The sequence below is a fragment of the Amphritea sp. GJ51-11 genome, assembly GCF_055808735.1.
Window position 1 is genome coordinate 3,555,552 of sequence record NZ_CM147881.1, and the last position, 115,343, is coordinate 3,670,894.

Sequence of the window (115,343 nt, forward strand, 5' to 3'; positions counted from 1 at the left end):
CGTCAGCAGTGTCATCAGCCCCAAAATCTGGAGCGTCACACTGTAATCGGCAGTACCATCAGCATTGGTTGTAAGGGTAACAGCGGGAATACCTAGATCCGCCGCGAAGACGGCACCGGGAAATAGAATCAATAGAAACGGTAATAGCAGAGCGAATAATCGTTTCACTCGGCCTCCTTACGGCTCAACACCTGCTGTAACTTAGCCGCAAACTCACCAGATGCAGCACCGGGTTCAATCAGAGGCTGATCATAACTTTGCAATAGATTAACCCGCCCAGGCGCCACCCCTAACAACAGCTGCTGTTCACCCGCCTGCACCAGCACCAGCTTTTCACGGGTCGTCAACGGCACCGAGGCGATAACACGCAGGGCCTTATTCTGCCCCGGCAAGCCAGAATACCGTTTCAGCAACCATGCCAACGATAGAATCAACCCCACCACTAAGATCAAACCGGCGGTTAACTGCATGATCGAGCCCGTATTGACGGGGTCGACCATCTGACGCGCCACGACACTCGAGGCTTTACCCGTCTCACCTTCCACTGCTAGCGCTAGCTGGCAACTCCCCGCCCAAAGCAGAAGAATAGCGGACAAACGGGCGCGCAAAGGGATCATCTTAGCTTATCTATACGTTCCTGCGGACTGATCACATCAGTCAGCCGGATACCGTAGCGGTCATTCACGACAACAACTTCACCATGAGCAATCAAAGTACCGTTTACTAGCACATCGAGTGGCTCACCGGCAACCCGATCAAGCTCCACAACCGATCCCTGATTAAGCTGTAATAGGTTGCGAATCGAAATATCTGACCGGCCCACTTCCATCGACAATTTTACCGGAATATCGAGAATCACATCCAAGTTAGGGTTATCCAGTCGTACACTGTCATCTCTCAACTCATCCAGATCGATGGCCTGCCCGGTTGATGCTTCAGACTGAGCCTGCTCAGCCATCGCAGCACCCCAATCGTCAAGGCCTTCTTGGCCTTGATTATCAATATCGTCATTACTCATGAGTGATATGCTCTGTCCAACGGTTTAGTCATTTTTACTCCGGCTGATAATTTTTACCGCCAGATTCCCTCGGGATGTACCCAGCTTACAATTAAATACCGGTACCCGCGCAGCCTTCAGTTTAAGTGTATCAGCGATATCGATAGGAATAATATCGCCAGCCTCAAACTGCATAATGTCGCGTAACTTCATCTTACGTTCGGCAATCACCACATCCAAATCGATCGGCGCGCCTAACATATCGTGCTTCAGTGAGGTCAACCACTGTTCATCCAACTCTTCTTCAGCGGGCTTATAACCTGAGATCAAAATATCTCGAATAGGCTCCAGCATAGAGTAAGGCATCGTCACATGAAACTCACCGGTGCCGCCCTCCATATCCACCTGAAAACTACTCACCACGACCACTTCCGAGGGGTTGATTACATTGGCCATTGCCGGGTTAACCTCATGTCCACTGACTTCAAATTTCAGTGGCATGACAGGCTCCCATGCTCCCTCAAGATCAATAAAAAACTGCCCTATGACCTTATTAATCAAGCGGATCTCAGTAGGGGTAAACTCCCGCCCTTCAATTTTGGCGTGCCGACCATCACCACCAAAAAAGCTATCCACCAAGCGGAATACCAATTTAGCGTCCATCACTAACAGCGCCGTGCCGCGCAAAGGCGACACTTTCAATAGGTTGATACTAGTGGGAACATAAAGGGTATGAATATAATCGGAATACTTCATAATCTGCACGCCACCAACCGATACATCGGCATTGTTGCGTAGCAGCGTAAACAACGAGATACGGGTATGACGGGCAAACCGCTCGTTAATCATCTCAAGCGTTGGCATCCGGCCACGAACAATCCGCTCGTGACTCGCTAGGTCATAGACTTTGACCCCGGAATCTTCGTCGACAACGCTTTCTTCAGTCTCAATATCTCCATCATCCACACCATGCAGTAGGGCGTCGATTTCATCCTGAGAAAGCAGGTCTTTGACTGTCATATATGCCTATCCATCACTGCATTACAAACCCGGTAAACAATATCTTCTCGACTCCAGGCTTACCAATTTTATCCTGCATAACGCCTTGAATCTCAGCCAAAGCAGCCTGCTGCAGCATCAACTTACCTTTCATCGTCCGCAACTCATCAAAAGACTGGCTAGAAAACAGCTGGTTCAATACGGAAACGATTTTCGGCATATGTTTGGTTAACGCAACCACCACAGCATCATCTCGGCTTTTAGCCTCGACATGCAACTGCATATAATGCGTTCGACCATCTTTACTCGGCACAACGACCGTAAAGTAAGGACTGCCCTCTAAGGTACGAATTTTGGTATATAGCGCCTGCGCAGGCTTATCAGGTTTGGCATTTTCGGCAACAGCTTCATCATCGGAGCCGCCGAGCAAGAACATCGCTACCCCACCACCGATAATGGCCGCTAGGAGGATCCCAGCAACAGCGATCAGGATCAGTTTTAACTTACCTGAGCCCTTTTTACCCTCAGCCGCCCCACCAGCAGCCGCATCAGTATTTTCATCAGCCATCATTAGCCCCACTGATTATCAGCCGGAAACCCGGCAAATGCATAAACATACAATTAAAGCCGTAATATAACATACTGATTCAACAGCGGAAGCAAGCGAGTCAACATTCAGGCGAATGTTAGCCTATCAAGCGTAGTAATCAACCAAAGAAAGACTCTCCCTGACGACAGACTCGACTCGACTCTCATCCGCATTATCATTTTGATAGCCCGCAAAAGCCGTTCCCGGTTCAGATTGATCCCGTTGCTGACCACCGCTCTGATCTTCTACCGAGGATTCCGACAGATTGAGCCCCTGCTCGGCAAACATCTCTCTCAACCTTGGCATATTCTGTTCTAATGCTTCGCGAACACTGCCGTGAGGGGTGTTAAACACCACGCTCACTTGATCGTTCTTTAGATGCAGTTTCACCTGCAAGGAGCCTAACTCCGGTGGATCTAACCGAATCTCAGCAAACTGACCATTTTTTGACGCCATTAACATCACCCGGTCATTAACGGCCGGCCCCCAACTTGGCATACCCGGCTTAACACCTTGAGGCATACTCGTCTGAAGCGGTTCCTGTACGGTACGAGTCGGCTTAGACAAAGCGGCTAAGGAATCGGCAAAACCCGTGAGCGAGCTCTCTTGTCGTGGTTCTTGCTTATTATCGACGCCTCGACCCACATCAATACCGTTCGCTTTATCCAACACCATTTTTGTTGCAAGATCATCTCGACCTTGAGATCCCGCGGCCTGAGCCATAGGCTGCTCGACACCCTGCCCCACAGGCTGAGCTGGCGCTTGACCAATAACCTGACCGGTTAACGGATTAACCGGCTGCTGCGGAGGTGTTATCGACGCTTGTGTCGCATCATTTGATTGCCGCACAGGTTGCGAAGGCGTTAACTCAGGCGACTGCAATCGAGCTAACGATTCACTCAATGATGTTTGCCCATCACCAATAGACACTTTCACTGCAGGCTCAACGGCCCGATCAGCCAGACCTTCAGAGCCAGGCGCAGCACCAATATCAGCATCAGGTAGTGATGCGCCTTGAGCAGCAGAAACAGCCGGTGCAACGCTTGATATTGGCGAATCAGAGCGCGATGCTAATGCGTTTGTTGTCGCTGCAGCAGGATTATCATTCTGCTGCACTCTCGCGGTACCTGCCACAGGCAACACCACACCAGTCGCACTCTGCTCAGGCAGCACATGACGCTCCGCCATAGCAGGCCCTGAACTAGGCAGAGACTGAATCCGATTATCACTCTGCGGCTCCGACGGCGAACTGGCATGACCAGACGACTGCAGCCGCGCTAAAGATTCACTCAACGTCGCAGCAGCAGGATTATCATTCTGCTGCACTCTCGCGGTACCTGCCACAGGCAACACCACATCAGTCACACTCTGCTCAGGCAGCGCGTGACGCTCCGCCACAGCAGGCCCTGAACTAGGCTGAGGCTGAATCCGATTATCACTCTGCGACTCCGACTGCAGCCGTGCTAAAGATTCACTCAACAACGCTTGCCTGTTAGCCACAGGCACTTCTACCCTAGACTCGACAACTCGATCAATATCGACCACACTTTCAGTGCTAGATACCGAGCTAGCAGCTAAAGAAGCGGGCGCAACGAGGTTCGATGAAACACGAGGATCGGCAGCTTGCATATCTAGTTTACGTGGCGCAGCAACATCAACGCTCTGGCGTAGCTCAGAAGCACTACCAACAGGCAATATTGCAGCATTCTGTTCAGACGTTTGACGCTCTCCTGTCCCAGACGCAAAACTAGGCTGAGGCTGAATTCGACTATCGCTTTGCTGCACAGGTTGCAAAGGAGTTAACTCAGACGACTGTAATCGAACTAAAGATTCACTCAACGATGCTTGCCCGTTAGCCACAGGCACTTCTACCCTAGACTCGACAACTCGATCAGCCCCAACCGCACCTTCGGCTCTAGACGCCGAACTCGCCACTAAAGAAGCAGGAGTAACGGGATTCTGTGTCGCACTGTTACCTGTCGCTCCGCTAGCGGCTAACACCTGCGCTACTGATTCACCAGGGCGACTGGACGCCGCTACACCGTTATCAGCTAGACCGCGTTCAACAACACCAACCCTATTGAATTTATTAGGATTTTCGCCTTCAAAACTTTGCTGACTTGATGGCGACTGAGGATTAATCTCAGCACTGCGATCCAACGACGCTGCCGCATTAACTATCACCTCAGGAGAACCAGACTCTCTCACTATAGACTGAGGCGACGATAAGGGGAGTTGAGATGAACGATTTAACCTATCAGATTCGTCACTAACGGGTGCTGTATTCGGCACTGACGGAGCCAACTGACTTACAGGCTCTGTCGATGCCATTGTAGCGCTTTCGGATGCAGCAATTGAACTGACACGTCCCGTTGAAAGAGGCGCATCTTCAGCCAAAACAGTCACCTGCGGAACGGATCCAACTAATGGCTGAACAGTAGAAGAAGCCTGACTGCTCCCCCTATCCGCAACGCTTGTCAAACGCTTCAAGGCTGAATCAACCGCCACCGCTAAATCGGCACGGCGATACTGATCTATCTGTTTCAGCGTTTCATCACCCGCCAAGCTGACGCTGGTATATTGTGCAGCGCTTACATCAGTTCTTAGATCAACATTTAACTCTGCGCTTAGTGCTGAAGGCGGCATTAACTCGGTATGCAGGTCGGCTTTAAGCGCCGATCTCTGTTGTTGCTTTAACTCGAGCCGCTGTTCTGTCATTTCGGCGGATTTGGCAGTCACATCAGCAACCGCATCAACAACTATCTGCGCGCCAGCCACCTCGGTCATAGCGACCGCATTCGCTACGTTCATGCCGGCAGGCAATAATCCACCTCCACCCGGCAAACTCTGTCCGCTCGGCGATTGCCCCTGAATGCCTGAGCGTTGCTGCTGCGCTTGTAACATCGATTGATCAAAGGAGGCTATAACACTAACACCTGCAGCATTCAAAGCGCCCACAGGGGGCGTTTCAGTAACAACAGCCTGACTGCTCGATACCGAACCAACACTCAGCAATGATCCGACCCCCGAAGCCGAAAACGTTTGATCCATACTGCACTCCCCGGCAGACTTATAACTACCGTTGAGAATGCACAATCAGTGCCACTTTGATAAGAGGAAAATTTATTAGATCAAAGGGGGACGAATTAACTGGGAACGCTCATCAAGTTCTTTCTGCAACTGACGTTCCGCTTCTTTAGATTCCTGCATTTTCAGCTTATCCACCAGCATCTCAACCGATTTAAAATGCTGATAAGCGCTTTGCCAATGGGTGGTAACTTTTTCAAGCTGCTCGCGGTCCATCTGCAACGCCTTTTCTTGCTGCTCTACCGCTACCCGTAACTTGTGCATAAAAGCCTGATGGGTGTGAATTTGCCCAGGGGAGATACCCGCCGCACCTTGCTGATAGAAGCTATTGGCATAATCGGAATAATAGCCATGCAACTGGGTTAACGTAGCCTCTCCCTGCTGTACTTTCGCTTGGGCTTGGCTCAACCACTGATCGGCCTGCTTACGTTTTCGCTCTGCAAGATCCAAGACAACCTGCAACCGCTTAGACCTTTTCATCAGGACGTCCTATTTCCCATAGCGATATTCTGCTGCCCTTGTTGCACCCCAGGCATACTGCTCGGGTTCGGCGTTAGCACCATCGCAAGATCCGTCAAACTCTTTTGAAAAGCATAGGATTCATTCAGGCCCTGTTGCAAAAAAGCATTCATCAAGGGCATCCGTTCTACCGCAAAATCAGTTTCAGCATCACTTCCCCGCGCATAAGCACCAATAGAGATAAGGTCCTGATTCTGTTGAAATTTTGAATAGAGTTGTTTAAACCCCATCGCCGCTTGTAGATGATCAGAGCTCACCACCGAAGGCATCGCTCGGCTAATTGATTGCTCGATATCGATGGCAGGATAATGGCCCCGCTCAGCCAAGCTACGGGATAACACAATATGTCCATCCAAAATAGCCCGGGCCGAATCGGCAATCGGATCTTGCTGATCATCCCCTTCGGTCAGAACCGTATAGAAAGCGGTGATAGAGCCTCCCTCTTTATCCCCATTCCCGGCACGTTCCACCAACTTTGGTAGCTTAGCAAATACCGACGGTGGATAACCCTTAGTCGCGGGCGGCTCACCCACAGCCAAAGCAATCTCGCGCTGCGCCTGCGCATAACGGGTCAAAGAGTCCATCAGCAACAAGACATTTTTACCCTGCTCACGAAAATATTCAGCCAAGCGAGTCGATAGCTGGGCCGCTCTTAAACGCATCAACGGCGACTCATCAGCGGGAGAGGCAACTACCACGGCGCGACGCATGCCCTCCTCACCAAGACTATGATCGATAAACTCTTTGACCTCACGGCCACGTTCACCAATCAAGCCCACCACCACAATGTCCGCCTCGGTAAACCGCGTCATCATACCCAATAAGACACTTTTACCCACACCACTACCCGCAAACAACCCTAACCGCTGCCCCCGACCTACACTCAAGAGCGAGTTAATGGCGCGAATCCCAACATCCAACGTCTGTTTGATGGGTTGTCGACTGAGTGGGTTAATATTCCTGCCCTGCAAGGGCACCGTGGTTTTACAGCCGAGTTCACCTAGACCGTCGAGCGGTTTACCGACACCGTTAATCACCCGCCCCAGCAACTCAAAACCTACCTGAACATCACTGCCGCCGACCATCGGACTCACTCGGGCACCAGGCGCCAAGCCTTCTAATTGATCAACGGGCATTAAGTAGATTCGATCACCAGAAAAGCCCACGACTTCAGCTTCAACCGGCTCACCATGGTCGGGATAGATAAGACAGTATTCACCCATCGAGGCCTTGATACCCACCGCTTCAAGGGTTAAACCGATCAGGCGGGTTATTTGCCCGTGGGCCACGGGCGCAGGAATGTTATATTTCAGCCCCTTTAAACGGGCCAATCGAGCATTCAGTTGATCACTCATGGGGAGCTGATGGCTCAACCTCTGACGAGACTGGCACCTCATCCTCCATCTGCGTCAATGCTCTGCGTAGCTGCGTAACCGCGGCCTCAAAACGGCGTTCAACCGTATTATCAAGCAGGCCATAGCCACTCACCACTTTACAACCCCCTCGAGCCATAGACGCCTCTTCAACCAAGGACCAACGTTCATTCAACGCCAACAAAGGTTCGAGGTTCGGCACATCATCTGGATGTAAAATCACTTTAATTTCGGCGCCGGTTTGTGGCAATTGCGCTACAGCATCTTCAACCGCTTTAATCACCGGGGCACTATCTAACTCAACCTGTGTACCGACCACCGCTTCACTCAGTTCAGTAATTAAATCAACGACTAGCTGCTCGACCTCCGCATTGATTTTTTGCAACGGCTGATCTAACTGCTGCTGCAAGTTTGTCAGTAACGCTAACTGCACATCGATTTCAGCACGCGCGGTAGCCAAGCCTTCTTTGTGCCCAGCAGCACGACCCTCTTCTAGACCCTTCTCCAAGCCTTCATCGCGGCCCTGTTGTAAACCTTCCTGATAGGCATCTTCACGGATTTTTTCGAGCTCGGACAGTGTGAGACGACCATCAACAACTTCCTCAACCACCTCTTCTGTCACTTTTTCCGGTTTTTGCTGCAAGCCAACTACATGCTTCCCCTGCACCACGGGCAGGGTCCATAATGCTGCAGCCCGCGCATCTTCCGCACGAATCCGGATTACCGATTTATCGATCGCCTTCATCTGCATTACATCATCTCTTCGCCGCCACTACCGAGCATAATCTCACCTTCATCGGCCAATCGACGGGCCACGTTGAGAATCTCTTTCTGGGCATCTTCCACTTCACTCACACGCACAGGCCCTTTCGCCTCGAGATCATCTCGCAACAATTCGGCCGCCCGTTTCGACATATTTTTGAAGATTTTATCCTGTAGTCCCGATTCCGCACCTTTAAGGGCAACCACCAGAGTATCGGTATTAATTTCACGCAGAATAACCTGAATGCCTCGATCTTCCACATCGATCAAGTTATCAAATACAAACATCATTTCAGAGATCTGATCACTGAGCGGCTCATCCACTTCGCGAATTTTCTCCATCAACTCTTGCTCAATATTATTATCGAAATAATTCATAATATTAGCCGTTGTTTGTAGTCCACCCAAGCTGGCGCTCTGACTGCTGTTGCCAGAGAACTGTAATTCAAGGATATCATTCAGCTCCTGCAGGGCGGATGGCTGGATTTGATCCAATGAGGTGATCCGCATCATAATCTCGAGACGGACATTTTCATCAAATCGTTGCAACACATGGGCTGCTTGATCTGGATCCAGATAGGCCATGACCACGGCCTGTATCTGCGGGTGCTCATAACGAATAATTTCGGCAACCTGCCGGGAATCCATCCATTTCAGGCTCTCTAAACCCGAGGTATTAGTGGTCATCAGAATACGATCAACCAACGTCTGCGCCCGGTCATTGCCTAGGGCTTGACTTAACATCTCTTTGATATAGTGATCGTTGTTAATACCGATACTGGTCTGATCGCTAATCGCTTCCATAAAGTCCGCCATCACCGACTCGACCGTCGACTGAGGGATATTATCGAGGTTACTCATGGTCAAACCTAACTGCTGCACCTCTTTCTGGCCAAGATAGCGCAGCACTTCGGCGGCATCACTTTCACCCAAGGAGATAAGCAACACCGCCGCTTTCTGGACATTTGTTAATTCAACACCGGATTCCGTTACCTGATCATTCATTCTCAATCACCCACTGACGGATAGCCTGCGCCACTTTGGCAGGATCTTCAGCAATCATGCTGCGAATCGCATTCATTTGATATTCATAGGTTTCATTCGGCGTCGGCGCCAGCGCATTATCGATGCCGCTAAAGGTCACATGGTCCGGCGATATACCGCTCATATCGAGGGATTCAAGCTCAGCAGCCATATCTGATTCAGATTTCGAATCGGATTCATTAGCCGCTGCTTTCTGTGCCGCACTAATCGCCAAACTTTTCATAATCGGTCGCAACACTCCAAATACCAATAACAGCACGAACAGACCACCTAACACCTGTTTCACCAGATCCAGCACCCATTCCTGCTTCCAGATCGGTACTTCTTCCTCCTGATAGACCTCAGGCACGGCAAACGGAGAATTGATCACGCTAACGCTATCACCCCGCAACGCCGAATAACCGACCGCATCCTTAACCAGTATAGACAATCGATCGAGTTCGTTCTGATCCCAAGCGGCCCGTATCTTTTCACCACCATTAGGACCTGCCGTCGGAATATCATCAACCACCACCGCAACAGAGAGACGGTTAATCTGCCCCATTTGATGCTTGGTATAACTGATAGAGCGGTCTAACTCATAATTACGTGTAGCTTGAGAGCGCGCATTTTGTGGCGCCGCGGGGCGATCAACAACCCCCTCGCCTTGCACCGGCAAACCCGTACCACCCACTTCAGGCACCGCATTTGCGCCCGGAGGTTGATTCGACAAAGCACCCGGCACACCAGATGCAGCACCTTGCCCTACCGTACTTTCATCAAGCACCTGTTCACTGCGCAACGCAGGAAGGTCCGGGTTATAGATCTCATCGGTTTGCTCAACGGCGGTGAAATCAATATCAGCCGATACTTCAGCTCGGTAACGCCCTAGACCAACCACCGGTTGTAAAATACTGTTAACCCGATTAACTAGGGTTTCTTCGATTCGACGGGTATATTCAAGCTGTTTAGCAGCCAACACCACATCGGTATCCATATCTCGTGTATTCAGCAAGCGACCTTTTTGATCGACCACCGTCACATCTTCACTGGAAAGCTCCGGGATACTGGAAGCCACGAGATTAGTAATCGCCTCAACCTGAATCGCTTCGAGTCGCCGTCCCGCCACCAGATCCAAAAACACCGATGCAGTCGGTTTACGCTGATCACGAATAAATACCGACTGCTTAGGCAACGCCAAGTGAACCCGGGCGCTACGTACCGCCAGCATACTAGTAACGGTCCGCGCCAACTCACCTTCTAAACCACGCCGGTAGCGAGCGGTTTCCATAAACTGACTGGTGCCTAACCCCTGCTCCTTATCTAACAACTCAAAGCCAACGGTATTATCACCATTAAAACCTTCAGCGGCTAAACGCAAACGAGCTTTATGCAGATACTCTTCAGCCACAAGAATATTGTGACCCGTTGAATCAAACTTATAGGGGATACCGTTGAGCTGTAACTGTTCAACAATCGGATTTGCATCCGCATAGGAGATATTATTATAAAGCACCCGGTAATCGGGTTCTTGGGACCAGAGCACCACGGCGAAGCCGATCGCAATAGTGGCTGCCAAGCCCACCATCAGACCTAACTGACGCACCAACCCCAAGCGGTTAAAGCCAAAGGCTACCGAGCCACCTGTTGTTGTCTGCACTGCTGCGTTTTCCATCTAACCGTGCACCCTGATGCTACTTATACATATTATTGTGTGTTTCATTCGCATTAGATCGACATTTTCATAACGTCTTCATAAGCGCTTAACATTTTATTACGCACCTGGGTCAGAGCCTGGAAAGAAACCGAGGCCTTTTCCATGCTGATCATCACCTGATGGAGATCAACCCCCGCCACCCCTTGCTCATAAGAGGTCGCCAGCGTTTTCGCCTGCGCTTGAGCGTTATTAACACCATCGATTGCGCCTTTAAATAGATCAGCAAAGCTTTCACCGTTTTGCTCATCAGCGACACGACGAATCGCAGCAGGCCGGTTAATATCAGAGGAAATGCCCTGTTGGGCCTGCATTTTGACTTCACGCATCTGTTGTAAAACTGCGTTAATGTCTGCACGTTCAATCATACACACCTCAGAAATGGCAATATATTGACATTATAAGTTTGATCAGCCACTTAGCAAGCAACAAAACAAACTGTTCGCCAATTTTATGACACAAAACCGTGTCAATTTTCAATCTTAGCTATGTATAAAGCAAAAAACGAGCCACAAGGCCCGTTTGTTTTTTGACATGTTTAACCTATTTCTACCCCGGTCGCTCACCATATTGCAGCCGCACATACATCAGCGCTACCGTAATAGCATCACCTAGGGCGGTATGTCGCTCTAACATCGGAATATCGAGCTGCTTAGAGATCGTATCAAAGCGCAAATCGACATCACCGCCAACATACCGCCACTTTATGATGTCGTGATACACATGTGATAACTCGATCGCTTTACCCGGCAAACCGAAGCCATAACGAGGCCGCAAATACTTTTCTAACATGCGCACATCGTAGTTAACGTAATAACCAAGAATCGGGCGATTACCAACGAACTCCAGCACTTTTTCCAGCGCTTCGTCCATATAGACTCCATCAACGAGGTCCGCCGCTCGAATTTTATGAATCTTGATAGAGTCGCCCGTCAAACTTTTCGGCGGCTTGAGCTTAATATCTAGCCGCTCACTGGTCATCACTTTGCGACCTTTGATTTTCACCGCGCCAATCGAAAGAATTTCGCCCTCTTTAACATTCAAGCTTGTGGTCTCACAATCCAGAGACACCACCTCATCGCCATCATAGGGCTGAAATAGATGAGCATAAGGACCATTCTTATGATCCATCCGCTCCTTTATTTTTCTGATACTTCTGGGAATAATCATATTCCGTGTTAGCCTCCCAGGTGATACCTAAGCACAAGATGTTTTTTAAATCCTTTAACGATATGCATCCCATCCCGAAGCAAATCCTTCTCCATTTTATCCAATGATGACAGTTCAAGGATATTAGGCGTTTGGTCTACACCATCACTCGACTCATCAATACGCTTAACCTGCTGCTTTAGGCGTGTCTGGATAAACAATGCCAACGCCTCACCCAATTCACGACCATGTTCAGGCTTCATCTCCCCCATCTCAACCAGCGCTTCGATACGCTTGAAGGTGTTGGTTTCCAATATTTTGAACTGCAACGCCATAGTACGTATACCGTGCACAATCGGAAAAATACCGGCCTTCTTCACATCCAGCTCACCTTTATCTTTTAAGTTACCAAAAAAGGTCAGCGGAGTATTGAACTCAATAGCCGCCCGGGCAAAATGGGAAAAGAAAACGTCATTGTTCTGCAGATGACGCAAAAACCAGTTTCTTGACGCTTTAAAAAGCGCCGCATTACCCGCGACCGGATGAGCATCAACGGCAATCGCTAATCGCATCTGCGCCTCGCCTTCACACTGATAAGACCAATCACTCATAGCTTGAGTCCACTGGCCAATCGACTTAACCCACTCTGGGTTAGAGACCATGATATTACCTGGGCATTTAGGAAAGCCGAACGAGATCAGTATCTCGGTAAAGCGCTCCATAGTCGCTTGCATCTCAGGCCAGATCAAACCATCACGATAGATCAATGCATTATCCTGATCGGTTTTCATGACCTGCTCGCCACGCCCCTCACTGCCCATCACCACCAAGCACACATGGGGCTGCATATCCGGCGGCACGACCAACCCAAAGAGTTTAGCAATCACCCGTTCATTCATGGCGGCAATCAACTCCATCGCAAAGCGCGCCTTAACGCCCTGCGACACCATCGCTTTAATCAGGTCATTTAATCCATGCGCCGCCTCATAGAGATCTTCAACCGTCTGCGCTCGCTCGATTCGCAAACCGATCACATGGGAATGACTGGAAAAATAACTCAATACATCGGTCAGTTCGATCACGCCGGTTAAACGATCACCATCCATCACCACGATTCGCTCTATGCGTTGCTGAGTCATAATAATCAGCGCATTAAACAGATAGTCATCCGAGGTCGTGGTAATCAGTCGATAACTGGCGATACCGGCAACACTGGCATCCAGCGCTAACTTATTCACCACCACCGCATCTAACAGATCGGTCCCCGTCACCATACCGTAACGATTACCACGTTTAACCAAGACACAATCGGCACGCTTCTCTCGCATCAGCAGCGTCGCTTCGGTAATCGTCGTTCCTTCAAGCACGATCAGCGGCTCACGAATCAGGCCGTCTTTGACCTGAGCCAGCATAAACTCGGCCATATCCTGATCGCCGCCCTCTTGGGCTTGGATCTCAGTCTTAGCGGAAAGGCTTTGCTGAAAGTAATCGGCAAAACGACTATTACTGGCGCACAGATCGAGCAGCACACGGGTCGGCAATATATGGCAGATCGTTTCATCGACCGCAATAAAGTTATGAATCGCCTTACCCTTAAGTGCCGACCAACCGCCAAAGTAGTCTTCGTTGGTATAGTGAACATAGAGGTGCTCTTGCGCCCCCTGCTCTTCTACTTCGTCACTCTCAGCGACCCGCCCCTTTAAGATGACGTACACACCTTCAGGCACACTGCCCGCCGCAAGAATGGTCTCACCTGACTGGTAGTAACCAATATCCAAGCTCGAACGCAGTAGTTCCTGCTCCTTTGCAGACAGCAAGCTAAACGGCATATTCTCTATTTTGAAAGATGATGGCATCAATACTCTCCTCAATCCGCGGCGGCTTAAAGCATCTGATTAAAGGGTCAAAGAACCCTTTAGGCTGAAACTTTAATAACACTCAATCAGACTCGATAAAAAAAGGCGCGCCAACCTTCGCTGACGCGCCTTACATTGAATCAGATCTATTCAGATCTTAGTGCGCGTGAGCAACACCAGCACCACGTGGTACACGAATGTTCTCAACCATTTCCTGAATTTCAGCAGGTGGTGGCGGAGTCATCATGCAAACAACATAAGCGACGATGAAGTTCAGGATCATACCCACGAAGCCGAAGCCACCGGTGGAGATACCCAAGAACAGGTCATCTTTCGAGCCGCCCATGAAGGTGAAGTAGACCATATAAGCCATAGTAGAACCCAGACCCACAACCATACCTGCGATTGCGCCTTCTTTGTTCATACGGCTGTTGAAGATACCCATCACGATAACAGGGAACACTGAGGAGGATGCCAAACCAAAGGCCAGCGCCACCACCTGTGCCACAAATCCTGGCGGGTTAATACCGAAGTAACCTGCAATACAGATCGCCACAATCGCCGCAAGACGAGCGTACATCAGCTCCTGTTTCTCAGAGATACCTGGGTTGATACAGGTTTTCATCAAGTCATGCGCAATCGCAGTAGAGATTACCAACAACAAACCTGCCGCTGTTGATAGGGCCGCAGCAACCGCACCGGCTGCTACCAGCGCAATAACCCAGCTAGGTAACTGAGCGATCTCAGGGTTAGCCAATACCATGATGTCACGGTCAACATACACTTCGGTGACAAATGGAGCGCCTGGAGCAGGCGTTGGATTAACCTTAGCGTTTGTTACCGCACGCTCACCATGAATACCGCGAGCTTCACCATCAAACGCAGGCTTACCACCTTCAAACGCTGAACCTGCAGAGTATTGTACTTTGCCGTCACCGTTATAATCGTGCCAAGCCAACAAGCCTGCATTTTCCCAGTTAGAAAACCACTGTGTTTTAGGGTCAGCTTTCAACTCAGCATAAGAAGTACCTACGTTAGTCGCATCAGTACCGTTAATTGTTTCGATCAGGTTTACACGACCGAAACCAGCAACACCAGGGATAGTAGTGTACAGAATCGCGATGAAGATCAACGCCCAACCCGCAGAGGTACGCGCATCTTTAACACGCGGTACCGTGAAGAAACGTACGATTACGTGTGGTAGACCCGCAGTACCCGCCATCAGCGCCGCTGTCAGACAGAAAATGTCGATAGTGGATTTCTGACCGGAGGTATATTCCGCAAAGCCAAGGTCAACAGACAATTTATCCAGCGTTGCCAAAACAGACAAACCTGAATCCAGTGTCGCACCCAGACCAATTTGTGGCAGGAAGTGACCGGTAACCTGCATAGACATAAAGATCGCTGGCACCATGAACGCCAGAATCAGTACGCAGTACTGAGCTACCTGAGTATAGGTAATACCCTTCATACCACCCAATACAGCGTAGAAGAATACGATCGCCATACCGATGATAACACCCGTGTTGATATCAACATGCAGGTAACGGGAGAATACAATACCCACACCACGCATCTGACCAGCAACATAAGTAAAGGAGATAACGATAGTACAAACAATGGCAATCACACGCGCCGTTGTAGAGTAATAACGATCACCCACGAAATCAGGCACGGTAAACTTACCAAATTTACGCAGGTAAGGTGCCAGCAGCATCGCCAACAGCACATAGCCGCCGGTCCAGCCCATCAGGTAAGCCGCTCCATCACGACCGATAAACGATACCAATCCCGCAAGCGAGATAAAGGAAGCTGCTGACATCCAGTCAGCGGCTGTCGCCATGCCGTTCGCAATGGGGTGTACACCACCGCCAGCGACATAGAATTCTTTTGTAGACCCGGCACGGGCCCAGATTGCAATACCAATATAGAGAGCAAAGGAGCCCCCTATAAAGATGTAAGTAAGTAGATCAAGACTCATATTCGTAATCCTCAGCTCAGCCGTTATTGTTCTTATTCATGAACATCGTATTTTTCATCAAGCTTGTTCATGCTCGCAACGTACATCCAAATCAATGCGACATAGACGAAGATTGCACCCTGCTGCGCGATCCAGAAACCCAGAGGGAAACCGAAGAACGGGATAGCGTTCAATTGATCAACGAACAGGATTCCAGCGACGAAAGACACTACAAACCAGACCGAAAGGTAAGTCATGATAATGCGTAGGTTTTCGGCCCAATAAGCCGAAGCATTGTCTTGTGCAGAAGTAGACATTTGCACCATCCTTATTTTTGTTATTGAAGGTTAAGTAAAAGTTGTGGACTGTTAGAATTTAACAAAGTGTTCTGGCAAAAAAATCCCCTACTTTGGTCTGATCAAACATCACCAAAACACCCTAAACAGGCCGCAGGCCATACCCTGCGCGCCTTCAAGCCATTTCAAAAAAACCGTTACAACTCAACAGACTAGACAAAGGTATAAGAGCGATAGGGTTCTCACCCCGAGTTCGGTTACACTAAGCACTCCAGCACCGTAACAACAGGCAGACCTGACTATGCTTTCTGGCGGCTCCATTATTCTTATTTCACTGGCCTATGTGGGGCTGCTCTTTGCTATTGCCTACTTTGGTGACCGCAGCGCCCAAGGACGCTCATACGCCAGCAACCCCGTTATTTATTCACTGTCTTTGGCTATCTATTGCTCCTCTTGGACCTTCTACGGAGCAGTAGGTCGGGCATCGGTCAGCGGCTGGCAATTTTTGGCCACCTATCTCGGCCCCGCCATTGTGTTTATTTTTGCTTGGCGGGTTATTGAAAAAATCATCTTGGTGAGTAAGCAGCAAAACACTACCTCAATTGCCGATTTTATCTCCTCCCGCTATGGCAAGAGTCAGGCACTGGCGGTATTAGTCACCATCATCGCCGTCTTTGGCACCATTCCCTATATTGCCATGCAGCTCAAAGCCGTGGCGATTAGCTATGACGCGATTGCTCCCGGCGCGACTGAAGCACTCAGCAAGGGTAACGACACCGCTCTGTTTGTCGCCTTAGTCATGGCCGTCTTTACTATTTTATTCGGCACCCGGCATATCGATGCCACCGAACATCACGAAGGCATGGTGCTAGCGGTGGCGTTCGAGTCCATCGTCAAACTCACCGCCTTTATTGCCGTCGGCCTGCTAGTTACCTTTGAGATTTTTGATGGCGTGCCTGATCTGATCGACAATATTCGCCATCAACTCAACAACAATACTAATTTCAATAGCCCGCTCAACGGCAGCTTTCTCGGCAATAGCTTCCTCACCGAGATACTGCTCGCCTGTGCCGCTATTCTCTGCCTACCACGACAGTTTCATGTCACCATCGTCGAAAATACCCGCATTGAAAATCTAAAAACCGCCCGTTGGCTCTTCCCCCTCTATATGCTGTTGCTATCACTGTTTGTGCTGCCCATCGCAACCGCAGGGATGACCCTATTCGCAGGCTCCGATATCAATGCTGATACCTTCTTGCTGATGCTGCCCCTGCACGAAGGCTTTGAAGATTTAGCCACCTTCGCCTTTATTGGTGGTCTATCCGCGTCAACCAGTATGGTTATCGTCGCCTCTATTTCACTCTCCACTATGGTTTGTAACGACATTGTTATGCCTCTGCTGTTGAGAGTTTCTTGGCTCAAACTATCTAAAAATAAAGATCTCGGCGCGATGCTACTTCGTGTCAGGCGGATCACCATTATCTGCCTGATGATCATGGCTTACTTTTATTATCGAATCCTGGGTGATCAAGGCACCCTGGCATCATTTGGCCTGCTGGCCTTTGCCGCCTCGGCGCAATTCTTACCGGGACTACTCGGCGGCGTCTATTGGAAAACCGGCTCGCGCCACGGCATTCTCATCGGCCTTTGCGCAGGCTTCCTAATCTGGCTTTACACCTTGGTGTTCCCCACCATGGCCAGCGCCGGCTTGATGCCCAACTCGTTTATCGAAAACGGCTTATTTGGTTATGACTTCTTACGACCCACACAACTATTCGGCATCACCGGTATGGATCCCCTCACCCACGGCACGTTCTGGAGCCTCTCGATCAACACCTTGCTCTATGTGGTGATATCCCGCTATAGCCCACAACGACTGGTCGATCGGATTCAGGCCAGCGCCTTTGTAGATGTTTACAGCAAAGACCTATCTGAACCCTCCCGGGTGTTCAGCCACGCCACCGTAGGTGACTTACAGATACTCACCGAGCGCTTCCTCGGCATTAGCCGCACACAGCACGCGTTTACTGGCTTTGCTCTAAAGGCGGGCATCGATCCACCACTGTCCGGCGATAAAGCCAGTGCCGAACTGATCCAATTTACCGAGCGTCTGTTAGCCGGAGTTATCGGCGCGTCCTCTGCCCGCATCGTATTGGCCTCGACCCTGCGCGGCAAAGATATGCAGATTGGCGATGTGGTCACCATCGTTGATGAAGCCTCGCAAGCGCTGCGCTTTAACCGTTCGTTACTGCAATCGACCATCGAAAACATCACCATGGGCATCAGCGTGGTGGATCAACAGATGCGTCTGGTCGCTTGGAACCGGCGTTATATTGAGATGTTCGAATACCCTAGCGGCCTAATCTGTGTTGGTCGCCCAATCGAGGAGATCTTCCGCTATAACGCCTCGAAGGGTGAATATGGCCCCGGCGATATCGAACAACAGGTTACAACCCGCCTCACGACCCTAAAAGAGGGTAAGGCTCACTCCTATGAACGCCACCGTACCGACGGTTCGGTATTAGAGGTCCGGGGCAATCGGATGCCCAATGGTGGTTTTGTTAACACCTATATGGATATTACCGAACATAAACGGGTGCAGGAGGCATTGCGGGAGAGTGAGCAAAATGTCCGTATCTATACCGATAATGTGCCGGTATTGATCGCCTTTTTGGATACCGAGCGGAACTTCCGCTTTATCAACAAAGCCTATGCCAATACCTTTAAACTCGATCGCCACAACATCGCCGGCGTTAACAGCGCCAGCACCCTATCTGCACAAGAGCTTGAGATACGCCACCCCTATGTTGATAAGGTATTACAGGGTGAACGTCAGCGCTTTGAAACTCAAATCCCATCACCCGACGGCCAAGCCCGTTATGCGGAAGTAACCTACATTCCTCATATCAACGACAGCGGTGATCAACTGGGTTATTTCACCCTTTATCAGGACATCACCGAGCGTCGTAAAGCCGAGCAATTACTACAAGAAACCAACGAAAACTTAGAGCAGCGGGTACGCGAACGGACCCATACGCTATCAGTGGTTAACAAAGAACTGCGAAAAGAGAACACCATTCGTGCCCTCATTGAGGATGAGCTGCGACAGGCTAAATTTGATGCCGACGCTGCCAACCTAGGCAAAACCCGCTTTCTTGCCGCCGCCAGTCACGACCTACTGCAGCCGCTAAATGCCGCTCGATTATTTATCTCGGCCCTAGCGCAGCAAAAACATACCGAAGAAACCCACCAACTGGTTAACAACCTCGATGGCTCGCTAAAAGCCGCCGAGAGCCTGATAACCACCATTCTCGATATCTCTAAACTGGATGCGGGCGCTTTAGAGCCAAACCTCAGCCACTTCTCTATCAACGGCATGTTCGACAATCTCAGCGCCGAATTCACCGCCCTAGCTGAAGAGAAAAACTTGCAGTTTGATTTCGTCAAATGTTGCCAGACCATTCATTCCGATCAACAACTGCTGCGTCGAGTTCTGCAAAACTTCCTATCCAATGCGATCCGCTACACCCAGCAGGGCAAAATCATGCTCGGCTGCCGCCGTACCGGCAAACATCTGCGGATCGAGGTATGGGATACCGGCGTAGGCATCCCTACCGATAAGCTCAAAGAGGTATTTGAGGAGTTTCACCGCATCAACAACCCAAAACATTCTCAGGTGGATGGACTCGGCTTAGGTCTGGCCATCACCGAACGTATCGCCCGGATGCTTCACCATCCAATCAATGTGCGTTCATGGCCTAACAAAGGTACTGTTTTTAGCGTTACCGTACCGTTGGGCGATAAAACCAAAGCGGTTAAAGCACGCCCCGAAAAACGCGGCTGGATACGCAGTAAAGGCCTCGAAGGTATTAAAGTACTGGTGATCGACAACGAACCTAAGATTCTCGAAGGGATGGGCGCACTATTACAGGGTTGGTCTTGCTCTGTAGTTACGGCTATCTCAGCGGCGCAGGCTAAGGCGAATATTATCGAGCAAGACTTTGTGCCCGATATCATTCTGGCTGACTATCACCTCGATGAAACCCTCACCGGGGTCATGGCACTACAGGACCTCGCAGAGCTGTGGGACCATCCGATTCCAGCAGTGGTGATTACCGCCGACCGTACCGACGCAGTTAAAGAGGAGATCACCGCCAATCATGCTGAAATTTTACATAAACCCATTAAGCCGGCAGCCCTTAGAGCAATTATCAGCAAACTGATTGCCTCGGCAAAATAAGATCAACATGGACATTTCAACGCTATTGCCGACTAGACAGCGGCAACAACACTAAACAGCAGTACCAAAAAAAGCGCATCTACTAAACAATGCTAGTAGTGCGCTTTTTTATGCAGACTATAAATAGCCTAGATAATGATGCCGTTGGTTTAGCCCAACTCAGTCTTTGGAGGATCAACACAGAGTCGCTGTGCTGCAATTACAGCTTGGGTACGACTATGGACACCAAGCTTACGCAAAATCGCCGTCACATGAGCTTTAATGGTCGCCTCCGAGACATTCAGATCATAAGCGATCTGCTTGTTCAGCAAGCCTTCGGTCAACATAGTTAACACCCGGAACTGTTGCGGTGTCAGTGATGCCAAATTAGTGGCAAACTTCTGATCCTCTTCAGTCACGTCCACGACGCCCTCGGCTACTTCTTCAGGTAGCCACTCTTCACCTTCGAGTACCGTGGTAATCGCTTCAGCGATCACATCCAAGGGGGAGGATTTAGGGATAAAACCGGAGGCACCGTAATCCAGCGCTCGCTTCATCACCGAGGACTCTTCACTGCCCGACACAACCACCACAGGAATACCTGGGTTTTTGCCCCGCAGGAACACTAAACCGGTAAAACCGTTAGTCCCCGGCATGTGTAGATCAAGTAATACTAAATCAGCATCTGAGTGATTTTCGACCGCTGCCTGAACCGCTTCCAGAGAATCGGCTTCAACGATTTCAACGCCCGGAACAGCCTGAGTTACCGCCTGTTTCAGTGCTGCACGGAATAACGGATGATCATCCGCAATGATTATCTTCTGCGCCAGTTGCATTCAGCTAATCTCCCTCCTTACTCGCTTCCAATCTGTGAAAACGTGTAAATATATCTACTTATAAAGTGCAGCGTCTGATAAAACAGCCGCTTACGCCTGATTATATTAACACCACTTGCAAAGCAAAACTCCCCCCGACCTTAAAAACCGGGAGGGAGCTTTGAAATTGTAGCCCTAAGTTAGTGCCTTAGCACATTTACTTACGGTTCATACGGTGCTCAATCAGATCATCAACCACGGATGGATCGGCCAGGGTAGAGGTATCACCCAAGGCATCGAAATCATCTTCGGCAATTTTACGCAGAATACGGCGCATAATCTTACCTGAACGCGTCTTCGGCATACCCGGTGCGAATTGAATCAAATCAGGCGATGCAATCGGACCGATCTCTTTCCGCACATGCAGTCGCAACTCTTTCAGCAGCTCATCGGATTGTTCAAAGCCAGACTGCAGGGTGACATACACATAGATGCCCTGACCTTTCAGCTCATGCGGATAACCCACAACGGCGGCTTCAGCAACTGCAGGGTGAGCAACCAATGCTGACTCAACCTCTGCTGTTCCCATACGGTGACCAGACACGTTGATAACATCATCCACACGGCCAGTAATCCAGTAATAACCATCTTCATCACGGCGGGCACCATCACCGGTAGTGTAATAGCCCTTGTAAGTAGTGAAGTAAGTTTGGACAAAGCGCTCATGGTCACCCCAGATAGAACGGCTCTGACCCGGCCATGAATCTTTAATGACCAAGTTGCCATCGGTGGCGCCTTCCAGCTCATGACCATCCGCATCCAGCAGTGCAGGCTGCACACCAAAGAACGGACGCGCCGCCGCACCCGGCTTAGCCGCAGTAGCACCCGGTAGTGGCATAATCATCATGCCGCCGGTTTCAGTCTGCCACCAAGTATCAACGATTGGGCAACGGCTCTGACCAATAATACGGTAATACCATTCCCAGGCTTCAGGGTTAATCGGCTCACCCACAGAGCCCAGAATGCGTAGGCTAGAGAGATCAGAATCACCCAGCACATCTTCGCCCTGTTGCATCAACGCACGGATAGCAGTTGGCGCAGTGTAGAACTGATTAACTTTATGTTTTTCGATAACGCGGCCAAAACGGCTGTTATCAGGATAGCTTGGCACACCTTCAAACATCAGTGAGGTAGCACCATTCGCCAACGGACCATAAACAATATAACTGTGACCGGTCACCCAACCAACGTCAGCGGTACACCAGTAAATATCACCATCTTTATAATCGAAGGCATACTCATGGGTCATGGCGGCATACACCATATAACCACCCGTGGTATGTTTCAGACCTTTTGGCGCACCGGTAGAACCGGAAGTGTAAAGGATAAACATCGGTGCTTCGGCTTCCATCTCTTCAGCCGGGCAATCGGCAGACGCATTGGCCACCAGATCTTCATACCAAACATCAACATTGTCGTCCCAAGCAACATCTTGCTCGACCCGCTTAACCACGATAACACTGTTGACGCAGGCTTTAGCCGCAGGATGTGCCAGTGCTTTATCAACGTTCAATTTCAGTGGTACTGACTTACCAGCACGCAACGAATAGTTAGAGGTAACCACAACCTTAGAATTAGCCCCTTCAATACGAGCCGCCAGCGCTTCTGGGGAGAAACCACCAAAAACGATAGAGTGCACCGCACCGATACGGGTACAGGCCAACATGGCCACGGCCGCTTCTGGAATCATCGGCATATACAGAGTGACCACGTCACCCTTCTCAACACCTTGCGCTTTCAGTGCGTTAGCAAATTTACACACGCGCTCATGCAGGTCACGGTAGGTAATGTTTTCAGAATCGCTGGGATCATCGCCTTCCCAGATAATCGCAACCTGATCACCACGGGTTTCTAGGTGACGGTCGAGACAGTTGTAAGAAGCGTTCAGTGTGCCATCTTCAAACCAGCGGATATCGACGTTATGCGGATCGAAAGAGGTATGTTTAACCTTGGTGTAAGGTTTAAACCAGTCCAGTCGCTTACCTTCTTCGCCCCAGAATGTATCCGGATCGTTAATAGACTGCTCATACATCGCTAGATATTTTTCATTGTTAATATGCGCAGATGCAGCCAGCTCTTCGCTAACCGGATATATCTTAGAATCGCTCATGTGTGATGCCCTTAGCTTGTTATTTATTCTATGCTGTGATCATGGCGGCTAAACCCTTAGACACCATGTCTCCCTATCCCTGCTCCACCGATATTATTGTTATTCGCGGCGAGATTTTTCAAGTTACTTTTCAATCAGCTCAGACTCGAATCGAGCCGTGCCGTTAAAATCGTTATTCTAGTGGTTAATGTTATACCTAAGGGACTAATTCTTCCTGAATTAGACATTGGTCTATCCGGCGCAGGCCATTAGTCGTACAAGCCCCTTTTTATACAACTTTAGGCGTATGAAAAGAGGCTTTTTGGCTGATACGCTGAGAGCCTAGCTTTTCAATTCTGCATCCAGATCGATCCCTGCCTCACGCATCCGCGCCAGTTTATAACGCAATGTTCGAGGACTAATCCCCAGTTTTTCCGCCGCGTCTTTGCGGCTGCCATTGGTTTCTCTCAGGGTCTCGATAATGAGCTGAAACTCGTGCTGCTTCATATCGTTGCCCAACTGACTCGGCTCATCACCGGCTAAGGCAACTGCCTCGATTCGACCAGCCATATCGGCGGTTTGCATACTGCCGGGCTGAATATGTAGATCCGCGGCACCGATCAACGCCCCCTGCTGCAAAATCAAAGAGCGCTGGACAATATTATCCAGTTCCCGAACATTGCCGGGCCAGTGATACGCTTGTAAAACCCGTTGCGCTTCATCACTCATCGATACCGCGGTACGGTTCATTTTGCGGGAATATTTTGCCAACAGGCGCTGCGCCAATGGCACGATATCACCAACACGTTCCCGCAGCGGCAACCACTGCAGAGGAAAAACATTCAGCCGGTAATAGAGGTCTTCACGGAACTTATGTTCGGCGACAAACTCTTCGAGCTTACGGTTGGTGGTGGCTAAAATTCGCACATCGAGGTTAATAATTTTACGTCCACCGACACGTTCGACTTGTTGCTCTTGCAAGACACGTAGCAATTTAGCCTGTAGCCCCAAATCCATCTCGGAAATCTCATCGAGCAAAATCGTACCGCCGTTAGCCTGCTCGAATTTACCCGGATTGCTGGTATAAGCGCCGGTAAAGGCCCCTTTTTCATGACCAAACAGAGTCGCCTCAAGCATATTTTCGGGAATTGCCGCACAGTTGATGGCAATAAACGGCTTGTCGGCCCGGGGCGAGTGCACATGAATATACTGCGCTAACACCTCTTTACCGGTACCACTTTCACCGGTAATCAATACTGTTGAATCGGTTTCAGCAACCCGTCTGGCCACTTGCAATAGCTGCTTACTGCTATTTTCTTCAGCAATTGGTTGCAGATTATCCTGTTCATTAAGGTGACTGCCGGTATAACGCTTCACCACCTCAATCAAAGCCTCAGGTGCAAAGGGCTTCATCAGGTAATCGACCGCACCGCTGCGAATCGCATCTACTGCTTTATTCACCTGACCATAGGCCGTAATCAGCATCACCGGCAAACAGGGTTGAGTTTGCTGGATTTTCGCCAACAGTTGATGACCATCCATGCCACCCATATTGACATCACTAACCACCATATCGACGGAATGCTCGGCGATCACCTCGAGTGCTTGTTCGCCGGATTCGGCTTCGAGGTAATCAAAACCCGCCAATTCAAGGGTATCCACCAGCGCTTCCCGCAGATCGGCATCGTCTTCAACCACTAATATTTTCATACTCATAAACTATCCGATCCTGCCGTCATGGGTTAAGCGGTCTGTTTGATTATCGCGCTGATCAGCTACTTGACCATCGGTCTGATAAGGGATCAGAAAAGCAGCCTGAGTGCCAACACCCGGTTGAGAACGCAGAATAAACTCACCATGATGCGCCTTAGCCACCACCTGAGCCACTGCGAGACCTAAGCCAGTACCGTGAGACTTAGTCGAATAAAACGGTTCCATCACCTTGTGACAAAGCTCTGCATCCATACCCGGACCATTATCTCGCACCTCGATTCCCAACTTATCACCCACCAACTGAGCTTCAATAACCAGTTCACAGCCCTTACCGCCAGCCTGCAAACCATTGTTGACCAAGTTCATGATCGCCCCCAGCAACGAGTCTTTATTGCACTGCAACTGTAGTTCTGGCACCCGATTAATACAGTCGCAATCCGCATCCCAGCTTAGCAACGGCATATCCAGTGCATCTTCCAATTCACGAAACAGTTGCGCGATAGTGATACGATCTTCCAAACGGGTTTCGCCACGCGCAAAGATCAGCATATCCCGCACCTGTAACTCGAGGTTTTCCAGCCGTGACTTTACTTTACCGGCAAACTTAATTCGCTGTTCCGGACGCAGCTCAGGCTTCATCAGATGACCAGCATAGAGAAGTGCAGCAGACAACGGAGTACGCACCTGATGCGCTAAGGAGGCCATCATCCGGCCCATCTCAGAGAGCCGCTGATAATGGGCTAGGCGTCCCTGCAACAGGCGCGTATCGGTTTGATCGGTCAGCATTAACAACTGCCCCGCTTCATTCGCTAAAGTGCTGGTCGACAGGCTCACCCGGCGGCCACTCTTCAACGATACCTCATGGCCATCATCACTACGGGGGGCAAAGCTACGCTGGATAACCCCCACCCAGCTTTCATGTTTTAGTGGCAGCCCTAACAGTTGCTCGGCGGCACTATTACATTCGGCCACGCGCCCGCGACTGTCAATCACCACAACCCCGGCCGGCAACAGATCCAGCAGATCTTCCAAGCGCCCCGATAGGCGATCATGGGCCGCTTGTTTCTCTACACTCACTTGACGAATATCATCAAGCTGAGATTTCAGTTGAGCCACTTCCTGCTCAAGCTGAGCTATTTTAGTATCGGCGTCTGTCATCATCTATTTTCGCTGAATTCCATATTTACGCATTTTTTCCACCAGCGTGGTGCGACGAATCTGCAACAAATCAGCTGCCCTTGCCACGACCCCACCGGTTTTGTCCAGCGCCTGAGTAATAAAGGTTTGTTCGATAGCCTCGGTATAGCGCTTAAGATCCATCCCCTCATCCGGCAACGCCAGCACACCGGACTCAGTCTCGGCCAGTGCCTCTGTATCCTGAACAGCATCCGCCCCGCGATACAGCTCAGGATTCGGCTCATCAATATGGCGAAATTTCGCTGGCAGCTCACTGACCCCCACCACCGCATCGGGATACAGAATAGCCAGACGCTCCACTAAGTTAGCTAATTCTCGGATATTGCCGGCCCAATCGTGCTGCTGTAACGAGCGAATCGCCGCCGGATGAAAACGAATACGGCCAAAACCATCATTAGCAACCCGGCGAGCAAACTCGTCCACCAATGGCGGAATATCTTCTATTCGCGCACGCAGAGGCGGCATATCGATAGGGAAAACATTGAGACGGTAATAAAGGTCTTCTCTGAAACTCCCATCGACAATCATCTGTTCGAGGTTTTTATGGGTCGCGGCGATGATGCGCACGTCGCAATCGATCGTGACACTGCCACCGACCCGTTCAAAGCAGCGCTCTTGCAGCACCCGCAGAAGCTTAACCTGCATCGGTAGAGGCATATCACCGATCTCGTCTAAAAACAGCGTGCCACCATTGGCCAATTCAAACCGCCCTGCCCGGGAGCTAATCGCTCCAGTAAAGGCGCCCTTTTCGTGACCAAAGAGTTCACTTTCCAGCAGGTCCGCCGGAATAGCACCACAGTTGACCGGCACAAAAGGCCCATTGGTACGCTTAGAGGCGCGGTGTAGATTATTCGCGACGATCTCTTTACCGGTGCCGCTTTCACCGGTAATCAATACATTTACATCTCGCCCCGCCACCTGGCTGATCATCTTGCGCACCAGCGCCATCGATTCACTGTGACCGACCATCCCTTCAAATTGGCTAGCGACGGACTTAGGGGAAAAGAGGTCCGGCTGACCGGCATATTGCAACTGTAGTTGACGATAGATCAGCGCCCGGTGCAACATCACCGTTAGCTCCGTCAAACTAGCATCTGGATTTAACCGACCAATCACTTTTTCTTGCAGCTTTTCAGAGAGCTGGTCTAGCTCCGTCCAAGGGCTGATCGCAATCACCGGCAGCTTGTCATCAATCTGATCGAGTTGCTGCATCAGCTTTTCCACTGAAATCGGTAGCCCACAATGCCCCAACCAAACCACCGCTCGATCGCCCGGCTCGTTACTCTCTTGCAACCAAGACACATAGTCTGTGGTGATATGACGGATATCAGCAAAATCTAACCGTTGCGACAGGCGCCTGCGATTATCAGCATCATCATCGATATAAATAATATGTAACGGGCTACTCATAGGCTTACCAGATTAACAATCACTCGGTGTTGTGCCCAAACGGCTTAAGCCCTCAAAGGACAGAACATGACACAACAATACGTCAAATTTATGACATGCAGCGATAAAAGACAACCAAAGATGGTGATGTTTTTTTGACACATGCTTTATTGAGTCTCTATTCACGTGATAGAGCATCCATCAGACAACAAAAAACCGCCTAGTGGCGGTTTGGGTAATTAGAGTAAAACTGCACTGTTTCAAGCTAAAGCGCTATAACACAAAAGAGTACTTAAGCAGGCACATCCATCTGAGTCCAGCCGGATTTTATTTCTAACAGCAAGTTCATCACTTCCTGCACTGTCTCTGCGTCATTATCACGGTTAGCCTTAGAAATAGTACGTACCATATAGTCATACAGCGCATCGAGATTTTCAGCGATATCGCCGCCTTTTTCGAGATCAAGAAAGTCTTTCAGACCCAAAATAATATCGTTCGCTTTATTCAGTTGCTCTGATCGGCCTTGTATATCTTTACGCTCAATTGAACCCTTTGCTTTCGCTAACGCGGTTAATGCACCATCAAACAGCATGGTAATAAGCTGCTGTGGCGAAGCGGTCTGAACCGCCGCTGACAAACCGACACTTTTATACTGTTTCAAAGCATTCAGATTAACATTCATTTTTTTAACAACTCCAAAAGCACTATAAATTATGATGAATATGTAAACGGTAAACGATCGGTCAGCCCTGTCAACGAATCGGCAGTACTACTAAAACTGGCAATAATTTGCTCCATTGCCAGGTATTGCTGTGTCAGAAGCTCACTTTTTATACTCATCTTACGATCAAGACTCTCTTGGTCATCAACGATACCATCGAGCTGATTATTAATACTGTCTTCTCTCGATTGAATCACGCCTGTACTCGAGAGAAAATTATCGATCAGCAATGACAGCTCACCGGCAAAACCGCGAGAGAAGGTAAAACTAAAATCCCCAGTGGTCCCCTCTTGCACCGTCAGGTTTAAACCATAGGGATCGGTATCTATTGCGGGCAGTAATACTTCGCCAGAGCCAAAGGCTGCCTCACCATTAATCGTACCAGTGGCATCGACACCCGCGGTAGAGATTGAGGCGTCCGACAAACCGGTTGCACTGGCAAACTCGGTGCCTGCCGCATCGAACTCAACCTTTGAAGTGCTACCATACTGACGAGATTGCAGCTGTATCTTATCGCCATCGAGAACTACATCAACAAACGCATTGGCCCCTGAGATTGAATCATCATTATTGATCAATGATTGTAACTCTGCACGCAACTCTTCAGCAGTGTTAAAAGTACCTGCTAGTGTTAACGATTCAGAGGTAACACCATCGACCGTCACAGCAAACGAAAAATCGCCCCCAGGAGTGGTCGTATTAAATGCACTAAAATCTTGATCGCTCAGTACTGACCCTTTAGCGGGTGAAGTCGTCACTGAGCCGCTGTAGGTGCCAGACACCGTTTTCGAGGCGTAACTACCAATCACCACATCGACGCCACTACTGGTTGAAGAGGTCTGAGGCGCAAAAATCGATGCGACCTTATCAAACTGATCCTTCATCGCGGCGTCAAAATCTTCAGAATCGATTTCAAGGGTTCCATCCAACGTTGTGCGAATACCAACATTCGTTAGGGCATTAAACTCGCTCACCCCCGGGACTGCATCAGAGATCATGCTACGAATACGCGCTAGCAGATTTTTAGCCGTACCATCCGTTGCCAACTCACCCTGAGAGGTCAGGTTGGTTTCAGCATCGGTTGTCACACCCGTCAATGATTTCATCGTGGTATATAAACTGTTATACCCATCAATAAAATTGCGAATCGCGGTTTCAGCGGTATCTTTCTCTTCGGAAATGGAAAATGTAAATTTTTCGCCCGGACTGGCCTTATTGATTGAGAATGACAATCCTTGCATTACGTCATCAATCTCATTGCTGTCGCGATAAACATCGAGACCATTCAATTTCAAATGTGCATCTTGACCCTGCTGAGTTTCGGTCACACCCGCCGAATAAGCAGCATTAAACTCAAAACCACTTAACCCTTCGGCGTCTTTACTAGCATCATCACTGGTAATCTGCAGTGCATTATTTTCACCCGAGGGGGCTGAAATCATCAGCTGATAATTACCGTCCACCAGCAACACCGATGCTTGCACATCAGAGTCGGCTTCGTTGATTTTATCGGCAATATCCTGCAGCGAATCATCTGTCGTAATGGCTACATCGATAGAGGTTTGACTCTCATTCTCGGCAAACGCGCTGGGCTCACCCGCCGCATAGGTCCAGGTGCCAAGACTAATAGTTAAATTACCGGAAACATTCAGTGCTGATTTTTTATCTGCTGCGGTAGTGCCAATCGCGAGAGATTGCGCTTGAGCCACCTCAATCACTTCAAGCTGATAACTGCCGACCTGCGCATCCGTACCGAGACTGTTGGGCGTAACAACATCTGTTTCTGGGAACGATACCGCTCGGGAATTAAAGGTGTCATTATTTGCAAGCGGTTCAAGCAGCCCCTGAAATTCAGACAAACTGCTTTTTAATGCGCCATAGGCTGAGATTTGCGCATCCAATGTTTCTTTTTTAGAATCAAGACGCTGTTGCTGGGGAGCTCTTTCGACATCAATCAACTGGTTAACCAGTGACACGGTATCGATACCTGAACCGAAGCCCAACGCGGAAACAATACTGGTATCCATAACAACTCCTATCATCTAAACGCAGCCACCGGCCGCCTATAAAACACTTTATTTAAAACAGTTTACACCGAATCAGGCATGATCGTTAAATATTAGCCCCATCATACCGTCAATATGCTTGGTCAGTTTCAGCGCTTCCTCGGTAGGAAACTGCCGAATTACTTCTTGGGTTTCGGTGTTCATCACCTTAATAACCGTCTCTTTAGTATCACTATCGACTGAGAAATTTAAGTTGCGCTGACCGTTATGCATAAACTCATTGAGCTTATCAACCATCGCTTCCAACTCTTCAGCACTCATCTCCTGCGACACTTGCGAATTTTCAACAGGGGATACGGCTTTTACCGCAGCGGCCTCACCCTGACGTACCGAGGGTGTTGGTGGCTGAGCCGTGGCTAAAGTGTTGCCTGAATTCATAGATTCAACTGACATTTTCTTTCTCCTTAACGAAAAATCCCCCACCAACGGTGGGTGAGGGACTTTAACTTTCAGGGCTACGCAAAGAAGAACTCATAAAAGCAAAACAGAGTCCCCTTAAACACTTATTGTAGCAGTGACAACACTTGCTGTGGCGCAGCGTTAGCTTGAGCCAACATCGCAGTACCCGCCTGCTGCAGTACTTGCGCACGACTCAGGTTCGCGGATTCTTCCGCAAAGTCAGCATCTTCGATACGTGACCGTGCAGCGGAAACGTTTTCCGCAACGTTAGACAGGTTGCTGACGGTGAAGTCCAGACGGTTAGCCACGGCACCGAGATCACCACGGGTGGAGTTGATGGTTTCAAGGGCGTTATCAATCACACCGATAGCTTTCTGGGCACCAGCTGCTGTAGAGATATCAATGCTGCTCAGTGAAGATCCAAATGCACCATTCGAAGTAGTGTTCGCATCCAGTAGACCTGTTGCCAGTGCACCATTGGCTGTGACATCAACGCTAATTGGCGAACCACTATCAGATGTCAGTTTGACACCACCGACGCCGTCATCAACATCGGCACCAGCCCCCGCAAGGCCCGCACCGAGAACAGCCGCAAAATCCGCGCCGCTATCGGAAGCACCAGCAGCATCACCAAACGTAATCGAAGCTACATCACCCTCTAAACGCAGTTCACTACCAGAAAGTACAGCCGTAATACCTGTCTCAGCAGTTTTAGCATTAATCTGATCAACCGTTGTCGACAGTTTCGCATCAGCACCCGCAGCGATGGTTACACCGTTAATAGTAAACGCTGCAGCGGTACCCGCACCTGTTGAGTTAGTTGCAGTATCAATTTCAACCGATGTAAAAGCATTAGCTGTCACACCTGACTCATCACTAACGTCATTAATCGCAGCCACAGTATCTTGTAAAGCACCCGATTCACCGGCACCAACCTTCACACCATTAATCGTTACATCACCAGCAGCCAACGTTGTTGTACCACCATCGGAGGCTGCGCCTTCGATAACACCAGAAACATTACTCTCACGGAAACCTAATGCTTCTAAATCAGCTGCGTTACCAGCAGAACCTCGCTCGATAGTGATGTCATCGCCCGAATCTGAAGAAAGGGCAATAGACGCCTCTGCACTCGCGGCGATGGTACCAGCAGCACCACCAGCATCGGTGATACCAACACTAGCAACATTTTCGGCACTAATATTCAGCTTATTGTCATCGGTAATTGAAGCGCTTAATAAACCGCCGCCTTCTTCATTTAGCTTATCTACCAAAGATTCGAGGCTATCAGTATCCGTCACACTAATGGCTGCGGTAGTGCCATCAAGCTTAGTCAGCGTTACTGTTAATGTGTCAGTCCCTTCAACTAAGATACCATCACCCGCCGTAGTAGCAGTTAACTCTGCATAAGTAGAAGCCGAAACCCCGCTCACATTGGTATTAATCGCATCAACGAGTTCACCCACATTATCGGTAGCACCACTGTACGTTTCACCGATCGCCATAATAGACTGGCCATTAATCGTCGCTGTATTATTTTCAAGCGAGATATTGGCTTTAGTAATAGAAGCCCCCATTACATCAGCACTAGTGGATCCTAAGCCCAATGACTTAGAGTCCATTGCACCGATTTTCATTTCAATCGTCTGGTTGGCTTCAGAACCGACCTGTAACGTAACGCTGCCCAAGCTGCCGTCCAGAACATTCTGGCCATTGAAACTAGTGGTTTCAGAGATACGATCTAGCTCAGCAACCAACTGCTTAACTTCCGCATCCATAGTTGAACGGTTACCGCTATCGTAGGTACCGTTGGCAGACTGAATAGACAGTTCACGCATCCGCTGCAAAATGTTGGTTGACTCGCTCAACGCACCCTCTGCGGTTTGAATCAGTGATTGACCATCATTCGCGTTACGAACCGCTTGGTTAAGGCCGCTCACCTGAGAGGTCATACGGTTAGCGATGGAAAGGCCTGCAGCATCGTCAGAAGCTGAGTTGATACGCTTACCACTGCTTAGTCGTTCCATTGCCTGATTTTGCTCGTTCAGAGAGCTCGTTAGGTTACGCTGCGCGTTTAACGACATGATGTTGGAATTAATTACTAAGCTCATGAGTTGTTCTCCTCATATCAACCAGATCTGACTGGCCGTTAATTTGTACATTGTCGGTATCGTTCTGACGCTTTATAAATCGGAGCGCTACCGGGTATGGAATACTTTATCGACCATTTTTTAAGATACTTTAGCGATTCTTTTGTGCTTTCCTTAGAGAATCCACAGACTTTCTTTTATAGTCTTTATCTGAACCACTTAGCGACTGCCTTAGTATGGCCAAGTATCTACTATATCGGCAGCTATTCAGCCTGCTTTAGCAAAATAGTCAGGATAAAATAATGTTTGAAATAATTCGCCAGGCATTTGAATTAACAAAACAAATGCTCGCCGCCGTAGAACAAAACAACTGGGACGAAGTGCAACGGCTGCAGCTAGCCCGACAGCAGCTTATGCAGCAGTCCGAAACGTTATCGGCACCGACGGATAAGCCAACATCCGAGCGTATCAGCCAACTCGTCATCGCCATGCAGGAGATGAATACCCACATAGCGCCCTTGCTGCAGCAGCGCCGCCAAGCCCTGATAAAAGAATCGTTACAAAACAATAAAGGCCGAAAAATGGCCAAGGCCTACAAAACCCCGTAAACACAAACCTAAGACGGTGAAGATTAGCGATTCATTCTTCATCGACACACTATGTTACGTATGATTACATTGGGTGATTTGTAGCGCTTAAGGACGATCCAACTACATTGAGCTGTTGCCTCACGGGTATAACGCAGGAAAATCCGTCTTAATCTCGGCCTAGCAGGTCGGGTAATCGATCTTTTCCAGCGGCATCATCCAGATACCGCACAGGTATTCCCGCACAACTGATGCATTGAATAGAAATAGATGAGTATGTTTGACTTTTCGACAGGCGATACAGGCAGTCAATCTTATTGATCAACAGGTATGGTTTACGGTATTTGGCACACTTGGGAGTGGCAAACAGGCTCTAACGGAACCTGCTTTCTTCGGTAATATGGCATTCCATGCCCTCCAATGAAATGTCATCACCTCCGGTACTGCCAGCCTGCAACCAACACTCAGCTATTCTGCGATGTTATAAAGCTTAATTGATGTAATTAAATAGAGAGAGCGACGTCACACGACCAAAAGTTGCCTGTGCGGCTTCTAGTGTCACTTCCTGCAATTTAAACTCGCTAATTACCTCATCAAGGCTTGCATCAACTAACGCCGACAGTGTGCTTTCCGTCAACAGCTTAAAATCAAGGTTTGAACTCGTCGCGTATTCGAGCGTATTCAAGCGAGAACCCAACGTGGAGCGCGCCTCTAAAGTACGCTCCGCAGCCTCTTTAAATTGACTAATGCCTGTTGCCACCGCCTCATTTAACGCTGTACGCTCTTCCTCTGTGGTCACTGGTTGAGCCAATACATTTGCAAGATCTATCGCGACTTCAAGAACATTCTTCCGCTCAGCCCCTGTATTAATCACGATAGTGTTATCTAACGGGTCAGCTGACACAGCACCCAGCTCAAACTCAAGCCCTTCAAACGATACCTTGTCACCCGGCACAAATGCAGCTGCATCGAGGGTATTTCCGCCGCTATCTTTAATCGTATAGCTGTAGTTACCCGGGGTGGCTTCTTCGATGGTCACCGCCAGATCCCCTAGCCCATTAGTGGCTTTCTCAAATTGATCTTCCGCCGCTTGGTTTTGAAACCCAGCCTCGGAGATAAAGCTATTGCCATTAGTTACTGACTGCCCAGCAAGCTTTACTTGCAATGGCCCTTCAACGGATTCAAACAGATACTGGCCTGAGTCATTCGAGGGTATAAACAAATTACTGCCGACCTGAATTACACGCTGCCCGTCATCACCCATATAATCATAGCCACCGCTGCCTGACTCGACATAGGGCTGCGTTGAACCTTTACTACCGGCAAACAGATACTCACCTTCAGAATCCTGAGTATTCATTAAACCGGCAACATAATCCGTTAACTGATACAGCTCGCTGGCAATACTGGCCCGATCCTGATCACCCAATACACCATTACCCGACTGAACGCCTAACTCACGCATCCGATCAATAGCTATATTGATATCATCCAAAATGGTTTCTTCCAGCTCTAAACGCCGCTGAGTAACATTGATGTTGTCATCATATTTTTCATTCTGCGCCAGCTCCCTTTCTAACTTGATAACCTGTGCTGCCGCAACAGGATCATCGGAGGGGTTTACCAGTTTTTTACCGGTCGAAATCTGCTCTTGCAATTTACCCAGATTTATCTGGCCTTGCTGCATGTTTTCACTGGCTTTCAAATACTGCTGTTGGGTTGATATACGCATGTTTCAACCTTCCTCTTAAATACTATTTAACAGACTATCGAAAATCGTTTGAGAGACTCTAATTAACTGAGCAGACGCTTGATAGGCTTGTTGATATTGCACCAGCTTGACCGCTTCTTCATCGAGGTTAACACCGGATACACTGTCTTTGGCACTCGTACTGGTATCCAGTACCGCTTTATTCGCCTGTTCAGAAATGACCGCCGTCGCCGTGCGGGTACCAACTCGCTCAACCAAGCTGCCATAAATATCCTGATAAGAGCCTCGGTCGAACAGGTTGCTTTGCTGCAGGTTCGATAGCGCTAACGCATTACGGTTATCGGAAACACCATCTTGGTTAAAGCCAAAATTAAAGCGATCACCTGCGCTTGGCATATTACTGATACTAACTGAATAACCCTCAAGCTGAATATCATCACCAGGGCTGTAATCATGGACAGTCTGTGCACCCAGAGAGTCATCCAGCGTTAAAGCAATAGGCTGCGGGTTATCACTATCACTCATATCGTAAACGGTGAAGGTGGTCGTTGATGACCCCGCTGCCGGTGTATTAAAAACGATTTGTATTGGCGGACTAAGCTCGCCACCGGTAACCGCAATATCCTTGGGATCGGTCACCTGAGCAACCGCAACACCTGTACCCTGATTATTCGCATCCGTCGTAACCCGGATAGGGGATGCTAACGCTAACTGTCGCCCATCTTGAACCACTAATGATAGATCTTCAGCGCCACTCTTCACGGGCTGAATCAAAAACTGATCACCTTTAGCAAAACGGTTAGAGGTGTCGATGGTGACTTTCATACCGTCCACGGCAAAGGAGAGTGAACCGCTTTCTGCATCAAAGAAATATTCACCCTGACCCACCGCTGCGATAGCATCACCTCGATCAGCCGAGGTTAACGGTGTTGCCGGTGTCGGATCAGTCACGGCGGTTAGTTGATTAATAGATATCTGCTTGCCATCACTCTGACGTGTCAGAGTGAATTTATCACCATCCCCTACCGTCAATGAATAATCAGATGACTGTAGATAAGCAACATCCTGAATTTCAACCCGTGCTGAGGCTACATTAGAGAAGTTGTTGGTATTTGCAGAGACACGTTGCTGCTGTAAAAAATCGTTGTTCATATCGGTGAATAGATCACCACCGAACTCGTTATTGAGGTTTATCCCCGACCGATGCTGCTCATTCATGCTTTCAGATAAACCGATCGCAATTAATCCTAGTTCGTTACGTGCATCTCCCAGTGCCTCGTTACGATACTGCAGCAGGCCACCGATTTTTCCGCCGCTGACAGAATCGTTGATATTGATAACATTATCAGCGATAACCAAAGCGATCTCTTTCTGAGAACTATCAGGATTACCCTGTACCGTAATAAACTTCTCAGCCGAGGATCCAACCACCAGCGGCTGACCATTGCCGATAAAAATACTGTATTCATTTTCTGTTTGATCGACCACCGTCGCCCCAACCAGCTCTGAAAGCTGATTAGTCAATTCATCACGACGATCTCGGAGGTCATTGGCCGAGTTATTTGCGGCGGCAGCAAAGCGAATTTTTTCATTAAGACCGGCAATATTTTCAGCCAAGGTAGACACCTGACTGGCATAGCCTTCGAGCTGCTGATTAATAGTATCTTCTTGCCCACGGATATTGGCATCAAGACTATTAAAACGCTGCACCAGCGCTTCAGACTGCGCCACAAAGAGTTCACGGTTAGCGATAGAGGTAGGATCGTCCACTGCATTTTGCAATGCGCCAAAATAATCATCTAACGCCGCCGAAACACTCTGGGTTTCGCTGGCTAATAGATTATCCAGTCGCCCTGATAGATCAGCATAAGTAGAGGTTTGGTTATAGGATGACAGGTCGGTCCACACCTGTTGGGTGAGAAACTTATCGGTTATCCGTTCGACGTCCTGCACGAACACGCCCGCGGAATCAGGCCGGGTAACCAAGTTAACCTGCTGACGGCTATAGCCGTCAGTATTCACATTACTGATATTCTGACCGATAGTGCTCAACGCCGACTGGTTCGCCTGCGTCGCCTGACTACCAATATTTAACAAATTGGACATATATAAACTCCCGGGAATACTCTATCGGCAAAGCAGGGAGCAGACAGGTTTCACCTTGATACTGCTCTCTATAGCGGCCAACGGCTAACTTTCTTTAGTGCCTGAACCGGCATTCAGGCCGGCCAGAACATCCCCATCAAATATTCGACTAATCTTCGCTGCATATTCAGGATCAGTGGCATAGCCCGCCTGCTGCAAGCCACTGAGATAGCGATAAGGATCGCCGGCTTGCTCCAATGCTTCTTGATAACGCGCACTACCGCGCAGAAAATCGGCATAATCTCTAAAGCTTTGTTCATAGGAGTCATACACCCGAAATGCTGCTTGTTCCCGCTGAGCAACCCCATCACGAAATTCGACGGTTCCCACCTGAGCTTTTTCACCCGACCAGCGGCTATCCGCTTTAATATTGAATAGGTTATGGCTCGTCCCTTCAGGGGTCTGAACCAAGTAACGTCCCCAACCGGTCTCTAACGCGGATTGCGCCAATAACACTTTAGGATCGACACCTAACTCTGCAGCCACACTCTCAGCCAATGGCAGTAATGTCGCCACGAACTGCTCAGGGCTATCAAAGCGCTGCGGCTGTGATTCGGCCTCAGGCTTAAGTTGCTCCGTGGTAACACTCTTCACGTCTGTTTCGGGTGCGCTCACAGCACTCTGCTGCCCGTCCAGTTCCTCGGCTTTTTCGGCTGCCCGTGCCTGAGCTTGCGCCTGACCTAGAATAGCGGATGCCGCCATACTCGCAGCAGTATCGACGGTGCGATTTAACATCCGTTCCGACTCTGACAACGGCTTGAGGCGATTATCCTCTTCCTCTTCGCCCATGCGCGGATCGATATTGCCGCCCAGTTGCCGTACCAAGATTTCAGCCAAACCAAAACCTTTATTTTCGGCGATCTCTTTGGTCAGCTGGGTATCGCCCATCTGCTGATAAAACTCCACCTGCGGGCTGTTGAAATAACTATCCTCAGAAAAACTGGCATTCGCCTCACGCATACTTTTGACCAACATATTAAGAAACAGCTGTTCAAACTGCTCAGCCACCGCCTGCAGTGCTGCTGGATCCTTGTCCTTGGCCTGCTGACGTAGCTTATTCATCTCACCTAATTCGGTGAATAGCTGGGCATGTTGAGTCGAATCGGTTTTCATTGTCAGCCTCAGATCACAATTAATTCAGCTTTCAGGGCACCGGCTTGCCGTAGCGCCTCAAGAATAGCCATTAAGTCACCCGGCGCAGCACCTACTTGATTCACCGCTTCAACAATATCTTGTAGTGAAGCGCCCGGGGAAAATTCAAACATATGGCCACTGCCAGCATCCACTTCAATACCGGTGCGCGGGGTTATCACGGTATCACCACCCGCCAACGCATTGGGCTGGTCGACATTGAGATCCTCGGTGATCGCAACGGTCATGCCGCCGTGAGTAATCGCCACCGGAGATACGCGAACATTCTGACCAATGATAATGGTGCCGGTACGTGAGTTAATAATCACTTTCGCTACTTCCTGTGCCGGCTGTACCTCAAGATTTTCGAGCACCGAGAGAAATGATACCCGCTGATTAGGATCGCGGGGCGCTGAAACCCGAATAGAGGTTGCATCCATCGCTTGTGCCATGCCGGGGCCAAGCAAACTATTGACCTGTTCGGCGACTCGCCGCGCAGTAGTAAAGTCAGCATAGTTCAGATTCAGTACAAGGCTATCACCTTGGCCAAATGCATTGGGCACAGTACGCTCTACCGAAGCCCCACCCGGGATACGGCCAACACTAGGAACATTCAGTGATAAACGTGAACCGTCAGAGCCTTGCACACCAAACCCTGAGACCACAAGATTACCCTGAGCGATCGCATAGATCTGCCCATCGGCTCCTTTCAGCGGTGCCATAATCAAACTACCACCGCGCAGGCTTTTGGCATCACCGATAGTCGATACAGTGACATCAATTACCTGACCCGGTTTGGCAAAGGGCGGCAAGTCTGCATGCACCGCGACCGCCGCAATATTTTTTGACGAGGGGTTAATATTCGGCGGAATGGCCACACCGAAGTTATTCAACATATTGCGAAAGGTGGCCGAGGTAAATGACGTTTTATCACCCGTACCATCTAAACCCACCACCAAACCATAACCAACCAACTGGTTACTACGTACCCCAGCGACAGAGGTTAGGTCTTTTATGCGTTCAGCATTAACCGTGCCGCTTAACAACACGGCAGTTAAAGCGATTATCCAGAAACGAGTCATCATTTTTCTCCGCATCATTCGCTTAGAATGGCCACAATGGACCAATAAAGAATTTCGACAACCAACCCATCGAGTTGGAATCATTCAACGCACCCGAGCCGCTATAGGTAATCCGCGCGTCGGCCAACTGAGTGGAGTTAACAGTGTTACTGCTGGAGATATCCTGTGGCCGAATCATACCGCTGACGCGGATATATTCATCGCCCTGATTCAGGGTTAACCACTTCTCACCTTTAACAATCATCAAGCCATTAGGCAGCACTTCATGCACAGTCACGGTGATATTGCCATCGAGGCTATTACTCATATCGGATGAGCCTTCACCTTCAAACTCTGTATTTGAGTCACCGCTACTGATACTCAAAGGCTTACCTAAAATAGTCGGTTGCACACCAAAGATGGTAGGCGATGCCAGGGTTTGTGAGTTCGACTTATCCACCGAGGTTTTATTACTTTTCGTTGACGAGGTGCTCTCCTCCAAAACGATCGTGATAATGTCACCTACCCGATGCGCCCGGCCATCACCATAGAGACTATTACTGGTGGCGGCGTTAAAGATCGAGCCGGTAATTTCCCGTGGAGCCTGCATCGCCTGAGGGCGTACCGGAGCAAAGCGCGGATTATCAGGCTTAGGCGCGGTGCTCGTACAGCCCCCTAAGATCAGAGCGGCGGCCAGCATGATTAGGCGTAATTTCATCGGTTACCTCCTCTACTCAGGTTTACAGATTCTGCGTCACGTAGGACAACATCTGGTCAGCGGTGGAGATTACTTTAGAGTTCATCTCATAAGCCCGCTGAGTGGTAATCATATTCACCAGCTCTTCGACGGCATTGACGTTAGAGCCTTCCAACATGCCCTGACGTAACTGCCCCGTCCCCCCTTCACCAGGGTTTGACAGCGTTGCATTACCACTCGCCGCCGTCTCTAGGTAGAGGTTTTGCCCAAAGGATTGCAGCCCTTGAGGGTTAGCAAAGTCAGCCAGTTGCAGTTGGCCAATTTCCTGCGAGTCAGGACTGCCTTGCACCACCACACTGACCACACCATCCACACCAACGGTCATCGACTGTACTTCTGCAGGCAACGTCAAACCGGGCTCTAACAGATAACCTTCAGAGGTAACGATTTCATTATCAGAGTTCAGCTGAAACTGCCCGTGTCGGGTATAACCGGTTTCACCATTAGGCATGGTGATCTGCCAAAAGCCGCGGCCCTGAATAGAGATATCGAAGGATTCACCCGTCGTTTCCAATTCGCCTTCTTGAAACAGCTTTTGCGTGCCAGCAACCCGCACACCGGAGCCTAACTGTAAGCCTGAGGGCAGTTGCGACTCTTCAGCGGTCTGCGCACCGGGCTGACGCTGGATCTGATACATCAGATCTTCAAAAACTGGGCGATCTTTTTTAAATCCAACGGTACTGACGTTTGCCAAGTTGTTGGAAATAATTTTCAGGGAGGTATCCTGCGCGCTCAGACCCGTTTTTGCTACAAATAGGGCTCCATGCATACTTATTCTCCACCTGCGTTATTCATCATTATTCTGTTATTGAAGTGACAATATTTTAGTAGCCGCTGAGGAGTTCTCTTCTGCGGTCTTCATCATCTTCACATGCATCTCAAACTGACGGGCTAAATCGATAACCGATGTCAGCTCTGAGATCGAGTTAACATTGCTTGATTCAAGAAAACCGGAACGAACTTTCACATCGGCGGCCGGCAACAGCGGCTGATTATTGCCGGCATGCATCATGCCATCCACGCCTTTAAACAGTTCACCCGCCTCAGGATTTACTAATTTAATACGATCGAGTATCGCCAATGCATTAGCCGCATCACCGGCAGGTCGGATGGTAATCGTGCCATCACCGCCTATATCCAGCTGTTCAAAGGGTGGCAAAGTGATCGGTACGCCGCCATTACCCATCACCCGATCGCCTGCGTGGGTAACGAGTTGGTTTAGGCTATTGATCTGCAGCTCACCCTGACGGGTATAGGCTTCATTACCTTCAGCATCCATCACTGCAATCCAGCCATCGCCATCGATAGCCACGTCCATTGATCGCCCGGTCTGCATCAGCGTGCCCGTGGACATGTTGGTGCCTGGACGTTCAGCCATGGCATATACCCTTGAAGCAAAGCCATCTCCTTCAACCTGCATCGCCCGTGCTTGGGCGAAATCAGCCTTAAAACCCGTTGTCGTCGCATTTGCAAGGTTGTTCGCGTGGGCTTGCTGAGAGCGCATATTTTCGCGCGCGCCGCTCATTGCCAGATACAACACTTTATCCATTGGATACCCCGTTTGCCGCCTTCACACTAAAACGGTCATCAATTGCCGCTTTAGTGGTTTAAATTTACTAACAGGTAAAATGCAATGCTTGTGCCAACCTGTCATTTAGACGCAAAAAAGGCGACCGAGGTCGCCTTAGTATCAATACACTTAAATCCAAGAATCAGATTTGGAGAATCGCCTGAGTCACAGTATTCAGTGTTTCCAGTGTTTTCGAGTTCGCCTGGAAGTTACGCTGTGCCTCGATCAACCTTACCAATTCTGTCGACAGATCGACGTTTGACTGCTCCAGTGCAGCAGAACGCAAGCTACCATTCAGACCCGTACCCGGCGGGTTAAGTACTGCACTACCAGAAGTGAGCGTTGCACCCCATTCAGTATCACCGGCAGGCTGTAAACCTGATTGATTTTCAAAGGTTGCGAAGGCTACCACACCCAAATTTTGGGTTTCACCGTTAGAGAAACTCGCCACCATTTCACCGGATTCAGCAAAGCTGACGCCGATCAAATCACCTTTAGTATAACCATCCTGAGAGGAGGCTTTTACAATGGATGCAGAAGCAAACTGAGTACTATTCGACAGATCTAGATCAATCAAGGTTTCAGTATTCGCTGGATCAGCACCCGCAACAGTTAATGCCGGTGCCGTTGCCCCTTGGGCAAAACTCGTACCATTAACACTATTCAAAAAACCAGAGGTGGGATCGAAACCCAGCATGACCGAACCAACCTCACTTAGCGTTTCGTCGCTATCAACTGAAAAACCTGATTCGCCAGGGTCAACGCTCTTTCCGATATCCAGCAACTCAGTGCCATTCAGGTAGGCATACATCTGATACTGACCACGATAAGAATCATCACCTTCAAATGTTCTATCCGCATCAGCCGTCAATACTGTTGTACTAGCAGCACCGGTTGCTATATCGGTTTCTGTCACACTGAATTCAGAACCGATGTTGCCGTATTCTGCTTTAAAGCGAATATCGAGGCGAAAATCACCACCCTCTTCTACCACGGTGACCGACTCAACATTAGGGTTACGATCTTTGATATCAGTTTGTCTCGCGGTAATCAGATCCGCAATATTATTCAGTGTTGGAGCGGAAGGGCTAGTAGATATTTCAATCGCAACACCGCCGATTTCCAGCTTAGTGTCTGCCGTTGGTACCGCCAGCGTATAAGAATAGTTTTCGTTGGCATCACGCTCGGTTGGTTCAGGAGTAATATTCACACCAGCACTATCATTGATCAGCATATCGCCATAGCTACTGTATTTAGCATAGGTTTCAAAGCTTACCGACCCCACACCCGCCGCCGCAGTAGCGTCCTGGGTAAACTGTAACGTCGAGGTATCAATACGGTTATCGTTATTCTTCAGCGTCTGCAGATGAATTGGATCTGGGATCCCTGCTGCATCAAAGTCCACATCAACACCACTGATAGTTAATGTGTCAGGAAAAGTCACATCAACTGTATAAACATCCCTAACAGGGCGTTGCTCGACCATATTGTATTTAATAGTATTTTCATTACCTAGGCTATCAAAGGTTCTGACCGTTGTGCTGTAGGTAAACGACGCCGGTTCATCTTTATCATAAGGCGTGCTTAACAACGTCGGATCCGCCCCATCATTAATATTGAAGGACAAACCAATGTTATTCGTTGCCTTAGGTGGGCTCTCTTTCTGATCCACTGCTAAGTTTTGAATCGGCAAGCGGTTGCCCTCAGAATCCAAACCATAACCCTGTAAATACTTACCTGTTTTGGACACAATATAGCCATCTTTATCCAGCTCAAAAGCGCCGGCACGGGTATAGGTTACACCACCCTGACCATCATCTAACTGGAAGAAACCAGAACCATTAATTGCAAGGTCCAAGTTGTTACTGGTGAACTCGGTGGTTCCTGCTTCAAAGTTTTGTGCAATATCCGTGACGGTAACACCGGAGCCCGCAACATTGCTTGAACCCGCCCCCACCACTGCGGTTGCATAGATATCACCAAACTCGGTACGGGAGGCTTTAAAACCAACGGTACTGGAGTTAGCGATGTTGTTGCCGGTCACATCTAAATTAGTCGACGCCGCTTTCAAACCTGTTATCGCAGTATTAAAACCCGCCATGATATTCTCTCCGTTTTAACCTATTCGTTTCACATCGCTAAAGTCGACTGAGCCCGCATCGGTATTTACTTTCATGCCGATACCATTCTGCCCCAGCGTGACGCTATTGACGTTATAAGCAATAAAACTGCTCGCTGTTTCGTAATTTCCATCAACCTGTGCTTCAGCAACCACTCGATACTCACCGGCAGGACGATCCCCCGCACTCCAAGCAAAGTAATGGTCTCCGGCACTTTGACTACCCATCTCAACTTCATCGACCAGGTTATTAGCACTGTCATAGATAGAGACACGTAAATTTTCTGTGCTAACCGGCAACTCAACGATGCCGCGAATTTCACCCGATTCGGCCACCTTCGCCACATCGGTATTGGCATAAATATCCTGACCAATCATCGATGATGCCTGAAGCGCCGCCTGACTCGACAGTAGCGATGCAGACATCGTTTCCATCGTTGTATTCAGCTTGGCGATATTCTCAACCGTACTCATGCTGGCAATCTGTTGCATGAATTCGCTGGTTTCGGCCGGGCTGGTTGGGTCCTGATTTTGTAGCTGCGCAATCATCAGCTTCATAAACATCTCACTATCATCGTTACTCGACGTAGTCGATGTAGTGCTGCTCTGATTCTGCGTATTGATCTGATCGTAGATCGATTGCGTTCCTGAAACGTCGTTAACACTCATAACATATACCTCACATCAGGCTTTCTGGGCTTACTGCCCCAGAGTGAGTGCCCGTTGCATCATCTGTTTAGCTGTATTCATGATCTCAGCATTTATTTGAAAAGAGCGTGACGCAGAGATCATGTCCGCCATCTCCTCTACAACATTGACATTGGGATAGTGAACATAACCATTTTCATCGGCCATCGGATGATCCGGGTTGTATTCCTGACGCAGGGGCGCATCACTTTCAACAATTCCTGCGATCGCCACACCCTGCCCCGCCTGCACACCTAACGGCGCACTGCCTGGCTGAGTGTTACCCATCTGTTTCAATTCAAACACCGGCTTACGGGCGCGATAAGTTTCATTAGCACTGCTGCTAACACTCTCGGCATTCGCCATATTGCTGGCAGTGGTATTCAGGCGCACGGTTTGTGCGCTCATGGCCGAACCCGCAATATCAAAAACATTACCTAGAGACATGGTTATTCACCCTTAATCGCGCTGCTAAGACCTTTAAATTTTTTATTCAGAAACTCAAACGACGCCTGATAATCAATCGCATTCTCGGTATAGCGCGCCATCTCAGCCTGAACATCCACCGTATTCCCATCAACACTCGGCTGACTGGGAATTCGATACATCAACTCTGATGCAAAATCGGCGTTGATCAAACCACTATTGTGTCCCTCACTGGTGCGGCTCATTTTTAAAGGCTGCTGACCATGTTGAACACCTTGCAAAACACTTTCGAAATCGATATCCCGAGCTTTATAATTCGGCGTATCGCTGTTGGCGATATTGTTGGCTAGAATTTCAGCACGTTGAATTCTCAAGCCCACGGCTTGTTCATGAATCCCCAGTGCTTTATCAAAGCTAATCGCCATCAGTTTGCCTCAAAGTGTTTAGATACCCAGATAATGCAAAAGCGATACCAAAACTTAAATATCATTTAAATACATAGAGTTATATTTAAGAACAAGTAAAAGCGGCAATCGTTATCCGGGAAATAGCGGCAAAGCGGCAAGATAAACGAGCAGGCGGCAATGTGAACGCCAATGCGTAAACAGACAGTCTTGTTTGCCTAATGGTGCATAAGAACCGTCAGTCTCAGGTCTGAAACTATATGCGAGCCGCTTATGGATCAAAGGGATGTTCAGATTATTATCTTCGCCCACTGAAAAATCAGCAGCCACGCAAGTGCGGGCCCCGCTAAGGTCCGATTCAGTTTTGTAACTCAGTAAGAAAACACAAGAGAGCGTCGCAGGATTGCCGCCAGTACGCCTAGCTATTTAGCTTTATAGATGATGCCCGGACGGCAGTGAATCATATCAAACAAGGTATGCAGATCACCGATCGACTCTGAAGCCCCTAATAACAGATAGCCACCGGGTTTAAGGGTCTTATGAATTTTCATTAAAATATCGCGCTTACGTTCAGTAGAAAAATAGATCAATACGTTACGACAAAAGACAATATCGCACGGACCAATACCCGGGTAGGTCCCCAGCAGGTTCAGCTCTCTAAAGGTAACTTTGTTTTTGATCTTAGGCATCAGCTTCCAAGCATCTAATGCCGCGGGTTCAAAAAACGCTTTTAATCGGTCTTGGGACAACCCTCGCCCTAGCGCCAGCATCTCGTATTCAGCCAACCGCGCCTGTTCAAGTACTCGGGTAGAAATATCAGTCGCGACAATTTCTTCACCCAGCCTGAAAGTACCAGGATTTTCCTGTTTAAACTCATCAATAATCATGCTGATAGAGTAAGGTTCTTGACCGGTTGAGCAGGCTGCAGACCAGATTTTTAAACGCTGGGAAGAGCCATTGATGGCGAGCTCAGGCAGTAATTTTTGCTTTAAAATGTCGTAGGGGTGAATATCGCGAAACCATAGGGTTTCATTGGTAGTCATCGCGTTGATGACCTGTTCTTTTAGGCGACTATTACCCGGCTGTTTGAGCACAGTGACTAACTGCCCTAATGAGCCATACTGACCGTCAATAAGGATTTTACCTAGTCGGCTCTCCACCAGATATTGCTTATGTTTTGCCAGCAAAATACCGCACGCTTCCTCAAGAAACTGACAAAATTGGTCAAACTCTGATTGAGTAATCCTTATTTTATTATCCTCTAACACTCTTCCCCCATACAGGGTTGAATCACTCACCCCTCTACTGACTCTATTCGCTTAACAACGGCTTCAGCCAATTCATCCGGATTAAATTTACCGATAAACGCATCAGCACCAACCCGTTTGACCATCGCCAAGTTAAAACGACCACTCAGAGAACTATGCAACATAACATACAAGGACTTTAGGCGAATGTCCTCACGGATTCGCTTAACAAGGGTATAACCATCCATCTGTGGCATCTCAATATCTGAGATAACCATTAAAAACATATCGGTTACTTTTTGCTCTTTGTCAGCCAATTGAGTCAGCATGTCTAATGCCGCCTGACCGTCATTGGCCGTGGTCACATTGATATTAAGATTCTCCAGCGCCTTCTTCACCTGTGTACGAGCCACACTGGAATCGTCCACCACTAAAATACGATAGCCGGCAGCGCTTTTTTTAACGCTCTCAGTAATCATAGTCGACTTTACCTCGGTACTCACCGGAATAAGGTCAGCTAACACCTGTTCAACATCAAGAATCTCAATCAAACCACTCTCATACTGCACCACTGCGGTAAGGTAGTTCTTTTCATTGGTTTCAATCGGCGGAGGACTTACTTGATCCCACTTGGCCGGTAAAATGCGATCAACATTACGTACCAAAAACGCCAGTACACGACGGTTATACTCTGACACGATCAAAAAGCACCCATGGCGATCTTTAGCTTCAACTGGCTCACCACCAATGGCCTGCGACAGATCGATAACCGGAATCGTTTCGCCACGAATATGTGCCAACCCTTTCAAGGCGGTGGTCTGCTTAGGAATCCCGGTTAACTCAGGACAGGTGAGAACTTCGCGAACTTTAAACACATTGATGCCATAAGTCTGGTCATCATTAAGTCCGAACAAAAGCAGCTCAAGGCGGTTTTGGCCTGCCATATTCGTGCGTTGGTTTACAGTACTGTTTATACCTGACATGATGCTCTCTGTACTAAGCGTTACCTGAACATTGCCAACTCGGTTGCAATGCGAACTTCCGGATTCAGCGTGAAAAAATATACATTCTCCACAATAATCACACTTATAGCGATGTTAGCGGTGCCAGTAAAGGGCGCACTGGCAGAAGAATCGAATTCAATTGCTCTCAAAGCGCAACATTACCTAGAACAACAGTATCAGGTTAGCCACCCAATGGCTCGCACTGTTGTCAACGTTAAACCATTAGCCAAAGCCCTCGATAAACGCCACTGCAATCAGCCGATAACCTTTACTCATGCGCCTAGCAGGGCAAACCGCATCTCGGCAAAAGCGATCTGCCACCGACCTGCATGGACCATTTTCATCACCGCCACCGTCGAACAATGGCAGCCCATTGTCATCTCAAGTCGCGCCTTAACCAAAGGTACCATTTTGGGTGATTCTGATATTTATCTGAAAGCATTTGATATTAAACGGCTTACATCACCCTATTTTACCAACCCGGGCGAACTGATCGGCCGAGAGATGAAACGTTCGATCGCAGCCAACCAAGTTATCTCCCCCAACTTGGTTGAAAAAAAACTGCTGATCCGCAAAGGTGATGTCGTCTATATTCAGGCTAACAAAGGCCCAATGTCCGTACGGATGACCGGCACCGCACAACAAGATGGTGCCTTAGGCGAACAAATCTCAGTGATTAATAACCGTTCAGGCAAACAGGTTCATGGCTACGTTAAGAGCCAAGGCGTGATCTCTGTAAATGGCCGCTAAGCGCATCTCGCCGGCTGATATTTGAGCTGCTATACTGGGATCATAATTTTACAAATATCGTTAAAGTTTCCCATCGACTCGCCGATAGCTGTGTATAGAACAGCATGAGGACCAGAAAATGGTTATTGATATCACGGGCTTAACGTCTTCTTCACAGGCGGCTAACTCTCGTGCAAAGGTAAGTGAACAACCTGCGACCGAGAGTGGCAAATCGCAATCCCAGTCACCGACTGCGACAGAGTCTACTGTTTCGTCTGGTGTAAGCCTGAGCGATGCGGCACAGGCTGTCCAAAAAACCGCCGGCCAAGTGGTCGAAGAAGGTTTTACAGTGGACGAACAAAAAGTAGCCGATCTAAAAGCCGCAATCGACAGCGGTAGCTATCAGATTAACTATGAGAGCACGGCTCGCGGCTTATTTCAGTTAGAAAGTTTGTTGGATTAATTGATGCCAACGAATCTACCGCCGCTCGACCAAATTAATGCTCTGACGACTCAGGGCATTGGTTTTCTCACCACACTCAATAAACTACTTGATGCTGAGTATCACGCTCTGCAGCAGCGTGACGTGGCTGAATTACAAACATTGGTTGAGCAAAAAACTGCCGTGCTGCAGCAACTTGAAGAAAATAATCAAAGCCGTAACCAATTCTTTATCGCGGCGGGCATTACCCCCAATAAAGCCGGCTTAGCTGATTACCAATCTCGACTTAATGAAGCAGACGCTCACGCGTTCAAACACGGTTGGAGCGAGCTCGAAATAGTTTTGCGACAGGTCAATGACAAGAATAAGCGTAATGAAATCGTCATCAGCCGTAACAGTCGCAACCTAGAACAGCTCATGAGTATTCTGCGTGGACAGAACCAGAAAAACACACTCTATAATCAGAGTGGCGGAAAAGGTAACTACGCCGCACAAAACAGTCTCGGAAAAGCCTGATTTTTTTAGCATTTCCCCGTGACCTCCGCCCTCGGAACAAGTAGAATTCACGCCACTGTCTCCCCAGTTCATTCGATCAAATCGAGCCTTGCTAAGGCTTTGAGCGGGATTACATATGCATAACCTTGACCTATGCATCGGGACATCAAAACGTGTATGGGGATGTAGCTCAGCTGGATAGAGCAGCCCCCTCCTAAGGGGCAGGTCGGGGGTTCAATTCCCTCCATCCTCACCATACATTATTGCTTTTTACCGTTCACCATCCTAATAACATAACCCCAGATACCATCACGCATCCGTGTCTGCCAACATTTTATCGAAAATATCGACGCTAGATATAACTGTCTCGGTCGCACAATAAAAAGCGGACAATAGGAATACCGGCTATAGAGATTACCGTTCCCCTCCGTTAACTGTTAGAATCCTGCTCCCGTCGCGTAATGGAGCAATTCGATGACACAATCACCAGGAGTCACCCATGTCTAAATGTTTCTATAAAGGTACTCCCGATATCATGGGTAACTACGGTAAAAGCGGTTATAACACCAAAGCAAAAGTGAAAATGGGGAGTGAGATCAGCCCATTGCTCGTGAACGTGACCTCTGAATTGCGGCAACAGGAAGTCGAGGCGCTTGCCGCTGAGCATGATCTGGTGGTTAAAGTCACCGTTGATGCCAGTATTGACGAAAATATCGCTGCACTCACCGCTCTGCTGACCACCCCGAAAACCGTGCATAGTGAAAAGACACCGGAAAGGAACGCCCCTTGCTCTTGCGGTAGCGGTAAAAAATTCAAAAAGTGTTGCGGCTAAAAAGGCCGTTATCCACAGCCCCGCTCACATACTACGAACTTTAAAGATAGGGGACAAACTCCCCCTATCCTGTCATACCCCGGAGAGTTAGGTAACCACGCGCACCGTACTACCCTCCCGTGAGCCAATCACATCAATGCGCAATGCCATCTGCTCTTTCAATTCAGATACATGGGAGATAATACCGATGGCACGCCCCGTAGACTGTAAGTCGATCAAGGCATTGATGGCTAACTGTAAAGACTCTTGATCTAAGCTACCAAAGCCTTCATCGATAAACAGTGTATCCAATTGAATTCCCCCCGAACGCTGCTGCACGACATCGGATAACGCCAGCGCGAGGGATAGCGACGCCATAAATGACTCGCCGCCCGACAGCGTTGCCACCGGACGCACCTTGCCGGTAAAAGCATCATCAATAGCGAGATCAAGCCCTGCGGTGACATTACGCTTTTGCGCCTGCTCATTCTGCCGCACCAAACGATACTGCCCTTTACTCATTAGGTGTAACCGCTGACTCGCTACACTTAACACCGTATCCAGTAGAGTCCCCAGCACAAAACGTTCGAGACTCACTCTCACATTACCTTGGCCCGATGCGGCTTTTGATAGCGCCCCGACGACTTCATATTTTTGACGGATACTTTGTTGGCGCCGTTTAATCTCGGCGATTTTACTTTCCACACCGTTGAGTCGAGCCAGCGCAGTCTTGCTGTCAATCCACGCTTGATCCGCTAAAGTGAATTCAGCCTCAGCCTGCTCAACCGCACTCGATATAGCGTCAAGATCCGGTTGGGCTTTACCCTCTAGCGCAGCGTCCAGCATATCGGTCTGAGTCGCGAGCTGTTTAACCAAATCATCATAATCGGCGACTGTCTGACGCAGCGCTTTAAGCTGTTCTCGATCCAACAGGGCGTCATCAAACGCAGCCTGAGAAGCAAACCTCTCCTGCAGTGCTTGCTCCCACGCAGCTGCCGACAATTGCGCCTGATCAGTCAGTTTAGATAGCTGTATACCGGCTTCTTCTAACCTAACCCCGAATGCAGACAGTATTTGTTGTTGCTCCTTATCCTTCGCCTGAGCGGAGCCATAATCCCTTTCTAACAGCTCGATCTGCTGCTGCACCTGAGTTAAAGCTTGATTAAGGGTCGTTAAATCACGATATTCATCCGGCAGATTTTTCTCCGCCGCCATCAGCGCAGCCTGTGCCGCAGCATGCTTGGCACTCGCCTGACGCAGGTGCTCTTCCTGCTGTGTAATAACATCGTTTAAGACCGTTAAAGCCTGTTCATCCCGGTTCAAGGTTTGTCTTAAGGCAGCAAGCTGTTGCTCATCTTGGTCAGTCTGCTGAAGCTGAGTTTCAAGCGCGGACAACTGCTGCTTAAAATGATCTAACTCAAGCGATGCTAGATCGCCTAGCTGACCGATAAGCAGTTGAACCTGCTGTTCACACTCTTGCAGCAAGCGCAGCGCATCCTGATAGTTTTTCTCACTGAGATTGTAAGTGTTCTGCTGCGCCTTTTGTTGCTGGCGCGCCAATTCGACCCCTTCTTTATCCACAGAAGCAGCATCCGACTCAAAGGACGCCGGGGATGGGTGCTCAATGCTACCGCATACCGGGCAAGGAACATCTTGTTCAAGCTTTGCCGCCAGAATAGCTGCCTGACTACTAAACCAACGCATCTCAAGTTGATCGGCGTGTTGTTCGGCTGTCTGGTACTGCCTTTTGGCTAAATCACGCTGACGCCCAGCCTCAGCCGTTTTAGTCTCTAGGCTCTGTCGCAGCGTTTGCTGTTCATCCAACGCTTTTCGCTGTTCAAAAATTTCCTTAGCTGTATGGATCGACTGCACGATATTCGCTTTATTCTGTAGCCGTTGCTGACGTTGCTCTATTGCGTCTTTATGGCCCTTAATCTGCTCGATTAGTGTTTGATACTGAGCCTTTTGTTGCGCTTTTTCGCGCAGACATTGCTGTTCATGTTGTACTGTTTGGCTCAGCCGCACCTGTATCTGTTCATAACCGCTCAGTTGCGCCTGATAATCGCTAAGACGTTGCGCCAGCGAGATTAAGCCATCCCGCTGGCTATAACGGCTGGTCGCCGCAACTAACTCAGCCGCCGTTATCTGCGTCTGATGTGCAGCGTTGACACGTTGTTGTTCAATGAGAGCAACCGCGCCGCGCTGCTCCATAACATTTTTCTGACTGTTTTGTGCATCACGCCACAACGGTGCTATATCAAAGGCCGCATCGCCTTGAACAATAGCCCGGCGAATCTTATTGATGTTCTCAACCTCAGCCTGCTTTTGCGCAAGCTGCGTTTTTAACCCCGCTCGTTGTTCAAAGCGACTCTTAATCTCTTGGGCGGCGGTGGCTTGATGCTGCTGACGTTGCAACACCGCCGTACACTGCTGTTTCTGCGCTGTCGCTAGAGTTAGTCGTTCCTCTTCTGCCTGTCGCTTTTCCAGCAGCGCTTCCAGACTATTGACACCGACATCGGCTAAAGCATCATCAATTCGCAGCTCAAACGCTTTATTCTCCCGCTCAATATTGCCGGCTTTATCTTTTAACAGCAGTTCAATCTGCTTGTATAAGCCGGTTTCGAATAGAGTCGAAAGTATGGTTTGTCGATCATCTGATTTTGCCAACAAGAGTTCTCGGAATTTACCCTGCGGTAATACCATGACCTGCCGAAACTGTTCTGCCGTCAACCCGACGATCTCGCGAATACGCTCATCGGCATCTTTTTTCTTTTTCGCCACTAAGGTTGTTTCTGTGCCATCCTCTAACACCTCTCTTAAATGTGCTGAGGCTTTCTCTTCCGTTTCACCATCGCCGCGCTTGGCTGGACGCATCTGAGTTGGCACTCGGGTGATACGATAACGATGATCTTTAATCTTGAATGTTAGGGTTACGCTAGTGAGGGATTCTGCAGCGGCAAAATCACATCGCAACCCTTGATCTTTACGTTCAGAATCGGTCGTCTCACCATAGAGGGCATAACAGATACCATGCAAAATGGACGATTTTCCCGCGCCCGTCGGCCCATCGATCAAGAACAATGGATTATCGCCTAACGCATCAAAATGAATCACTTCCTTACCGGCAAAGGGGCCAAAGGCCTGAAGCTCAAGTGTTTGCAGTTTCATTCCATACCCGCCAATAGGTTTTTTGCTTCATTAATGGTTTCGCTCAACAGCTCAGTTTGCGCCTCAGACAACCCTTCCCCCATTACCTGCTCAAAAAAATCATCGAACACTTCCAGTTCGGTTTTTCGATTACCAAGGTCAGTGACTAGACGATTACCGCTGCTAACGGCAAAACTTAACCGCTCTAATTGCAGGACATTAGGGTACACCGCCCGTAATTGTCCCATAGGGTCTAATATATCTTTGCAATCGGTCAGCTTAACCAGTAAATAGTCATCGTTTTTTTCATCTGTTCGCCCCTGCTCTATAATCGTTTCCAGCTCACCTTCAAGAACCCTTAGCTCTCGTTTGGGCTGCAATGGCAAGTGTTCATATGAGGCCTCTCCGGTTGGCGATATCTCCACCAGCGTTACCCCCTTTGACTGCTTATATTCGGAAAACGAATATTTCATCAACGAGCCCGAATAACGAATATGCTCATGGCCTTTATATTGCGGCCCGTGCAGGTGTCCCAAGGCTACATAGCTAAAATCAGATAACGGCTCATAACTGACCCGGTCGGCACCACCAATCGACAGAGGACGTTCCGAGTCTGACTCCTGTGCGCCATCGATAAAGCAGTGACTGATTAGCACCGAGGGAATGCCGTTGGCTAACTGCGGTTTAATTTTATCGACCAGGTAAGTGTGCGCCTCATCATAGCTACGCACATCACAGTCAAATGCCTCCCTCACTTCAACCGGATCGTGATAGGGAATGCCATAAAAACGCACTAACTCATCGCCGGAGGTAACCTCTATCGGCGTTTCGATGTTATGGATATCACTCAATATATAGACCCCTGCGTCTTGCATATATTGAGCGCCAAAACGTAGCCGTTTAGCACTATCATGATTGCCCGAAATCATGATCACCGGGATATTTAACGCGCGGGTGAATTCATCTAAAAAACAATTCAACGCATCCACCGCATCGGCGGGGGGCACCGAACGGTCGAATATATCGCCGGCAACCACCAGCGCATCTATCTGATGCTCAATCGCATAACGCTTTAGCTGCTGTAACACATAGAGTTGATCATCCAGCAGCGAGATGTTCTGAAACAAGCGGCCAATATGCCAATCCGAGGTATGTATAAATTTCATTCACTGTGTCCATGCACCAATCATCGCGCCATTATAGTACTCAATCATCCGCGAGAAACGGGTAAAAAGCATCCCCCAGAGCTGTTCCGGGTGATCCATCATCAAATCAATAAGAACGGGAATGACTTTAAATAACAAGGCGGTACAGTCATTTAACTGGCTGCGATTAACCTGACTACTCCAGGTTGAACCGCCATGAATGATCTGATTACGCAGCGTATAGATGCGTCTAAACACCACCGACAACACCTGTACGGTATCGCGATTGCCCAGCGCATTGGCGGCTTTGCGCTTCGACAGCTGAAAACGCTGCTTCCATTCATCTTCTGGAACCTTACCGTTGTGAGAATCCCAAAAGGGTTGGAAAATATACTGATTATCAAGCAACACCCGAATAGAACTGGAAAATTCAGCCCACACAAGATGATACAAGCGATCTTCACTGTCGAGGTCCACCAGCTTTTTAAAGAAGGACTCAAACATACCTTTCTCTGTTGAGCGGTATTGTTCGTCAATATCGGTCGCATAGGCGGCATTGAAGGCTATCCAGAGAAAAATAAATTGCGCATCCAAATCACCGGCACTCTGCTCTGCCCGGTCTAACCAGCTTAAAGCTCGATGGGTGCGCAACGACAGATTAGTATGAAAGACCTCGCGCAATGCCCTATGCTTCTGTTTAAGCTCCCTGTAAGCCATATAACCTCCTGTTAAAAAGTCCATCTTTGCCAATGTTAACGGAAAGTACTATTTAGCTAATACCTGACACCCTAACAGAGACCACATGCCCTATGTCTACCCCTGCCCAGCTTTAGGCATGCGCCCCCTGCGAAAAAGAATGCCATATCATGCTGGCCACAGGCCCTAAACTCACCTCAAGACTACGAATTAAGCGCACCTCACCGGATACACTGTACTCAATATCTTTAGGCGTTAAGCGAACCAACTCCCCCCGCTCAAGCTCATGGGTAATCAAATGTTCAGGCACATAGCCCCAACCTAGCCCGGCCAGCAGCAGTTGTTTGACGGTAAAACCGTCCTGCGCTTTCCACTTACGAACCCCTTTGTCCAACATAATACTATCCGAATCAAACCTAAAAATACTGGTTTCAACTGTTAAGTGTACCTGTGACTTTAGCTGCTCAGAATGGCTCACGCCCATAGGAAATAGCTCGGGGGCGGCGACCAGCAAGATATTAAAATGACCAATCTGCAGCGTATCAAAATCACCCGCTGCATAAAGCGTCGGCCACCAAGGGCTAACCACAAGATCCGCTTGACCGGTTTGTAACATCTCTAAGGCCCCAAAGCGGGATTTCTCAAAGATTTTGAATTCCGTCAACGGATATTGCTGTTGGCACTGTTTGAGCACATTCAAAATCTGTGAATAAGGGCAGGCTTGATCCAATGCAAAACGGATTAACGGCTCATTACCGGCGCCCAGATGCTGTCCAAGTGAACCAAGCTGCTGACTGGTTAACAACAACTCCTGAGCTTTACGGTAGAAAGATCGCCCCTCCTCGGTCAAACTCAGTCGATAACTGTCGCGGTTAAGAATCTTAAAACCATACTCCTCTTCAAGCTTTTTTATCGCCATCGAGAGAGCCGGCTGAGTCTTATGCAGACTCTCAGCCGCCAGTTTAAGGGAGCCGCATTCGACAATTTTACTGAGGGTACGTAACTGATCTAATGTCATATAAATTATATTTAACATCTTGGTAAAAAATAATGAATATTATTTAACCAGAGTCTGACATATATTTCATCGTTCAATGGCGAATATTACGCCGCGCATGCCAAAGTACCGACGGTTATAATCCGTTTCGACACAGAGGCAAACACTTTCGCTATTCAATCGATAAAAACCGTCATCCGGTTTTATTCATCGAAAACATCTTTAGAGGTTTTGCATGCAGGTTTCATCGATCTCTTTTCTGGTCTTACTCGTTGCCCTAACCGGTTGTAGTGACAGCAGTGACGTCGCCCCAGCCCCTGACCTTATTCGCCCGGCAAAGATATTTCAGGTAACAAATCCCACTTTGACCGATGTGCGTAGCTTTCCCGCCGAAGTTGAAGCCAATGGTGGTGCTAAGCTTGCCTTCCGGGTGAGCGGACAGATATCACAAGTACTCGTACGACCCGGTAATAAAGTCAGTAAAGGACAGGTTCTAGCGCGGCTAGATCAAAAAGATTACAAGTTATCACTCGATGACCGTCAGGCTCGCTATGAACTCGCCCGCTCGCAGTTTGAACGGGCCAAAACGATGTTCGAACGCAAGCTCATCTCGCAATCCAACTACGATGAAGCCAGCGCTGAACTCAAAGTGGCATTAACCTCATACAATGTGGCCAAAACAGATCTGGAATACACTTACCTGCGTGCTCCCTTCAGCGGCACTATTGCTAAAGTCGATGTCGAAAAACATGAAAATATTCAGGCTAAACAGACCGTATTGCTGTTACAAACTAGCGATCAAATCGACATCACTATTCAGATGCCGGAAAACATTATCTCGCGGGTAAGAGCCGATACCGGCTATCAGCCAACTGTCGTCTTCGACACTCACCCGGATCAACACTTCCTGGTCGACGTTAAAGAGTGGGATACCCAAGCCGATCCCTCAACGCTGACCTACAAGGTGGTATTCTCTATGCCGACCCCCACCTCCTTTAATGTTTTACCGGGGATGGCGGCCAGTATTCAGATCGATCTATCAAAAGTGACCGATCTCAACAATACCCGTCTGATGCTGCCCGTCGGCGCGGTATTTGTCGCTGAAGGCGCACCGCTGACAGATAGTCAGCGGTTTATCTGGAAGTATGACCCACAAACCCAGCAAGTACATCAAGCAACAGTAACCGTGGGCGAAATCACCCAGCAAGGCATTGTGATTGAAAGCGGTATCGAACCCGGTGATCAGGTAGTGGCCGTTGGTGCTAACTTCTTAACCGAAGGTCAACAGGTGCGTCCTTGGAACAGAGAGGGAGGTCTGTAAATGAAGCTGACCGAGTACTCGATTAAACGCCCCGTCACCAGCTGGATGTTCACACTCTTGCTCTTGGTCGGCGGGATCATTGCCTATAACGCGTTAGGCCGTTTAGAAGACCCCTCTTACACGATCAAACAAGCGATGATTACCACCGCCTATCCGGGCGCATCTCCCAAACAGGTTGAAGAGGAAGTCACCTACCCGCTTGAAAATGCCGTGCAACAACTACCTTATGTGGATTACGTTACTTCGATCTCATCGGCCGGTTTATCGCAGATTATTATTGAGATGAAAAGCACCTATCGCAAAGATGATCTGCAACAGATCTGGGATTCGTTGCGACGCAAGGTCAATGACCTTGAAGGCCAGCTGCCCCCCGGCGTCGCTACGCCAACGGTGCTGGATGAATTTGGTGATGTCTACGGCGTCTTACTGGCGGTCAATGGCGATGGTTATTCATATGAAGAGCTGAAAGACTATGTCGACTATCTCCGCCGCGAATTGGTGCTAATCAAAGGAGTGGGCAAAGTCACTGTCGCCGGTGAACAGCAAGAAGAAGTCGTGGTTGAGATTGCCCGTAGCAAGCTTTCAGCGCTGGGCATCCCCGCTAACCGTATCTATGAATTACTACAGACTCAGAATCAAGTATCAAATGCCGGTAGCATTAAAGTCGATAGTGAATATATCCGCTTACACCCCACCGGTGAGTTCAATAGCGTCAAAGAGCTGGAAGGATTGTTAGTATCCAACCCAGGCACCTCGCAGTTGGTGTACCTAGGGGATGTCGCCAGTATCAGTCGCGCCTATGCCGAAGTGCCGAAGAACATCATTAACTACAACAACCATCAGGCGTTATTAGTCGGCATCTCTTTCAGCAGCGGAGTTAACGTGATTGAGATCGGCCAAACGGTTAAAGAGCGCATGGCCGAGCTCGAATATGTGCGCCCTATCGGTATGGAAGTGAGCAGCGTCTATAACCAACCGGCAGAGGTGGATAACTCGATGCAGTCGTTCATGCTGAGTCTGGTGGAAGCCGTCGCGATTGTCATTGCCGTACTACTGATCTTTATGGGGCTAAAAAGTGGCGTACTGATCGGTCTGATTTTGCTGTTAACCGTATTCGGTAGTTTTATTTTTATGAAGCTATTTGATATCGAGCTACAGCGAATATCCCTAGGTGCACTGATTATTGCGTTAGGTATGTTAGTGGATAACGCCATCGTCATTACTGAAGGGATTCTCATTGGTCTCAAGAAAGGCCAAACAAAGCTCCAAGCCGCATTAGAGATTACTCGCCAGACGAATCTACCGCTGCTAGGGGCCACCGTGATTGCGATTACGGCATTTGCGCCGATTGGTTTGTCCGCAGATGCCTCAGGGGAGTTTGCCGGCAGTCTGTTTTGGGTGTTGCTGATCTCACTGCTGCTCAGCTGGGTAACCGCGATCACCCTCACGCCTTTTTTCGCCGACCTGATGTTTAAAGAAAATGCCACCGTGCGCAATACCGACGAAACTGATGCCGAGCTTTATCAAGGGGTTATATTTACGGTCTATAAAGCGCTGTTACACCTCTGTATGCGTTTTCGTCTTCTCACCGTTATCATGATGGTGGTGTTGTTTGCTACAGCGATCATGGGCTTCAGTCAGGTAAAACAATCGTTCTTTCCGCCATCTAACACGCCGATGTTTTATCTGGATTACTGGCGTTATCAGGGTTCTGATATCCGTGAAACCCAAGCGGATGTCGAGTCGATTCAGCGTTATCTACTGCAGCACAAACAGGTTGAACAGGTAACCAGTACCACCGGACGAGGCGCACCACGCTTTATGCTGACCTATGCACCGGAAAAATCCTATGCGGCCTTTGGCCAGCTTATTATTCGGGTGCAAGATAGAGATGCATTGCCCAGCGTAATGACCGATCTAAGAGCGCATATGAACGCTAACTACCCACAGGCACAGTTTAAAATCAAGCGCATGGAAATTGGTCCATCCACCGATGCCAAGATCGAAGCTCGCTTCAGTGGCCCTGATCCGGATGAATTGCGGCGTTTAGCCAGCGAGGCTGTCACACTCTTAAAGGCCGATCCTGGGGCACGCAATATTCGTCACGATTGGCGTCAACGGAGCAAAGTCATTCGGCCCCAATTTAATGAAGCGATGGCTCGCCGCGTTGGTATCAGCAAACAAGATATCGATACCTTACTACTGACCACCTTCTCAGGGCAACAGGTTGGCCTCTACCGCGAAGGCACTAAATTACTGCCGATTATCGCCAGAGCCCCTCAGGCAGAGCGTCTAACGATTGACAGCCTACCAGAGCTGCAAGTCTACAGTCAGGCCACTAACGCTTATGTACCCATTACACAGGTAACCAACGGCTTTAAAACAGACTGGGAAGATTCGCTGATTATTCGCCGAGACCGTAAGCGCACGATTACGGTAATGGCCGATCACGATGTACTCGGCGATGAAACCGCCGCTACCCTGTTCAACCGGGTTCGTCCAGGCATTGAAGCGATTCCATTACCACCGGGTTATACACTCGAATGGGGCGGCGAATATGAATCATCTAGTGATGCCCAAGCAGCGCTGTTCGGTGGCTTACCACTGGGTTATCTGTGCATGTTTATCATTACGGTACTGCTGTTTAATTCGGTACGAGCACCCTTGGTTATTTGGGCGACCGTACCGTTGGCACTCATCGGGGTATCGTTTGGCTTATTGGTCATGAATGCGCCGTTTAGCTTTATGGCGCTACTCGGCTTACTCAGCCTGTCAGGCATGCTGATTAAGAATGGTATTGTCCTGGTTGATCAGATCAACCTCGAGCTATCTCAGGGTAAGGAGCCTTATTTAGCGGTCTTCCATTCGGCTATCAGCCGGGTGCGACCCGTGGCCATGGCGGCCATTACAACCATCCTGGGGATGATCCCACTACTATTCGATGTGTTCTTTAAATCGATGGCGGTCACCATCATGTTTGGCCTGGGCTTTGCGACGATTCTGACATTGATCGTGGTACCAGTCCTTTACACCATGGTCTATCGCATACCTCGCCCAGCACGAGCTAACCAATAAGCTAAAAACGGATGACACCTAACCTAACGGGGTGTCATCCGCCTAAAGCAAAACTTGAAACCGACAATCGAGCTAAGCTAACAACAGCGCAAGGCTGAAATCCGCTCGGTTATTCAATGCTGACCAACAGCTCGTGCCCTACCACTTCATCGATCACATCATAAGCGATACGGTATTCTTTACCTTCAAACTTAACGACAGCATAGTCATAACACATTTTTACAATGATGCAGTTAGCGACACTGTCACCCTTGGCGACACGAATGATATTGCGATTATGAAGCAGCATAGCAGAGCCTTAAAATACAGATAAATGAACAGAGACGGTGCCCATACTATCATTTTCTCGGTGCTATCAATATTCGGTTTTTACCTGGTGATTGAACGGGCGATATCAGCGCTATCAACAAACTACTTTAGCAGCGGGCCGAGGGAGGAAGGAGGAAGTTCAGCCAAAGGAGTAGCTCGGTACTTTTGCAGCAAGCGTTTCTTATTATCCAGATCAGGCGCCATGACAGCATGCTCGACCAGATTAAGATAACGATCGACCATCTTCAGTCGCCCTTCACGACGGTCAGTGCCATCACGGGCGGTTTCGAGAAACAGTTGAGCTAGATTTAAAACCGCTGCTTTATTATTAAAATCGAAATCTACCGCTGCACCGAACGATTTGATCGCCAGCCCGATCTTGCCCGATAGGTAGTGTTTAATACCCAGCCGATTGGCTTTATCACTCATATCCGGATTGAGCTGCTTAACCTGAGCATCCTGCTGTGCAGTCACGGGTTGAACTTTCTCCAGCACCGGCAACGCCTCACCCGACATCACTAACAGTTCACGGTCGATATCAATGGGATTATCTAACTCACGATTAATCAGTTTGGCATCCCGTAGAAAACGTTCCTTTTCGTTATCATCATCAAGATCTTCAGCCATCTGACTACGAATAAGAAATGACCGCACCTCAGCTTCTCTGTCCGTGGGAAACTGTTTACGGGCACTAATCAGCAGCCCATCAACCTCTCGCTCGATCTGCTCTTGGGTATTATCATCACTACTTTTGACTTCCATACGCCGTAGATTAGCCAGCTTGAGATAGGGTTCAGCGGAACGATAACAACTGTGCTTACCTAACGAAATCGAACGTCGATAGGCTCCTTTGGCCAGATCCAGCTCCTGAGTCTGAATCGCAACCCGTCCTAACTCCATCTGCCGCGGTATCCCTAAAGGTGCGCGGGTAGTCGCTTCTTTGAGTGTTTCACGGGCCTGTACCAAGTCTCCCATTTTCTCATGGACTTCAGCTAACAGATCATAAGCGGCGATCAACAAAGGGTTATCACTAATCAACTCTTGCAGTAATTGTTCTGCGGCGGTCAGATCATCTAAACCGCAATAGGCGCGACAGAGATAAAGCCCTGCCTCTTTATCCCGAGATTCCCAATAAATACCATCAAGAAGCTCACGCGCCTTCTCATATTCTCCGAGATCCAGCAGCAGAGTACCGCGTACTTTTTGCAGGTGGTTATATTCCGGGTGCTGCCGATCGATCAACGCTTCGCAGATCTGTAGGGCCTGATAACGTGCGCCAGACTCGATCGCCAGATCCACGGGCCGCAATGCCTGTTTGCGACGCATAATATGGTCGAGTCGGTATTTCAGTTCTTCTATCGAAAACGGCTTGGTAATCAGGTCATCGGGGTGACTATCAATGGCGTGGAGCACCACTTCTTGGGATGAATCACTGGTCATACACACCCAAGCAGCACTCGGTTTGATGTAGCCACGAAAGCGTGCCTCTTCCAAGATTTCAATTCCCGTGACACTATCACTCGCGTTATGCCCCAACAGAATGACATCAAAATCGTTTTGCGCGATAAACGGAATAATCTTGTCATTGATGGTCACGGCTTTAACATTGCCGATACCCAGCTCGCGCAACATATAGTAGATCGTTGCCCGCATATTACCGCTGCTGTCGATTAACAGAACATGCTTGTCCGTATAGTCGATCCGGATATCGGTTGAGTTGTTACGCACAGCGGCCACGGCTTACCTTGTCTTAAAACTGAGTTCAGTCAAGTATAAGAGCCACGTGCCCAAGGAGAAAGGGAAAACATACCAAAACGGGATCTGTTTCATGCAGACAAAAAAAGCACCGGGTGTAGGGTGAAACACTCGGTGCTAAATACAGTTCTATGCTGTGGAAAGAATAATATAGTCTTCCGGGCAACAAGGTACTGACATAGATCAACGGTAGACCGGGTTCGATATTTATTACCTACAACTTTTGACTAAGCGCTGCCACAGTGTTATTCCAGTAAACTAAATATAAATAAAAGAATCTGATCAGATATGACTACTGCATTTATTACTCATCTTGACCATGGTCTGCACAATATGGGGCCGGAACACCCAGATAGCCCTATTCGCCTACTGGCGATTCAAAAAGTTCTGCAGAAGACCGGGTTGATTGAGCATCTAAAACAGATGGAGTCAGTTCATGTGACCCCTGAGCAGATCCAACTGGCCCATGCTAATCTGCACCAAAAACGGCTAGAAATGAAAGTGCCGGTAGAAGGCGTGTTCTACGCCGACGAAGATACCGCGTTGTGCCCTGATTCCTTACATGCCGCTAGCCTCGCGGCGGGTTCTGCTATTTTAGCGACTAACCAGGTACTCGCAGAAAAAGTCGATAATGCTTTTTGCTCCGTACGCCCGCCCGGCCACCATGCTGAACACAATGCAGCCATGGGGTTTTGTTTTTTTAACAATGTTGCCATCGGTGCTATGCATGCGTTGCTGCAACCCAATGTTAACCGGGTGGCCATTGTCGATTTTGATGTACATCACTGTAATGGCACAGTCGATATTTTCAAAGATAAGCCTGAAGTATTAGTATGCTCGACCTTTCAGCACCCCTACTATCCAGAACGCTATGCCGATATCCAACGGGACAATATCGTCAACTGCCCTATCGAAGCCCACACCCGGGCGTCAGTTTTCCGTGAAAAATTAGAAAAGGTCTGGCTGCCGGCCATACAACAGCATAAGCCCGATATTCTGTTTATCTCCGCAGGCTTCGATGCTCACCATGAAGACCCCATGGCCGACCTCAACCTGACGGAAGAGGACTTCCGCTGGGCGACCCAATTATTAATGGATGCTGCCCGTACCACCTGCGGTGGGCGAATCGTCTCCGTGCTTGAGGGCGGCTACAACCCTGTCTCACTGGCGTTTAGCGTACAGGCACACTTAGAAGTGTTAGCCGGATATTAACGCACCACAGCCCGTTCCGGCGGGCTAACAGACAACATCGAGTAAACCCAGCGCCTAATTCACTCCAAATCACTTCAAACGACTTAGTCTAAAAACAAAAAAACCGCCCGGAGGCGGTTTTTTTAGTATCGAAGGTCTAGCCTACGAATTTGATCATCACACCTGCAGCCACCGCTGAACCGATAACACCGGCTACGTTCGGTCCCATCGCATGCATCAACAAGAAGTTTTGAGAGTTAGCCTCAAGACCCAGCTTATTGGACACCCGCGCAGCCATCGGCACCGCAGATACCCCAGCAGAACCAATCAATGGATTGATTGAATTACCACCGGCCATTTTGTTCATAATCTTCGCCATCAGTACACCGCAGGCAGTACCGATACCGAATGCAACAACACCCAACAACAGAATACCCAAGGTTTGCAGATCAAGGAACTTATCCGCAGACAGTTTAGAACCGACTGACAAGCCTAAGAAAATGGTCACGATGTTAATCAAAGCGTTCTGAGCCGTATCGCTCAAACGATCAACCACACCACACTCTCGCATCAGGTTACCGAAACAGAACATACCCAATAGTGGTGCCGCATCCGGTAGCAACAAGGCAACCAAAATCAACAATACGATAGGGAACATGATCTTTTCAGGCTTAGAGATATGCCGCAACTGAACCATGGCAATCTTACGTTCGGCTTCAGTGGTCAGCGCACGCATAATCGGCGGCTGAATCATAGGCACCAATGCCATATAGGAGTAGGCCGCTACCGCTATCGCACCGAGCAGATCAGGTGCCAGCAAAGACGCCACATAGATCGCCGTCGGGCCATCCGCACCACCGATAATACCGATTGCCGCAGCATCCTGAATGGTGAAATCCATGACCCCCAAAGTCGTCAGACTTACGGCCCCTAGCACGGTGGCAAAAATACCAAACTGTGCTGCAGCGCCAAGGAACAATGTTTTTGGATTCGCCAGCAACGGACCAAAATCGGTCATCGCGCCTACGCCCATAAAGATCAGCAGAGGTGCGGCACCTGAAGCAATCGCAACGGTATAGAAGTTATACAACATACCGTTATTAAAGCCATGATCGTTTGCCGCATAAACCGCTGCTGTATGGGTAGCTGCATCCGCTGCATGATAGGCGTGCGTTACCGCTTCCGGCTCGGCACTACCAATATTCAAGGCAGCAGCTAAGGTCTGCAACATTTCAGGGCCACCCAGATGGATGGCATTCTCAACTGCAGACATCGCCAAACCCGCTTCCGGGATATTGGCCATGATGCCACCGAAACCAATCGGCACTAACAGTAAAGGCTCAAAGTTCTTACGAATCGCAAGAAACAAAAGTAACAGGCCGATCAGAATCATAAAGACCTGACCTGGCGTCACATTGTATACCCCTGACGCGTGCCAGAGGTCCATTAGCTTATCCATTTAGAATCCGCCCTTACACCAGAGTCAGCAGACTGTCACCAACCTGTACAGTGTCGCCTTCTTTAACATCGATAGTAGAAACAGAACCGGCACGTGCTGCTCGAATCTCGGTTTCCATCTTCATCGCTTCCAGAATCACTAACACATCACCTTCTTGAACTGTCTGACCTGGAGAAACAATTACTTTCCAGATGTTACCAGCCAGTGGAGCAGGAACAGACTCTACAGGGCCTGCTGCCGGTGCTACTGCAGCCGCAGGCGCCGCTGCTGGTGCTGCGGCGGTGATATCGCCGCCTTCAGAAACCTGAACAACGTAGTTCTGACCATTAACATTAATAGTGTAAGTCTGTGGACCAGTATTCTTAGGTGCAGCCATTGCTAGGGCGTCCTCTAATGTAGGTGCGGGTTCAAATGCGTCAGGGTTACCGCGATTTTCAAGGAATTTAAGACCAATTTGTGGGAACAGCGCATAGGTTAGAACATCATCAATTTCGTTCTCACCGGCGGCTAGGCTAACACCTTTCTCAGTCGCCAACGCCTTCAACTCTGTTACCAACTTGTCCATTTCGGATTCAAGCAGATCAGCCGGACGACAAGTGATGGCTTCGCCACCTTCAAGTACGCGAGCCTGCAGTTCTGCATTGTAAGGTGCTGGCGCTGCGCCATACTCACCCTTAAGAATCCCCTGAACTTCTTTAGAGATGGTTTTGTAACGCTCGCCCATCAGGACGTTGATGACCGCCTGTGTACCCACGATCTGTGACGTCGGAGTAACCAGTGGAATCAAACCAAGGTCTTCACGTACCCGTGGAATCTCAGCTAACACCTCATCGAACTTGTCAGATGCGCCCTGTTCACGTAGCTGGCTTTCCATATTGGTCAGCATACCACCGGGTACCTGAGCGACTAGAATACGGGAATCAGTGCCGCGTAAAGAGCCTTCAAATTTAGCGTATTTTTTGCGTACTTCACGGAAGTAAGCTGCGATCTCTTCCAGTTGCAACAGGTCAAGACCCGTATCACGGTCAGTTCCAGCCAAGGCTGCAACCACCGATTCAGTTGCTGTATGACCATAAGTCATAGACATTGAGGAAATAGCCGTATCGACCCGGTCAATACCCGCTTCAACCGCTTTCAAAATCGTCATGTCAGACAAACCAGACGTCGCATGCGCGTGCAACTGAACTTCAAGGTCGGTTTGTGCTTTCAAGCGAGACACAAGATCAAAGGCATCATAAGGTGTCAGGATACCGGACATATCCTTAATCGCGATGGATTCAGCACCCATATCTTCCAGTGTTTTAGCGTACTCAACCCACATATCAATGGTGTGTACAACACTCTTAGTATAAGAGATGGTGCCCTGTGCGTGCTTGCCACTTTGTTTAACCGCTTTAATGGCGGTTTCTAAGTTACGTGGATCGTTCATCGCATCAAAGATACGGAATACATCAACACCGTTAGTAGCGGCACGCTCAACAAACTTACTGACTACATCGTCTGCATAGTGACGGTAACCCAACAGGTTTTGACCACGCAGTAGCATCTGCTGCTGGGTATTCGGCATAGCTTTTTTGAGTTCGCGGATACGATCCCAAGGATCTTCGCCGATATAACGAATGCAGGAATCAAAGGTAGCTCCACCCCAGCTTTCTAGGGACCAGAAACCAACTTTATCCAGTTTCTCAGCGATTGGCAGCATGTCGTCAATGCGCATGCGGGTAGCAAACAGAGACTGATGCGCGTCCCGAAGTACTACATCGGTAATGCCAAGAGGTTTTTTATCAGACATGGGTATAGGCCTTTTGTCGATTAATGCTCTTTAAATAAATATTTGGTTTTGGCTGCAACTCAATGCTTGCGGAACTGATGCACTGCGGCAGTCATTACTGCGATCAGCTCATCATTTCCTGCGGCGGCTGCAACAGCTGCTGGCTTTGCTTTTGCAGGCTGAGGTGGCGCCTCAGGTGCAATCTTGGTCACCAGCTTCGACATAAAGCCTGTCGCGAAAACCAACAGGGTCAGGAATACGAAAACGAATCCCATACCAAAGACCATCAAACTCAGGCCTTCTGACATTAGATTATCCATCTAACGGGTGCTCCTTCTTTGTACGAAACCCATATGTCCGTTGCCGGCTTGTGGCCGCATCTCGTCCTCGGAAGAGAGGATCCGGTTGCAACAGAACAGATGAACAGTTAATAAACGGTCAACAATTAAACCTGAATTATGCGTTTCAGGCAACTGCTTAAAGAATAATTAGCGTATAAAAACTGCCGCAAACGTCTGTAAATAAACTACAAAAAACATCGAAAATACGCCAATTAACGCACTTCAGCTTTTACCTTTTTAACCTTCAGGACGATAGACTTTTACGTTCTGATAACCCTTATCCTGTAGGTTCTGGGCATGCATCTGGCTCATTACACCCTTATCACAGTAAAGCAGGTATTCATGGCCTTGATCCAATTCTTGAAATTTTGTTTCAAGGTCAAAGAAGGGAATCAACAACACTTCAGCCTTTGGCATATTCAACGGTTTGCGTTCTTGCTCACGGCTATGACGAATATCGATTATCTTTTGGTGCTCACCAACCCGGGTTAACGCCTCGATCGTGGTATGCACATTAATATCTTCGACAATCTTATCGATAGTAATGACCTGAGTATTGTCTAACGCTTGAGTTAACACGTCGTAATCAAAATTGGCCTCTTCCTCTTCGATACGCTCCATCTTAGCATTTGTCGTTGGACGATCGGAAATAACACCACAATATTCAGGGATATTTTTAGCAAAATCATAAGCGCCGATAGTTTTGGTGATATCGATAATATCCTGCTTATCCATGGTGATCAGCGGTCGCACGACAAGCTTAGAGGTGACTGAATCGATCACCTGAAGATTAACCAGGGTCTGACTTGAGACCTGAGCAATACTTTCGCCGGTTACCAGCGCAGGCAACTTCATACGGTCCGCGACTTTTTCAGCAGCCCTCATCATCATCCGTTTTAAAATCACGCCCATATGCGTGTGATGTACGTTCTGCAGTATATCACCCACCACCTCATCAAATGGTACTGAGATAAACTTAACCCGAGAAGCACTGCCATATTTCTGCCACAGATAGAGTGCAATCTGCTTTACACCAATCTCATGAGCCCGACCACCCAAATTAAAAAACAGAAAGTGGGTCTTACTACCTCGACGCATGGTCATATAACTGGCAACCACTGAATCGAAACCACCAGAAATCAGTGAAATGACATCCTCTTGAGTGCCTAAAGGATAGCCACCCAAACCTTTATGCTGATGAGAGATCAAAAACAGGTGCTCATCGCGTATCTCCAGCTTCACAGTCACCTCTGGATTGTGAAGGTCGACACCTTTAGTATCGCAATGCTGCAGCAAACCGCCGCCAATATAGCGTTCCAAATCAACGGATTTAAAACTATGCTTGCCGCCCCGCTTGATGCGCACAACAAAGGTTTTTCCTTTAACCTGCTCAGCATAGACTGACTTAGCAATCTGAAATACATCTTCAAATTCACCCAGTGGGTATTGATCCACTTCAAGGATGTGCTGAATCCCCGGTGTACAGGTCATCAACTCAATGGCCTGTGCTCTCAGCTCTGCATCGGCAGATGGCAACTCAACTTCAACCCGATCCCATAAACCCCGCACTTTAATATCATTATCGATACGCTTCAGTGTCACCTGCAGATTCGATTGCAGACGCTGGATAAAGCGCTTACGAACAGGCTTGCTCTTGATCGTGATTTCAGGAAAGAGTTTGACAATAAATTTCATGGTTTACATCTGCGCAGGGTTAAAAGGCCGGCCATTATACATTGCTGCGAGGAGGGGACAAAATTCATACAGTGATGTTTACCTCTGATATCGCAAATGAGTGCTACCGTTAACGGCCATAGAGAAAACAAAAACGCCTAAGAGCCTATTCAGCGGCAATATTACAGGGCCACACCTTTATCTTTAGAAAAGTACAGAAATGAAATACAGGAGATATTGATAAGATAAGTGTCTTTATGAAAAACACAAAATGAACAATTCTGGATAGTCTTTTATAGAAGCGATTTAGAATCTGATAATACGATGAAAACTTAAAAGCGATAGAATCATTAAGGAAGAACTTAGACAGTATCTGTACGAATTATTTACAATTCGTACTTCAAAACCAATCAAGCCTTATTTGAAAAAATATATTAGCTGGTGCGCCCGGCACGATTCGAACGTGCGACCGCCTGGTTCGTAGCCAGGTACTCTATCCAGCTGAGCTACGGGCGCGTATCAGGTAATATTTTTAAGCAGATGAAACAATCAAGCAGTTTAAACATACACATTTATTTAGGTGGTGCGCCCGGCACGATTCGAACGTGCGACCGCCTGGTTCGTAGCCAGGTACTCTATCCAGCTGAGCTACGGGCGCTTACCTAAAAAAGTTGTATTGACCATTTATTGACCATTTCGATAAGATTATAAATAATCATAAAGAAGTGGTGCGCCCGGCACGATTCGAACGTGCGACCGCCTGGTTCGTAGCCAGGTACTCTATCCAGCTGAGCTACGGGCGCTAAATGGCGGTGAGAGAGGGATTCGAACCCTCGATAGAGTTTCCCCTATACGCCCTTAGCAGGGGCGCGCCTTCAGCCACTCGGCCATCTCACCTTGACAACGGCGCGTATAATACAAGATTGATTTTCAAAAGAAAAGCGCTAATCCTATAAAATCGCGATTATTCACTTTCCTGCTCTTTTTCTTTCTGAATACGCTGATAGATCTCTTCACGATGAACAGAAATGTCCTTAGGCGCGTTAACACCAATGCGAACTTGGTTTCCTTTAACACCTAAAACAGTCACGGTAACGTCATCACCAACCATTAAGGTTTCACCAACACGGCGTGTAAGTATAAGCATAGATAAATCTCCTTATTTAACAGACAAGTACTACAGACCTGACCTCTCCTGTTTGCGTCATTACAAACAATGGGTTGCCGCAGGGTGACCTTGCGTTAAACATTATATTTGTTCAACAGTAGCCTAACTATAGACCACTGCCGTTAAGTTTATTCGCTAACTGTATCAGCCGCGTCTAGATCGAAAGCAGAGTGCAAACCACGCACCGCTAGCTCGAGATATTTTTCAGCAATGACGACAGAAACCTTAATTTCAGACGTTGATATCATCTGAATATTGATATTGTCACCCGCGAGTGTATCGAACATCTTGCTGGCGACACCTGAATGAGAACGCATACCCACACCAACAATAGACACTTTAGCGATCTTATTGTTCCCACTAACCTCACGCGCACCTAACTCTTCTTGCACCTTCTGAAGAATCTCCTGCGCGGCAGCAAAGTCATTACGGTGAACCGTAAATGTAAAGTCCGTTGTATTATCCGCCGCAACATTCTGAAGAATCATATCGACTTCAATATTTGCCCGACTAATAGGCCCCAGAATACGAGAAGCAACACCTGGAATATCTGGTACACCCAGAACTGTCAGCTTCGCTTCATCGCGGTTAAATGCAATCCCTGAGATGACCGGTTTTTCCACTGTATTGTCTTCCTCTGTTGTTATAAGCGTGCCCGGGCCATCCTCAATACTATGCAGAACCCGGAGTGGCACATTATATTTACCCGCAAACTCAACTGAACGAATCTGCAGCACCTTCGACCCGAGGCTGGCCATTTCCAGCATCTCTTCAAAGGTGATCTTATCCATACGACGCGCACCTTCTACCACCCTAGGGTCAGTAGTGTATACGCCATCTACGTCCGTATAGATCTGACATTCATCCGCTTTAAGCGCCGCCGCAAGCGCGACACCGGTGGTATCAGACCCACCACGCCCTAACGTCGTAATATTGCCGTCCGGATCGACGCCCTGAAAACCAGCCACAACCACCACTCGGCCCTGTTGCAGGTCTGCACGTACGGCATCGACTTCAATATTCTGAATCCGCGCTTTCATATGCACGTCATCAGTTAAAATTTTAACCTGGCCACCCGTATAGGAGCGGGCACTCACACCCCGCGCTTGCAACGCCATACACAGCAACGCAATGGTGACCTGCTCTCCAGTCGATAACAACACATCCATTTCTCGAGGCGTAGGCTGCGTCTGAATTTCACTGGCTAGACCAATTAAGCGGTTTGTTTCCCCACTCATCGCAGACACAACCACAACAATATCGTGCCCTGCTTCGCGGAACTTTTTGACCTTATCGGCTACCCCTTGAATACGCTCAACGGTACCGACCGAGGTGCCTCCATACTTCTGTACATATAGGGCCATACTTATCTGTTCCCTTTATCAGCCTCACGGCTGCTATCATTACAAATTTTGTTCGACTAACTGCTGAACCGTAGCAAGCACCGCAGGCAACGCCTCGGCATCAGTACCACCACCTTGGGCAAAGTCAGGACGACCGCCCCCTTTACCACCCAGCGCCGCTGTTAAGTTACGCACTAGGTCACCGGCTTTCACCTGACCGGTCAGATCTTTAGTCACACCGGCTGCCAAGCTGACTTTACCGTCAACAACGGTGGCCAAAACAACCACACCACTCCCCAGCTTATTTTTTAACTGATCAATGGTATCGCGCAGTGCTTTAGGATCGACACCCTCTAATTTTTCCGCAAGAACTTTAACACCTTTGACGTCAACCGCATTACCCAGCAGATCCGCGCCTTTAGCAGCGGCAAGCTGAGTCTTCATCTGCTCCAGTTCTTTTTCCAACTGACGATTCTTATCAGCTTGCTCCTGAAGTTTTACCTCCAACTGCGCAGCAGTCTGATCAATATATGCCAATGCTTTAGCACCCGTGACCGCTTCAATACGCCGCACCCCCGCAGCAATACCACCTTCTGAGACAATCTTCAGTAACGCAATATCACCGGTACGAGTAGCGTGGGTACCACCACAAAGCTCAACGGAAAAACCGTCGCCCATGGTTAATACCCGAACAGTATCCTCATACTTTTCACCAAAGAGTGCCGCTGCGCCAGTCTGCTTCGCTGTTTCAAGATCCATAATATCGGTTTGAACCAGGCTATTCAGACGAATCTGCTCATTACAAATCTGCTCGATCTGCTTCAATTCTTCAGCCTTGACCGCCTCAAAGTGAGAGAAATCAAACCGCAACCGATCCGCATCACAGAGCGAACCTTTTTGCTGTACGTGATCACCGAGCACCTGACGTAACGCTTCATGCAAGATATGAGTCGCCGAGTGGTTTACAGCCGTCGCACGACGTTTTGCTTCATCCACCTGAGGGGTCACTGTATCACCCACGGTCAGGCTACCACTCACCAGCACACCGTGATGCAGATGGTTTTTCGATTCTTTAGTACAATCTTCCACTCGGAACTCAACGCCGGCAGCTGTTAACACGCCAGTATCGCCGACCTGTCCGCCAGATTCGCCATAAAACGGCGTCTGATCCAGCACGACCATGCCGTTATCACCTGATTTCAACTGTTCAACCGGCTCACCATCACAGAACAACGCCACCACTTTGGCAGTGCCGTCTAGTTGGTTATAACCGGTAAATTCGGTCTGCCCTTCAAGGTGCAGCGCATCGTTATAATCAACATTAAACTTACCCGCCGCACGGGCACGATTACGCTGATCTTCCATCGCTTGGTCAAAACCATCCATATCGACTGTCAACTGGCGCTCACGAGCGACATCGGCGGTTAAATCAACGGGGAAGCCATAGGTGTCATACAGTTTGAAAACGGTTTCACCGGGAATCTCGGTACCATTCAGCCCGGCAATCACCTCTTCCAATAAACGCAGACCATGATCCAACGTTTTAGCAAACTGCTCTTCTTCTTTTAACAATATGCGCTCAACCTGAACCTGCTTTTCTTTCAGCTCTGGGTAAGCATCACCCATCTCAGTAACCAATGCGGCCACCAGCGTATGGAAGAAGGCACCGCTTGCGCCTAACTTATTACCATGGCGTACGGCCCGACGGATAATCCGCCGCAGCACATAACCTGCTCCTTCATTCGAGGGGATAACATCATCACAAATCAAAAACGCACAGCTACGAATATGATCGGCAATCACTCGCAACGATTGCGTATCCGTTTCTTTACAACCAACAGCAACCGAGGCTGCTTTTAATAAATTTTGAAACAGATCAATTTCATAATTGGAATGCACGCCCTGCAATACCGCAGCAATACGCTCAAGCCCCATACCTGTATCAACAGACGGCTTAGGCAACGGCGCCATAGAGCCATCCGCAGAACGGTTGAACTGCATAAAGACTAGGTTCCAGATCTCAATATAACGATCGCCATCTTCTTCAGGGCTACCCGGAGGCCCACCCCAAACATCAGCGCCGTGATCATAAAAGATCTCACTGGATGGACCACAGGGTCCGGTATCGCCCATTGACCAGAAGTTATCTTCATCTAGCTTAGAAAAGCGATCCGGATCGATACCCATTTCGTCCTTCCAGATCTTCTCTGCTTCATCATCAGAGATATGCACAGTGACCCAGAGTTTTTCTTTCGGTAGTTCAAGAATTTCTGTCAAGAAGTACCACGCAAAGCGGATCGCATCACGCTTAAAGTAGTCACCAAAACTAAAATTACCCAACATTTCAAAAAAGGTATGGTGGCGCGCAGTATAACCAACATTATCTAGGTCGTTATGCTTACCCCCGGCACGGACACAGCGCTGACTACTGGTGGCTCGGTTATAAGAACGCTTATCGCTACCAAGGAAAACATCTTTAAACTGCACCATACCCGCATTGGTGAACATCAGGGTTGGGTCATTCGCTGGAATCAGTGAACTACTTTCAACAATTTCATGCCCCTGAGATTGAAAATATCCCAGAAAGGCCTGACGCAGTTCAGCACTTGTCATATTTTTCATAGCTTTAATCGCTCGCAATACCTAACCGTTACACCACTGTTTCCGATACAAAACAAAAACTTAGAAACAGACACAAAAATCATTACAAAAATGGCGAAGTAGTATATAACGAGACGATTAAATCTACGAATATTTTTCCTTCTGACACATTTTCGAGAAAGACAACAACGAGGAGGTTTTGCGGTGGCGCTAGCAGAATTTCACGCTAGTCATGTTCGGACGCGGCTTCGATTGCGAAGTTTATCTGCCCAGCCGTAAACCCTCGCTGAGACATAAAACGCATTCTTTTAGCCCTTTCTTTGAAGTCAGTCACATCCAGTACGGTACGGTATTTTCGCTGATACATATCGGCCGCCAATTCAAACCAGTCGATATCGGCCGCCTCAAAAGAGCTCGAGATCAACTCACTATCGACGCCTTTACGTTGCAATTCGAAGCGAATTTTAATCAACCCTTGCCCCTGTCCTACGCGCATACGTATAAAGCTTTCGGTAAAACGCTGATCTGACTGATACCCCTTAGCCATAAGCTCATCAAGCACTGCATCAAGATCTACTGATTCGCAACGCGCCGACAACTTATCCCACAACTCTTTTCGAGAATGCTCCCGTCTGGCGAGCAAACCAATGGCCGCATTTTTTGCATCTGCTGACGTTTCAAATACTTTCATCTTTATCTATCTCAAGCAGCCCATCTCTAACAAGTTGCAGCAATATAACCACGACCAAAAAACTAGCAACCAAAAAAGGAGCCCAAAGGCTCCTTAATTAAATAGCACACAAACCATTACAGATCTAACTGAGGCTCAGCGGCTTTTTTTTCGTCTTTCTCTTTAGGAGCAGGTACGACCAACAGCTTTTCACGGATAGCGGTCTCAACTTCTACGGCAATCTCTGGATGCTCTTCCAAGTATTTCGCTGCATTCGCCTTCCCCTGACCAATCTTAGTACCTTGATAAGCATACCAAGCACCAGACTTATCAACAAAACCATGCTTAACGCCAAGATCTATCACTTCACCCATGTGATAAATGCCTAAACCATACATGATCTGGAATTCAGCTTCCCGGAAGGGTGGCGACACCTTATTCTTAACCACTTTCACACGGGTCTCATTACCAACGATTTCATCGCCCTGCTTCACAGCACCAATACGACGAATATCTAAACGAACAGAGGCATAGAATTTAAGTGCATTACCACCGGTTGTGGTTTCTGGAGAACCAAACATAACACCAATTTTCATACGAATTTGGTTAATGAAAATAACCAAAGTATTGGCATTCTTCACGTTACCCGTCAGCTTACGCAATGCCTGAGACATCAAACGTGCCTGCAACCCCATATGAGAGTCGCCCATCTCGCCTTCAATTTCCGCCTTCGGCGTCAACGCAGCAACAGAGTCAATGACCAATACATCCACCGCGTTAGAGCGTACCAGCATATCGGTGATTTCTAATGCTTGCTCACCAGTATCCGGCTGAGACACCAGCATATCATCGACATTAACGCCGAGCTTTTCCGCGTAACCTGGGTCTAGTGCATGCTCCGCATCGATAAAGGCACAGGTTTTACCCATTTTTTGGGCTTCAGCAATAACCTGTAGCGTCAGTGTTGTCTTACCGGATGATTCTGGCCCATAGATTTCGACAATACGGCCAGTGGGTAAACCACCTATGCCTAATGCAATATCTAGCCCGAGCGAGCCTGTCGAGATTGCAGGAATCGCTTCCCGGGGGTGATCCCCCATCTTCATAACGGCACCTTTACCAAATTGACGTTCAATCTGACTCAGGGCAGCATCAAGTGCTTTCTGTCTGTTTGCATCCATTGTAATGACCTATCTCTGCAGCGCAGTTAAAATACTGTATGTTTGACCAGCATTATTAACATAGCGGCTTCCGTTTGCAAGGAAAAAATATGTTTTTTTATACAGTGCTTTTACTTAATTGTTTTATAAGCCCTTTTAAAGCTTCAGTTACCGCAGAGGAGCGCACCGCATGGCGATCACCGGCAAACTGAAAACAGCGTGCATCAACAACACCACCTTCAAGATACCAGCCGATCCAAACAGTACCCACCGGTTTCTCCGACGTTCCACCACCGGGACCAGCCACGCCACTGATCGACACACTTAAGCTTGCCAAACTGTTTGCCACGGCTCCTTCAGCCATCGCTATAACAACAGCCTCACTGACCGCACCATCAGTTACAAACAATTCTGACGGCACCCCCAACATCTGAGTCTTAGCTTCATTACTATAGGTCACAAAGCCACACTCAAACCAGTCAGAGCTGCCGGCTAGCGCGGTAATCTCCTGCGCGACCCAACCACCGGTACAGGATTCAGCAGTGGCAACTCTGACCTGCTTATCCTGAGCTAATTGTGCCAAAACTTTAACTTGCTGTTGTGTATCCATTGACTGCCCTAAACTGATTGACCAAACACGACATGACCAGAAGACATTCCCTCATCCCGACTTATGCAAACAAGTGATATTTCTTTTTCACGATCCCTTCTTCGGGAAAGGCTTATCCAAATTCAACTGAGCCAGCCAATACCAATGACTGATATCTTCCTTAACCCACTGCTCTAATATGCCGTTCAACTGTAAAGCAACATCTTCGGTAGCCGCTATACGACTTGAACTATCTGCCGCAACAATTGGTGTTTCGATAATAGCCTCATAGTTAGCACCGTCCTTTCGCTGAATATGAATAGGGATAAGTGGTACATTATGTTTAACCGCAAGCTTAGCCGCCATCACCCTATTGCCCTGAAACGGTAATTCTCTACCCAATGCAGGAGACCAGACAAAACCATCTTTTTCTTCGTCGATATAGAGTAACAATCCACGCCCAGATTTTAGCCAACTTAGCAATTCCCTCGCAGCCGTTGGTGATGCCGGAATGTGGCGATTACCCGTATCTTCCGGACAAAAATATTTTCGAATTTTTAATGCCTGCTGCAGCCGAGCCTTATTAGGAATAGGGTCATATAACACCGCCCCCATAATTCCGTGACGACGCATCACTTCAGCCATTAGCTCCCAATGCCCGGTATGCGCACTCACACAGATGATCGGACCATCAATATTAGCAAGATGCTCACTGCCGCGAACTGTTAACCGCTCAGCAGCAATTTTGTGCAGCACCGGGTATTCTCCGTACACGCGCCCGATATGTTCAATATGCTCGACGATCCTTGCCTCTCTTGCCACTGGATCAGTCAGCCCCTCCAACTTCTCGAAATTATTGTGCAGCCGCCCCACCCATTTCCTTTTTAATCTAATCGCTTTGTAGGCACTTCGACGCCCCAGCCAAGCGCCTATAGCTGAAGCGACATCAATCGGCATAAACCGAAGCAGACGAGCTAACAACAATTCCGAACGTTGTTTAAAGGACAGTTCAGTGTCTCCCATATTAGCTCCTTTTACTCAGCACCATTGGCAAACCACCTTTAGGCCGCAGTGTTAATCGACACTCAATCTCTACCTGATGATTCTCGGGTAGCCTTAACTCAAAACGCTGCGCCAACGTTGCCAAACATAAAATACCTTCAGTTAAACCAAAACGTAATCCCAAACAAACTCGATGGCCGACACTGAAAGGAATATAGAGAAACTTATCGGGTCGCGGATTACCCGGCATAAACCGCTCAGGGTAGAATGCATTAGGGTTTTCCCACTCCAGCTCATGCCGATGCAACAACCAGGGTAATGCCAACATAATAGTGCCTTTTTTAACTTTGCTGCCACGAATCTCATCATCACTACGAGCCTCACGACTGAGTAACGGAACCGGTGGGTAAAGCCTTAACGACTCTTCAAATACTGCCCGCGTAAAAGGCAAATTAGCAACATCATCTAGGGTCGGCGTTCGCCCCTGAAGGACGCTATCAATCTCATCATACATTTTGCGACGTGATCGCTCACAACCATCAAGTAAATACCAGCTCCAAGCCAAGGCGTTAGCTGTTGTCTCATGCCCCGCCATAAACATCACAATCGCTTCATTCCTAGCTGCCTCAGCGCCCATAGGACAACCACTTCGTCCTGAAGAGGACATATCCCCATCTAACAGCACCGATAACAATGTCAAACGGTCAGGCTTATTACCATGCTTATAACGCTCAATAATCTGATCGATAACCTGATGGACCTCAGCAGCAGCCTTAGCTGCTTTTTTACGTTTAAATGGATTACCCAAGCGCCGAAGAAAAGGAAGACCAAAGGTATCCGCATAATCAAGCTGATTAATAGTATGTTGATATTCTGTAAAACCATTCACAACCTTGGCAGCATCATTATCTGATACATCATCACCAAAAACAGTACGACCAATAATCTGTGCTGTCAGCCGTGCCATCTCATTCAGCACATCAACGGTGGCCCCCTCCGGCAGCGCCTCCCACCGTTCCGACACTTCAACAGATGAGGCCGACATAATGGCAGCAAAATCAGCTAAATATGAACTTTCAAAAGGAGGTGAGCATGCTTTACGACGCGCCTTCCAAAGCGCGCCATCACTGACAAACAAACCATCTCCAAGCAAAGGCCTTAGAGCATGTCTCATTTGTGGGCTTTTTTTATCATAAATATCATGACGATCAAGAAATACACGCCGCACGGTGTCAGGCGAGTTACAAAGAATATACTCCTGATTAAGCAGTTTGAATGACATTTTTCTAGCTCTATAAGCCTTATCAGACCAGAGTGATAGCATATTCTGATGAAAGGCTGGTAGCCGACATAATAAAAGCTTCGATGACTTTGCCCGCAATACGTTTACTGGCACAAATAACGACGGCCTTTCAGGTGTTTTCATGTTTATTTATCGACCAAAACAGTTAATTATCAAGGAAATCAGCTTTCTCTGCTGGAAACATATACAACAAAACAACTTATTACACTAGTCGCTAATATATGACAAATGCGTCACAAAGATTGTAGTTGAATAGATATAGCATCAAGAAACAGCAACGAAAGTAGGCTTCCTTAAAGTTCTCACTCTTATATTGGGAGGGTATTTCCTTTAGAATAAGCCATTCATCTATATGCTTAAATGGACATGATTACTCAGCATGGATAAACGCGTTGCTCTTATTGGTTACTCATTTCGTCTGCCTCAAACCTCCAACGAGACTTTTTGGCAAGACCTTATTGATAGAAAAGACCTCATAACCGAGGTTGACCCTGATCGCTGGTCATTTGATAGTTTCCTGCACCCTGATAAGCAACACCCTGGCACTAGTTACACTTTTAAAGCAGGGACACTGGGTAATATTGCTGGATTTGATGCTGAATTCTTTGGTATATCGCCTCGCGAAGTATCGGTCATGGATCCTCAGCAACGCCACCTATTAGAAATGACCAGTGAAGCAATTGAGCATGCTGGAATAAAAGCGTCAAGTCTGAGAAAAAGCGATACCGGGGTTTTCTTTGGTATATCAAGTACCGATTACTCATATCGAATGAGTGATGACCTGAGTGTCATCACCTCATCAACAGCAACCGGAAACACATCCAGCATTGCCTCAAATCGTATATCCTATACTTTCGATTTAAAAGGTCCCAGTATCTCGATGGATACGGCCTGTTCATCAACTTTAGTTGCATTCCACCAAGCCTGCCAGTCAATTCTGAGCGGCGAAACAACAACGGCCTTAACCGGCGGCATAAGCCTGCATTTACATCCTTTTGGCTTTATTATTTTTGCCAAGGCAACCATGTTGTCACCGGATGGCCGCTGTAAAGTATTTGATGAATCAGCTAATGGCTATGTACGCTCCGAAGGCGGTGGCGTTTTCCTATTGAAAGATTACGATCAAGCCAAAGCCGACGGAAATACAATTCTGGCAGTGGTTGCGGCTTCTGCCGTTAATACTGACGGTAACAAATCAGGTATCACAATCCCATCTTGCCAATCTCAAATAGTGCTGATGGAGCAAACTTGTCAAAAAGCGGGAATCACTCCAGACCAGATTGATTATATAGAAGCACACGGCACTGGTACGCCAGTCGGCGACCCTATAGAAACACGTGCGATTGGTACCGCCATCGGACAGAAAAGAAACTCACCACTTCCCATCGGTTCAGTTAAAAGCAACCTAGGACATCTTGAAACAGCTTCTGCCGTTGCCAGTTTAGTGAAATCATTACTGATTTTGAAACATAGAGCGGTCCCGGCGACTATCAGTATGAAGACGCCAAACCCTGAGATCAAATTTAATGAGTGGAACATTCAGGTTGTTGATCAACTATTACCCCTAAAAGATCAAGGAATACTCACCGTCGGGATCAATTCCTTTGGCTTTGGTGGCGCCAATGCTCACGTCATTTTACAAAGTGACGACAATACTGTTACGCCAGATAAGCAGAACGCTTATCCGACAACATCCGTACCTCTCCCCATCATGGTAAGTGGTAAAAGTACACAAGCGCGTAATGATAATACAACTCGCCTGATTGAATACCTGAAACACAATCAGAACACTGATTTCTACGATGTCGCCTGGAACTACAATCAACAAAAAGAGCGTTACGACGACGCTATTTTCCTGTTTGCCAAAAATAGTGATGAAGCAGTCGATAAGTTAAATCATTTTATTCAAAATACAGATGATAAAACCAATCAGGTCTATACGGGCAATGGACTAACAACATCACCTGGACCTGTGTTTGTCTATTCAGGTAATGGCTGCCAATGGGAAACGATGGGCAAAGCATTACTGGAATCATCAGCCGTATTTGCACAATCTATCGCCGAAACCGATGCGCTATTTTCAAAATTTGCTGATTTCTCACTGATAAACGAAATAAAAGGTCTAAACGGCAGCGATCGTTTTGAGTATACAGAGATAGCTCAACCTGCTCTCTTTGCCATTCAAGTGGGGATAACCGAACACTTACGGCATCTAGGCATAACTCCCGTAGCTGTCACAGGACACAGCGTTGGAGAAGTTGCCGCGGCTTGGGCCTGCGGTGCTTTATCTTTGCAGGATGCGGTAAAAGTTATTTACTTCCGAAGCTTATACCAAGGTAAAACAAAGGGTCAGGGAGCAATGACCGCTGCAGCAATCGGTGCAGAAGAAACCAAAGAGTACTTGCTACAACCTCGCTTTTCTAGAGTATATCTTGCAGGTGACAATAGTCATAAAGGGGTCACCCTTGCCGGAGCCCCTCTGCAGCTTGAAACGCTAGAACAGCTACTAAGTGACAAAAACACATTTAACCTTCGTTTACCATTGGACTATGCGTTTCATAGCCCGCTGATGGACCCTATTGAGCAGCCACTTCGGCACTCTCTTGCAGACATAGCACCACAACCAAATACCATCACTTATATTTCGACTGTCACTGGCAGTCCGATTGAAGGCGAACAGCTCGACGCTGACTACTGGTGGCGGAACATCAGAAAACCCGTTCTATTCAAACAATCAGTTGATTACCTGCTGAATCAAGGACACAACTGTTTTGTTGAGATCGGTGCTCATCCGGTGCTACGAAGCTATCAGCAAGATCAGATTAGGCAGCATAATATTGCCGCTAGAATGATTCCAACCATCACACGTAACAACGGAACAGCCCGGGAGTTAGAGCAATGTGTTGCGAGCCTCTTTATGGCTGGGGCTGTTGACCTCAAGCCATGGTTCCCGCATGTAGGAAAACGACTAGCCTTACCTCTCTATGCTTGGCAGCATGAAGATTATTGGTATCCGACAACGGTAGAATCTCAACAATTACTCAACCGTCATTCAATTCATCCATTACTTGGCGCGCCAGTTCCACATCGTCCATTGCTCTGGGAAAGCCAGCTCGATACGACGCGCATGCCTTGGTTGGCAGATCACCAGGTTGGCGACAGCGTTGTTTATCCTGGTGCCGGATTTATTGAACTAGCGCTAAATGCTGCAGATCAGTGCCGTCAGCAAGACACTGTCGAGATCGAAGAGTTTGAAATCTTAGGCCCATTAATATTAGAGGACGGTCAAAGTAAAGTTGTACAAACTCAGGTAAATCCAGTTTCCGGCGAAATTCGTATTTGCAGCCGAAGTTTTACTGTTACAGATCAATGGACACAAAACTGTAAGGCCCGTGCCGTTCACCAAACAACAGGGCAAGCTTTGCAGCAAACGGCACCCGTTTTACCGAGCTCAATGCCTGATTTTGATGCATCAAGCCATCAGCAACTAGCGTTACTCGCAGGACTTCAGTATGGCCCGGTATTTAGTGCTGTGAAGCGAGGCTGGTTGCAGGAAAATGAAATTCTAGCCGAGTTAGAAATACCTGAATCCATAAGCTCAACAGCCAGCCAATACTTGCTCCATCCGGGGATGCTCGACAGTGCTATACAGCTAGTCATTCACTTCCTAACAAGTGAGCTTTCAAAACATAAAGGGACGGCCTTTATACCCGCCAGAGCAGATCGTATTCTGATCAACCGACAAGCGGGTACTCAACCCACCCTTGTCCGGCTAAAATTAACACGTAAAGCCCCGCATTCATTGCTGACTAACATTGAGCTGTTCGATGCTACGGGAAGCACCATCGCAGTACTTGAAGGTGTGCGTTTTAAAGCGGTACGCCTTTATAAAGCAGACGCTCATGATATTGAATTCCTTAATTACCACCTGACGCCGACTCCACTTAAATCGGACAATAAAACATCTATATTGACACCTCTGAATCACGCTATTCGTGATGCTTATCAAGAAAAGCAACATAGCATTCACCGCTATAATAATGAAGTTGCTCCGCTGCTTGAAAGCATGATGACACTTGCCATGGCTGAAGCGATGCGTTCGGTGATAAGTACAAAACAAAACTTGTCCATTGAGGATATAGAAGTACTGAATTTACAAGACCCCAATAATAGCAATATTCGCGGTCAATTCTTGAAATCAGCCTGTGAATACAATGTTCTGACAAAGACGGATGACGGCTTCGCCCTTACCCCGGACTTTAACGAGCCCGAGATTAACAGCAATCTTATTTGGAACGCTTTGCTCCGTGACTATCCTGAGTTTTTCTCGGCTACCCACTTAGCAGGAAGAACATCACTATTGCTAGAAAGCTTCTTTAGACCCACTGATCAAACGAGTGATTTAACACCAGATGAGCTCTCAAATGAGGCGCCGAATCATGAAGGTTACCTACGTTTATTCAAAGATTTATTAACTCAAACGACCTATCCAGTAATCTCTCACGCACTGAAAAATTTAGTCACAGAGCAACAAAACAGCTTACAACCGGGTCAACGTTTCCGAATTCTCGAAGTTGCCTCATCGCAATGCCATTACGGTCATAGCCTCTGTTCTGCAATCAACTTTGATATTGCAGATTACACCTTCGCTAGCAATAATGAAGAGGCTTTAGAAAGTGTTGACCACCTACGTGAGCACTACCCGCTAGCTATGTCAACAGCGCTAGACCAAACCGAAGCAGTGGCCCCCTATCAATTGCTTTTATTAACTTTTGATGATTATCAAACCGATAACTGCCTACAACAACTGCAGCAAATCAAACCACTACTCGCGGATAATGCCACCATCTTAATTTGTGGCATGCAACCATCATTCTGGTTAGATTTTGCACTTGGTCGCAACCAAGACTGGTGGGTTGATAACCAATCAGTACAAGTGTCTGGTAAGCAATGGTTAACCACCCTTGAAAAACAATCGTTCTCCGATTTACGATTATTATCAACAGAAGCACAGGACAGTAGCTTTTTTCTGATCAGCGGAATTTTCTCAAGCCACGAAATAAAACCTCAAGAAACAGAAACGGGTAACCAGTGGTTGATCATTGCCGACGATCATCAGAAAGAAACAGACCTAGCCGCTCGTATCAGCAGCCGACATCCGGCAACCACCTGCACATACGAGACAGCAGATGAACTGACAAACATAATACTTGCAGCCGAGCAGGTTAATAGACCCGTTTCTAGAATTATATTGTTACAGCAGCTGGGTAATAATACAGACCCACTCGTAAGCCAAACACTTCGATGCAGTCAAGCAACAGATGTGTTACAAACCTTAGAAGCGATTAATAATACTGCTGAAGTCTGGATAGTCACTCAAGGGGTAGGTGCAACGCTTCCTTGTGATCAGGCAATCGAAACAACACCAACGACGCAAACACCTGCAGATGCTGCTCTTTGGGGCTTTGGCCGCACTCTGATGAATGAATCACTGAGTAATCAGGTTCACCTGATCGACTTGCCTAACACGCTTAATAGCCTGTCTCTAGACGCACTCCTTGCGGAGTTACAATCCCCCTCAAATGAACATGAATTATTTATAGCTGAACAGGGACAGCGCTTCGCGCCGCGCTTACGCCGAGAAACGTTCCCTGTATTAGAACAAACTTCAGAGGCCAAACTTATATCATTAGGTTTTGAGCTTCCTGGTCAGTTAAGAAATCTACAATGGCAGTCACGACCGACCAGAGACCTTAATGATGATGAAGTAGAAATCGAAGTCAAAGCCACAGGCCTTAACTTTAGAGACATCATGTATGCATTGGGTCTGCTATCCGATGAAGCAATCGAAAACGGCTTTGCCGGCGCAACAATGGGCTTAGAATTCGCTGGTAAGATCATTAAAACAGGTAAGCACGTAGATACATTTAGCATTGGTGACGACGTCGTTGGTTTTGGCGCCGCATGCTTTAGCAATCGCATAATGGCCACTAGTTATTCCATTGCTCGCATACCAACCAGCCTTAGTTATGAAAGTGCAGCAACCATTCCGACAACATTCCTAACCGTTTATTATGCACTTCATCACCTAGCTAGATTGCAACCTGGTGAGAAAGTATTAATTCACGGCGCTGCAGGCGGTGTGGGCATCGCAGCAATACAAATAGCTCAATGGCTTGGGGCAGAAATTTATGCCACTGTCGGTTCCAACGAAAAGCAGGATTTCCTTAAATTAATGGGAATTCCGTCAAAACGTATCTACAACTCCCGTGAACTAACTTTTGCAGAACAGATACTACAAGATACCGATGATGGTAAAGGCGTCGATGTGGTATTAAATTCCCTCGCGGGAGAAGCAATCAATCAGAATTTTCGGGCCCTTAAACCTTTTGGACGTTTTCTAGAACTGGGCAAACGTGACTTCTATGAAAACACCCCCATTGGGTTACGCCCGTTCCGCAACAATATTAGCTATTTCGGTATTGATGCAGACCAGTTACAACAAGAAAGACCTGAGCTAACAAGCCGCTTATTCACTGAGGTATTAGAACTTTTCAACCAAGAAATACTTTTTCCTTTACCTTATACGCAGTTTAACGCACATCAAGTCGTCGATGCATTTCGCTACATGCAACAGGCAAAACAGATAGGTAAGATCATTGTTACCTATGATGAAGGCTTAACCCCTGACACCTTCCTAGCTGCCAGCACTGACCATAAGCAATCATTGAGCTTGGACCCGCAGGGTAGTTACCTCATTACAGGAGGCCTAGGTGGCTTTGGGCTTAAAACAGCTCAATGGTTGGTCGAAAAAGGCGCTAAACAACTCATCCTCCTGAGTCGTCGTGGCGGTTCGTCAGAAGAAGCAACTGACTTCCTAGCCAATTGCCAAGCCAATGAGATAAATGTGCATATTGTCGCCTGTGATGTGACCAATAAAGAATCATTAGAAGCTACCATCAACCTGTGTGGTAAACAATTGCCTCCTCTTAGAGGCGTCGTGCATGCCGCCACAGTGATAAATGATAGTCTAATTCGTAATCTTGATACGAATCAGATAGAAACCAGTATGGCGGCCAAATTACGTGGAGCCCAGTATCTTGATGAATTAACGCGCAAACTGGAGCTCGAATTTTTCATTCTCTACTCCTCAGTAACAACCTTGCTAGGAAACCCAGGGCAAGCAGCCTATGTTGCAGCCAATCATTGGCTTGAAGCGCTAACGGCAACTCGTCAAGCCTTACAGCTACCAGCAACATGCGTTCGCTGGGGTGCCATTGATGATGTCGGTTTCCTATCGCGAAACACTGAAATAAAAGATGCACTACAAAACCGGCTCGGCGGCAACGCACTTAATTCCGATACGGCACTAGATCTTTTGGAACAGATGATTGTCACACAGAGCCAACAACTGGGAGTGTTGGAACTTGACTGGCATGCACTTAGCCGTTTTTTACCAACAGCCTCCCATAACAAGTTCAGAGAGCTTGCACTTACCGCCAATGAAGCGGAACAAAATGAGGATGATATCCTCGACCTCGAAGAGATGATGCGAACCATGAGTCAGACCGAGTTCCATGGAGCAATTGTCGATATTTTAACTCATGAGCTCAGTGAGATACTCATGATTTCTACAAGTAAAATTAGCCCTGAAAAATCTATCTATGATATGGGGATGGACTCTCTGATGGGTGTCGAACTAATGACTGCCCTAGAATCTAAAATTGGCATTAAAGTACCTGTTATGGCACTCACTGAAACCCCCAAACTATCACAGTTAGCCGATAAGATTATTGATCTGGCAAATAATAAAAACGCCAAAGCAGAATCGGAAACTCAAGCTATTGTCGAAAAAGTCGTCGCGCAACACGGGGAAAGTAATAACAAAATAGCCAATAACATCCTCAGTTCACTAGAGCAAACAGACAAACAAGACCGAGTGAAACACTAATGGTTGCGAAAAAATTAACAAGTGACCTAAAACAAAAATTGATTCAGCAAGCTCTGCAGCGAAAACTTAAGCATGTGGAAACTGATGCAGCTAAACCCTTAGTGGCTATTGAAAAAACGGCGGTCCCGGATAAGTTTTATCGTTTTGATCAGCACCCGGGTTATATTCAGATGCAAATAATGAATAAAGGGGCAGAACAACTCGGTGTTAAAAGCCCTTTTTTTCGGGTGCACGAAGGTATCGCTGGCGCGACAACAATCATTAATAATAGGGAATTGATAAATTTCGCCAGTTATAATTACCTTGGCCTATCAGGTCACCCAGAAGTTAATCAGGCTGCAACCGAGGCATTGGAGAAATATGGAACATCAGTATCCGCTAGTCGAATTGTGGCTGGCGAACGTCCTATACACCAACAATTAGAACAAGCACTGGCAAAAGCCTATGGCGTTGAGGATGCTGTTGTTTATGTGAGCGGGCATGCGACAAATGTATCCACGCTTGGTTATCTATTTGGAGCTAAGGATCTAATCATTCATGATGAATATACCCACAATAGCGCGATTGTAGGTGCACAGCTATCCGGTGCCAGACGGCTCTCATTCCCACACAATAATCTAGCCGCATTAGAGCAACTACTACAAGAAAAACGCCATCAATTTGAAAGAGTCGTGATTGTCGTTGAAGGCTTATATAGTATGGACGGTGATTTTCCAGACCTAAAGCGCTTAGTCGAACTGAAGCGACAATATCGCGTATTTCTCATGGTAGACGAAGCCCACTCTTTTGGAGTACTTGGTAAAACAGGCAAAGGCCTAAGGGAGTTATCACAGGTCCCCGCAGCAGATGTTGATATATGGATGGGTACGCTCAGTAAAGCGCTCTCAGGCTGCGGAGGATTTATTGCCGGCGAGTCCGCTCTAGTGGAAAACCTACGTCACCTATCTCCTGGCTTTCTTTATAGCGTGGGAATACCCGCCCCTATAGCCGCAGCAGCTATTAAATCATTAGAAATAATGGAGCGAGAGCCCAGCAGGGTAGATCGTTTACATTCAATATCAGACTATTTTATTCATAAGGCTAAAGCATTAAAATTGAACATCGGTGAAAGCAAAGGAATTGCTATTATTCCCATTATTCTGGGCAGCTCAGTTAAAGCCGCACAAATATCATCTGCACTTTTCGATCAAGGTATCAATGTGCAACCGATTCTCTACCCTGCCGTGCCTGAAAAAAGCGCTCGATTACGTTTCTTTTTGTCGTGCGAACATACAAAAGAGCAAGTGGACAAAACATTAAATACTCTCACGACCCTTTTGTAAGTTTAAGGCCGTCACGTAAATGATCAACCGAAGTTTTATCTTTCTGCAAGGGCCTACGAGTCCTTTCTTTTCGCGCCTTGGTGATAAACTATTAGAGATGGGAGCTAAAGTCTATCGAGTAAACTTTAACATGGGTGACTATTGTTATTGGCGTAATAAATCCTCATTCCAGTTTCGCAGTAATATTACCAAATTACCCATATGGCTTGAGAAAAAACTACTCCAATATAGTATCACTGACATTATCATGGTAGGCGATACTAGACCTGTAAATGCACCTGCAGTTTCTCTGTCAAAAAAACACAGTATCAGATTACATATTTTTGAGGAAGGCTATCTAAGACCAAACTTTTTAACGTTAGAGGAAAACGGTATCAACGGTTTTTCATCTCTTCCTAAAGATCCTCTTTGGTATATGGCCGTCGGCCCTAAACTCCCCCTTTGGTAGAGGGAATACCCGTTAAAAATCCCGTTTCATTATTGGCACGGCATGAGATCGGTTATCATCTCCCGGGGCTATTTAATCCAATATTTTATCCTGGTTACAAAACTCATCGTCCCTTTATTTCAGGCATAGAACTCTCTGGCTGGGCTTGTAGACTGGGCTTTATGCCCCGCTATGAAAAAAAAGATGTATGTTCAATCCAAACACTGATTAAAAACCAATCACCCTACTTCTTACTACCACTACAACTTGATAGTGATAGCCAGGTCGCGATCCATTCCCCTTTTTCATCCATGGCAGAAGTGATAGAACTCACAATGGTATCTTTTGCCAATCATGCACCTAAAGACAGTGTACTCGTGATAAAAAATCACCCTCTAGATACAGGTTTTACTAATTTTAAAAAATTAATCAAACGATTAGAATGTATACTAAATATATGCAACAGAACCCTCTACTTGGAAAGTGGCCATTTACCAACATTATTGGATCATTGCCAAGGAACCATTGTGGTCAATAGTACTGTAGGAACATCCTCAATCGTTCATAAATGCAGAACAATAGCGCTGGCTGATGCCATATATAACATCCCAGGTCTTACATCTAGCTGTACCCTAGACCAGTTTTGGAAGGATACCGAACGGCCTAATATGAGGCTCTTCCATCATTATCGAAAAATAGTTCGTTATACTACACAGATTAATGGTGGTTTTTATTCCAATGAGGGAATAAAAATCGGTGTTGACTCCGCGATCAAGCGTTTATTGATGCCAGAATCACCGTTACAAAGCCTTTTAAGGCAATACCCGCCGTCCAAAAACAATGCTTGATTTCAAATAACTATTTTATTCATCAGCGACTCACTATAGATCGTGTAAACAGCTCAACCGATAGCTGATCGATATCAATGATCTGACTATTCTTGGTGTCAGGCATCATTCGATTAGACCAAATAAAACAAGGTGTTTCTGCAACAGGTTCACCCATGTGCTTATATACCTTGGTCATCACCGGTACATGGTCACCATACCAACAAAGAAAATTATCTCGTTCTCTTGAACTAAGATATTTCGTCAGTTGGTCGATCATGCTATCAGCATTTTTAAGATGCTTTAAGTAAACAGTTAAATCGCTTGCTTCTGCCGGTGGAGTCTCATAATAGAGAGAATCAGTGTCAATTCCAGCACTTGTTTCAAGATGTAACGGCCCATGATTCTCCATAGTTATGACAAACACAAAGCACGGAGCTGTTTCGTTTTCAGTTATTTCTTTCAGTTTATCCGCAACAGCTCTATCACTAACATACTGCCCATCTTTCTGTTCTGCGGTGAAACCGCTGCTATCGATAAACCGATCAAAACCTAATATTGGGAATACCACATTACGGTGATAAAACGCAGCAGGATAAGGATGAATACAGATCGTTTTGTATCCTAATGATTTAAGCTGAGACACTAAGTTCGGTAAAGAGTGACGGGCTAAATACCAATATGGGTTAAACTGGTGAATACCCATATCTAATGAATTAAGCCCCGTCAAAAAAGAACTTTCAGTACGAACTGTATTCGCTCCCCAAGCAGGCACGACCACTTGCCCTGAAAATAATGATTCACTCACAATCCGATCATAGTGTTGTAACACATCTTGGCGCACCGAACTAAAGCTTAATCGAGGATCAAAAAAAGACTCGCTTTGCACAACAAATAAATCAGCTAGAGCATCTTTTTTAAGCGTCGAATAATCTTGTTGATATATTGGCTGGACGGTTAAGTTAGCAGAGCGGCCAAGAGCTATAAAGTAGCACCAAAATGACGAAAACAACCCCATTTGACGAAGATCGTCAATAGGATGCAAGCAAGGCTCTGGTAAATATTTCGCTGCAAAATATGTAACAAGAAAAAAACCTAGCCCCATCGTTAGCGTTAACCCAAAAAACATCCCTGTCTCAGTAACCAGCAGTAACGATACTTCAAGCGATAACGCGATATAAACAAGTATGCTAAACAATAGACATCCTATGATCGCATTCCATATACCAAAAAATGGTAAATAAAGACGAGGATGTAAACACATATCCGAAAAATACTCGAAGTCCTGTAAGATAAATGGCTCTCTAAGTGAACGGTATTTAACGAAATTAACGGCCATTAACAACAGTTGTAGAGAAGTTGCCAATAACATAGCAAACCACGGCCGTTGAAATAACAGCAGACAAACAAAGAAAAAACTTAACCAGCTACCACTATGAACGAGATAAACAATAGCACCTCGTTGTAGCCGGATACAACAACGTGGTACCAACAACAAAAACTCAATTAGAAATGAGATACAGATGCCAAATAACCCAGCCACAAAAACATTTTCAATGAATACGTTAATCTCCATTCCATTAAATAACATCACTGCCCCGTGTATTTCAAACGTTTTAAAATCCATGCAGAAACCGCTGAAGGTAATACAGATAAAAACCAACAACCAAGGTTAAGTGGAAAAGGAAAAGATATACGAGCACGCTTAGCGGAAATACCGCGACAAATAATCGCAGCGGCTTTATCAGGCTGCCACAAAAAAGGTTTAGGACCAGGCATTTCAGAACACATCACTGAGTCAACGTAACCGGGCATAATAACGGTAACATTAACATTGTAAGCAGCTAACCACCCCCTTAAAGCCTCTCCGTAAGCCTTAATCGCTGCTTTACTTGCACTATAGCTTGGAGTTATAGGCAAACCATAATAACCGGCAAGCGAGCTCATCAAACCTATTTGACCTCTTCTCCGTTGACGCATACACATAGCAATCTGCCCTGTCATTAACAGTGTTGCCTTAACATTAAGATCTAGTAATGCCTCCATTTCATCAAGCTGCTCACCGGAAAAATCACTACCAATATTGATATTAATGCCAGCGCAGGCGATAAAAACATCTAAAGGACTGCTCTTATCAAGTTCTTCCAACCAACAGCGAAGGGCGACAGAGTCTAATAAGTTGGTCCTATGTATACTTACTTTGGCACCACGATGCCGACACTCACTTGCTAACTCATTTAGTAATATTTCATTACGACCATGAAGATGAAGTAAAACACCGTTTTCAGCATAAGACTTAGCTAAGGCTCCGCCTATTGAGCCCGTAGCTCCCGTAATCAGTATCACTTGAGAGTGAGAGTTCGGATTATCATTAACTATCAATATTACAGCCCTATTCTTGTGTTAAACGTCTCAGCAGTTAGTCTCAAGAGAAAACCCACGTCATTAGATAGGTTGACGAACCCTCTTCCAAATTCTAGTTGCTAATGATACTTTGAGAGGCTGTTGACGATATTTATGTAATAACTCTAATGCAGTTTCTACATTAATATGATCACCACTAGCTGGGTCCACATACAATGGATAGTAAATCAAAGTAGCCGCTACTAGCTGATCCAATGTTAGTTGCCTACTACGACGGGGACAGCTAAGATAATCATGGGTCAATCCCCATCCGGCATAAAAAGGAAGACCGTAGGTATATACTTTTTTACCGCGTAGCAGAGCTTCAAAACCGGTCAACGATGTCAGTGTATGCACTTCATCAATTTCCTCTAATAGGTCCGCCATCGAAATATCAGTCACCTGTAAATCATAAAGCCCACCACAACTTTCTCCTTCCAAGCGAGCCCCTGCTAAAACATCCGGATGAGGCTTATAAATCAAAAATGCTTCGGGGTTATCATGGCGTACTTTTTTTAATAAATCATAATTAGACTTAATCACAGGGGAACCACGCATAATCGAAGCGTCTGTCCCTACTTGGCCAGGAACTAAAATTATCCGCTGTTCATTTGGCAAGTTAACTGATGTTGAGTAACCTACATTGTACTTGCTTAATTTGAGATTCACGAGGCACTTAATCAAACCACGAGCACGTTCTAAACTGTCATCAGTAAAAACTTTAGATTCCAGCATCTCTTCTAAATCAGAAGCAGTGTTGGGATCGTAATAAATTCCCGAGCGATCAATTACCAATGAAATAGGCGTGATCAAATCAGCCCCTAAACCAACTGAACGAACAAAGCCATCTTCCATAAAGCCAATAGAAACGTTTGCTGAATACTCCCTTAAATATTGATGTATTTCTACATTCGAAGACCAAATTAAAACCTGCTGATAACGGCCAGAATGTAAAGCGCCTCTACTTTTTTCTGCCTGAGTAAAAAAACGAATAGTGGAGTTCTTACCAAGAAAACCTGGTACAAATTTACGCTTCCACCTTGCAAAACCAACCCCTAACCACCTACCATTAAAAGAATCTAGTTGACGTTTCTGATCGCTAATCAGCCTGATCGTATCTTCAAGCTCACAACGCTGACCTGTATATGGATTGATATATCGACAGTAAAGCAAATAAGCTGCTGCAAAAACCTCTTCTAACGTTCGTTTTACTTCTCGTCTATCGGATTTATATTGATCGTTTGTAAGCCCCCATCCCGAATAGAACGGTATACCAAAGCAACTAACTGCCTTTCCTGCAATCAATGCCTCAAAACCAAGTTGACTTGTGACTACATAAACGCGCTGAACGATATCAAATATAGACCAAGGGTTAATATCCTGTGAAATTAACGTACAACCTCTTTTTTTGCTTCAGCGTACAAATAGCCTTGTTTATGACCCGCAATAACCTCAGGATGAACCTTAACATATATCTCAGCATTAGGATTATCTTCTATAGCAACATCAAGCATACGAATAAAACTACTGGCATCTGCCAGCCCATACTTAACCGAAGCATCACCCACCGTTTGATCAACAACTAAAACTTTAGGCTGACACTCTGAGTGAGAAAGAGTAATATCAGGAGCATGATTATATTTTGATAATCTGTGGAGTTTTAGTAGATCAATACATTTTTTAGCACGCTGAAGTAACTCAATACTAAAAACTGTGTTAATTACAAAACTTTCAAGATCACTCGGACGAGTAGCATCATAATATACCCCAGTAGAATCAACGATCAAACTATGGGGAGGAGTTTGATTAACACCAAGTCCAAGAGAACGAACAAAACCATCCTCTAGACTAAGATAAGGAATATCTTGTGACTGAGCAAAATGACGAGCTTTTGATGAGCTAGGTTTAAGCCCCCACCCTGCAATAAAGTCACATTTAGCTCTGCAAAGAGGTTTTAAACGAATAATCTCAGCATCCAACAGTGTACTTAAATGAGGAATTCGAGAAATACCTTGTGAAAAAACACCTACTAACTTCTTTTTCATAATAACCGGTTATAGTCAGTCATAGCGGCCGCCAGCAGGTTGCGTCGCTTATCTACATCATCGATAAGCATCAGTATCATATTGATCCATTCTGAATGTTCCATTGAAGCGAGCATCCCATTGTATTCGTGCTTTACCACTGACGTATAAACTTCATTATTTGCATAAACTCCCACACTTTTTGCGGCCGTTATGTCAAAAAATTTAGTATATGATCTCGCCCGATTAAAGGGGCTATCAAGCAAAGGAGCAAGCCCAATATCACGCCCTCCTCTAGCAATTAAGCCTTGATATGAAATCCACTTCATTGGCTGTAATAGATTAACACGGGATATCCCGCGTACCAATTTACGAACCTCAGCATTACCTATTACTTCAAAGATTATATCATTCCGAGCACATAAGACTTCTTCTATAACAGGCAATAACCATCTTAATTCGGCGTTATGAGAAGCTGACCCATGATAAAAAACCGTCACAGGTTTATTAGTTTGCTTCATGGGTGTTGGCAATATCAACTCTGGTTTTAAAGACTGATAAGCCGATTGTAGATATGGAGTACTCACCCAATATTCTACATTATATTTTTTTAACCATGACTGGGAAAACAAAGCATATCGTATTAATTTAACCTGGTATCGAAGAGGCAGCCCCGATAAAGAACTAAACCGAAATAGGTCGTCATCCATGAAGTAGATTAACTGTTGTATTTTCGCTCCAAAACGATCGACAAATAACTTCCAATTTTTGGGTACATAACGAACAAAAACCAGAACCTTTCCACTAAGCTCTTCAGGCTTCGGAAAAAAGTTGAAACCAAAACGTCTTATTTCATAGCCACGTCGCTGTAATTCAGGCACAACAAAGAAATCAGATGACGGATTTACTGATTCTTCAATAATAAAGGCCACCTGCGATTCACTATTCATCGTAGAGAAAAATCCTCATGGACCAACGTTAGATTGGGGTTATATGCAGGATCATGATCTAACTGTTCTCCCCACTGTTGACGCATGTAAGCTGCTTCCCGTTGTGCTCTTTTCCGTTTTTTTGTTGAATCATCCGCCCCACGAGAAACAGACTCATGATGGTAAAGCTCGGCATAAGGAGTCCAAATATTTCTATAACCGGCTTCTCTTACTTTTAAGCACAGATCTACATCATTAAACGCGACGGCAAGATTTTCTTCATTTAAACCTTCAACTTCATCAAAAACAGACTTTCGAACTAACAAACATGCGGCAGTAACTGCCGATAGTTCTTGCACTAATCGCATTCGAGAAAAATAGCCATGTTCATGCCGTTCAAAGTATTTATGTGAATGACCAGCAACACCCCCTATACCGAGAATGACCCCTCCATGTTGGATTGTTTCATTGGGGTAGTACAATTTAGCCCCAACACAACCAACATCAGGTCGGCACACATGACTGACCATTTCATCTAGCCAGTCAGGATTAATAGGTTCTATATCATTATTAACAAGCCCAATAATTGAACCTTTAGCGTGACTCGCGCCAAAATTATTTATCGATGAATAGTTAAAGGCGTGATCCCAATGAATGACCGTCACTCGGCTGTCTGATACAACCTGGTCAATGTAAGCTAATGCTTCTGGACAGCGAGTCTGATTATCAAGAATTATCACCTCAAAATTAGCATAATTGGTTTTATCTAAAATCGCATCAACACAACACCTTAATATATCGACATTATCTCGTGTGGGAATCAGCAGACTCACCATAGGTAAAGGCGATGGTAACGGCCAACGCACCCTGTAAGTATTTGGCACAAGCCCAGGCTCAGCTTTTGCACCTATAAGATTAGATTGACAAAAATCGGACACAGCCTTAAGGCCAGCCACACTGGTGTAGTCTTTCTGGTCAGCAGCAGATGCGGTTGATCCTTCGACCGCTCGCCAGTGATATAAGATATAAGGGAGATGAACAATATTCTCAGCTGATATATCGGCTATACAACAGAAGCAGTAGGTCATGATCTTGACTTCCCTCAACACCTTCGCGAAAGCCACCCACCCTTCGTATAATGTCTGTTCTCAAAACGCTTAAATGAGATATATAGTTCTGACCGAGTAACAGATCATAATTCCATTTAGGTTTAAAGTGAGGATCAAACCGGCAGCCCTGCTCATCTATTTTATCTTCATCACTATATAATAGTTTGACATCAGGTCTTTCATTTATCGCTTCGACTACACGATAAAGAGCATCGGAAGATAAACAGTCATCATGGTCGAGTAATGCGACATAATCTCCGGTAACTAACTCCAGTGCTGAGTTACTTGCTGCTGAAATATGACCATTTAAATCTCGGTAGACAACCTTGATTCGTTTATCAGATGCAGCGTAATCTTGTAAAGCCGTACAGACGCCTTTATTGGAGGACGCATCATCCGCAATACAGAGTTCCCAGTATTGGTAAGACTGAGCCAAAACAGAATCAATACACTCTCGTAGAAAATCTACATCAGTGTTATACACGGGTACGATGATCGATATTTTAGGTAACAAAGTCCAACGGTCTATATAACTAGCTACTTCATCGTTAACTGGACGCTTTAGACATTCTTCATTCTTAATCCAGTCAAGGTATCCTCGGCGTACAGGACGTTTAGTAAAGGTTTCATTATATAACTGGAGTGAATGCTCACGAACAGTAATCCCCTTCGCTTTAGCATCATCCTTAATAGTTTGCCATACACGATCAGATGTCTGTTCACGAAAGCGATAATGCATATTAATCAATCGCGAAGTTAAACGTTTTTTAGCAAATTTAGAGCCTAACCGTTTCAATTTGGCATGACGCACCGTAAAAGATCCTGTCGTTTCAAGCGGATCCAAACGCAATTTTTTTAAGCCAAATGGGAGATACACCAACCGCTTAGTCACCCGTCCATTTTTTAACGGTAAAGAAAAAACACTTGATTCAGAAAAACCATCCCCCATATCAAGATATAATTTCACATTGGCGCTAGGTTGGTTATGCTGAATGTGAACTTCAAGCATAAACCATCCCCGAAGAGGTAATAGTAGGTTCGCTAAGAACTGTGGATCTTTATCTACAGCTTCGAAATCATACTTTATCTCATCAGAGCATAATTCCCGAAGAGATGATAAAGGAGTAAGTTTCAAATCATATAAAAAATTAAAAAACCATTTATAAAAAAAACGAATTAAGTTCAACATATTTCCTCAAAACAATGAAAACAAAACAATTCACTTACTTTCTATCAACTTAATTTCTAATCGTTTTTTTATATTTAAAATACCAGGACCTTCTTTTCTCATTTCCTGAGCTTTACAAATAACAGAATAGGCGTCCTCATACTCCCCGAGCCTTTCCAACGAAATGGAAATTTCCCTCAAAAAGTCAGGCACCTTTGCCTTATCAGAATGTATAACTATTTTTTGATTTTTATTAAAAAAACTTTTAATACTAGTATTCTCTGGAACATCGACACCCAATAAGTCAGCCAGTTTCAACACAGAAAAACCTGCTTGACCTTTGAGAATAATATCTACAACTTTATTCCTAATAAATACCACAAGATCTTCATCTTTCTCAAAGGCTTCAACAACAACACTGTAAAGAGAAACTGGATTAACATAATCGAATGGAACTGATCTATATTCGTCAGTATTTTTTAAGAAAAAATCCAAATTATCTTTAAAAAAATTATTTAACAAATATTGATTTGAAACTGAAAACTTATCAACAAGTTCTGAATAAACTTTACTCCCTAGAAGCTCTATAGGATTCACAGCCTCTTCATTACTTTTATCTGAGTAACTTTGCAAACACCAATCAATTCTATTACCGTACTTAATATCCTCTCTGTCCAAGACATGATTAACTAACCTCTTAAACTCCAGAGCCGACCTAGTATAGCTAACATTAATCGCTTTATCATATAACTTAAATAATTTTATATTTCTTTTTTCGACCCCAAGAAAATCAAGAAATGAACATTCAATTTTTCCATCTCTGAAATACTTCTTCCCATAGGGCATTACAACTACATTATCATGGCCAAAACATTCAAGCCAAATGGCCAAAACTTTACCAGATGGCCCATCTAAATTATCATTACAACACTCATTCCTCGCAAAATCTTTTAGTGTTAGAGTAGCATAATGACGCTTTACTAATTGATTATAGTTTGAAATCAGTAACTCAACAGGATCACGAAAATATGCAACAATAGCTACTTTATAATTTTCTACTATCTTCTTTAACATCTTAGGCTTCGAGTAAAGAGACTCAGCTGACAACAATAAACACGCGTTATCTTTTTTAGCCTCCATTACCCATTCATCAACCTTCTGCTCTGCCGCTTTATAATCACCTTCTATTAAGTTTATCCCTATAATAGAATGACCACCAGAAACTCGATTCTTATCTAATCCATGCTCTGGATAATAATAACCAAAATCAATCAAAGAATTCCTATTATCTAACAAAAAGGATTGCAATGCAGAGCTTCCAGTTTTGGGAGCACCAATATGAATTACTATATCATACTTACTTGAAGAAATTTTTTTTGGCAAAATTGCTTTGAAGAAGATTTTTCTTTATATTCATGATAAATCCGTTTCAGCATTACATTAGCACCAGTAAAGACTACAATTCGTGTAGTCGATTAAAACAGAAGATATCCTTAAAAAAAACACCATTACTATCTTTTTCAGAAATCAAAGGATTTTCAGTCAATAAGGGCCAATCAATATTTAAACTAAGATCGTTCCAAATAATAGAATACTCATCATTTGGATAGTAATAGTCCGTACACTTATATTGAAACTCTGCCTCTTCACTTGTCACATAGAAACCATGTGCGAAACCCGGCGGAATCCACAGCAACTGTTTATTAATATCATTTAAAATAACTCCCACCCATTGACCAAAAGTTGGTGAGGACTGACGTAGGTCGACAGCCACATCATAAACCTCACCTTTAGTAACTCTAACAAGCTTACCTTGTGGGTTATTCTTCTGGTAATGTAAACCTCTCAAAATACCTTTTGAGGACTTGCTGTGATTATCCTGTACGAACACAAAGTTACCGCAGTGTTCATTAAAATCACTCTGACGAAAGGTTTCGAGAAAAAAACCTCGTTCATCACTAAAAACTTCAGGTGTTAATAATACAACACCTTTTAATTTCAACTGTTCATATTTCATATAAAACGTCTACCTCTCTGAAAGCAGGTTGGTAAGATAGTCGCCATAGCTTGTTTTACTTAAGTACTTACCACGGCGTACTATATCCTCATCATCAAGCCAGCCATGGCGCCATGCAATTTCTTCAAGACAAGCTATTTTAAGCCCTTGCCTCTGCTCAACTGTTTGAACATAATGCCCAGCTTGTAATAAGCTATCATGAGTGCCAGTATCTAACCACGTAAAGCCACGACCTAGCTTTTCAACTTTCAAATCTCCTCTATTGAGATAAGCATTATTAACAGCTGTTATCTCAACCTCACCTCGTAAAGACGGTTCGACGTTTTTAGCAATTTCAACGACATCGTTATCATAAAAATACAATCCTGTAACCGCATATTCTGACTTAGGTTTCTGTGGCTTTTCCTCGATAGAAATGGCATTACCATCATTATCAAACTCTACAACCCCGAAACGCTCTGGATCATTAACAGGATAACCAAATATTGTAGCCCCCTTCTCCTGCGCAGACGCTAGCAGTAATTGTCCAGTGAAATGCTGCCCATGAAATATATTATCTCCCAAAACGAGACATACCGGGCTCTCACCAATAAAATCCTCTCCTATGATAAAAGCTTGGGCCAACCCGTCTGGTGATGGTTGTTCAGCGAAGCTAAAAGAAATGCCAAACGCGCTTCCACATCCTAAAAGCTTTTTGTACTGAGGAAGGTCTTCTGGGGTTGAAATGATTAGAATTTCACGAATACCTGATAACATCAGTATTGATATCGGATAATAAATCATAGGCTTATCATAAATAGGTAATAGCTGCTTAGATACTCCTAACGTGATTGGGTATAACCGTGTACCTTTACCTCCCGCTAAGATAATTCCTTTTCGTTTCATACCCAACCCTCTTTCTTACACAGATAGTCTTCCATGGTTAAAACTAACTGACTATGCCAATTAGGCATTGTTATGCCAAAAGCATTTTCTATTTTATCTACTGCTAAACGTGAGTTTAACGGCCTTTTCGCCAGCGTGGGGTAGCCACTTGTTGGTATACCAATAACCTCTTTAATGCTTAAATCAACGCTGTTAGCACGAGCAATAGTAAAGATAGAATTTGCAAACTCATACCAATTAGTCGTTTCACTAGATGCTAGATGATATATTCCGGAATCAAGGTCAGCAGCCTGACAAATTCTATTTACGGCTAATGCAGTAATATCCGCTATCAACCTGGCAGTAGTTGGTGCACCATACTGATCATTAACCACCGTTAACAATTCTCGGGTTTGAGCTAATTTCAACATTGTTTTCATGAAATTATTGCCTCGAGTGCTGTATACCCAACTAGTTCGAAATATCAAATGAAGACACGAAGACGAAATAATACTCATATCACCCTGTAGCTTTGACTCGCCATAAACAGAGAGTGGTCCTGTCGCATCCTCTTCTGTCCACGGATCTATGCCTATACCGGGATAAACATAATCTGAAGAATAATGAACTAACCAGATACCTTCTTTAGCAGCATAATCCGCTAAAATTTTTGGTAAATTCTTATTTAGAGCTTCCGCTTTCTCTTTTTCTTCTTCAGCTTTATCTACCGCAGTCCAAGCTGCTGCATTAACAATAAGATCAGGTTTTTTAGCATCTAGATAAGCGATTACTTCATTTGAATTTTCAAGATTCAGTAATGTTCTATCCGGTGAGTCTACAGTTCCAAAAGCAGCCAAACTGCGCTTTAACTCATAACCAACTTGGCCATTTCCTCCAGTAAGAAAAATATTCACAAAACGCCCAACCGCTCACATTGATAACTACCATCCAAAACCGCTTGCCACCAACTTTTATTATCCAGATACCACTGCACAGTTTTTCTTAAACCTGTTTCGAACGTTTCATCAGGCGACCAACCCAGCTCCCTTTCAATTTTACTAGCATCAATCGCATACCTTAAATCATGTCCTGGCCGATCATCTACATAGACTATTAGATCACGGTAGCTTTTAACCAGAACAGCATTATTTTCAACTGTTGGGACTAGTTCATCCAGCAGATCACACAGTGTTAAAACAACCTCAATATTTTGTTTTTCATTGTGCCCTCCAACATTATAAGTCTCGTTTACAGCCCCTTCTTGTGCAACCTTGATCAAAGCTTTAGCATGATCTTCCACATACAGCCAATCTCTAATTTGTTGACCATTACCGTAGACCGGCAGAGGCTTACCTGCTAATGCATTCAAAATGGTTAGCGGGATTAGTTTCTCGGGAAAATGATAAGGGCCATAGTTATTTGAACAGTTCGTTATCAATGTAGGCAACCCATAGGTTCGTTGCCAAGCCCTTACCAAATGATCAGAGCCAGCTTTACTAGCCGAATAGGGTGAACTAGGAGAGTATGGGGTAGACTCTGTAAACATATCCTCATTGTTATTGAGGTCACCATATACTTCATCTGTTGATATATGGTGAAATCGGAAGTTTTTAGCTTTTTCAGGATCAGTGCTATTAAGTGATGAATAATAACTCCTAACAACTTCCAGTAGTGTATAGGTACCAATGATATTCGTTTGTATAAACACACCAGGCCCGTCAATTGAGCGGTCTACATGACTCTCAGCAGCAAGATGCATAATAATATCAGGCTTATATTGAGCTAATACACTAGACATAGCCTGATAGTCACATATATCTTGATGAATAAAGCTGTACCGTTCATCTTTATCAATAGTTATCAGCGATTGTAAATTGCCGGCATATGTTAGCTTATCGACATTGATAACTCGATGGGTGCTATTATGAATTAATTCACGTATTACAGCAGATCCAATAAAACCAGCTCCACCTGTTACCAAAAATGTTTTTTCCATACTATCAATATTCCTACTTGAATATCAAAAACATTAATCACGATGATCTTTAATAATTAGCAATAACATTTGAGCAATTAGAGCCACAAATAGTGCCAATAAACTATAGACAATAATTGTATGAAAACGTTGAGGTTCTAAAGGATACTCTGGATAGGTTGGGCTTTGCAAAACGGAGACTTGCTTTAGCTTTCTTGCGGCTTCAATACGGGTACTTTGAAGAGCAGCGAGGGCGCCGGAGTAACTATCAAGAGCAAATTGCACTTTCAACTCTAGTGTTTGATATTCTGCTGTGACAGTATTCAGGGCATTTCCTGATTGCTGAGCCATTCTGCTTTTTTCTTCATTGATTTGATGACTAACCGCATTTATCTCATTTTCAACTTTAACCATTGCAGGAGAATTACTACTTTGATAGCTAGTGAGCATTGTTTTCTCTGCTTGTAAATTTGATAGTTTTCCTTCTAGGCTTGCGACAACGGCACTAATACTTTCAACCGTTCCTGAAGGTGAAATTAGCCCATTTTTGTTCTGGTACTCTATCAGTTCTCCTCTTACCGTATTAAAGCTATCATTCAATGTGCTAACTTGTTGCTCTAAAAATTTAACTTGCTCTTCAGCTAAGCGCTTACCCAATAAGTTCATATGTTTTTCTCCCTCTTCGAGCAGAAGACTGGCAATCTTATGTGCCATCTCAGGAGTAAACGCTTCGACCTTAATACGCAAAACATTGGCATACTCATCAAGCTCAACTGATATTCTTTTTAAATAATATTCATGTAAATCTTCTATAGGAAGATTCACATCACCGAGATTAGAAATAAAATCGATATCTGATGCAGCATAATGTTCACGAAAACCGACTAAAGAATCGATTTTTTTAAGCATATCAACAGATAACAAATAATCCCTAAGCAGCAGCATATCACCGCTCTCTCCACTGCTGCCGCCTAACAACGAACTAACATCCATCGAAGGAATTGTTATCTGAGGACTTTCAAGTACGACATTAGTTTCTGAAACATATCGGTCACTTGCTAATATCCCCCAATACAAAGCAGATAATGCAATGAAAAGCCCACACATTGTCCACACTGGGTTTTTCATTATTTTATGTTTCATCAACGTTTATCCTGTACCAACTTTGTTGAATTAGAATTTATTTAAAACCAATCATCAATAACTTAGCGTTTCGGCGGTTCATTTTTAGCATGATATTCATCTAATGCATCATTGATATCATCAAACCAAACAACTTGCCCTTTATCGATAAGAATACCTGCCTGACATAACTCTTTTAGTATGCCTTCCCCATGGGAAACCATTATTAAACTAGCTTGCCCTACTTTATCTTTAAAAGCCTTGGCTGCCTTACGACGAAATACTTGGTCGCCTACTGAAGTCGCTTCATCTGACAAAAAAACATCAAAATCAAAGGCTAATGAAAGACCAAATGCTAGCCGAGCTCGCATGCCCGATGAATAAGTTTTAACTGGATCATCAAATGCTTTACCAATCTCTGCAAAGCTTTCGACACTCTCAATAATTTCATTCAGATGTTTATTACCACCATGAATGCGAGCGACAAACTTGACATTTTGTCGGCCTGTCATTGATCCTTGAAAACCGCCCGTCAAACCGATTGGCCAAGATACACTACTGTCACGAATAATTTCCCCGCGATCAGGGCTATCCATACCACCAATTAATCTTAACAATGTGGACTTTCCAGCACCATTACGACCGATCAATCCGACACTAATTCCGTTAGGTATATCGATATTCACATTTTTAAGCACCCAATCACCACCATGATGGTTATGATAGCGTTTATAAAGGTTACGAATACTAATCATTGCGCTTTAAGTCTCGCTTCAAAACGAATATGTAACATTAAACCTAAAGAAATCAAACTTAAATTCCAAAACCATAGATACCCCCAACTAACACCTTTCAAATGATGATAGTTTTCAAAAAAGCTCATACGAAGAAACTCTAACCCATGAACAACCGGATTCAAAAGCAAGAACTCTTGAAGCCAAAAAGGCAAATAATTTAAAGGAAAAATAACACCTGAAATAATCAACAGGGGCAATGTTGTAATCCTTATAACTCTACCGACCTCGGGTATTAATTCTGACATAGCAGAAAAAGTTAAAGCAGCGCCTAAACCAAGCCCCCACAAAGAGAGCCAACTAAATAAAGCATATAGTGGTTCAACAGCTATAAAATCCATGCCTACTAATACAGCGATCAGGATAAAGGCAATAAAGATAAATGATTGAATCATCCCATCAAGAAAGCACCTTATTAGTACAGGGTCGATGGACTTAACCTGCCGGTAAGCAAACAACCCTTTATAAGCCTGAATCGCTCCCAATGAGCGTTGAAGACCATCTCTAAAGAGATAAAAACCGAGTAATCCAAGCAACATCCAAGGTATAAGGCCAGCTCCAGAAATATGCTGACCCTTCATTAGCACAGTTCGAATTCCAATCATTACTGCAATCATCGCAATAGGCTCGACTAGCATCCAGAACCAAGCAAACCTGTCTTGAGTTGTTTTAGCCAAAGCTTCACGCATAAACAACGCATACCAGACTGCTCGTGTTACTTGCCAAGAGTTACGGGGCGATAACACAGACATACTCCATCAAATCTTTCATTCTAATAATAATCATTGGTTGCAGTAACAATACTAAAGTTACTAATCCACTTACTATAAATCTGTGGCCACTCTAGCCGCTATTGCGATTTGGTAAATAATTTGAGAAATACTCGTGGCTAGTTGTAGGTTTTTAGTTGGAACCTCAGGCAGCACTAAGATTTCATCACCGGCTTTAAGTGCAACATCAGCAGCCGCCCTAACCTCACCATTCTTTCTTACAATTAGAACTTTCGATTCATCTGCGTGCTGAGTATAACCACCGGCCCCTTTAATATAATCACCCACATTTTTTCCCTGCTCATACACAACTGATTGTGGCACAAGCACTTCGCCACTAATCAATAGAGAGTCTGATTTTTCGGGGATAGTAATTATATCGCCATCCTGCAAACGGATATTAGCGATATGATCATTGGATGCGACTACCAGCCGGCCGCTCGGCTCAGCTTTTGATGCTCTAGCAATAAATTTAGTTATCAGCTCCGCTTCCTGAACCCGGATACTTGCTTCCTCATTCGTTGAGGATGAAGCGCCTAAATAAGTAGCTTCTAATCTTTTCAAACTCTCTTGTAGAGACTCTTTTTGACGCAATGCAACACTTTCACGACGCATGGAAATGCTGGTTGTATCAGTAATGCTTTTTGGTACTGCAATCGAATCTAGAAAATCCTGTAGCATTATATCGCGCGGCAATGAGTAACGAGAGGGCCCATAAAAGCTACCTTCAATCTCAACGACAATAGTGTCATAACGTTTATCGATACTCAGAATAATTTCATCGCCATTTCTAAGCGGCTGACCTAAAAAGTCATCGAGAGACAAGTAGCCTGTCAATGGGCCGCTATCTCGATCTCCTCGTAACAATGCATGGGAAACGCCTGCTTTCATATGCGCCAGGTTGATCAATGAACTCCCAAACATTTCATCCGGTTCCAGTTCATACCGATATGAACGCTCAACATCACCACTAACAATGACGGAGGCCTGTCGCTCACCAACAACTAAAGTATCACCATCCTTGAACTGTGGCCGAGCCATCTGCCCATTCAATAAAAAATCATAGAGATCTATGGTTTCAATAACTTTTCCGCGCCTAAGGACTCTAACAGCACGATATGTTCCCATATTATCATCGATACCTCCTGCTTGATTAAGGAAGTAGATAGCAGAATCATTCGGAGTGCCGGCATAACGACCAGGGCGAGTGACAAAACCAGTAACAAATACTCCAACGGGTTGAACGCCTTGAACTTGAGTATAAACGTTCACATTTTCTGGATAGATTGAACGAACAGCCCCCCGGATACGGGTATCTAAATCTTTATGACTTAAGCCTTGTACTTTTACTGGCCCTATTGTCGGAATAAAGACATTACCTCGGGCATCAACGGGCAAAACCCGTTCCATTTCTATAGCGCCCCATATACGCAGAACAACTTGATCACCCGGTGTAATTTTATAATCTGAATTCAAACCATCTGATCTTAGACCACTAAAACCACCATCGAATAACTGACTTCCGAAAGGGCGAATTTTTTCGTTATTAGCTACAGCATCACCAAGTTGACCATACGTTCCCGACTTCCAATCAATACTCTGCTGTATATCAGCACCATTACCCAGAGACTGCTGGACAGCGGCATCGAGATCTCCAGCACTTTCGATCGCTGCATTTGCAACACTGCAAAACAATAATGAGATCCCGATGATTATGCTTTTCTTAACGGCGGAGTAACTACTGAAAAAATTCATGCAAAGGTTCCATTTAACATTCTAACTGATGGCGGCATTTTAATATGGATAAAGTCTTAACCTATTCAGATGTTTGCCTGAATAAGCACCCACTTACCTGACTCGCTCAGACAAGCGACATAGCGCTCTTCTATATTACGATCTATAAGATCAGCTTTACGACACTGCCGTCCACTAGCCGCAAAATAGGTCGAACCAACTGATAAGCTCTTCCCCATCAACGGACCACTAGGAATAACCAATGATAAGTCTTGTGGGCTTTCTGTCAGGATACCACTAACTTCAACAGGCAAAGCACTACCCGTATTATTGCTCGTAAAAAGAGATGAGTCAGCCTGCGTCAGTTTCACAGATTGAGATGAGCATGCTGCTAACAATGAGACTAGGAAAAATACTGATGCAGTCTTAACTATAGAGGTTGTATTCAGCTTCATTAAACGGCTATCCATAACAATATTCATATCCTATCTATCATACAACACAATCATACCAACATTATACATACCCTATCTACTCGACTATATTTTCATTCGCACTCTGACGGGTAGTCAGCTAAAAATAGTTGGTGTTAGCAAACGCTGTAGGACGAACCAATTGCCAACAAATAAACACTCAATCTATCTCAGCATAGCCTTGTTTCTTTGATAGAATATGCAGAATATCTAGTTGCGTTCACTAATAGACAAGAACGATAGTTCAGAACCTCCCTGCCTCAGATAGAAAACATAAACCCATATGTCAAAAAAAGCCGAAGTATCTAAATCAAGCAAACCTGAACACACCCCCATGATGCAGCAATACCTTAAGATTAAGGCTGAACATCCTGATCAACTGGTGTTCTATCGCATGGGGGATTTTTATGAGCTGTTCTTTGATGACGCTAAAAAAGCCTCACAATTACTTGATATTTCTCTGACAGCACGGGGTAAATCAGCAGGCGACCCTATTCCAATGGCCGGCATTCCTTATCATTCTGCCGATGGTTATATCGCTAAGATCGTCCGGGCCGGTGAATCAGTCGCTATTTGTGAACAGGTCGGGGATCCAGCGACTAGTAAAGGGCCGGTCGAACGCAAAGTCATGCGTATTGTTACGCCAGGCACACTCAGTGACGAAGCCTTGCTAGATGAACGCCGCGACAGCCTGCTGATCGCCGTCAATACCGATCTACAAGGTTACGGTATTGCCATCGTTGATATCAGCACCGGTCGGTTTAGTTTGCTAGAAATAAACGATGAAGAAGCGCTTCACGGTGAGCTCGAACGGATCAAACCCGCCGAAATTTTATTTAATGATGGCCATAATCTTGCTGAACAACTGCAAAGCTATCGCGGATTACGGCCCCAAGCACCGTGGAATTTCGAACGTGAAACCGCTGAACGGTTGCTTTGTCAGCAATTTCAGACCAAAGACCTCAGTGGCTTTGGCTGCGACCACCTACCGGTAGCACTCGGCGCGGCGGGCTGTCTTCTACAATACGCCAAAGACACCCAGCGAACTGCACTGCCTCATATTCGCCGGCTAATTTTGGAACAGCGCGATGAAAGCGTAATCCTCGATGCCGCCACTCGTAAAAATCTTGAAATTGATCAAAATCTAGCAGGCGGTCGAGATAACACCCTCGCCTCAGTCATTGATAAAACCGCGACCGCCATGGGGAGCCGGATGTTGCATCGCTGGCTTAATCGCCCACTGCGCTGTCGCAACACCCTGCAATCGCGACAGGCAGCATTACAATGGCTGATCAGCGATTATCATTTTGAACAGATATCGCCAGCCCTTAAGCAGATCGGTGATATTGAACGGGTATTGGCACGAGTTGCACTGCGCTCCGCACGTCCTCGCGACCTTGAAAGATTAAAGAGCGCTTTCCAAGTACTACCCAAGATACAGGATCACTTGGCGACAACCAAACCCGTACTGCTCAAGAATCTAGCGGAAACCATTAGCACCTTCCCTGAACTTTGCGAGTTACTGAACAAAGCCGTTATTGAAAACCCTCCGGTGGTGATCCGCGATGGTGGCGTGATCGCGACCGGCTATGATGCCGAACTAGATGAACTACGAGGGCTCAGTGAAAACGCCGGGGACTATCTAGTACAACTGGAGACCCGCGAACGAGAACGCACCGGCATCAGCACGCTAAAAGTGGGTTACAACCGAGTACACGGCTACTTCATTGAGATCGGCAAGGCGCAAAAAGCCGAAGTACCGGCGGATTATATTCGTCGTCAAACACTCAAAAATGCCGAACGCTATATTACCCCCGAACTGAAAACCTTCGAAGACAAGGCCCTAAGTGCAAAAAGCCGGGCCCTGAGCCGGGAAAAATCACTCTACGAAGCGCTTATCGAAACCCTTGCAGAGCCTTTAGCGGAACTACAAGACAGTGCTGCAGCGCTGGCCGAGTTAGATGTGCTCTGCAACCTAGCGGAACGTGCCGACACCCTAGACTATGTTGCCCCCATACTGACAGATGATCCCCAAATTGAAGTATCCGGAGGCCGCCACCCGGTGGTTGAAGATGTGCTCGACGACCCGTTTGTCGCCAACAACCTGAGCCTATCACCGGAACGGCAAATGTTGATTATCACCGGTCCAAACATGGGCGGTAAATCGACCTACATGCGCCAAGCTGCACTGGTCACATTACTGGCCCATATCGGCAGCTATGTACCAGCGCAATCCGCCACCATTGGCCTCGTTGATCGAATCTTCACCCGCATGGGTTCGTCAGACGACCTTGCTGGCGGACGGTCGACCTTTATGGTCGAGATGACCGAAACTGCCAATATTCTGCATAATGCCACTGAACGTAGCTTAGTTTTAATGGATGAAGTTGGTCGTGGCACTAGCACCTTCGATGGGCTTTCACTGGCCTGGTCAGCTGCGGAATACCTCGCCAATGAAGTCAAAGCAATGACCCTGTTCGCCACCCATTACTTTGAGCTAACAGTACTACCAGAAATCTGCCAAGGGGTTTTCAATGTCCACCTGACAGCCATGGAGCATCAGGATCATATTGTCTTTATGCATGAGGTTCAGGAAGGCCCTGCCAGCCAGAGCTATGGTCTACAGGTCGCACAATTAGCCGGTGTTCCGGCGAATGTCATTAGCCGTGCTCGCCAAAAACTGATTCAACTCGAAGAGGACACCGGACAGACAGAGCAACGCCGCCAACCCCCACCGGTGCAAGACGATCTGTTTGTTGCGCCACGGCCTCATCCAGCGCTAACGCAACTCAAGTCATTGGAGCCGGATAATCTAACCCCGCGACAGGCGCTAGAACTACTCTATACGCTGAAAAAAGAAGCCGAACGCAGCTAAAATAAAGCCGACACTCAGCCGAAGCTAAACGTTAAATTAAACCCTAAAGCTAAGCCTTAAAACAAAAAAACCGAACATATCGATGTTCGGTTTTTTATTATGTTAACAACAACACTGGACTAACTTTTCAGCAAGTCTTCTCCGCACAGTCCATTACGCTCGACTATCTCACGTAACTTACGCAATGCTTCAACCTGTATCTGTCTCACCCGCTCACGGGTCAAACCGATCTCTTTACCGACTTCTTCTAAGGTGCTCATCTCGTAGCCCCGAAGGCCAAATCGACGAGATAACACTTCCGAATGCTTTTCCGGCAACATACCAAGCCAGCCTTCCAAGTTACCGCTGATATTAGATTTCTGCAGCAATGTTTCAGGGTCGGAAGATTCCTCATCGGCAATGGTATCCAACAGCATCTTGTCGGAATCTTTACCTACAGGTACATCAATTGAAGTCACTCGCTCGTTCAGACCAAACATCTTCTCGACGTTCGCAACAGGTTTATCTACGGCAGCGGCTATCTCTTCAACGGTGGGTTCGTGATCGAGCTTCTGAGCCAACTCACGGGCTGCTCGTAGATACACATTTAGCTCTTTCACCACATGAATCGGCAAACGGATAGTTCGGGTCTGGTTCATAATAGCCCGTTCAATCGTTTGTCTTATCCACCAAGTTGCATAGGTAGAAAAACGGAAGCCTCGCTCTGGGTCGAATTTTTCCACCGCACGGATCAAGCCGAGATTTCCCTCTTCGATTAAATCAAGCAGTGTAAGCCCACGATTGATATAACGTCGGGCAATTTTCACAACCAGACGTAAATTACTTTCAATCATCCGCTTGCGAGAGGGCTCATCCCCTTTCAAGGATAGCCGAGAAAAATACACCTCTTCTTCGGCGGTAAGCAACGGAGAAAAGCCAATCTCGTTGAGATACAACTGGGTTGCATCGAGGGTTTTAGCACTTAGCAGATCGTTGTGGGCCATACTCCCTTTGCCCCGTCCGCTATTGAGGAATTTAGGTTCGTCCTTAGTTTTAGCCAGATCTGTTTCTTCTACATCAACTGAAACTGCATCTAGCCCCTGCTCATTATTCTCTACATTTACCATTGTGTTAATCCCGAGTAACTTAGTTATTATTGCTTTTTATTAGTTACTGCTTAGTGATAATCGATTAAGTGCTCATCTTTTACGCGGCAGATACAACATTGGATCAACAGGTTGGCCATCTCTGCGGATCTCAAAATGCAGCATTGTTCGGGCAGCTCCACTATTACCAATTTCGGCAATTTTGTCACCTATTTTCACCTTATCATTTTCTTTCACAAGAATGCGACTGTTATGCGCATACGCACTCAGAAATTTCTGATTGTGATGGATAATGACAAGATTTCCATAGCCTAACAAACCACTACCGGCATACACCACCTTGCCCGATTCTGCCGCAAAAACAGGCTCACCTTTACGACCAGCAAAATTGATACCTTTGTTTACTTTACCTTTATTGCTGAAACGCTGAATAATCTGGCCCGATGCGGGCCAACGCCACTTTAGCGCACGCGCCGTCACTGGTTGAGGTGAGAGTTTGACCGCTGGCGTCACTTTTGGTTTTGCAGAGGGCGCGGGGGCTGCTGTCTTTTTAACCACCGCTGGCTTAACCGGCTTAGCGGCAACAACCGATGCCGTTTTAACACTCGACTTCGTTTTTTTCTTAGGAGATGAAGCAGTAACGGGCTTGGCTTGGGGTTGGTCCGGGCTAGCCTTAAGTGAGAGCACTTGGCCGGGATAAATCTTATAGCGATTACTAATATTGTTATGGCGCGCTAATTCTCTGAAATCGAGACCGTAACGAAAGGCGATGGAGTAAAGCGTATCACCTCGGCGGACACGGTACTGATCCGGTGACTGACTACTGACTACCTTAACCGCTTGGCGACCACCGATAGAACGTTCATCAACCGGAGTATAGACGCTGGTAGAGCTACAGGCAGACACCATCAAAACAACGAACAACAGTGCCGTCGTTATTAAGGTCTCTGCAGGAGCTCTCACCATAATCTATTCCTTAGCGGCCTGAAAGCGCTCCATGACTACCACAATTGCAACGCCCACTAGCGTCAACCCAAACGCCCAAAGCAAAAACGACGGCTGACCGGTGATACTCTCAAAGTGCCACGGCAACAAATTATCTTGCAACAGCGGCACCTGCTCACCATGCCGATTAATGGTATAGGAGAGGGTATATTTCCACGGCCACACTTTATTCAATGAGCCAAGCATAAAACCAGCCAAAAGCGCCAACGTAACTTGGTGGTGATGACTGAACATCCAGCTTAGCACGCGGGAAAAACTCATAATACCCACGATACAGCCGAGCATAAACAAGCCGATGAGTTCGAGATCAACGCCTTTAACCGCCGCTAAAATATGTGCATACATACCCAGCAGAAGTAAAATAAAACTACCCGAGATGCCCGGTAAAATCATCGCACAAATAGCAATAGCGCCGGAGATAAAGACCATCATCGCGGTTGGCTCAACACTCACAGGCGCAATACTAGTGACCCAATAGGCAATGATAGAACCGATAATAAAACTCGAAACTAAATTCATATCCCATTTTTCAATATGACTCATCACCAGCCACACCGATGCTAGGATTAAACCAAAAAAGAACGACCACAACAAAATCGGATAATTGCTCAGCAAAAACAGTACACCACCCGCAATGGTCGCAATGCTAGTCACAATACCCGCTAGTAGTACTAACAAAAAGCTGCCGTTCACCTGTCGCCAAAACGCCGCGGGGCCCTGCTTAAAGAGCACTTTAAGCGCCGCAGGATTAAACCCTTTAATGGTATTGATTAGCTCTTCATAGATGCCAGTGATAAAAGCAATAGTGCCACCCGATACCCCTGGCACAACATCGGCTGCCCCCATCATGGCACCTTTAAAAAACAGCCCTAAATATTCTCGCGTTGTACGCGTTGTGTTCATGTAATATTCCGTAACAATCGTCGGCTAGCGTACAGTGCCACTCAAGAGAGGCACAAATTTAACCCCTTCGAGTACCGAGGTTTCATAGTCTGTTTCTGAGACCCTAATAACTAATTTAAGTTGCTGATTCTGTGTGCCACCCACCGGAATAACCAAACGTCCACCCACCGCTAACTGTATTAACAATTCGGGCGGTACTTCTTCCGGTGCGGCCGTGACCATAATGCCATCGAACGGCCCACGCTCAGCCCACCCCATACCACCATCACTGTGTTTTAAAGACACATTGCGTATTTTCAGTAACGAAAAACGCTGTCGCGCTTTCTCCTGCAAAGGCTTAATACGCTCAACACTAAATACTTTATCAACCAATTGTGCCAGAACCGTGGTCTGATAACCCGACCCAGTACCCACTTCGAGTACTCGTTCACGGGGACCATCGGCCAATAAGATCTCAGTCATTCGCGCAACAATATAAGGTTGCGATATCGTTTGATTAAAACCGATCGGTAACGCAGTGTCTTCATAAGCGCGATGAGACAGCGCTTCATCAATAAAAATATGCCGTGGGGTATTACCCATTACATCCAATACTTGCTGATCAGAGATCCCCTGATCTTTCAGCCGCTGTACCAGCCTGCTGCGGGTGCGCTGGGACGTCATCCCAATCCCCTGCAACTGCAACTTATTCACTCTGCATCCTCTAACCAATTACCCAGATTATCCATGCTGGAATACTGTGTCATATCAATATTTAGGGGGGTTATCGAAACATAACCGGACTTAACGGCAAAAAAATCGGTACCTGGACCACAATCTGCCGCAGCACCGGCACCCGCAATCCAGAAGCGCTGTTTGCCTCGCGGATCAAGGGACTCAACCGGCGCATCCGCCATCACCCGATGACCTAAACGGGTTACATGAATGCCTTTTAGCTGATCTAGCGGTAGATCAGGAACATTAACATTCAGTACCGTTCGTGGCGCCAACACCAACCCCGGGATATCGTTAATAAGCTTACGCACCACCTCTGCGGCAGTATCGTAATGTACTGGGTTACTCCCCTCCAACGACACTGCAATAGGAGGTAGATGCAGATGCCGCCCCTCCATCGCGGCTGCAACCGTGCCGGAATAGATCACATCGTCACCTAGATTACAGCCGCAATTAATCCCGGAAATCACCATATCGGGGCGCTCACTGTAAATCCCACCCATTCCTAGGTGGACGCAATCCGTCGGCGTGCCGTTAATACCAACAAAGCCGTTTTGATGACGATGTGACTCAAGCGGGCGATCCAGCGTCAAGGAGTTACTCGCACCGCTTCGGTTGCGATCCGGAGCAACCACAACGATCTCGGCATCTTGCGCTAGTATTCTCGCCAGCGCTTCCAGTCCCGGCGCGTAAACACCGTCATCATTCGATAATAATAATCTCATTATTCTGCCTCTGGCTCGGGTTGACCCGATGCCGACACAACCTGCGCCAACTCACGCAACACGCTGGTTGCAAAACTTCCTGCTGGCAGATCAAAAGCCAACAAGAATTGATCTTCAGCCTCTTGCTCAACCTCTAGATGACCCGGCATCAAACGAGTTGAGCGCCGCTCTTGATTCAAACCTAAACGCTCCAGCCCTTCAAGCTGTTCCTGCCAAGGTTTAAGCTGTTCAACTTCCCAAGCGGCCGCATCGGCGCTACAAATTGACCGACCTCGACCCCACATCGCCGCAGTAAGATGCAGATCACCCGACTCTAAACGGCTCAAGATCGTTGCATCTTCAGCGTCAAAGGGAAAACAGCTTTGACTACCATTGATCATCAGCACATCGCCAGGCATTGGCTGCGCAAAAACAGACTGCCCAATACGCTGCGACACCAATTGATTAAACATAAATGAACGAACAGCTGAGATATAGAGACCTTTTTTATGCCGCTGCCGCTCTTTCAACTTACCCGCGATCAGCAGCGCGCCTTTAGTCAGGTTGCCGCCGTGGTGACCAAAGCGCTGCTCACCAAAATAGTTTGGCACGCCCGCACGAATCTCTTCAGCACGACGCAGCAAAGCGGCAGGCTCAATCACTTGACGTAAACGTATCTGAAAACGATTACCCGTCAGGCTACCCAATCGCAGCTTTCGGGTATGCTTTACCGCTTTAAGCACTTTAATGGTATCGGTCTCGAACAGAGACCAGGTTAACGGTGAGCGACCCGGCAAGTGCACACTAAACCACTGTTCGGTGATCGCATGACGATCTTTCTTGCCCGCATAGCCCACTTCTTTCGGACTTACCTGACAAAAATGCGCCAATTGACGGGCCACCCAATCGGTATTCTCACCAGTCTTACGGATATAAAGAAACACGTGATCGCCACTGCCTTCCGGCTCAAACGAGAGATCCTCTATGACCCTAAAATCATCAGGTTCAGTTCGAATAACCGCA

93 protein-coding genes and 5 tRNA genes (2 of these 98 cut by a window edge) are annotated in these 115,343 nt (G+C 46.8%); 15 read left to right on the forward strand and 83 right to left on the reverse strand.

Going from position 1 to position 115,343, the window contains the following annotated elements; all coding sequences use genetic code 11:
- From fliP to AC0L4K_RS16070, 16 genes are all read right to left on the reverse strand, one after another.
- Nucleotides 1-168, reverse strand: partial view of a flagellar type III secretion system pore protein FliP gene (fliP, locus tag AC0L4K_RS15995; protein ID WP_417223794.1) — the 5' portion only. The gene continues 582 nt to the left of window position 1, outside the view; 168 of the gene's 750 nt are visible here — the first part of the coding sequence; it begins with the start codon at nt 166-168; its stop codon lies off the left edge, out of view.
- Nucleotides 165-617, reverse strand: a complete 453-nt coding sequence (gene fliO / locus AC0L4K_RS16000; RefSeq protein WP_417223792.1) for a flagellar biosynthetic protein FliO — start codon at nt 615-617, stop codon at nt 165-167. Before fliO ends, fliP begins: the two co-directional genes overlap by 4 nt.
- On the reverse strand, nt 614-1,018 hold the full coding sequence (gene fliN, locus AC0L4K_RS16005) for a flagellar motor switch protein FliN (RefSeq protein WP_417223790.1): 405 nt from the start codon (nt 1,016-1,018) through the stop codon (nt 614-616). Before fliN ends, fliO begins: the two co-directional genes overlap by 4 nt.
- 24 nt (nt 1,019-1,042) lie before the next feature.
- Nucleotides 1,043-2,017 (reverse strand): flagellar motor switch protein FliM, encoded by a 975-nt coding sequence (gene fliM / locus AC0L4K_RS16010; RefSeq protein ID WP_417223789.1) that lies wholly within the window; start codon nt 2,015-2,017, stop codon nt 1,043-1,045.
- Nucleotides 2,018-2,030: 13 nt separating this feature from the next.
- On the reverse strand, nt 2,031-2,567 hold the full coding sequence (locus AC0L4K_RS16015; protein ID WP_473267161.1) for a flagellar basal body-associated FliL family protein: 537 nt from the start codon (nt 2,565-2,567) through the stop codon (nt 2,031-2,033).
- A gap of 123 nt (nt 2,568-2,690) precedes the next feature.
- The gene (locus AC0L4K_RS16020; RefSeq protein ID WP_473267163.1) at nt 2,691-5,636 is read right to left on the reverse strand and encodes a flagellar hook-length control protein FliK; all 2,946 of its coding nucleotides are present in this window, start codon (nt 5,634-5,636) and stop codon (nt 2,691-2,693) included.
- Between the two features lie 75 nt (nt 5,637-5,711).
- On the reverse strand, nt 5,712-6,152 hold the full coding sequence (gene fliJ, locus AC0L4K_RS16025) for a flagellar export protein FliJ (protein ID WP_417223784.1): 441 nt from the start codon (nt 6,150-6,152) through the stop codon (nt 5,712-5,714).
- Entirely contained in the window at nt 6,152-7,546 is a 1,395-nt protein-coding gene (gene fliI, locus AC0L4K_RS16030) for a flagellar protein export ATPase FliI (RefSeq protein ID WP_417223783.1), read from the reverse strand. Before fliI ends, fliJ begins: the two co-directional genes overlap by 1 nt.
- Nucleotides 7,539-8,315, reverse strand: a complete 777-nt coding sequence (locus tag AC0L4K_RS16035; RefSeq protein WP_417223782.1) for a FliH/SctL family protein — start codon at nt 8,313-8,315, stop codon at nt 7,539-7,541. Before AC0L4K_RS16035 ends, fliI begins: the two co-directional genes overlap by 8 nt.
- Nucleotides 8,315-9,331 carry a flagellar motor switch protein FliG gene (gene fliG, locus AC0L4K_RS16040; RefSeq protein WP_417223780.1) on the reverse strand — a complete coding sequence of 339 codons (1,017 nt, stop codon included), beginning with the start codon at nt 9,329-9,331 and terminating at the stop codon, nt 8,315-8,317. The genes AC0L4K_RS16035 and fliG overlap by 1 nt, the downstream gene beginning before the upstream one ends.
- Nucleotides 9,324-11,024, reverse strand: coding sequence for a flagellar basal-body MS-ring/collar protein FliF (gene fliF / locus AC0L4K_RS16045; protein WP_417223778.1), 1,701 nt, complete (start codon nt 11,022-11,024; stop codon nt 9,324-9,326). Before fliF ends, fliG begins: the two co-directional genes overlap by 8 nt.
- A 53-nt stretch (nt 11,025-11,077) precedes the next feature.
- Nucleotides 11,078-11,431: a flagellar hook-basal body complex protein FliE gene (gene fliE, locus AC0L4K_RS16050; protein ID WP_417223777.1), complete on the reverse strand. Its 354-nt coding sequence runs from the start codon at nt 11,429-11,431 to the stop codon at nt 11,078-11,080.
- A gap of 181 nt (nt 11,432-11,612) precedes the next feature.
- A complete protein-coding gene (locus AC0L4K_RS16055) occupies nt 11,613-12,233 on the reverse strand; it encodes a 3'-5' exonuclease (RefSeq protein WP_417223775.1) in 621 nt (206 codons plus the stop codon).
- Between the two features lie 8 nt (nt 12,234-12,241).
- Complete coding sequence (locus tag AC0L4K_RS16060; RefSeq protein WP_417223773.1) at nt 12,242-14,068, reverse strand: DUF294 nucleotidyltransferase-like domain-containing protein; 1,827 nt, start codon at nt 14,066-14,068, stop codon at nt 12,242-12,244.
- 157 nt (nt 14,069-14,225) lie between these two features.
- Complete coding sequence (locus tag AC0L4K_RS16065; RefSeq protein WP_473267166.1) at nt 14,226-16,049, reverse strand: sodium:solute symporter family protein; 1,824 nt, start codon at nt 16,047-16,049, stop codon at nt 14,226-14,228.
- A gap of 32 nt (nt 16,050-16,081) precedes the next feature.
- The gene (locus tag AC0L4K_RS16070; protein ID WP_417223770.1) at nt 16,082-16,345 is read right to left on the reverse strand and encodes a DUF4212 domain-containing protein; all 264 of its coding nucleotides are present in this window, start codon (nt 16,343-16,345) and stop codon (nt 16,082-16,084) included.
- Between the two features lie 280 nt (nt 16,346-16,625).
- Between AC0L4K_RS16070 and AC0L4K_RS16075 the strand changes: the two genes are divergently transcribed.
- Nucleotides 16,626-20,564 (forward strand): hybrid sensor histidine kinase/response regulator, encoded by a 3,939-nt coding sequence (locus AC0L4K_RS16075; protein ID WP_473267169.1) that lies wholly within the window; start codon nt 16,626-16,628, stop codon nt 20,562-20,564.
- Between the two features lie 149 nt (nt 20,565-20,713).
- On the opposite strand, the gene AC0L4K_RS16080 is transcribed toward AC0L4K_RS16075, so the two are convergent.
- The 9 genes from AC0L4K_RS16080 to AC0L4K_RS16120 form a co-directional block, all read right to left on the reverse strand.
- A complete protein-coding gene (locus tag AC0L4K_RS16080; protein ID WP_215951266.1) occupies nt 20,714-21,379 on the reverse strand; it encodes a response regulator transcription factor in 666 nt (221 codons plus the stop codon).
- 196 nt (nt 21,380-21,575) lie between these two features.
- Nucleotides 21,576-23,528, reverse strand: coding sequence for an acetate--CoA ligase (acs, locus tag AC0L4K_RS16085; RefSeq protein ID WP_417223765.1), 1,953 nt, complete (start codon nt 23,526-23,528; stop codon nt 21,576-21,578).
- 321 nt (nt 23,529-23,849) lie between these two features.
- Nucleotides 23,850-25,223, reverse strand: coding sequence for a sigma-54-dependent transcriptional regulator (locus tag AC0L4K_RS16090; RefSeq protein WP_473267171.1), 1,374 nt, complete (start codon nt 25,221-25,223; stop codon nt 23,850-23,852).
- A 3-nt stretch (nt 25,224-25,226) separates the two neighbouring features.
- Nucleotides 25,227-26,381, reverse strand: a complete 1,155-nt coding sequence (locus tag AC0L4K_RS16095; RefSeq protein ID WP_417223762.1) for a sensor histidine kinase — start codon at nt 26,379-26,381, stop codon at nt 25,227-25,229.
- Nucleotides 26,382-27,827 carry a sigma-54 dependent transcriptional regulator gene (locus AC0L4K_RS16100; RefSeq protein ID WP_473267173.1) on the reverse strand — a complete coding sequence of 482 codons (1,446 nt, stop codon included), beginning with the start codon at nt 27,825-27,827 and terminating at the stop codon, nt 26,382-26,384.
- A gap of 271 nt (nt 27,828-28,098) precedes the next feature.
- Nucleotides 28,099-28,488: a flagellar export chaperone FliS gene (gene fliS / locus AC0L4K_RS16105; RefSeq protein WP_417223759.1), complete on the reverse strand. Its 390-nt coding sequence runs from the start codon at nt 28,486-28,488 to the stop codon at nt 28,099-28,101.
- A 29-nt stretch (nt 28,489-28,517) separates the two neighbouring features.
- Nucleotides 28,518-30,554 carry a flagellar filament capping protein FliD gene (gene fliD, locus AC0L4K_RS16110; protein WP_473267175.1) on the reverse strand — a complete coding sequence of 679 codons (2,037 nt, stop codon included), beginning with the start codon at nt 30,552-30,554 and terminating at the stop codon, nt 28,518-28,520.
- Between the two features lie 72 nt (nt 30,555-30,626).
- A complete protein-coding gene (locus AC0L4K_RS16115) occupies nt 30,627-30,986 on the reverse strand; it encodes a flagellar protein FlaG (protein WP_473267177.1) in 360 nt (119 codons plus the stop codon).
- A gap of 110 nt (nt 30,987-31,096) precedes the next feature.
- Nucleotides 31,097-33,103, reverse strand: coding sequence for a flagellin N-terminal helical domain-containing protein (locus AC0L4K_RS16120; RefSeq protein ID WP_473267178.1), 2,007 nt, complete (start codon nt 33,101-33,103; stop codon nt 31,097-31,099).
- A 281-nt stretch (nt 33,104-33,384) separates the two neighbouring features.
- Here AC0L4K_RS16120 and AC0L4K_RS16125 point away from each other — a divergent pair, with 281 nt between their 5' ends.
- A complete protein-coding gene (locus AC0L4K_RS16125) occupies nt 33,385-33,690 on the forward strand; it encodes a flagellar protein FliT (protein ID WP_473267179.1) in 306 nt (101 codons plus the stop codon).
- A gap of 469 nt (nt 33,691-34,159) precedes the next feature.
- Here AC0L4K_RS16125 and flgL read toward each other — a convergent pair whose 3' ends face one another.
- The 13 genes from flgL to AC0L4K_RS16190 form a co-directional block, all read right to left on the reverse strand.
- A complete protein-coding gene (flgL, locus tag AC0L4K_RS16130; RefSeq protein WP_417223751.1) occupies nt 34,160-35,401 on the reverse strand; it encodes a flagellar hook-associated protein FlgL in 1,242 nt (413 codons plus the stop codon).
- 15 nt (nt 35,402-35,416) lie between these two features.
- Entirely contained in the window at nt 35,417-37,486 is a 2,070-nt protein-coding gene (gene flgK / locus AC0L4K_RS16135) for a flagellar hook-associated protein FlgK (protein ID WP_473267180.1), read from the reverse strand.
- An 84-nt stretch (nt 37,487-37,570) separates the two neighbouring features.
- On the reverse strand, nt 37,571-38,638 hold the full coding sequence (gene flgJ, locus AC0L4K_RS16140; protein WP_473267181.1) for a flagellar assembly peptidoglycan hydrolase FlgJ: 1,068 nt from the start codon (nt 38,636-38,638) through the stop codon (nt 37,571-37,573).
- Nucleotides 38,639-38,646: 8 nt separating this feature from the next.
- A complete protein-coding gene (locus AC0L4K_RS16145; protein WP_473267182.1) occupies nt 38,647-39,741 on the reverse strand; it encodes a flagellar basal body P-ring protein FlgI in 1,095 nt (364 codons plus the stop codon).
- Between the two features lie 19 nt (nt 39,742-39,760).
- A complete protein-coding gene (gene flgH / locus AC0L4K_RS16150; RefSeq protein ID WP_417223744.1) occupies nt 39,761-40,435 on the reverse strand; it encodes a flagellar basal body L-ring protein FlgH in 675 nt (224 codons plus the stop codon).
- 22 nt (nt 40,436-40,457) lie between these two features.
- A complete protein-coding gene (flgG, locus tag AC0L4K_RS16155) occupies nt 40,458-41,243 on the reverse strand; it encodes a flagellar basal-body rod protein FlgG (RefSeq protein ID WP_417223743.1) in 786 nt (261 codons plus the stop codon).
- A gap of 36 nt (nt 41,244-41,279) precedes the next feature.
- On the reverse strand, nt 41,280-42,023 hold the full coding sequence (gene flgF, locus AC0L4K_RS16160; RefSeq protein WP_417223741.1) for a flagellar basal-body rod protein FlgF: 744 nt from the start codon (nt 42,021-42,023) through the stop codon (nt 41,280-41,282).
- Nucleotides 42,024-42,186: 163 nt separating this feature from the next.
- A complete protein-coding gene (locus AC0L4K_RS16165) occupies nt 42,187-44,145 on the reverse strand; it encodes a flagellar hook protein FlgE (RefSeq protein ID WP_473267183.1) in 1,959 nt (652 codons plus the stop codon).
- 15 nt (nt 44,146-44,160) lie between these two features.
- Complete coding sequence (locus AC0L4K_RS16170; protein ID WP_417223738.1) at nt 44,161-44,832, reverse strand: flagellar hook capping FlgD N-terminal domain-containing protein; 672 nt, start codon at nt 44,830-44,832, stop codon at nt 44,161-44,163.
- Between the two features lie 30 nt (nt 44,833-44,862).
- The gene (gene flgC / locus AC0L4K_RS16175; RefSeq protein ID WP_417223737.1) at nt 44,863-45,297 is read right to left on the reverse strand and encodes a flagellar basal body rod protein FlgC; all 435 of its coding nucleotides are present in this window, start codon (nt 45,295-45,297) and stop codon (nt 44,863-44,865) included.
- Between the two features lie 2 nt (nt 45,298-45,299).
- On the reverse strand, nt 45,300-45,701 hold the full coding sequence (gene flgB / locus AC0L4K_RS16180) for a flagellar basal body rod protein FlgB (RefSeq protein ID WP_417223736.1): 402 nt from the start codon (nt 45,699-45,701) through the stop codon (nt 45,300-45,302).
- A gap of 401 nt (nt 45,702-46,102) precedes the next feature.
- Nucleotides 46,103-46,948 carry a CheR family methyltransferase gene (locus tag AC0L4K_RS16185; protein WP_473267184.1) on the reverse strand — a complete coding sequence of 282 codons (846 nt, stop codon included), beginning with the start codon at nt 46,946-46,948 and terminating at the stop codon, nt 46,103-46,105.
- Between the two features lie 26 nt (nt 46,949-46,974).
- Nucleotides 46,975-47,910: a chemotaxis protein CheV gene (locus AC0L4K_RS16190; RefSeq protein WP_473267185.1), complete on the reverse strand. Its 936-nt coding sequence runs from the start codon at nt 47,908-47,910 to the stop codon at nt 46,975-46,977.
- 69 nt (nt 47,911-47,979) lie between these two features.
- Here AC0L4K_RS16190 and flgA point away from each other — a divergent pair, with 69 nt between their 5' ends.
- From flgA to AC0L4K_RS16215, 5 genes are all read left to right on the forward strand, one after another.
- Entirely contained in the window at nt 47,980-48,681 is a 702-nt protein-coding gene (gene flgA, locus AC0L4K_RS16195; RefSeq protein ID WP_417223731.1) for a flagellar basal body P-ring formation chaperone FlgA, read from the forward strand.
- A 118-nt stretch (nt 48,682-48,799) separates the two neighbouring features.
- Nucleotides 48,800-49,123, forward strand: coding sequence for a flagellar biosynthesis anti-sigma factor FlgM (flgM, locus tag AC0L4K_RS16200; RefSeq protein WP_417223730.1), 324 nt, complete (start codon nt 48,800-48,802; stop codon nt 49,121-49,123).
- 3 nt (nt 49,124-49,126) lie between these two features.
- The gene (locus AC0L4K_RS16205; RefSeq protein ID WP_473267186.1) at nt 49,127-49,618 is read left to right on the forward strand and encodes a flagella synthesis protein FlgN; all 492 of its coding nucleotides are present in this window, start codon (nt 49,127-49,129) and stop codon (nt 49,616-49,618) included.
- A gap of 158 nt (nt 49,619-49,776) precedes the next feature.
- Nucleotides 49,777-49,853: transfer RNA gene (locus tag AC0L4K_RS16210), tRNA-Arg, on the forward strand.
- A 243-nt stretch (nt 49,854-50,096) separates the two neighbouring features.
- On the forward strand, nt 50,097-50,429 hold the full coding sequence (locus tag AC0L4K_RS16215) for a PBPRA1643 family SWIM/SEC-C metal-binding motif protein (RefSeq protein ID WP_417223727.1): 333 nt from the start codon (nt 50,097-50,099) through the stop codon (nt 50,427-50,429).
- Between the two features lie 87 nt (nt 50,430-50,516).
- On the opposite strand, the gene AC0L4K_RS16220 is transcribed toward AC0L4K_RS16215, so the two are convergent.
- The 4 genes from AC0L4K_RS16220 to AC0L4K_RS16235 form a co-directional block, all read right to left on the reverse strand.
- Entirely contained in the window at nt 50,517-53,576 is a 3,060-nt protein-coding gene (locus AC0L4K_RS16220) for an AAA family ATPase (RefSeq protein WP_473267187.1), read from the reverse strand.
- On the reverse strand, nt 53,573-54,721 hold the full coding sequence (locus AC0L4K_RS16225; RefSeq protein ID WP_473267188.1) for an exonuclease SbcCD subunit D: 1,149 nt from the start codon (nt 54,719-54,721) through the stop codon (nt 53,573-53,575). The genes AC0L4K_RS16220 and AC0L4K_RS16225 overlap by 4 nt, the downstream gene beginning before the upstream one ends.
- Complete coding sequence (locus tag AC0L4K_RS16230; RefSeq protein ID WP_473267189.1) at nt 54,722-55,417, reverse strand: hypothetical protein; 696 nt, start codon at nt 55,415-55,417, stop codon at nt 54,722-54,724.
- Between the two features lie 112 nt (nt 55,418-55,529).
- The gene (locus tag AC0L4K_RS16235) at nt 55,530-56,414 is read right to left on the reverse strand and encodes a LysR family transcriptional regulator (protein ID WP_473267190.1); all 885 of its coding nucleotides are present in this window, start codon (nt 56,412-56,414) and stop codon (nt 55,530-55,532) included.
- A 214-nt stretch (nt 56,415-56,628) separates the two neighbouring features.
- Here AC0L4K_RS16235 and AC0L4K_RS16240 point away from each other — a divergent pair, with 214 nt between their 5' ends.
- Both AC0L4K_RS16240 and AC0L4K_RS16245 read left to right on the forward strand, forming a co-directional pair.
- Nucleotides 56,629-57,714, forward strand: coding sequence for an efflux RND transporter periplasmic adaptor subunit (locus AC0L4K_RS16240; RefSeq protein WP_417223719.1), 1,086 nt, complete (start codon nt 56,629-56,631; stop codon nt 57,712-57,714).
- Complete coding sequence (locus tag AC0L4K_RS16245) at nt 57,715-60,789, forward strand: efflux RND transporter permease subunit (RefSeq protein WP_473267191.1); 3,075 nt, start codon at nt 57,715-57,717, stop codon at nt 60,787-60,789.
- 109 nt (nt 60,790-60,898) lie between these two features.
- On the opposite strand, the gene AC0L4K_RS16250 is transcribed toward AC0L4K_RS16245, so the two are convergent.
- Together AC0L4K_RS16250 and AC0L4K_RS16255 are read right to left on the reverse strand one after the other, a co-directional pair.
- A complete protein-coding gene (locus AC0L4K_RS16250; protein WP_417223716.1) occupies nt 60,899-61,078 on the reverse strand; it encodes a hypothetical protein in 180 nt (59 codons plus the stop codon).
- 122 nt (nt 61,079-61,200) lie between these two features.
- Nucleotides 61,201-62,826, reverse strand: coding sequence for a response regulator (locus tag AC0L4K_RS16255; RefSeq protein WP_417223714.1), 1,626 nt, complete (start codon nt 62,824-62,826; stop codon nt 61,201-61,203).
- 315 nt (nt 62,827-63,141) lie between these two features.
- Here AC0L4K_RS16255 and AC0L4K_RS16260 point away from each other — a divergent pair, with 315 nt between their 5' ends.
- Entirely contained in the window at nt 63,142-64,065 is a 924-nt protein-coding gene (locus AC0L4K_RS16260) for a histone deacetylase family protein (RefSeq protein ID WP_417223712.1), read from the forward strand.
- A gap of 136 nt (nt 64,066-64,201) precedes the next feature.
- Here AC0L4K_RS16260 and AC0L4K_RS16265 read toward each other — a convergent pair whose 3' ends face one another.
- From AC0L4K_RS16265 to AC0L4K_RS16340, 16 genes are all read right to left on the reverse strand, one after another.
- Nucleotides 64,202-65,503 (reverse strand): sodium ion-translocating decarboxylase subunit beta, encoded by a 1,302-nt coding sequence (locus tag AC0L4K_RS16265; RefSeq protein ID WP_417223711.1) that lies wholly within the window; start codon nt 65,501-65,503, stop codon nt 64,202-64,204.
- A gap of 13 nt (nt 65,504-65,516) precedes the next feature.
- Complete coding sequence (oadA, locus tag AC0L4K_RS16270) at nt 65,517-67,295, reverse strand: sodium-extruding oxaloacetate decarboxylase subunit alpha (RefSeq protein ID WP_473267192.1); 1,779 nt, start codon at nt 67,293-67,295, stop codon at nt 65,517-65,519.
- 59 nt (nt 67,296-67,354) lie between these two features.
- Nucleotides 67,355-67,594: an OadG family protein gene (locus AC0L4K_RS16275; RefSeq protein ID WP_417223707.1), complete on the reverse strand. Its 240-nt coding sequence runs from the start codon at nt 67,592-67,594 to the stop codon at nt 67,355-67,357.
- A 258-nt stretch (nt 67,595-67,852) separates the two neighbouring features.
- Nucleotides 67,853-69,310 carry a tRNA uracil 4-sulfurtransferase ThiI gene (thiI, locus tag AC0L4K_RS16280; protein ID WP_473267193.1) on the reverse strand — a complete coding sequence of 486 codons (1,458 nt, stop codon included), beginning with the start codon at nt 69,308-69,310 and terminating at the stop codon, nt 67,853-67,855.
- 418 nt (nt 69,311-69,728) lie between these two features.
- Nucleotides 69,729-69,805 (reverse strand) — tRNA-Arg (locus tag AC0L4K_RS16285).
- Nucleotides 69,806-69,870: 65 nt separating this feature from the next.
- Nucleotides 69,871-69,947: transfer RNA gene (locus AC0L4K_RS16290), tRNA-Arg, on the reverse strand.
- A gap of 68 nt (nt 69,948-70,015) precedes the next feature.
- Nucleotides 70,016-70,092 (reverse strand) — tRNA-Arg (locus AC0L4K_RS16295).
- Between the two features lie 4 nt (nt 70,093-70,096).
- A tRNA-Ser gene (locus AC0L4K_RS16300) sits at nt 70,097-70,186 on the reverse strand.
- A gap of 67 nt (nt 70,187-70,253) precedes the next feature.
- Complete coding sequence (gene csrA, locus AC0L4K_RS16305) at nt 70,254-70,436, reverse strand: carbon storage regulator CsrA (RefSeq protein WP_126157485.1); 183 nt, start codon at nt 70,434-70,436, stop codon at nt 70,254-70,256.
- Nucleotides 70,437-70,585: 149 nt separating this feature from the next.
- Nucleotides 70,586-71,821 (reverse strand): aspartate kinase, encoded by a 1,236-nt coding sequence (locus AC0L4K_RS16310; protein ID WP_417223703.1) that lies wholly within the window; start codon nt 71,819-71,821, stop codon nt 70,586-70,588.
- Nucleotides 71,822-71,860: 39 nt separating this feature from the next.
- Nucleotides 71,861-74,413: an alanine--tRNA ligase gene (alaS, locus tag AC0L4K_RS16315; protein WP_473269238.1), complete on the reverse strand. Its 2,553-nt coding sequence runs from the start codon at nt 74,411-74,413 to the stop codon at nt 71,861-71,863.
- 214 nt (nt 74,414-74,627) lie between these two features.
- Entirely contained in the window at nt 74,628-75,092 is a 465-nt protein-coding gene (locus AC0L4K_RS16320) for a regulatory protein RecX (RefSeq protein ID WP_473267194.1), read from the reverse strand.
- A 116-nt stretch (nt 75,093-75,208) separates the two neighbouring features.
- Nucleotides 75,209-76,252 (reverse strand): recombinase RecA, encoded by a 1,044-nt coding sequence (gene recA, locus AC0L4K_RS16325; RefSeq protein ID WP_417223699.1) that lies wholly within the window; start codon nt 76,250-76,252, stop codon nt 75,209-75,211.
- A gap of 97 nt (nt 76,253-76,349) precedes the next feature.
- Nucleotides 76,350-76,841, reverse strand: a complete 492-nt coding sequence (locus AC0L4K_RS16330; RefSeq protein WP_473267195.1) for a CinA family protein — start codon at nt 76,839-76,841, stop codon at nt 76,350-76,352.
- A gap of 87 nt (nt 76,842-76,928) precedes the next feature.
- On the reverse strand, nt 76,929-77,843 hold the full coding sequence (locus AC0L4K_RS16335; RefSeq protein ID WP_473267196.1) for a lysophospholipid acyltransferase family protein: 915 nt from the start codon (nt 77,841-77,843) through the stop codon (nt 76,929-76,931).
- Nucleotide 77,844: 1 nt separating this feature from the next.
- A complete protein-coding gene (locus AC0L4K_RS16340) occupies nt 77,845-79,104 on the reverse strand; it encodes a cytochrome P450 (protein ID WP_473267197.1) in 1,260 nt (419 codons plus the stop codon).
- A 400-nt stretch (nt 79,105-79,504) separates the two neighbouring features.
- Here AC0L4K_RS16340 and AC0L4K_RS16345 point away from each other — a divergent pair, with 400 nt between their 5' ends.
- From AC0L4K_RS16345 to AC0L4K_RS16360, 4 genes are read left to right on the forward strand one after another with little or no spacing between them, the layout of a single operon-like run.
- Nucleotides 79,505-87,076, forward strand: coding sequence for a type I polyketide synthase (locus AC0L4K_RS16345; protein ID WP_473267198.1), 7,572 nt, complete (start codon nt 79,505-79,507; stop codon nt 87,074-87,076).
- Nucleotides 87,076-88,398 (forward strand): aminotransferase class I/II-fold pyridoxal phosphate-dependent enzyme, encoded by a 1,323-nt coding sequence (locus tag AC0L4K_RS16350; protein WP_473267199.1) that lies wholly within the window; start codon nt 87,076-87,078, stop codon nt 88,396-88,398. The genes AC0L4K_RS16345 and AC0L4K_RS16350 overlap by 1 nt, the downstream gene beginning before the upstream one ends.
- A gap of 19 nt (nt 88,399-88,417) precedes the next feature.
- Nucleotides 88,418-88,846 (forward strand): capsular polysaccharide export protein, LipB/KpsS family, encoded by a 429-nt coding sequence (locus tag AC0L4K_RS16355; RefSeq protein ID WP_473267200.1) that lies wholly within the window; start codon nt 88,418-88,420, stop codon nt 88,844-88,846.
- Complete coding sequence (locus AC0L4K_RS16360) at nt 88,840-89,673, forward strand: capsular polysaccharide export protein, LipB/KpsS family (protein ID WP_473267201.1); 834 nt, start codon at nt 88,840-88,842, stop codon at nt 89,671-89,673. The genes AC0L4K_RS16355 and AC0L4K_RS16360 overlap by 7 nt, the downstream gene beginning before the upstream one ends.
- A 22-nt stretch (nt 89,674-89,695) precedes the next feature.
- Here the strand turns inward: AC0L4K_RS16360 and AC0L4K_RS16365 are convergent, their stop codons facing one another.
- The 17 genes from AC0L4K_RS16365 to AC0L4K_RS16445 form a co-directional block, all read right to left on the reverse strand.
- Complete coding sequence (locus AC0L4K_RS16365; protein WP_473267202.1) at nt 89,696-91,279, reverse strand: LTA synthase family protein; 1,584 nt, start codon at nt 91,277-91,279, stop codon at nt 89,696-89,698.
- Nucleotides 91,243-92,034, reverse strand: coding sequence for an SDR family NAD(P)-dependent oxidoreductase (locus tag AC0L4K_RS16370; protein WP_473267203.1), 792 nt, complete (start codon nt 92,032-92,034; stop codon nt 91,243-91,245). The genes AC0L4K_RS16365 and AC0L4K_RS16370 overlap by 37 nt, the downstream gene beginning before the upstream one ends.
- Before the next feature lie 63 nt (nt 92,035-92,097).
- Nucleotides 92,098-93,444, reverse strand: coding sequence for a capsular polysaccharide biosynthesis protein (locus AC0L4K_RS16375; RefSeq protein WP_473269239.1), 1,347 nt, complete (start codon nt 93,442-93,444; stop codon nt 92,098-92,100).
- Nucleotides 93,444-94,100, reverse strand: coding sequence for a capsular polysaccharide export protein, LipB/KpsS family (locus AC0L4K_RS16380; protein ID WP_473267204.1), 657 nt, complete (start codon nt 94,098-94,100; stop codon nt 93,444-93,446). The genes AC0L4K_RS16375 and AC0L4K_RS16380 overlap by 1 nt, the downstream gene beginning before the upstream one ends.
- The gene (locus tag AC0L4K_RS16385) at nt 94,097-95,029 is read right to left on the reverse strand and encodes a glycosyltransferase family protein (protein WP_473267205.1); all 933 of its coding nucleotides are present in this window, start codon (nt 95,027-95,029) and stop codon (nt 94,097-94,099) included. Before AC0L4K_RS16385 ends, AC0L4K_RS16380 begins: the two co-directional genes overlap by 4 nt.
- Nucleotides 95,026-96,096 carry a glycosyltransferase family 2 protein gene (locus AC0L4K_RS16390; RefSeq protein ID WP_473267206.1) on the reverse strand — a complete coding sequence of 357 codons (1,071 nt, stop codon included), beginning with the start codon at nt 96,094-96,096 and terminating at the stop codon, nt 95,026-95,028. The genes AC0L4K_RS16385 and AC0L4K_RS16390 overlap by 4 nt, the downstream gene beginning before the upstream one ends.
- Nucleotides 96,056-97,306: a glycosyltransferase family 2 protein gene (locus AC0L4K_RS16395; protein ID WP_473267207.1), complete on the reverse strand. Its 1,251-nt coding sequence runs from the start codon at nt 97,304-97,306 to the stop codon at nt 96,056-96,058. The genes AC0L4K_RS16390 and AC0L4K_RS16395 overlap by 41 nt, the downstream gene beginning before the upstream one ends.
- Nucleotides 97,307-97,336: 30 nt before the next feature.
- Entirely contained in the window at nt 97,337-98,668 is a 1,332-nt protein-coding gene (locus AC0L4K_RS16400; RefSeq protein ID WP_473267208.1) for a hypothetical protein, read from the reverse strand.
- 73 nt (nt 98,669-98,741) lie between these two features.
- Entirely contained in the window at nt 98,742-99,302 is a 561-nt protein-coding gene (rfbC, locus tag AC0L4K_RS16405; RefSeq protein ID WP_473267209.1) for a dTDP-4-dehydrorhamnose 3,5-epimerase, read from the reverse strand.
- 9 nt (nt 99,303-99,311) lie between these two features.
- A complete protein-coding gene (rfbA, locus tag AC0L4K_RS16410; protein ID WP_473267210.1) occupies nt 99,312-100,187 on the reverse strand; it encodes a glucose-1-phosphate thymidylyltransferase RfbA in 876 nt (291 codons plus the stop codon).
- Nucleotides 100,184-101,080, reverse strand: coding sequence for a dTDP-4-dehydrorhamnose reductase (gene rfbD, locus AC0L4K_RS16415; RefSeq protein WP_473267211.1), 897 nt, complete (start codon nt 101,078-101,080; stop codon nt 100,184-100,186). The genes rfbA and rfbD overlap by 4 nt, the downstream gene beginning before the upstream one ends.
- Nucleotides 101,077-102,162, reverse strand: coding sequence for a dTDP-glucose 4,6-dehydratase (gene rfbB, locus AC0L4K_RS16420; protein WP_473267213.1), 1,086 nt, complete (start codon nt 102,160-102,162; stop codon nt 101,077-101,079). The genes rfbD and rfbB overlap by 4 nt, the downstream gene beginning before the upstream one ends.
- A 33-nt stretch (nt 102,163-102,195) precedes the next feature.
- Nucleotides 102,196-103,284, reverse strand: a complete 1,089-nt coding sequence (locus AC0L4K_RS16425; RefSeq protein ID WP_473267214.1) for a KpsE/RkpR family capsule polysaccharide export protein — start codon at nt 103,282-103,284, stop codon at nt 102,196-102,198.
- Between the two features lie 62 nt (nt 103,285-103,346).
- Nucleotides 103,347-104,018, reverse strand: coding sequence for an ABC transporter ATP-binding protein (locus AC0L4K_RS16430; RefSeq protein WP_473267215.1), 672 nt, complete (start codon nt 104,016-104,018; stop codon nt 103,347-103,349).
- Nucleotides 104,015-104,809: an ABC transporter permease gene (locus AC0L4K_RS16435; protein ID WP_473267216.1), complete on the reverse strand. Its 795-nt coding sequence runs from the start codon at nt 104,807-104,809 to the stop codon at nt 104,015-104,017. The genes AC0L4K_RS16430 and AC0L4K_RS16435 overlap by 4 nt, the downstream gene beginning before the upstream one ends.
- 72 nt (nt 104,810-104,881) lie before the next feature.
- Nucleotides 104,882-106,582, reverse strand: a complete 1,701-nt coding sequence (locus tag AC0L4K_RS16440; RefSeq protein WP_473267217.1) for a polysaccharide biosynthesis/export family protein — start codon at nt 106,580-106,582, stop codon at nt 104,882-104,884.
- A 65-nt stretch (nt 106,583-106,647) separates the two neighbouring features.
- On the reverse strand, nt 106,648-107,043 hold the full coding sequence (locus AC0L4K_RS16445) for a DVU3141 family protein (RefSeq protein WP_473267218.1): 396 nt from the start codon (nt 107,041-107,043) through the stop codon (nt 106,648-106,650).
- A gap of 274 nt (nt 107,044-107,317) precedes the next feature.
- Between AC0L4K_RS16445 and mutS the strand changes: the two genes are divergently transcribed.
- A complete protein-coding gene (gene mutS / locus AC0L4K_RS16450) occupies nt 107,318-109,909 on the forward strand; it encodes a DNA mismatch repair protein MutS (protein WP_473267220.1) in 2,592 nt (863 codons plus the stop codon).
- A 119-nt stretch (nt 109,910-110,028) separates the two neighbouring features.
- Here the strand turns inward: mutS and rpoS are convergent, their stop codons facing one another.
- The 6 genes from rpoS to truD form a co-directional block, all read right to left on the reverse strand.
- Complete coding sequence (gene rpoS / locus AC0L4K_RS16455; RefSeq protein WP_417223656.1) at nt 110,029-111,015, reverse strand: RNA polymerase sigma factor RpoS; 987 nt, start codon at nt 111,013-111,015, stop codon at nt 110,029-110,031.
- 72 nt (nt 111,016-111,087) lie between these two features.
- Entirely contained in the window at nt 111,088-111,960 is an 873-nt protein-coding gene (locus tag AC0L4K_RS16460) for a peptidoglycan DD-metalloendopeptidase family protein (RefSeq protein WP_417223654.1), read from the reverse strand.
- Between the two features lie 3 nt (nt 111,961-111,963).
- Nucleotides 111,964-112,902, reverse strand: coding sequence for a polyprenyl-phosphate transporter (locus tag AC0L4K_RS16465; RefSeq protein WP_417223652.1), 939 nt, complete (start codon nt 112,900-112,902; stop codon nt 111,964-111,966).
- A 24-nt stretch (nt 112,903-112,926) separates the two neighbouring features.
- Nucleotides 112,927-113,565: a protein-L-isoaspartate(D-aspartate) O-methyltransferase gene (locus AC0L4K_RS16470; protein ID WP_417224014.1), complete on the reverse strand. Its 639-nt coding sequence runs from the start codon at nt 113,563-113,565 to the stop codon at nt 112,927-112,929.
- Nucleotides 113,566-113,591: 26 nt separating this feature from the next.
- Nucleotides 113,592-114,341 (reverse strand): 5'/3'-nucleotidase SurE, encoded by a 750-nt coding sequence (gene surE / locus AC0L4K_RS16475; RefSeq protein ID WP_473267221.1) that lies wholly within the window; start codon nt 114,339-114,341, stop codon nt 113,592-113,594.
- A protein-coding gene (gene truD, locus AC0L4K_RS16480) for a tRNA pseudouridine(13) synthase TruD (RefSeq protein WP_473267223.1) crosses the window boundary here: on the reverse strand, nt 114,341-115,343 show its 3' portion. The gene runs 50 nt beyond the window's last position; 1,003 of the gene's 1,053 nt are visible here — the last part of the coding sequence; its start codon lies beyond the right edge, outside the window — the gene reads right to left on this strand; its stop codon occupies nt 114,341-114,343. The genes surE and truD overlap by 1 nt, the downstream gene beginning before the upstream one ends.

Bases quoted from the DNA above. Each gene is read 5' to 3' on its own strand.
- AC0L4K_RS16220 (WP_473267187.1), bottom strand. From the start codon at position 53,576: ATGAAACTGCAAACACTTGAGCTTCAGGCCTTTGGCCCCTTTGCCGGT.
- AC0L4K_RS16425 (WP_473267214.1), bottom strand. From the start codon at position 103,284: ATGAAACATAAAATAATGAAAAACCCAGTGTGGACAATGTGTGGGCTT.
- AC0L4K_RS16275 (WP_417223707.1), bottom strand. From the start codon at position 67,594: ATGGATAATCTAATGTCAGAAGGCCTGAGTTTGATGGTCTTTGGTATG.
- flgF (WP_417223741.1), bottom strand. From the start codon at position 42,023: ATGGATAAAGTGTTGTATCTGGCAATGAGCGGCGCGCGCGAAAATATG.
- AC0L4K_RS16115 (WP_473267177.1), bottom strand. From the start codon at position 30,986: ATGTCAGTTGAATCTATGAATTCAGGCAACACTTTAGCCACGGCTCAG.
- AC0L4K_RS16020 (WP_473267163.1), bottom strand. From the start codon at position 5,636: ATGGATCAAACGTTTTCGGCTTCGGGGGTCGGATCATTGCTGAGTGTT.
- rfbA (WP_473267210.1), bottom strand. From the start codon at position 100,187: ATGAAACGAAAAGGAATTATCTTAGCGGGAGGTAAAGGTACACGGTTA.
- AC0L4K_RS16235 (WP_473267190.1), bottom strand. From the start codon at position 56,414: ATGACATTAGATCAGTTACGTACCCTCAGTAAAATTGTCGAATGCGGC.
- AC0L4K_RS16095 (WP_417223762.1), bottom strand. From the start codon at position 26,381: ATGATGACAGACGCCGATACTAAAATAGCTCAGCTTGAGCAGGAAGTG.
- AC0L4K_RS16240 (WP_417223719.1), top strand. From the start codon at position 56,629: ATGCAGGTTTCATCGATCTCTTTTCTGGTCTTACTCGTTGCCCTAACC.
- AC0L4K_RS16205 (WP_473267186.1), top strand. From the start codon at position 49,127: ATGCCAACGAATCTACCGCCGCTCGACCAAATTAATGCTCTGACGACT.
- flgM (WP_417223730.1), top strand. From the start codon at position 48,800: ATGGTTATTGATATCACGGGCTTAACGTCTTCTTCACAGGCGGCTAAC.
- AC0L4K_RS16335 (WP_473267196.1), bottom strand. From the start codon at position 77,843: ATGGGAGACACTGAACTGTCCTTTAAACAACGTTCGGAATTGTTGTTA.
- AC0L4K_RS16355 (WP_473267200.1), top strand. From the start codon at position 88,418: ATGATCAACCGAAGTTTTATCTTTCTGCAAGGGCCTACGAGTCCTTTC.
- AC0L4K_RS16365 (WP_473267202.1), bottom strand. From the start codon at position 91,279: ATGGATTTTAAAACGTTTGAAATACACGGGGCAGTGATGTTATTTAAT.
- AC0L4K_RS16035 (WP_417223782.1), bottom strand. From the start codon at position 8,315: ATGCAGATGAAGGCGATCGATAAATCGGTAATCCGGATTCGTGCGGAA.
- AC0L4K_RS16065 (WP_473267166.1), bottom strand. From the start codon at position 16,049: ATGAGTCTTGATCTACTTACTTACATCTTTATAGGGGGCTCCTTTGCT.
- AC0L4K_RS16445 (WP_473267218.1), bottom strand. From the start codon at position 107,043: ATGAATATTGTTATGGATAGCCGTTTAATGAAGCTGAATACAACCTCT.
- flgG (WP_417223743.1), bottom strand. From the start codon at position 41,243: ATGCATGGAGCCCTATTTGTAGCAAAAACGGGTCTGAGCGCGCAGGAT.
- fliN (WP_417223790.1), bottom strand. From the start codon at position 1,018: ATGAGTAATGACGATATTGATAATCAAGGCCAAGAAGGCCTTGACGAT.
- AC0L4K_RS16465 (WP_417223652.1), bottom strand. From the start codon at position 112,902: ATGAACACAACGCGTACAACGCGAGAATATTTAGGGCTGTTTTTTAAA.
- rfbC (WP_473267209.1), bottom strand. From the start codon at position 99,302: ATGAAATATGAACAGTTGAAATTAAAAGGTGTTGTATTATTAACACCT.
- AC0L4K_RS16390 (WP_473267206.1), bottom strand. From the start codon at position 96,096: ATGACCTACTGCTTCTGTTGTATAGCCGATATATCAGCTGAGAATATT.
- AC0L4K_RS16190 (WP_473267185.1), bottom strand. From the start codon at position 47,910: ATGTCAGGTATAAACAGTACTGTAAACCAACGCACGAATATGGCAGGC.
- AC0L4K_RS16120 (WP_473267178.1), bottom strand. From the start codon at position 33,103: ATGAGCTTAGTAATTAATTCCAACATCATGTCGTTAAACGCGCAGCGT.
- AC0L4K_RS16395 (WP_473267207.1), bottom strand. From the start codon at position 97,306: ATGTTGAACTTAATTCGTTTTTTTTATAAATGGTTTTTTAATTTTTTA.
- AC0L4K_RS16435 (WP_473267216.1), bottom strand. From the start codon at position 104,809: ATGTCTGTGTTATCGCCCCGTAACTCTTGGCAAGTAACACGAGCAGTC.
- AC0L4K_RS16145 (WP_473267182.1), bottom strand. From the start codon at position 39,741: ATGATGACTCGTTTCTGGATAATCGCTTTAACTGCCGTGTTGTTAAGC.
- recA (WP_417223699.1), bottom strand. From the start codon at position 76,252: ATGGATGCAAACAGACAGAAAGCACTTGATGCTGCCCTGAGTCAGATT.
- AC0L4K_RS16330 (WP_473267195.1), bottom strand. From the start codon at position 76,841: ATGGATACACAACAGCAAGTTAAAGTTTTGGCACAATTAGCTCAGGAT.
- thiI (WP_473267193.1), bottom strand. From the start codon at position 69,310: ATGAAATTTATTGTCAAACTCTTTCCTGAAATCACGATCAAGAGCAAG.
- AC0L4K_RS16380 (WP_473267204.1), bottom strand. From the start codon at position 94,100: ATGAAAAAGAAGTTAGTAGGTGTTTTTTCACAAGGTATTTCTCGAATT.
- AC0L4K_RS16165 (WP_473267183.1), bottom strand. From the start codon at position 44,145: ATGGCGGGTTTTAATACTGCGATAACAGGTTTGAAAGCGGCGTCGACT.
- AC0L4K_RS16090 (WP_473267171.1), bottom strand. From the start codon at position 25,223: ATGAGTATGAAAATATTAGTGGTTGAAGACGATGCCGATCTGCGGGAA.
- AC0L4K_RS16460 (WP_417223654.1), bottom strand. From the start codon at position 111,960: ATGGTGAGAGCTCCTGCAGAGACCTTAATAACGACGGCACTGTTGTTC.
- AC0L4K_RS16125 (WP_473267179.1), top strand. From the start codon at position 33,385: ATGTTTGAAATAATTCGCCAGGCATTTGAATTAACAAAACAAATGCTC.
- AC0L4K_RS16350 (WP_473267199.1), top strand. From the start codon at position 87,076: ATGGTTGCGAAAAAATTAACAAGTGACCTAAAACAAAAATTGATTCAG.
- fliM (WP_417223789.1), bottom strand. From the start codon at position 2,017: ATGACAGTCAAAGACCTGCTTTCTCAGGATGAAATCGACGCCCTACTG.
- flgL (WP_417223751.1), bottom strand. From the start codon at position 35,401: ATGCGTATATCAACCCAACAGCAGTATTTGAAAGCCAGTGAAAACATG.
- fliI (WP_417223783.1), bottom strand. From the start codon at position 7,546: ATGAGTGATCAACTGAATGCTCGATTGGCCCGTTTAAAGGGGCTGAAA.
- AC0L4K_RS16320 (WP_473267194.1), bottom strand. From the start codon at position 75,092: ATGAAAGTATTTGAAACGTCAGCAGATGCAAAAAATGCGGCCATTGGT.
- csrA (WP_126157485.1), bottom strand. From the start codon at position 70,436: ATGCTTATACTTACACGCCGTGTTGGTGAAACCTTAATGGTTGGTGAT.
- rpoS (WP_417223656.1), bottom strand. From the start codon at position 111,015: ATGGTAAATGTAGAGAATAATGAGCAGGGGCTAGATGCAGTTTCAGTT.
- fliG (WP_417223780.1), bottom strand. From the start codon at position 9,331: ATGAATGATCAGGTAACGGAATCCGGTGTTGAATTAACAAATGTCCAG.
- oadA (WP_473267192.1), bottom strand. From the start codon at position 67,295: ATGTCTGATAAAAAACCTCTTGGCATTACCGATGTAGTACTTCGGGAC.
- AC0L4K_RS16385 (WP_473267205.1), bottom strand. From the start codon at position 95,029: ATGAATAGTGAATCGCAGGTGGCCTTTATTATTGAAGAATCAGTAAAT.
- AC0L4K_RS16060 (WP_417223773.1), bottom strand. From the start codon at position 14,068: ATGCCATCATCTTTCAAAATAGAGAATATGCCGTTTAGCTTGCTGTCT.
- flgC (WP_417223737.1), bottom strand. From the start codon at position 45,297: ATGTCTCTAGGTAATGTTTTTGATATTGCGGGTTCGGCCATGAGCGCA.
- AC0L4K_RS16215 (WP_417223727.1), top strand. From the start codon at position 50,097: ATGTCTAAATGTTTCTATAAAGGTACTCCCGATATCATGGGTAACTAC.
- AC0L4K_RS16260 (WP_417223712.1), top strand. From the start codon at position 63,142: ATGACTACTGCATTTATTACTCATCTTGACCATGGTCTGCACAATATG.
- AC0L4K_RS16230 (WP_473267189.1), bottom strand. From the start codon at position 55,417: ATGGCTTACAGGGAGCTTAAACAGAAGCATAGGGCATTGCGCGAGGTC.
- flgH (WP_417223744.1), bottom strand. From the start codon at position 40,435: ATGAAATTACGCCTAATCATGCTGGCCGCCGCTCTGATCTTAGGGGGC.
- fliE (WP_417223777.1), bottom strand. From the start codon at position 11,431: ATGATTGAACGTGCAGACATTAACGCAGTTTTACAACAGATGCGTGAA.
- AC0L4K_RS16015 (WP_473267161.1), bottom strand. From the start codon at position 2,567: ATGATGGCTGATGAAAATACTGATGCGGCTGCTGGTGGGGCGGCTGAG.
- alaS (WP_473269238.1), bottom strand. From the start codon at position 74,413: ATGACAAGTGCTGAACTGCGTCAGGCCTTTCTGGGATATTTTCAATCT.
- AC0L4K_RS16100 (WP_473267173.1), bottom strand. From the start codon at position 27,827: ATGAGTAGCCCGTTACATATTATTTATATCGATGATGATGCTGATAAT.
- AC0L4K_RS16250 (WP_417223716.1), bottom strand. From the start codon at position 61,078: ATGCTGCTTCATAATCGCAATATCATTCGTGTCGCCAAGGGTGACAGT.
- mutS (WP_473267220.1), top strand. From the start codon at position 107,318: ATGTCAAAAAAAGCCGAAGTATCTAAATCAAGCAAACCTGAACACACC.
- flgK (WP_473267180.1), bottom strand. From the start codon at position 37,486: ATGTCCAATTTGTTAAATATTGGTAGTCAGGCGACGCAGGCGAACCAG.
- AC0L4K_RS16070 (WP_417223770.1), bottom strand. From the start codon at position 16,345: ATGTCTACTTCTGCACAAGACAATGCTTCGGCTTATTGGGCCGAAAAC.
- flgJ (WP_473267181.1), bottom strand. From the start codon at position 38,638: ATGAAAACCGATTCGACTCAACATGCCCAGCTATTCACCGAATTAGGT.
- fliJ (WP_417223784.1), bottom strand. From the start codon at position 6,152: ATGAAAAGGTCTAAGCGGTTGCAGGTTGTCTTGGATCTTGCAGAGCGA.
- AC0L4K_RS16345 (WP_473267198.1), top strand. From the start codon at position 79,505: ATGGATAAACGCGTTGCTCTTATTGGTTACTCATTTCGTCTGCCTCAA.
- rfbB (WP_473267213.1), bottom strand. From the start codon at position 102,162: ATGGAAAAAACATTTTTGGTAACAGGTGGAGCTGGTTTTATTGGATCT.
- fliS (WP_417223759.1), bottom strand. From the start codon at position 28,488: ATGAATGTTAATCTGAATGCTTTGAAACAGTATAAAAGTGTCGGTTTG.
- AC0L4K_RS16245 (WP_473267191.1), top strand. From the start codon at position 57,715: ATGAAGCTGACCGAGTACTCGATTAAACGCCCCGTCACCAGCTGGATG.
- AC0L4K_RS16430 (WP_473267215.1), bottom strand. From the start codon at position 104,018: ATGATTAGTATTCGTAACCTTTATAAACGCTATCATAACCATCATGGT.
- AC0L4K_RS16265 (WP_417223711.1), bottom strand. From the start codon at position 65,503: ATGGATAAGCTAATGGACCTCTGGCACGCGTCAGGGGTATACAATGTG.
- fliF (WP_417223778.1), bottom strand. From the start codon at position 11,024: ATGGAAAACGCAGCAGTGCAGACAACAACAGGTGGCTCGGTAGCCTTT.
- AC0L4K_RS16225 (WP_473267188.1), bottom strand. From the start codon at position 54,721: ATGAAATTTATACATACCTCGGATTGGCATATTGGCCGCTTGTTTCAG.
- flgB (WP_417223736.1), bottom strand. From the start codon at position 45,701: ATGGCGATTAGCTTTGATAAAGCACTGGGGATTCATGAACAAGCCGTG.
- AC0L4K_RS16075 (WP_473267169.1), top strand. From the start codon at position 16,626: ATGCTTTCTGGCGGCTCCATTATTCTTATTTCACTGGCCTATGTGGGG.
- surE (WP_473267221.1), bottom strand. From the start codon at position 114,341: ATGAGATTATTATTATCGAATGATGACGGTGTTTACGCGCCGGGACTG.
- AC0L4K_RS16310 (WP_417223703.1), bottom strand. From the start codon at position 71,821: ATGGCCCTATATGTACAGAAGTATGGAGGCACCTCGGTCGGTACCGTT.
- AC0L4K_RS16055 (WP_417223775.1), bottom strand. From the start codon at position 12,233: ATGATTATTCCCAGAAGTATCAGAAAAATAAAGGAGCGGATGGATCAT.
- AC0L4K_RS16470 (WP_417224014.1), bottom strand. From the start codon at position 113,565: ATGACGTCCCAGCGCACCCGCAGCAGGCTGGTACAGCGGCTGAAAGAT.
- acs (WP_417223765.1), bottom strand. From the start codon at position 23,528: ATGAGCGATTCTAAGATATATCCGGTTAGCGAAGAGCTGGCTGCATCT.
- AC0L4K_RS16080 (WP_215951266.1), bottom strand. From the start codon at position 21,379: ATGCAACTGGCGCAGAAGATAATCATTGCGGATGATCATCCGTTATTC.
- AC0L4K_RS16170 (WP_417223738.1), bottom strand. From the start codon at position 44,832: ATGAGTGTTAACGACGTTTCAGGAACGCAATCGATCTACGATCAGATC.
- fliD (WP_473267175.1), bottom strand. From the start codon at position 30,554: ATGGATACCAGTATTGTTTCCGCGTTGGGCTTCGGTTCAGGTATCGAT.
- fliO (WP_417223792.1), bottom strand. From the start codon at position 617: ATGATCCCTTTGCGCGCCCGTTTGTCCGCTATTCTTCTGCTTTGGGCG.
- AC0L4K_RS16340 (WP_473267197.1), bottom strand. From the start codon at position 79,104: ATGTCATTCAAACTGCTTAATCAGGAGTATATTCTTTGTAACTCGCCT.
- AC0L4K_RS16440 (WP_473267217.1), bottom strand. From the start codon at position 106,582: ATGAATTTTTTCAGTAGTTACTCCGCCGTTAAGAAAAGCATAATCATC.